98 protein-coding genes, 4 tRNA genes and 4 pseudogenes (1 of these 106 only partly in view) are annotated in these 115343 nt (G+C 59.6%); 56 read left to right on the forward strand and 50 right to left on the reverse strand.

Features of this window, described 5'->3' with window-relative positions:
- Positions 1–218 precede the first annotated feature (218 nt).
- Both HP062_RS00195 and HP062_RS00200 read left to right on the forward strand, forming a co-directional pair.
- Positions 219–932, forward strand: coding sequence for a FadR/GntR family transcriptional regulator (locus tag HP062_RS00195; RefSeq protein ID WP_102593400.1), 714 nt, complete (start codon positions 219–221; stop codon positions 930–932).
- 92 nt (positions 933–1024) lie between these two features.
- Positions 1025–1255 carry a hypothetical protein gene (locus HP062_RS00200; protein WP_172790577.1) on the forward strand — a complete coding sequence of 77 codons (231 nt, stop codon included), beginning with the start codon at positions 1025–1027 and terminating at the stop codon, positions 1253–1255.
- 31 nt (positions 1256–1286) lie between these two features.
- On the opposite strand, the gene HP062_RS00205 is transcribed toward HP062_RS00200, so the two are convergent.
- Both HP062_RS00205 and HP062_RS00210 read right to left on the reverse strand, forming a co-directional pair.
- Positions 1287–2720, reverse strand: coding sequence for a hypothetical protein (locus tag HP062_RS00205; protein WP_172790578.1), 1434 nt, complete (start codon positions 2718–2720; stop codon positions 1287–1289).
- Between the two features lie 86 nt (positions 2721–2806).
- Entirely contained in the window at positions 2807–3712 is a 906-nt protein-coding gene (locus HP062_RS00210; protein WP_154504070.1) for a DMT family transporter, read from the reverse strand.
- 96 nt (positions 3713–3808) lie between these two features.
- Between HP062_RS00210 and HP062_RS00215 the strand changes: the two genes are divergently transcribed.
- Positions 3809–4672 (forward strand): LysR family transcriptional regulator, encoded by an 864-nt coding sequence (locus tag HP062_RS00215; protein ID WP_172790579.1) that lies wholly within the window; start codon positions 3809–3811, stop codon positions 4670–4672.
- 33 nt (positions 4673–4705) lie between these two features.
- On the opposite strand, the gene yegQ is transcribed toward HP062_RS00215, so the two are convergent.
- On the reverse strand, positions 4706–6028 hold the full coding sequence (gene yegQ / locus HP062_RS00220) for a tRNA 5-hydroxyuridine modification protein YegQ (protein ID WP_010458660.1): 1323 nt from the start codon (positions 6026–6028) through the stop codon (positions 4706–4708).
- 164 nt (positions 6029–6192) lie between these two features.
- Here yegQ and HP062_RS00225 point away from each other — a divergent pair, with 164 nt between their 5' ends.
- Positions 6193–7254: an AI-2E family transporter gene (locus HP062_RS00225; RefSeq protein WP_077749986.1), complete on the forward strand. Its 1062-nt coding sequence runs from the start codon at positions 6193–6195 to the stop codon at positions 7252–7254.
- On the opposite strand, the gene HP062_RS00230 is transcribed toward HP062_RS00225, so the two are convergent.
- The 3 genes from HP062_RS00230 to HP062_RS00240 all read right to left on the reverse strand — a co-directional run bounded on the left by HP062_RS00230 (position 7251) and on the right by HP062_RS00240 (position 8329).
- Positions 7251–7433 (reverse strand): hypothetical protein, encoded by a 183-nt coding sequence (locus HP062_RS00230; protein ID WP_010458664.1) that lies wholly within the window; start codon positions 7431–7433, stop codon positions 7251–7253. The two genes, HP062_RS00225 and HP062_RS00230, sit on opposite strands and share 4 nt — an antisense overlap.
- Before the next feature lie 100 nt (positions 7434–7533).
- Positions 7534–7728 carry a hypothetical protein gene (locus HP062_RS00235; protein WP_003179723.1) on the reverse strand — a complete coding sequence of 65 codons (195 nt, stop codon included), beginning with the start codon at positions 7726–7728 and terminating at the stop codon, positions 7534–7536.
- Positions 7729–7963: 235 nt separating this feature from the next.
- The gene (locus tag HP062_RS00240; RefSeq protein WP_010458670.1) at positions 7964–8329 is read right to left on the reverse strand and encodes a hypothetical protein; all 366 of its coding nucleotides are present in this window, start codon (positions 8327–8329) and stop codon (positions 7964–7966) included.
- A 244-nt stretch (positions 8330–8573) separates the two neighbouring features.
- Between HP062_RS00240 and HP062_RS00245 the strand changes: the two genes are divergently transcribed.
- Both HP062_RS00245 and HP062_RS00250 read left to right on the forward strand, forming a co-directional pair.
- Complete coding sequence (locus tag HP062_RS00245; protein ID WP_010458672.1) at positions 8574–9392, forward strand: shikimate 5-dehydrogenase; 819 nt, start codon at positions 8574–8576, stop codon at positions 9390–9392.
- A 219-nt stretch (positions 9393–9611) separates the two neighbouring features.
- Positions 9612–10130, forward strand: a complete 519-nt coding sequence (locus tag HP062_RS00250; RefSeq protein ID WP_010458675.1) for a cupin domain-containing protein — start codon at positions 9612–9614, stop codon at positions 10128–10130.
- Between the two features lie 104 nt (positions 10131–10234).
- On the opposite strand, the gene HP062_RS00255 is transcribed toward HP062_RS00250, so the two are convergent.
- The gene (locus HP062_RS00255; RefSeq protein WP_172790580.1) at positions 10235–10882 is read right to left on the reverse strand and encodes a YceH family protein; all 648 of its coding nucleotides are present in this window, start codon (positions 10880–10882) and stop codon (positions 10235–10237) included.
- Positions 10883–11021: 139 nt separating this feature from the next.
- Here HP062_RS00255 and HP062_RS00260 point away from each other — a divergent pair, with 139 nt between their 5' ends.
- The gene (locus tag HP062_RS00260) at positions 11022–11531 is read left to right on the forward strand and encodes a DUF1993 family protein (protein ID WP_172790581.1); all 510 of its coding nucleotides are present in this window, start codon (positions 11022–11024) and stop codon (positions 11529–11531) included.
- A gap of 186 nt (positions 11532–11717) precedes the next feature.
- Here HP062_RS00260 and sstT read toward each other — a convergent pair whose 3' ends face one another.
- Positions 11718–12950 (reverse strand): serine/threonine transporter SstT, encoded by a 1233-nt coding sequence (gene sstT / locus HP062_RS00265; protein WP_010458680.1) that lies wholly within the window; start codon positions 12948–12950, stop codon positions 11718–11720.
- A 279-nt stretch (positions 12951–13229) separates the two neighbouring features.
- Here sstT and HP062_RS00270 point away from each other — a divergent pair, with 279 nt between their 5' ends.
- Entirely contained in the window at positions 13230–14384 is a 1155-nt protein-coding gene (locus HP062_RS00270; protein ID WP_172790582.1) for an MFS transporter, read from the forward strand.
- A gap of 3 nt (positions 14385–14387) precedes the next feature.
- Here the strand turns inward: HP062_RS00270 and nhaR are convergent, their stop codons facing one another.
- Positions 14388–15287: a transcriptional activator NhaR gene (nhaR, locus tag HP062_RS00275; RefSeq protein ID WP_010458685.1), complete on the reverse strand. Its 900-nt coding sequence runs from the start codon at positions 15285–15287 to the stop codon at positions 14388–14390.
- A gap of 135 nt (positions 15288–15422) precedes the next feature.
- On the opposite strand from nhaR, the gene HP062_RS00280 reads away from it, so the two are divergent.
- Together HP062_RS00280 and HP062_RS00285 are read left to right on the forward strand one after the other, a co-directional pair.
- The gene (locus HP062_RS00280) at positions 15423–15665 is read left to right on the forward strand and encodes a hypothetical protein (protein ID WP_010458687.1); all 243 of its coding nucleotides are present in this window, start codon (positions 15423–15425) and stop codon (positions 15663–15665) included.
- A gap of 28 nt (positions 15666–15693) precedes the next feature.
- The gene (locus tag HP062_RS00285) at positions 15694–16443 is read left to right on the forward strand and encodes a TerC family protein (protein WP_010458689.1); all 750 of its coding nucleotides are present in this window, start codon (positions 15694–15696) and stop codon (positions 16441–16443) included.
- A 74-nt stretch (positions 16444–16517) separates the two neighbouring features.
- Here HP062_RS00285 and HP062_RS00290 read toward each other — a convergent pair whose 3' ends face one another.
- Positions 16518–16688 carry a hypothetical protein gene (locus tag HP062_RS00290; RefSeq protein ID WP_178082292.1) on the reverse strand — a complete coding sequence of 57 codons (171 nt, stop codon included), beginning with the start codon at positions 16686–16688 and terminating at the stop codon, positions 16518–16520.
- Positions 16689–16855: 167 nt separating this feature from the next.
- Between HP062_RS00290 and HP062_RS00295 the strand changes: the two are divergent.
- The 3 genes and pseudogenes from HP062_RS00295 to HP062_RS00305 all read left to right on the forward strand — a co-directional run bounded on the left by HP062_RS00295 (position 16856) and on the right by HP062_RS00305 (position 18117).
- Positions 16856–17583: pseudogene (locus HP062_RS00295) on the forward strand (peptidase C39 family protein).
- 94 nt (positions 17584–17677) lie between these two features.
- Positions 17678–17884, forward strand: a complete 207-nt coding sequence (locus tag HP062_RS00300; RefSeq protein WP_010458694.1) for a DUF6021 family protein — start codon at positions 17678–17680, stop codon at positions 17882–17884.
- Positions 17885–17901: 17 nt separating this feature from the next.
- Positions 17902–18117, forward strand: coding sequence for a hypothetical protein (locus HP062_RS00305; protein WP_010458697.1), 216 nt, complete (start codon positions 17902–17904; stop codon positions 18115–18117).
- A gap of 55 nt (positions 18118–18172) precedes the next feature.
- Here HP062_RS00305 and pbpG read toward each other — a convergent pair whose 3' ends face one another.
- Both pbpG and folD read right to left on the reverse strand, forming a co-directional pair.
- Positions 18173–19111 (reverse strand): D-alanyl-D-alanine endopeptidase, encoded by a 939-nt coding sequence (gene pbpG, locus HP062_RS00310; protein ID WP_010458699.1) that lies wholly within the window; start codon positions 19109–19111, stop codon positions 18173–18175.
- 238 nt (positions 19112–19349) lie between these two features.
- The gene (gene folD, locus HP062_RS00315) at positions 19350–20204 is read right to left on the reverse strand and encodes a bifunctional methylenetetrahydrofolate dehydrogenase/methenyltetrahydrofolate cyclohydrolase FolD (RefSeq protein ID WP_010458702.1); all 855 of its coding nucleotides are present in this window, start codon (positions 20202–20204) and stop codon (positions 19350–19352) included.
- A 275-nt stretch (positions 20205–20479) separates the two neighbouring features.
- Here folD and HP062_RS00320 point away from each other — a divergent pair.
- The 11 genes from HP062_RS00320 (at position 20480) to HP062_RS00370 (ending at position 30946) form a co-directional block, all read left to right on the forward strand.
- Positions 20480–20556: transfer RNA gene (locus tag HP062_RS00320), tRNA-Arg, on the forward strand.
- A 32-nt stretch (positions 20557–20588) separates the two neighbouring features.
- Positions 20589–20664 (forward strand) — tRNA-His (locus tag HP062_RS00325).
- Positions 20665–20720: 56 nt separating this feature from the next.
- Positions 20721–20805, forward strand: a tRNA-Leu gene (locus HP062_RS00330).
- Between the two features lie 78 nt (positions 20806–20883).
- Positions 20884–20959, forward strand: a tRNA-His gene (locus HP062_RS00335).
- 401 nt (positions 20960–21360) lie between these two features.
- Positions 21361–22671, forward strand: a complete 1311-nt coding sequence (gene tig, locus HP062_RS00340) for a trigger factor (RefSeq protein ID WP_010458704.1) — start codon at positions 21361–21363, stop codon at positions 22669–22671.
- A gap of 93 nt (positions 22672–22764) precedes the next feature.
- Positions 22765–23400: an ATP-dependent Clp endopeptidase proteolytic subunit ClpP gene (gene clpP, locus HP062_RS00345; RefSeq protein ID WP_010458706.1), complete on the forward strand. Its 636-nt coding sequence runs from the start codon at positions 22765–22767 to the stop codon at positions 23398–23400.
- A 112-nt stretch (positions 23401–23512) separates the two neighbouring features.
- On the forward strand, positions 23513–24796 hold the full coding sequence (gene clpX, locus HP062_RS00350) for an ATP-dependent Clp protease ATP-binding subunit ClpX (protein WP_046032565.1): 1284 nt from the start codon (positions 23513–23515) through the stop codon (positions 24794–24796).
- Between the two features lie 162 nt (positions 24797–24958).
- Positions 24959–27355 (forward strand): endopeptidase La, encoded by a 2397-nt coding sequence (lon, locus tag HP062_RS00355; protein WP_010458711.1) that lies wholly within the window; start codon positions 24959–24961, stop codon positions 27353–27355.
- A gap of 147 nt (positions 27356–27502) precedes the next feature.
- Positions 27503–27775: an HU family DNA-binding protein gene (locus HP062_RS00360; protein WP_002552737.1), complete on the forward strand. Its 273-nt coding sequence runs from the start codon at positions 27503–27505 to the stop codon at positions 27773–27775.
- A gap of 233 nt (positions 27776–28008) precedes the next feature.
- Positions 28009–29880, forward strand: coding sequence for a SurA N-terminal domain-containing protein (locus HP062_RS00365; protein ID WP_083377196.1), 1872 nt, complete (start codon positions 28009–28011; stop codon positions 29878–29880).
- A 229-nt stretch (positions 29881–30109) separates the two neighbouring features.
- Positions 30110–30946 (forward strand): DUF2242 domain-containing protein, encoded by an 837-nt coding sequence (locus HP062_RS00370; protein WP_010458715.1) that lies wholly within the window; start codon positions 30110–30112, stop codon positions 30944–30946.
- Positions 30947–31291: 345 nt separating this feature from the next.
- Here HP062_RS00370 and HP062_RS00375 read toward each other — a convergent pair whose 3' ends face one another.
- Together HP062_RS00375 and HP062_RS00380 are read right to left on the reverse strand one after the other, a co-directional pair.
- A complete protein-coding gene (locus tag HP062_RS00375; RefSeq protein WP_010458719.1) occupies positions 31292–32332 on the reverse strand; it encodes an AraC family transcriptional regulator in 1041 nt (346 codons plus the stop codon).
- Between the two features lie 3 nt (positions 32333–32335).
- Positions 32336–33466: a carbon-nitrogen hydrolase family protein gene (locus HP062_RS00380; RefSeq protein ID WP_083377195.1), complete on the reverse strand. Its 1131-nt coding sequence runs from the start codon at positions 33464–33466 to the stop codon at positions 32336–32338.
- 208 nt (positions 33467–33674) lie between these two features.
- Between HP062_RS00380 and HP062_RS00385 the strand changes: the two are divergent.
- A pseudogene (locus HP062_RS00385) lies at positions 33675–35713 on the forward strand (FAD-dependent oxidoreductase).
- A gap of 190 nt (positions 35714–35903) precedes the next feature.
- A complete protein-coding gene (locus tag HP062_RS00390) occupies positions 35904–36830 on the forward strand; it encodes a 1-aminocyclopropane-1-carboxylate deaminase/D-cysteine desulfhydrase (protein WP_010458726.1) in 927 nt (308 codons plus the stop codon).
- Between the two features lie 29 nt (positions 36831–36859).
- Here HP062_RS00390 and HP062_RS00395 read toward each other — a convergent pair whose 3' ends face one another.
- The 3 genes from HP062_RS00395 to HP062_RS00405 all read right to left on the reverse strand — a co-directional run bounded on the left by HP062_RS00395 (position 36860) and on the right by HP062_RS00405 (position 39659).
- On the reverse strand, positions 36860–37408 hold the full coding sequence (locus HP062_RS00395) for a cytochrome b (RefSeq protein WP_083377193.1): 549 nt from the start codon (positions 37406–37408) through the stop codon (positions 36860–36862).
- Between the two features lie 188 nt (positions 37409–37596).
- On the reverse strand, positions 37597–38424 hold the full coding sequence (gene phnX, locus HP062_RS00400; protein WP_172790583.1) for a phosphonoacetaldehyde hydrolase: 828 nt from the start codon (positions 38422–38424) through the stop codon (positions 37597–37599).
- Between the two features lie 125 nt (positions 38425–38549).
- Positions 38550–39659: a 2-aminoethylphosphonate--pyruvate transaminase gene (locus HP062_RS00405; RefSeq protein WP_172790584.1), complete on the reverse strand. Its 1110-nt coding sequence runs from the start codon at positions 39657–39659 to the stop codon at positions 38550–38552.
- A 115-nt stretch (positions 39660–39774) separates the two neighbouring features.
- Between HP062_RS00405 and HP062_RS00410 the strand changes: the two genes are divergently transcribed.
- A complete protein-coding gene (locus tag HP062_RS00410; protein ID WP_010458735.1) occupies positions 39775–40638 on the forward strand; it encodes a LysR substrate-binding domain-containing protein in 864 nt (287 codons plus the stop codon).
- A gap of 120 nt (positions 40639–40758) precedes the next feature.
- On the opposite strand, the gene HP062_RS00415 is transcribed toward HP062_RS00410, so the two are convergent.
- Positions 40759–41631, reverse strand: a complete 873-nt coding sequence (locus HP062_RS00415) for a LysR family transcriptional regulator (RefSeq protein ID WP_077749747.1) — start codon at positions 41629–41631, stop codon at positions 40759–40761.
- Positions 41632–41899: 268 nt separating this feature from the next.
- Here HP062_RS00415 and HP062_RS00420 point away from each other — a divergent pair, with 268 nt between their 5' ends.
- Entirely contained in the window at positions 41900–43219 is a 1320-nt protein-coding gene (locus HP062_RS00420; protein ID WP_172790585.1) for an MFS transporter, read from the forward strand.
- Positions 43220–43383: 164 nt separating this feature from the next.
- On the opposite strand, the gene HP062_RS00425 is transcribed toward HP062_RS00420, so the two are convergent.
- Entirely contained in the window at positions 43384–44694 is a 1311-nt protein-coding gene (locus HP062_RS00425; protein ID WP_172790586.1) for a type VI secretion system Vgr family protein, read from the reverse strand.
- A gap of 232 nt (positions 44695–44926) precedes the next feature.
- Between HP062_RS00425 and HP062_RS00430 the strand changes: the two genes are divergently transcribed.
- Entirely contained in the window at positions 44927–45634 is a 708-nt protein-coding gene (locus HP062_RS00430) for a YebC/PmpR family DNA-binding transcriptional regulator (RefSeq protein WP_172790587.1), read from the forward strand.
- 137 nt (positions 45635–45771) lie between these two features.
- On the opposite strand, the gene HP062_RS00435 is transcribed toward HP062_RS00430, so the two are convergent.
- The 8 genes from HP062_RS00435 to HP062_RS00470 all read right to left on the reverse strand — a co-directional run bounded on the left by HP062_RS00435 (position 45772) and on the right by HP062_RS00470 (position 54031).
- On the reverse strand, positions 45772–47088 hold the full coding sequence (locus tag HP062_RS00435) for a leucine-rich repeat-containing protein kinase family protein (protein ID WP_172790588.1): 1317 nt from the start codon (positions 47086–47088) through the stop codon (positions 45772–45774).
- Positions 47089–47359: 271 nt separating this feature from the next.
- Positions 47360–48406: an ABC transporter substrate-binding protein gene (locus HP062_RS00440; protein ID WP_077749751.1), complete on the reverse strand. Its 1047-nt coding sequence runs from the start codon at positions 48404–48406 to the stop codon at positions 47360–47362.
- An 18-nt stretch (positions 48407–48424) separates the two neighbouring features.
- The gene (locus tag HP062_RS00445; RefSeq protein WP_172790589.1) at positions 48425–49540 is read right to left on the reverse strand and encodes an FAD-binding oxidoreductase; all 1116 of its coding nucleotides are present in this window, start codon (positions 49538–49540) and stop codon (positions 48425–48427) included.
- On the reverse strand, positions 49537–50892 hold the full coding sequence (locus tag HP062_RS00450; RefSeq protein WP_172790590.1) for an NAD(P)/FAD-dependent oxidoreductase: 1356 nt from the start codon (positions 50890–50892) through the stop codon (positions 49537–49539). The genes HP062_RS00445 and HP062_RS00450 overlap by 4 nt, the downstream gene beginning before the upstream one ends.
- 154 nt (positions 50893–51046) lie before the next feature.
- Positions 51047–51337: a (2Fe-2S)-binding protein gene (locus HP062_RS00455; RefSeq protein WP_010458754.1), complete on the reverse strand. Its 291-nt coding sequence runs from the start codon at positions 51335–51337 to the stop codon at positions 51047–51049.
- Positions 51338–51344: 7 nt separating this feature from the next.
- Positions 51345–52139: an ABC transporter permease gene (locus HP062_RS00460; protein WP_010458756.1), complete on the reverse strand. Its 795-nt coding sequence runs from the start codon at positions 52137–52139 to the stop codon at positions 51345–51347.
- Positions 52140–52145: 6 nt separating this feature from the next.
- A complete protein-coding gene (locus HP062_RS00465) occupies positions 52146–53015 on the reverse strand; it encodes an ABC transporter permease (protein ID WP_010458758.1) in 870 nt (289 codons plus the stop codon).
- Positions 53012–54031: an ABC transporter ATP-binding protein gene (locus HP062_RS00470; RefSeq protein WP_010458760.1), complete on the reverse strand. Its 1020-nt coding sequence runs from the start codon at positions 54029–54031 to the stop codon at positions 53012–53014. The genes HP062_RS00465 and HP062_RS00470 overlap by 4 nt, the downstream gene beginning before the upstream one ends.
- A gap of 244 nt (positions 54032–54275) precedes the next feature.
- Between HP062_RS00470 and HP062_RS00475 the strand changes: the two genes are divergently transcribed.
- Positions 54276–55112, forward strand: coding sequence for an IclR family transcriptional regulator (locus tag HP062_RS00475; protein ID WP_083377184.1), 837 nt, complete (start codon positions 54276–54278; stop codon positions 55110–55112).
- 65 nt (positions 55113–55177) lie between these two features.
- Here the strand turns inward: HP062_RS00475 and HP062_RS00480 are convergent, their stop codons facing one another.
- Positions 55178–55930, reverse strand: coding sequence for an anti-sigma factor (locus HP062_RS00480; protein WP_010458764.1), 753 nt, complete (start codon positions 55928–55930; stop codon positions 55178–55180).
- Entirely contained in the window at positions 55927–56433 is a 507-nt protein-coding gene (locus tag HP062_RS00485) for an RNA polymerase sigma factor (protein ID WP_010458766.1), read from the reverse strand. Before HP062_RS00485 ends, HP062_RS00480 begins: the two co-directional genes overlap by 4 nt.
- A 158-nt stretch (positions 56434–56591) precedes the next feature.
- Between HP062_RS00485 and HP062_RS00490 the strand changes: the two genes are divergently transcribed.
- Complete coding sequence (locus HP062_RS00490) at positions 56592–57683, forward strand: catalase family peroxidase (protein WP_172790591.1); 1092 nt, start codon at positions 56592–56594, stop codon at positions 57681–57683.
- Positions 57680–58225 carry a cytochrome b gene (locus HP062_RS00495; protein ID WP_010458769.1) on the forward strand — a complete coding sequence of 182 codons (546 nt, stop codon included), beginning with the start codon at positions 57680–57682 and terminating at the stop codon, positions 58223–58225. The genes HP062_RS00490 and HP062_RS00495 overlap by 4 nt, the downstream gene beginning before the upstream one ends.
- A 43-nt stretch (positions 58226–58268) precedes the next feature.
- Here HP062_RS00495 and HP062_RS00500 read toward each other — a convergent pair whose 3' ends face one another.
- Positions 58269–59420 (reverse strand): carboxypeptidase family protein, encoded by a 1152-nt coding sequence (locus HP062_RS00500; protein WP_172790592.1) that lies wholly within the window; start codon positions 59418–59420, stop codon positions 58269–58271.
- 483 nt (positions 59421–59903) lie between these two features.
- The gene (locus HP062_RS00505; protein ID WP_010458773.1) at positions 59904–60242 is read right to left on the reverse strand and encodes a DUF6124 family protein; all 339 of its coding nucleotides are present in this window, start codon (positions 60240–60242) and stop codon (positions 59904–59906) included.
- A gap of 129 nt (positions 60243–60371) precedes the next feature.
- On the opposite strand from HP062_RS00505, the gene HP062_RS00510 reads away from it, so the two are divergent.
- Positions 60372–61019, forward strand: a complete 648-nt coding sequence (locus tag HP062_RS00510) for a LexA family transcriptional regulator (protein ID WP_077749758.1) — start codon at positions 60372–60374, stop codon at positions 61017–61019.
- Between the two features lie 39 nt (positions 61020–61058).
- Here the strand turns inward: HP062_RS00510 and HP062_RS00515 are convergent, their stop codons facing one another.
- The 4 genes from HP062_RS00515 to HP062_RS00530 form a co-directional block, all read right to left on the reverse strand.
- Positions 61059–63014 carry an acetyl/propionyl/methylcrotonyl-CoA carboxylase subunit alpha gene (locus tag HP062_RS00515; protein WP_010458777.1) on the reverse strand — a complete coding sequence of 652 codons (1956 nt, stop codon included), beginning with the start codon at positions 63012–63014 and terminating at the stop codon, positions 61059–61061.
- Positions 63014–63829 carry a gamma-carboxygeranoyl-CoA hydratase gene (locus tag HP062_RS00520; RefSeq protein ID WP_172790593.1) on the reverse strand — a complete coding sequence of 272 codons (816 nt, stop codon included), beginning with the start codon at positions 63827–63829 and terminating at the stop codon, positions 63014–63016. Before HP062_RS00520 ends, HP062_RS00515 begins: the two co-directional genes overlap by 1 nt.
- A 125-nt stretch (positions 63830–63954) precedes the next feature.
- Positions 63955–65559 carry a carboxyl transferase domain-containing protein gene (locus tag HP062_RS00525; RefSeq protein WP_010458780.1) on the reverse strand — a complete coding sequence of 535 codons (1605 nt, stop codon included), beginning with the start codon at positions 65557–65559 and terminating at the stop codon, positions 63955–63957.
- Between the two features lie 105 nt (positions 65560–65664).
- Positions 65665–66828: an isovaleryl-CoA dehydrogenase gene (locus tag HP062_RS00530; RefSeq protein WP_172790594.1), complete on the reverse strand. Its 1164-nt coding sequence runs from the start codon at positions 66826–66828 to the stop codon at positions 65665–65667.
- 293 nt (positions 66829–67121) lie between these two features.
- Between HP062_RS00530 and HP062_RS00535 the strand changes: the two genes are divergently transcribed.
- The gene (locus tag HP062_RS00535) at positions 67122–68819 is read left to right on the forward strand and encodes an AMP-binding protein (RefSeq protein WP_010458784.1); all 1698 of its coding nucleotides are present in this window, start codon (positions 67122–67124) and stop codon (positions 68817–68819) included.
- A 610-nt stretch (positions 68820–69429) separates the two neighbouring features.
- Here the strand turns inward: HP062_RS00535 and HP062_RS00540 are convergent.
- The 3 genes from HP062_RS00540 to HP062_RS00550 all read right to left on the reverse strand — a co-directional run bounded on the left by HP062_RS00540 (position 69430) and on the right by HP062_RS00550 (position 72010).
- The gene (locus HP062_RS00540; protein WP_172790595.1) at positions 69430–70329 is read right to left on the reverse strand and encodes a hydroxymethylglutaryl-CoA lyase; all 900 of its coding nucleotides are present in this window, start codon (positions 70327–70329) and stop codon (positions 69430–69432) included.
- A gap of 148 nt (positions 70330–70477) precedes the next feature.
- The gene (locus HP062_RS00545; RefSeq protein WP_010458788.1) at positions 70478–70879 is read right to left on the reverse strand and encodes a MerR family DNA-binding transcriptional regulator; all 402 of its coding nucleotides are present in this window, start codon (positions 70877–70879) and stop codon (positions 70478–70480) included.
- A 201-nt stretch (positions 70880–71080) separates the two neighbouring features.
- The gene (locus HP062_RS00550) at positions 71081–72010 is read right to left on the reverse strand and encodes a LysR family transcriptional regulator (protein ID WP_008148497.1); all 930 of its coding nucleotides are present in this window, start codon (positions 72008–72010) and stop codon (positions 71081–71083) included.
- A 153-nt stretch (positions 72011–72163) separates the two neighbouring features.
- Between HP062_RS00550 and HP062_RS00555 the strand changes: the two genes are divergently transcribed.
- Positions 72164–73393 (forward strand): acyl-CoA dehydrogenase, encoded by a 1230-nt coding sequence (locus HP062_RS00555; RefSeq protein ID WP_077749762.1) that lies wholly within the window; start codon positions 72164–72166, stop codon positions 73391–73393.
- Positions 73394–73463: 70 nt separating this feature from the next.
- On the opposite strand, the gene HP062_RS00560 is transcribed toward HP062_RS00555, so the two are convergent.
- From HP062_RS00560 to xthA, 3 genes are all read right to left on the reverse strand, one after another.
- The gene (locus tag HP062_RS00560) at positions 73464–74687 is read right to left on the reverse strand and encodes a delta-60 repeat domain-containing protein (RefSeq protein WP_077749763.1); all 1224 of its coding nucleotides are present in this window, start codon (positions 74685–74687) and stop codon (positions 73464–73466) included.
- Positions 74688–74827: 140 nt separating this feature from the next.
- On the reverse strand, positions 74828–76168 hold the full coding sequence (locus tag HP062_RS00565; protein ID WP_172790596.1) for a substrate-binding domain-containing protein: 1341 nt from the start codon (positions 76166–76168) through the stop codon (positions 74828–74830).
- 193 nt (positions 76169–76361) lie between these two features.
- Positions 76362–77174: an exodeoxyribonuclease III gene (gene xthA / locus HP062_RS00570; RefSeq protein ID WP_010458795.1), complete on the reverse strand. Its 813-nt coding sequence runs from the start codon at positions 77172–77174 to the stop codon at positions 76362–76364.
- 331 nt (positions 77175–77505) lie between these two features.
- Between xthA and HP062_RS00575 the strand changes: the two genes are divergently transcribed.
- From HP062_RS00575 to HP062_RS30850, 8 genes are all read left to right on the forward strand, one after another.
- On the forward strand, positions 77506–78156 hold the full coding sequence (locus HP062_RS00575; protein ID WP_172790597.1) for an N-acetyltransferase: 651 nt from the start codon (positions 77506–77508) through the stop codon (positions 78154–78156).
- A 76-nt stretch (positions 78157–78232) separates the two neighbouring features.
- Entirely contained in the window at positions 78233–79960 is a 1728-nt protein-coding gene (locus HP062_RS00580; RefSeq protein ID WP_077749765.1) for an autotransporter assembly complex family protein, read from the forward strand.
- Positions 79957–83625, forward strand: a complete 3669-nt coding sequence (locus tag HP062_RS00585) for a translocation/assembly module TamB domain-containing protein (RefSeq protein ID WP_172790598.1) — start codon at positions 79957–79959, stop codon at positions 83623–83625. The genes HP062_RS00580 and HP062_RS00585 overlap by 4 nt, the downstream gene beginning before the upstream one ends.
- A gap of 250 nt (positions 83626–83875) precedes the next feature.
- Positions 83876–84349: a MarR family winged helix-turn-helix transcriptional regulator gene (locus HP062_RS00590; RefSeq protein ID WP_033057114.1), complete on the forward strand. Its 474-nt coding sequence runs from the start codon at positions 83876–83878 to the stop codon at positions 84347–84349.
- Positions 84346–85815, forward strand: a complete 1470-nt coding sequence (locus HP062_RS00595) for an efflux transporter outer membrane subunit (RefSeq protein ID WP_172790599.1) — start codon at positions 84346–84348, stop codon at positions 85813–85815. Before HP062_RS00590 ends, HP062_RS00595 begins: the two co-directional genes overlap by 4 nt.
- A 15-nt stretch (positions 85816–85830) precedes the next feature.
- On the forward strand, positions 85831–87033 hold the full coding sequence (locus HP062_RS00600) for an efflux RND transporter periplasmic adaptor subunit (protein WP_172790600.1): 1203 nt from the start codon (positions 85831–85833) through the stop codon (positions 87031–87033).
- A gap of 192 nt (positions 87034–87225) precedes the next feature.
- On the forward strand, positions 87226–88755 hold the full coding sequence (locus HP062_RS00605) for a DHA2 family efflux MFS transporter permease subunit (RefSeq protein ID WP_145309579.1): 1530 nt from the start codon (positions 87226–87228) through the stop codon (positions 88753–88755).
- Positions 88756–88893: 138 nt separating this feature from the next.
- A complete protein-coding gene (locus HP062_RS30850) occupies positions 88894–89100 on the forward strand; it encodes a hypothetical protein (RefSeq protein ID WP_172790559.1) in 207 nt (68 codons plus the stop codon).
- A gap of 869 nt (positions 89101–89969) precedes the next feature.
- On the opposite strand, the gene lpxH is transcribed toward HP062_RS30850, so the two are convergent.
- Positions 89970–90722: a UDP-2,3-diacylglucosamine diphosphatase gene (lpxH, locus tag HP062_RS00615; protein ID WP_172790601.1), complete on the reverse strand. Its 753-nt coding sequence runs from the start codon at positions 90720–90722 to the stop codon at positions 89970–89972.
- Positions 90719–91225 carry a peptidylprolyl isomerase gene (locus tag HP062_RS00620; RefSeq protein ID WP_077748732.1) on the reverse strand — a complete coding sequence of 169 codons (507 nt, stop codon included), beginning with the start codon at positions 91223–91225 and terminating at the stop codon, positions 90719–90721. Before HP062_RS00620 ends, lpxH begins: the two co-directional genes overlap by 4 nt.
- A 260-nt stretch (positions 91226–91485) precedes the next feature.
- On the opposite strand from HP062_RS00620, the gene HP062_RS00625 reads away from it, so the two are divergent.
- A complete protein-coding gene (locus tag HP062_RS00625) occupies positions 91486–93183 on the forward strand; it encodes a glutamine--tRNA ligase/YqeY domain fusion protein (RefSeq protein WP_010458817.1) in 1698 nt (565 codons plus the stop codon).
- Positions 93184–93198: 15 nt separating this feature from the next.
- Positions 93199–94581 carry a cysteine--tRNA ligase gene (gene cysS, locus HP062_RS00630; protein ID WP_010458820.1) on the forward strand — a complete coding sequence of 461 codons (1383 nt, stop codon included), beginning with the start codon at positions 93199–93201 and terminating at the stop codon, positions 94579–94581.
- Between the two features lie 216 nt (positions 94582–94797).
- Here the strand turns inward: cysS and HP062_RS00635 are convergent.
- Positions 94798–96644: pseudogene (locus HP062_RS00635) on the reverse strand (sigma-54-dependent Fis family transcriptional regulator).
- A 375-nt stretch (positions 96645–97019) separates the two neighbouring features.
- Here HP062_RS00635 and HP062_RS00640 point away from each other — a divergent pair.
- Genes HP062_RS00640 through HP062_RS00665 form a run of 6 tightly spaced genes read left to right on the forward strand, consistent with a single transcriptional unit; the run spans position 97020 to position 102957 of the window.
- Entirely contained in the window at positions 97020–98114 is a 1095-nt protein-coding gene (locus HP062_RS00640) for an ABC transporter ATP-binding protein (RefSeq protein ID WP_010458822.1), read from the forward strand.
- Entirely contained in the window at positions 98114–99211 is a 1098-nt protein-coding gene (locus HP062_RS00645; RefSeq protein WP_010458823.1) for an ABC transporter ATP-binding protein, read from the forward strand. Before HP062_RS00640 ends, HP062_RS00645 begins: the two co-directional genes overlap by 1 nt.
- Positions 99208–100074, forward strand: a complete 867-nt coding sequence (locus tag HP062_RS00650; RefSeq protein ID WP_010458824.1) for a carbohydrate ABC transporter permease — start codon at positions 99208–99210, stop codon at positions 100072–100074. The genes HP062_RS00645 and HP062_RS00650 overlap by 4 nt, the downstream gene beginning before the upstream one ends.
- A gap of 8 nt (positions 100075–100082) precedes the next feature.
- Complete coding sequence (locus HP062_RS00655) at positions 100083–100883, forward strand: carbohydrate ABC transporter permease (protein WP_010458825.1); 801 nt, start codon at positions 100083–100085, stop codon at positions 100881–100883.
- A 10-nt stretch (positions 100884–100893) separates the two neighbouring features.
- A complete protein-coding gene (locus HP062_RS00660) occupies positions 100894–101166 on the forward strand; it encodes a DUF2160 domain-containing protein (protein WP_010458826.1) in 273 nt (90 codons plus the stop codon).
- 48 nt (positions 101167–101214) lie between these two features.
- Entirely contained in the window at positions 101215–102957 is a 1743-nt protein-coding gene (locus HP062_RS00665; protein WP_010458827.1) for an ABC transporter substrate-binding protein, read from the forward strand.
- Positions 102958–103083: 126 nt separating this feature from the next.
- Here HP062_RS00665 and HP062_RS00670 read toward each other — a convergent pair whose 3' ends face one another.
- On the reverse strand, positions 103084–104493 hold the full coding sequence (locus tag HP062_RS00670) for a heavy metal sensor histidine kinase (protein WP_172790602.1): 1410 nt from the start codon (positions 104491–104493) through the stop codon (positions 103084–103086).
- Entirely contained in the window at positions 104490–105164 is a 675-nt protein-coding gene (locus HP062_RS00675; protein ID WP_010458829.1) for a heavy metal response regulator transcription factor, read from the reverse strand. The genes HP062_RS00670 and HP062_RS00675 overlap by 4 nt, the downstream gene beginning before the upstream one ends.
- 410 nt (positions 105165–105574) lie before the next feature.
- Here HP062_RS00675 and HP062_RS00680 point away from each other — a divergent pair, with 410 nt between their 5' ends.
- From HP062_RS00680 to HP062_RS00700, 5 genes and pseudogenes are all read left to right on the forward strand, one after another.
- A complete protein-coding gene (locus HP062_RS00680; protein WP_172790603.1) occupies positions 105575–106822 on the forward strand; it encodes a TolC family protein in 1248 nt (415 codons plus the stop codon).
- Between the two features lie 49 nt (positions 106823–106871).
- Positions 106872–108065, forward strand: a complete 1194-nt coding sequence (locus tag HP062_RS00685) for an efflux RND transporter periplasmic adaptor subunit (RefSeq protein ID WP_083377171.1) — start codon at positions 106872–106874, stop codon at positions 108063–108065.
- Between the two features lie 41 nt (positions 108066–108106).
- Positions 108107–111262, forward strand: a complete 3156-nt coding sequence (locus HP062_RS00690; RefSeq protein WP_172790604.1) for a CusA/CzcA family heavy metal efflux RND transporter — start codon at positions 108107–108109, stop codon at positions 111260–111262.
- A gap of 236 nt (positions 111263–111498) precedes the next feature.
- Complete coding sequence (locus HP062_RS00695) at positions 111499–111699, forward strand: co-regulatory protein PtrA N-terminal domain-containing protein (RefSeq protein WP_010458836.1); 201 nt, start codon at positions 111499–111501, stop codon at positions 111697–111699.
- A 79-nt stretch (positions 111700–111778) separates the two neighbouring features.
- Positions 111779–112110: pseudogene (locus HP062_RS00700) on the forward strand (DUF2790 domain-containing protein).
- 168 nt (positions 112111–112278) lie between these two features.
- Here the strand turns inward: HP062_RS00700 and HP062_RS00705 are convergent.
- From HP062_RS00705 to nuoN, 4 genes are all read right to left on the reverse strand, one after another.
- Complete coding sequence (locus HP062_RS00705; RefSeq protein ID WP_077748738.1) at positions 112279–113604, reverse strand: OprD family porin; 1326 nt, start codon at positions 113602–113604, stop codon at positions 112279–112281.
- A 174-nt stretch (positions 113605–113778) separates the two neighbouring features.
- Positions 113779–114093, reverse strand: coding sequence for a DNA-binding transcriptional regulator (locus tag HP062_RS00710; protein ID WP_010458842.1), 315 nt, complete (start codon positions 114091–114093; stop codon positions 113779–113781).
- Positions 114083–114433 carry a toxin gene (locus HP062_RS00715; RefSeq protein ID WP_083377329.1) on the reverse strand — a complete coding sequence of 117 codons (351 nt, stop codon included), beginning with the start codon at positions 114431–114433 and terminating at the stop codon, positions 114083–114085. Before HP062_RS00715 ends, HP062_RS00710 begins: the two co-directional genes overlap by 11 nt.
- A gap of 288 nt (positions 114434–114721) precedes the next feature.
- Positions 114722–115343: the end of an NADH-quinone oxidoreductase subunit NuoN gene (gene nuoN / locus HP062_RS00720; protein ID WP_010458846.1), read on the reverse strand. Its footprint extends 842 nt past the window's final position; the window shows 622 of its 1464 coding nt (coding positions 843–1464); the start codon falls outside the window, past its right edge; its stop codon occupies positions 114722–114724.

Consider the following 115343-nt stretch of genomic DNA (forward strand, 5'->3'; position numbering starts at 1 on the left):
ATCATACAACTACATTTTTTTGTCCTGCAAGCGGTCTGACCTAATAAAATGGCGTTTATTTTCGCTGAATTAACTTTTTTGCTGGTGGATGGCACCTTAAATAACGGTCGTTTTTGACCGATTGTTGAGTGTTGTCATACAAGTTGGTCGTGGTTTTCTTGGGATTCCAGCTGAACGCAGTGCTACGATTCCGGTAGCCCTGCTTCCGGATGATCGCCATGCAAGAAGACCTCGACGCGCCTGCCCGCAAGCGCACCCACAACCTGGCCCATGACCTGGTGGCCAAACTGAGCCAGAGCATCTTGCTCGGGCAGATGTTGCCGGGAGACAAGCTGCCGTCGGAGAACACGATTGTTCAGGAGCACGGGGTCAGCCGCACGGTGGTGCGTGAGGCGATCTCGAAGTTGCAGGCCTCAGGCCTGGTGGAAACCCGTCACGGCATCGGCACCTTCGTGCTGGAGCGCGCACCGGAGCAGGGGCTGCGATTGAATGTCGATACCGCGCTGGGAGTGCGCAGCATTCTGGAGTTGCGCATGGGCCTGGAAACCCAGGCCGCCGCGCTGGCGGCGAGCCGTCGTACCGATCAGCAGTTGATGCAGATGCGCGAAGCGCTCGACGACTATCAGAGCCTGCTCGCCAACAACGACAGCTGCGTCGAGGCCGACAAGCGCTTCCACCTGCTGATCGCCGAAGCCACCGGCAATGTGTGCTTCACCGAAATCATGCAGCACCTGGGCAACGCCATGATTCCCCGGACCCGGGTCAATGCCGCCGAACGTGGCGCGGCGGATTTGAGTAAGTTGGGGCAATTGGCGAACCTCGAGCACGAGGCAATTCTCAACGCGATCAAACGCCAGGATCCGGACGCTGCGCGGGCCGCCATGTGGCTGCACCTGACCAACAGCCGCGACCGATTTTCGGCCGGTGCCTGACAACCGTTTGTCCAGTTGATAGCACGCTATTCCCGCACCCGCTTCCAACGAGTATGGCCCGGATTTTCTGGACCTCATCAGTGAGGTGCGTCATGGCAAACGACTCAATGCTCCAGGGAGGAACACCCAATACCGACCCCACCAGACCCATGTCCGGCACTGACGAGCCGACGCTGGATGACGATGCTCCGCCTGGCAGGGACCCTTCACTGGACCCGGCGGCCGCAGACGCCGATCGACCTGAAGACTGGAAGGATCCGGCTGCTGACGAGGACGTACCGCCGGCGGATGAGCCAACCCCTTTATCCGATGACAGGCGATAAAAAGAACCCGGCCACTGTGCCGGGTTTTTCTTTACTGTTCGACCTTGACCAGTCTGACTCGACTCTCGGTGCCCCCTAACGTGGACGAGGACACAAAGAAGTAAGCGTAGTCTTCAAGGTAGAAAATCTTGCTGTCACGTTTGAGCTTCTGGCCAAGGTCAAACTGACAGCGCAGTTCTTTGGCGGGGCCTTTCAGTTCGCTGTTGACCTGGGCTGCGTCGAGCACACGCTGCACGGTGCACTGCACACTTTCCCGTTTCATTGTTTCGCCGTCGAGGGTGCTTCGTTCCCGTTTGCTGGCACGCATTTCCAGTGACGCACCCACCGGCATGCGTTGCCAATCGCCGGTGAAACTCAGTTGCTGAGTGTCGGTGACGGTGGATAACGGTGGTCTGTTTCGCTTGCTCTCTGTCAGCGAGTATTGTTCTGCCAGTGGCAACAAGCCCCTGAAACTGACGATGTACCGGCCGACGGGAGCCTGTTCCCGGCGCTCGCGCAATTGTCCGCTCTGAGCGTCGGTGTCGAACACCAGCGCATTTTCCGTGCTTGAGTTTGAAAAATAAAAGTGCGTGTTATTGATCTTCGACACCGTGCGCTTGAGTGTCCGGGTGGGCGGCGCAAGCTTTAAATCGGTGATGGCTTTCAATACCGAAGCGGACACAGGTTCTATCTGGTAGCTCAGCGGAAGTTTGGCGCGGGCGACATACGCAGGCAGTGTCGAGCGCGGCGAGGGTGCGGTGCACGCAGCGCTCAGCAAGGTCTGGGTGTCCGCGCTGCCTTGGGCGAAGGCCTGCGACGGGTTGTTCAGTACCCCGCCCATGGACACCCGATCATTCGGGCCAAGCTGGAATGAGCTCAACACTCGATAGGTCTTGCGTGCGCAATCGACTTCGTAGCGCTCGCGAGTCTGTCCGAACAGTTGCAGGTTGGGCTTGTCGGTGAGCAGCACGGGTTCGTCGAATCCGCCCCAGAACCGCCTGACGTTGCCCTCGATTTTCAGGCTGTTGACGTCGATCATCACCCAGCGAGCGGCTTCAGTGCGATGGACAATGCGCCAGTCCGACGCTGCGGTGCGCGAACAGGCTTCGCTGAAGTGCGGCTTGCTGGCCAGTTCGGTTGCCAGTTCCTTGGGAATCAGTACGGTCAGCGGTGTGTGTTGGTGGCTGCCATCCGTCGTCGCGATGGGGAAGTTGTCGAGGAACAGTAGTTTGACATCGGGCACCTTGCAGTCCGCTTGCAGCTGTACAACGCTCGGTAAACCATCGCGAGTGTAAGCCGGTGTGTGGACCTGAAAGCTGAGGGTATCGCCGTTACGCATCACCGAGTTTTCCAGTGGCGTTTTCTTGAACACTTCTTGCACCGTCAGTACCGGCTGCCGGTAGGGAGGTGTGGCGGGAGTCGCGGGTGGCGGGCTGGCGCAACCGGACAATATCCCTAGCACACAGGCAGCAGCGAAACGGTTCATAAGCATTTCCAGGCGATGGCGTCACGTTCATGTGAACAGAGGACGTCGGCATCGCCAGGCGATTCTTTAATTCGCATGGCGTGGAGTCATGGCCGGGCGGGCGGCGCCGCGATGACGGCGGAACGCCGCTCCAGATTCAACGCCAGCACGCTGATCAGCACCACCATCGCACCTATCCCGACCATCAACGTTGGCTGCTCGCCCAAGGCAAACGCTGCAATCGCCATGGCGGTGGGCGGAATCAGATACAGCGTCATGGTCGCGCGACTCAAATCGATGTGGGCCAGTACAAATGCCCAGGCCAGGTAGGCGAGGGCGCTGGGAAACACGCCCAAGGCAACCACGGTCATTTGCACCTGCATCGGCGCGCTGGCGACTTTGCCGGCCAGCCCCGGCAGGTAAATCAGCAACAGCGCCGTGCCCGACCAGACCGTGTAGCAGACCAGCGTCAACCCGTCGTAGCGAGTGCAATGATGCTTTTGCAAGGCGAAGTAGAAACTCCACGACACCGCCGCCAGCAAGATCAGCAACCCGTGCGCATCCATGCTGCCCAGCCCTCGATCACCGGCCACCACAATCACCACGCCGATCAATCCCAACAAGACACACCCCCAGCGCCAGGCGCTGACCCGGTCCTTGAACACGAAACGCGCCAGCAAGGTACTGAACAACGGGGTCGATTGCGCCAGCACACTGGAGGCGCCGGCGCTGACATTTTGCTGGCCGATATTCAAGGCGACGTGGTGAAGGCTCACGGCAAAAAAACCAAGGACGAACAGTAACGGCAGATCGCCAAGCTTCGGCAGACTGATGCCTTTGAAGGCGGCGACGACCGCCATGAACACCGAAGCGATCAGAAAGCGCAGCAGCGCCAAGTGGCCGGGGTCGTAGGCCTGCAAGCCGATGTGGATGCCGGTCGGTGAGAAGCCCCAGCAGGCGACGACAAACGCCATGGCCAAGAGAATTTTCAGGGTGTGCGTGGAGGGCTTCATGGTCGATTACCGGTGGGTTGATGCACCGAGTATCAGAAGTCTGACCATTCGCAACAACTGACTTATACTGCGACAACTGTTCACTTTGGGTGATGTATGGAGTTGGCGCAGATTCGCATGTTCAAGACCGTTGCCGAGGTCGGCAGCATCGCCCGGGCGGCGGAGCTGTTGCATTGCGTGCCGTCGAACATCACGGCACGCATCAAGTCGCTGGAAGCCGAGTTGGGGGTGGCGCTGTTTCTACGCGAGGGCCGAGGCTTGCGTATCAGCCCGGCGGGCCAGACGTTTCTGTCATACGCCTCGAAAATTCTGGCGCTGACTGTTGAAGCCAAACGGGCGGTGGACCCTTCGGCCGAACCGTCCGGCCCGCTACGCATCGGCGCCATCGAATCCTCGGCCACCGGTCGCCTGCCGCGTCTGCTGGCCAAGTTTCACAAGCGATATCCTGGCGTCGCGTTGGAACTGACCACCGGCACCTGGAGCCAACTGCTCGATGACACCCTCAATCATCGGCTCGACGGCGCGATCGTCGCGGTGGATGTCGAGCGCTCGCTGCTCAAGCGCACGCCGATGTACCGCGAAGAGCTGCTGGTTATAGCCTCGACATCCCTGGGGCCGGTGCGCGATATCGCCGACTTGCAGGGCAAGACCGTATTCATGTGGCCGCAAGGCTGTCCTTACCGGGCGGCGCTGGAGCACTGGTTGTTGCGGCAGGGGCAGGCGCTGCCGATTGTCAGTCTGGCCAGTTATGGCGCGATAGTCGGGTGTGTCAGCGCCGGGGCCGGCGTCGCGCTGGTGCCCAAAGGGGTGTTTGACCAGTACGCCAAAGGGGCGGGGTGCGCGGGGTTTGAGTTCCCTGAGCTGACGGCGATCGACAACCTGTTTTACTGGCATGAAAACGCCGGGGTTCACCCGGCGCGGGAAGCGTTTGTGGCGATGTTGCGTGAGGAGTTTGCGTAGGCGCGGGCGCAGACGGCGATCTTTGGTACGGATCTACACGCCCACATCCCGCATCAACAACCCGAACTTCAAATCCACCGCATCCGGAATCGGCACATACACCGTGTGCCCATCCCCCGGCGCCACTTCGATCGCTTCACCTTTGATGTTCTGCAACTGATGCAGATCGAAGTGGAAATTACCCTGGGGCGTCATCAGTTCCATGTGATCGCCCAGGCTGAACCGGTTCTTGACCTTTACCTGCGCCAGGCGATCACGACGCTCGCCGGTCAACTCGCCGACAAACTGCTGGCGTTCTGAAACCGAGCTGCCGTGCTGATAGTTCTGGTATTCGTCATGCACATGCCGGCGCAGGAAGCCTTCGGTGTAGCCACGCTGGGCCAGGGACTCCAGATCCGTCATCAGGCTGCGATCAAATTCGCGGCCGGCCACGGCATCATCAATCGCCCGGCGATAGACCTGCGTGGTGCGTGCGCAATAGAAGTGCGATTTGGTCCGGCCTTCGATCTTCAGCGAGTGCACGCCCATCTGCGTCAGCCGCCCGACATGTTGCACGGCGCGCAGGTCCTTGGCGTTCATGATGTAGGTGCCGTGCTCGTCCTCGAAGGCCGGCATCAGTTCGTCCGGGCGATTGGCTTCCTGCAACAGGAACACCTGATCGGTCGGCGCGCCGATTCCCAGGGTCGGCTCGGGCTGGAATTGCTGAACGATTTCACCGAGCTGATTTTCTGTTGCTTGGGTAGCCGAGTATTTCCAGCGACAGGCGTTAGTGCAACTGCCCTGATTGGCGTCGCGCTTGTTCATGTAGCCCGATAACAGGCAGCGGCCGGAATAGGCCATGCACAACGCGCCATGGACAAAGACCTCCAGCTCCATCGCCGGGACGTGCTGGCGGATCTCGGCGATTTCTTCCAGCGACAGTTCCCGGGACAGGATGATCCGGCTCAAGCCCTGTTGCTGCCAGAACTCGACACTGGCCCAGTTCACCGTATTGGCCTGCACCGACAGGTGAATCGGCATCTGCGGGAAGTGTCGGCGCACCAGCATGATCAGGCCCGGGTCGGACATGATCAAAGCGTCCGGGGCCATGGCAATCACGGGGGCCAGGTCGTTGAGGAAGGTCTTGAGCTTGGCGTTGTGCGGCGCAATGTTCACCACCACATAGAAGCGCTTGCCTTGGGCCTGTGCCTCTTTGATGCCGAGCGCGAGATTGGCGTGGTCAAATTCGTTGTTGCGCACCCGCAGGCTGTAACGCGGCTGGCCGGCGTAGACCGCATCGGCACCGTAGGCGAAGGCGTATCGCATGTTTTTCAAGGTGCCGGCGGGAGCGAGCAGTTCTGGGGCAAGGAGCGTCATGGCAGTGTCGATCGCAAAAGTCCGCGAGGGTAATCGCCTTGCCCGCGAGGTTCATTGATCTGGATCTATGCTTGATGAACAAACGGATGGCACTCGCGCGAACCGTGGCGGACTAAGCATCAGCACGGCTCTTCAAAACGAGAGCGCACTGACATGGATCGGACATGAACGAACAGACGGTACACAACAAATCGCTGGTGATCTTGCTCGGGGTGGTCACCGCCGCCTTTATCTGGATTTTGCTGCCGTTCTACGGCGCGGTGTTCTGGGCGGTCATCCTCGGGATTCTGTTCGCGCCGCTGCAACGCCGGATACAACTGAAGTTCAGCTGGCCGCGCAACCTGACGTCGTTGCTCACCCTGAGCATCTGCCTGGTGATCGCGATCCTGCCGGTGATTATCCTCAGCATCTTGCTGGTTCAGGAAGGGGCTGCGTTGTACAAGAGCATCGAAAGCGGCGAGCTGGACATCGCGGGGTATGTGACGCATTTCAAACACAGCCTGCCGCCGTACTTCCAGCATTTGCTGGATCGGGCCGGGCTCGGCGAGCTGGACGGGCTGCGGGAGAAAATCATCAAGAGTGCGGTGACGGGCAATGAGTTTGTCGCCACGCAAGTCTTCAGTTTCGGTCAGGGCACGTTCGATTTTGTGGTGGGTTTTTTCATCATGCTCTACCTGCTGTTCTTCTTCCTGCGAGACGGTGCGGAACTGGCGCGTAAAGTTCGCTCCGCCGTCCCGTTGCAGGAGCACCAGAAACGCCGTTTGCAGCTGAAGTTCAACCGTGTGGTGCGGGCGACCGTAAAGGGCAACCTGCTGGTGGCGATTACGCAGGGCGCATTGGGCGGTTTGATTTTCTGGTTTCTGGACATCCCGAGCGCGTTGCTCTGGGCGGTATTGATGGCGTTTCTATCGCTGTTGCCAGCCGTTGGGGCCGGGATTGTCTGGGCACCGGTGGCGGCGTTCTTCCTGTTCACCGGGGCGATCTGGCAAGGGGTGGTGCTGGGGTTGTTCGGGGTTTTTGTGATCGGCCTGGTGGATAACGTGTTGCGCCCGATCCTGGTGGGCAAGGACACGAAGATGCCGGACTATCTGATCCTCATCTCGACCCTTGGCGGTCTGGCCATTTTCGGCCTGAACGGCTTTGTCATCGGGCCGCTGATCGCGGCGTTGTTCATGTCGAGCTGGGCGATCTTCATCGAAACCAAACCAAGGGTGCAGCTGCCTTAAGCGCTGAGCTGCCCCTGGCCGATTTGTTGCGACAGTGCCTTGGCGGCCGGCAGCGAAGTGAGCGGTCCGCTGATCGGTTCGCCGTCCTGCACCAGATACCAACAGGCGAGCAATCCTAGCTCTCTGAGCGGTGCGGGAACGGCGCTGCCAATTACGGACATGATCTGAACCTGGGACATAAATACCTCCATCAATCGATGGAGCTACCTTACGGACCTGCCTCGTGAACGGACAATCAACACTTTCGATAGTCGTCATTGACGCCAATGAGTTTTCAGCTCAGTCGACCACCAGGTCAAGCATATGGACCACTTCCTGCTCGTTGAGCAGGCCTTTGCGCACCAGGTTTTCGGCCAGCAGCGAAAGAAACTTGGCGCTGCGATGGCCTTCCAGGTGCTTGAGTTCGGTCAAAGCGTTGTACACCTTGCTGGAAGTGCACAAGCCGACAATGCGGTGCGGGTTTTGCGTGGGCATGAGGTCGTCCTTGTTTTTATCAACCTGTTGTTTACGTACAGATCCAAGCTTGCGGAGCTGACATGACATAAATATGACCGTTTTTCCCAAGTCGGGGGAAGGGCGGTCGAGTCAATCTTGCCAACTTGAACCGTCCACACTGTCTCCACAGCGACATTGGCGCGATTTTTCCAGACCTTCGCCGACGAACGGTCACAAAAAAGCCCCGCTGATTAGGCGGGGCCTGATGAGTCTGTTACCAGCGGCCATAACCGTGGGGATGGCCGTAGTAACCGCGCGGCGGACCGTAATAACCACGGGGCGGGCCGTAGTAAACCGGCGGTGGTGCGTAGTAGACCGGTTGCTGCACGTAGACCGGCGCAGGCTGGTAATAAACCGGTGGTGGCTGTTGTATATAAACCGGCTGAGGCTGGGCGTAGACCGGTTGCTGTACATACACCGGTCGGTTGCTGTTGATGATGGCCGAGCCGACGATTGCCGAACCAACGATCGCGCCAAATACCGCTGGACCCTGCCAACCGTGACCGCCGCCAGCCTCTGCCTGCCCTGTGATAGCAAGAGCACCGAGCAGCAAGGCAACTGTGGGGATTTTACGGATCATGATAATTCCTCGGTTCTTCGACCCGGCGCTTGCGTCTGCAATAGACCCAAGGATCGTCGCGGGGATACCTCTAAGACAGCGTTTTTTTGAAAATCAGCACAGCCGTTGGGTAAATTTTGTGTAAGGTCTGTACCGGCTTCTTTACGGCCGCTGCCACCTTGCGCAGGCACGCCGTTATGATCGATCAGAATTCGATGGAATGGCTCATCCCGTCCATCTGAAAGTGCTATGAAGGAGATATTTCATGCAGATGAACCCCAACCGAGACACCCAGCTGTGCATGTCGCTTTCCGGGCGTCCCGGCAATTTCGGCCTGCGGTTTCACAATCATCTGTATGAACAGTTGGGCCTGAATTTCTACTACAAGGCGTTCAGCAGTCAGGATCTGCCGGGTGCTGTTGGCGGCATTCGTGCGCTGGGTATTCGTGGCTGCGGCGTGTCGATGCCGTTCAAGGAGGCCTGCATTGCGCTGGTCGATGAGCTGGACGCGTCCGCAGCGGCCATTCAATCGATCAATACCATCGTCAACACCCATGGCCATCTCAAAGCCTACAACACCGATTACATCGCCATCGCCCAGCTGCTTGAAACCCATCAGGTGCCGAAGGAATCGACCTTCGCCCTGCGCGGCAGCGGCGGCATGGCCAAAGCCGTGGCCAGTGCCTTGCGTGATGGCGGCTATCAAAACGGCGTGATCGTGGCCCGTAACGAACAGGCCGGGCGGGCGTTGGCTGAATCACTGGGCTATCAGTGGCAGGCGGAACTGGGCTCTCAGCGTCCGCAGATGTTGATCAACGTCACGCCGATCGGCATGAGCGGCGGTCCCGAGGCCGATCAACTGGCGTTCGACGCTGAAACCATCGCGGCTGCCGAAACTGTCTTCGATGTGGTGGCGATTCCCTCGGAAACACCGCTGATCGTGCGCGGTCGCGCCGAGGGCAAACGCGTCATTACCGGGTTGGAAGTGATCGCGATCCAGGCGCTGGAGCAGTTTGTCCTGTACACCGGCGTGCGGCCGACGGATGAGCAGTTCAAGAAAGCGGTGGAGTTTGCTCGCGGTTGATCCTTCAGATTATTGGTTGGCTGTACCGGCCTCATCGCGAGCAGGCTGGCTCCCACAGTGGATTGGCGTCGTACACATTTTTTGTGTCCGACAGAAAACCCTGTGGGAGCGAGCCTGCTCGCGATGGGCGCAACTCGGTCTCTCAAGTGCATCTGCCGCCTATACTCCCCGCCAGCAATGACTTGCCGCCCCAACCAACAAACCGTGCCTGAGGTTCCCATGCATCCCCCCATTCTCAACCTGAATCAGGTCGAACTCGAACCGTTGCCCGAAGCCCTGGCGCCCACCGGTGATACCGCCGGCCGCTACCAACAGAGAATGGCCCGCGTCGGCCAGCAGTTGGGGTCGCAAAAGCTCGGTTATCGGTTATACGTGCTGGAACCAGGCATGCGTGGCAGCCCGTTTCACAGTCATCGGGTCAACGAGGAGATGTTTTACGTCGTGGCCGGGGAAGGGGAGGTGCGCCTCGGTGCCGAACGGTTTCCGATCCGCGCCGGCGACGTGATCGCCTGCCCGCCGGGCGGTCCTGAAGCGGCGCACCAGATCATCAACACCAGCAAGGGAGAACTGCGCTACCTGGCGGTCAGCACCCAGCAATCGCCGGAGATTTGCGAGTACCCGGATTCCGGCAAATACGTGGTGATGGACCACTTCAAGGTCGACGCCGAAGGTAATCCCTCAGGCTTCGTCGCCATCGCCCGACCGGGCGATGGCGTGGATTACTGGGACGGCGAGTAGCACTCCCTTTAGTAGGCGCGAGGCTTGCCCGCGAAGGCGATTTTCAGTTCGACGATAATGTTGAATCGCTTTCGCGGGCAAGCTCCTACAAATCACAACGTTGGTTATTCGAGGCGCGCCAGGCGCTCTTCGAGTGCGGCAATCCGCGCTTCGAGCTCTTCGATTCGTTCAACCGACACACCGCTACCGGCACTGCGTTCGGCCGGGTTTTCCCGGGCGGCGAGGATGACTTCGATATCCGCCGGATCCCCCAGCGCATGCATATAGCGGTCTTCCCGCTGGCCGGCCTGACGCGGAATCAGCAGTGCCAATCCGCGAGCAATCAGACGTTCCAGTTGATGCACAACCTGCTCGGCATCTTCAAACTCATGCATGCGTGCGCTGCGGGTCAGCAGTTCATTGACCGTCTGCGGACCGCGCAAAAACAACAGCCCCGTCAGAATCACCTGGGCCGGCACCAGTTCCAGCGCCTTGTCGACCTTATGTTCCCAGCGATCGGCACGGCTGCCCATCACCAGTTTGGTAAACCCGCGGCCTTCAAGGGCGCGCAGGCTCTGGCCGACCTGACCCTGAGTGAGGTTCATCACCGGTTCGCGACTGGTTTTCTGGTTGCAGGCAATCACCAGCGCATTGAGGGTCAGCGGATAGGTTTCCGGGCTGGTGGCCTGCTTCTCGATCAACGAGCCCAGAATGCGGATTTCCGTGCTGTTGAGGCGCGGTTCGTCGAAGGTTGTTTCTTGCTCAGTGCTCATCGCGCTTTTCCCTATGCAATCGAAGCATGCAGTCGAAGCCGCCTAGCCTAATCCTTGCTGGATAAAAGACAAGCCGCAGGAGCGGCGGGCATGGCTATAATCGGCCCACGTTTTCCTCCTGTCACCACACGAGACTGTCATGACTATTTCCCTGTATGCCGCTTCCGTTCCTGTTTTCAAACAAATGCTCAACGCCCTGAGCGACGTTCTGAACAAGGCCGAAGCCCACGCCACCGCCAAGAACATCGACCCGAACGCATTCCTGCAAGCCCGCCTGTACCCGGACATGTTCCCGCTGGTGCGTCAGGTGCAGATCGCCGTTGATTTCGCCAAAGGCGTGTCCTCGCGCCTGGCCGAGATCGAAGTGCCGAAGTACGACGACACCGAAACCACCTTCGCTGAACTGCAAGCCCTGATCACCAAGGTTCTGGCCTACATCGGCGAGATCGAGCCAGAGCAGATCGACGGCAAGGAAGGCATCGAGATCGTGACGCGTCCAGGCACGCCGAAAGAGAAGCGCTTCAGTGGCCAGGCTTACCTGCTGACCTACGGCCTGCCGCAGTTCTTCTTCCACGTCACCACCGCTTACGCATTGCTGCGTCACAACGGTGTGGAAGTGGGCAAGCGCGACTACATGGGCGCGTTCTAAACCGCCCAGGTACAAAAAAGCCCCCGCAGCCTGACGTTGCGGGGGCTTTTTCATGGGTAAGTATTATTCAACGATGCCGCAGATCCTGTGGGAGCGAGCCTGCTCGCGAAGGCGGTACATCAGCCAACATCATCGTTAAGTGTTGGTCAGCATTCGCGAGCAGGCTCGCTCCCACAGAGATGTGGGTCAGGCCAGGCGTTCGGCTTTTGCTTCTTCACCCAGGCAAGCCGCGGCGGTGAACAGCACGTCAGTGGAGGAGTTCAGCGCCGTCTCCGCAGAATCCTGCAACACACCAATAATGAAACCCACCGCTACCACCTGCATGGCGATTTCACTCGGAATGCCAAACAGGCTGCACGCCAGCGGGATCAGCAACAACGAACCACCGGCCACGCCCGAAGCACCACACGCACAGATCGCCGCCACCACACTGAGCAGAATGGCTGTCGGGATATCCACGGCGATGCCCAGGGTATGCACGGCCGCCAGGGTCAGCACGGTGATGGTAATCGCCGCGCCGGCCATGTTGATGGTCGCACCCAGCGGAATCGATACCGAGTAAGTGTCTTCATGCAGGCCCAGGCGCTTGCTCAATTCCAGGTTGACCGGAATGTTCGCCGCCGAGCTGCGGGTAAAGAACGCGGTGATGCCGCTTTCTCGCAAGCACATCAGCACCAGAGGATACGGGTTGCGGCGCAGTTTCCAGAACACGATCAGTGGATTCATCACCAGCGCGACAAACAACATGCAGCCCAGCAGCACGGCCAGCAGATGCACGTAGCCGATCAACGCCCCGAAGCCAGACGTGGCCAAGGTCGACGCGACCAGGCCGAAGATCCCCAGCGGTGCGAAACGAATCACCAGGCGCACGATCAGGGTCACGCCATTGGACAGGTCGCCGAGCACCTCGCGAGTGGTGTCACCGGCATGGCGAATCGCAACGCCCATGCCGATCGCCCAGGCCAGAATGCCGATGAAGTTGGCGTTCATCAGCGCACTGACCGGGTTGTCGACCACGCTGAGCAGCAGACTTTGCAGCACTTCGCTGATGCCGCCCGGCGCAGTCACGGCGACGTCATGAGTGGACAGCACCAGGCTGGACGGGAACATCATGCTGGCAACCACCGCGACCACCGCGGCGGCAAACGTCCCCAGCAAGTACAAAAACAGAATCGGCCGGATGTGGGTTTCCTGGCCGTGCTTATGGTTGGCGATCGACGCCATCACCAGCACGAACACCAGAATCGGCGCGACGGCTTTGAGTGCCGAAACGAAGACCTTGCCGATGAATGCCGTGGATTTCGCCACCTCAGGCGCGATCAGCGCCAGGGCAATCCCGGCGATCAGGCCGATGACGATTTGCGAGACCAGGCTCAAGCGTTTCAAGCGTTGCAATAGCGAAGGGGATGAAGCAGTCATAAAACGGCATCTCTGATTATTAGGTGCGGGGGTGTCGCGACATCAATGCCAGTGAATGGCCGATGAACAAGGTGTACGTATCGCAGGGTGCGGACTTTATCACAGCGTGGTCTTGATCCTTCAGACCTGTGACGATCTGCCGCCCGCACGTTCAACGAGATCGGCAGGTTCGTGCAACCCTGATCGGAAACACTCTGTTAAGATTGCGCATCCTCATTTTCAAGTCATGCCAGTGGGCCTTCGGGTTATCGCTGGTGTCGTCGTTTTCTGGAGTTCTGCATGCTGTTGCCCATCCTTCTGTTGTCGGCCGCCGGTTTTACCGTGCTGACCACGGAATTCGTCATCGTCGGCCTGTTGCCGGCGATTGCCCGAGACCTTGAAGTCAGCATCCCCCAAGCAGGTTTGCTGGTGACACTGTTCGCCTTTACCGTCGCCGCGTTCGGGCCGTTCCTGACCGCGTACTTCGCAAGGTTCGAGCGGCGCAAGCTGTTCATCTCGGTGCTGATCATGTTCGGCCTGGCCAACACCCTCGCGGCGTTTGCGCCGAACATCTGGGTGATGGCCATCGCCCGCTTGATCCCCGCGTTGGGGTTGCCGGTGTTCTGGGCGCTGGCCAGTGAAACCGCCGTGGACATCGTCGGGCCGGATTACGCCGGGCGGGCAATTGCCAAAATCGGTTTCGGCATTGTCTGTGCCACGGTGTTCGGCATTCCCGTGGGCACGTTGATTTCCGATGCGTTCGGCTGGCGCAGTGCCTTCGGCATTCTGGCGGTGATCGCGTTTGCCAAGGCGTTGCTGCTGTTTATCTACCTGCCGAAAACCAACCTGCATCAGCATCAGGTGAGCTTCCGTTCGCAGTTCAAGATCTTGCGCAGCCCGTTGATGCTGGGCCATGTGCTCCTGTCGATCCTGGTGTTCAGCGGCATGTTTACCGCTTACACCTACCTGGCAGACATCCTTGAACGCCTCGCCGGTTTCAACGGTACGGTGGTCGGCTGGTGCCTGATGGGCTTCGGCGCGGTCGGTCTGATCGGCAACTCGTTGGGTGGTCGCGCGGTGGATCGTCATCCGTTGATGGCTTCGATGATATTCTGCACGTTCATGATCGCCGGCATGGTGGCGTTGGTACCGAACATTCATTCGCCGCTCGGGCTGGCGGCGGCGATGGGCATCTGGGGCGTGACTCAGGCGGCGTTGTTCCTGGTCAGTCATGTGCGATTGATGAAGGCCGCGCCCGAGGCGCCGGCCTTTGCCGCGTCGCTGAACATCGCCGGGGCCAACCTCGGGATCGGCCTGGGTGCGATGGTCGGTGGACGGGTGATCGACAGCGTTGGCCTGGGCGGGCTGGGTTTTGCGGCTGCCGCGTTTATCCTGGTTTCGATTCTCCTGGCCATGGCGCTGATGACCATGAAACCTCGCGAAATCTGCGTCTGACCTTCACAGCTCGGTAAACAGCTCGCGTCGGGCACCTTCGGTAATCGCCACGATGCCGGGGTGCTTGACCTTGCGTTCCACGGAAATGGCGTAGAACGACTCCGTCACGGCGTCGGTCTGGCCAATCAACTCCACGCCGTATTGGCGTTTCACTTCGTCGGCAATCACGCTCGGGCCGATGAAAATCCCGCTGCCCGATTGACCGAAAGCCTGCATCAGCGCGCTGTCGTCGAACTCGCCGACAATGCGCGGCTGGATTTGCTGCTCGGCAAACCAGCGCTGCAAGCGACTGCGCACCACGGTTTCCGGCCCGGGAATCAGCAGTGGTGCGCCGTGCAGGCTGCGTGGGAAATCCTGACCGTACTGTGCCGCCAGCTCGGCGGTAGCGAAGAAGCTGATCCCGCATTCACCGAGTTTCTGGCTGTAACCCTTGATGTCCAGGTGCGAGGGCATCGGGCTGTCGGAAATCACCAGGTCGAGCCGCTGGATCGCCAGGTCGGCGAGCAGCCGTTCCAGTTTGTCTTCGCGGCAGGTGATGCGCAGCGGTTCACTCAACTCCATGGTCGGTGCGATCAGGCGATAGACGATGGATTTGGGCACCACATCGGCGACGCCCACCCGAAACAGGATCTGCTGTTCATTGGGTTGCGCCCGCAGCATCAACTCCAGTTCGCCGCCCAGCTGAAACATTTGCTCGGCGTAGGGCAGGGTCTGACGCCCGGCCTCCGTCAGCTCAAGCTGGCGACCGACCCGCCGGAACAGCTCGATGCCATAGGTTTGTTCGAGCAGGGAAATCTGCCCGCTGATGGTCTGGGGCGTGAGGTTCAGCTGCTCGCAGGCGCGCACGATGCTGCCTGTCTTGGCCACCACCCAGAAGTAATGCAATTGGCGATAGTTGAGCATGATGGCCTACAGTTCGTGAAAACCGAAGTATAACCGCTAAAAATACGAATTTTCCTGAAGTGTTTGCCTCCCTAGAATGCCTCGCTATCAACGGGCCATCGTTTCGGCCCGTTTTGTTCTATCGAGGAAAGCATCATGAAGCTTAAAACCACGGCACTGTTGATTGCGTCTTTACTGGTATTGGCCGGTTGCGACCAGGCCGAGAAAAGCGCGCAGCAATTGATGGGCAAGGCTGCCGAATCCGCCAAACAGGCGATCGACGACACCCACAAAGCCGCCGAACAAGCGATCAGTGATGCCACCGGCGGCCTGATCAGCAAGAAAGAACCATCGGCCGAAGACCAGCGCAAAACCGAATCTTCGTCCCAGGAAATCTAAACCGTCTACAACGAGTCAGGACTGACCCATGGAATACCTTTTAGAACTTGCTGCAAGCCCCACCGCCTGGGTCGCCCTGGCCACGTTGATCGTCATGGAAATCGTGCTCGGCATCGATAACCTGATCTTCATCTCGATCCTGACCAACAAGCTGCCCGAGCAGCATCGGCAGAAAGCACGCCGCATCGGTATCGGCATGGCGCTGATTCTGCGACTGGGCCTGCTGAGCACTATCGCGTTCATCGTCCAGTTGACCGAGCCTGTGATCGATATTCTCGGCCATGCGTTCTCCTGGAAGGACATGATCCTGATCGCCGGTGGCCTGTTCCTGTTGTGGAAGGCGACTACCGAGATCCATCACAGCATGGACCCGGCCCCGGATGATCCGATGTCGGCGACCTCGACCGTGACCCTGGGCTTTGCTGCCGCGATCGGTCAGATCCTGATGCTGGACATGGTGTTTTCCATCGACAGCATCATTACCGCTGTGGGCATGACCGAGCATTTGCCGATCATGATCATCGCCGTAGTGGTGTCGGTGCTGGTGATGTTGCTGGCGGCTGATCCTCTGGCCAAGTTCATCAACGACAACCCGACCGTGGTGATGCTGGCGCTGGGCTTCCTGATCATGATCGGTATGACACTGATCGCTGAAGGTTTCGGGGCTCACGTGCCTAAAGGCTACGTCTATGCGGCCATGGCTTTCTCGGCGACCATCGAGGGCTTGAACATGATGTCGCGTCGGGCCAAGCAGAAGAAAATAGCGGCTGAAGCTTAACCCGCGGAAAAACGAAACGGCCGCCTGCGCTCGAAAGAGCCCAGGCGGCCGTTTTTGTTGGCGAATCCGAAGGATCAGTGCGCGGTCGCGTGGTGGACCGGTGGTTTATCGGTCTTCGCCAAAGGCGCCGATTGAACGGGGTGGTGATGGTGCCGACGGGTAATCCGCAAAACGCCCCACAGCATGGCGGCGGCCACGGCCAGCCAGCCGGAAATCAACATCACGATTGTCATTGTCAGGCTCATCAGTGCCTCCTCTTTGCCCTGCATCGGGCACACACTCTTTGCAAATGACAGTCTAGTCGCTGCTGTGTTTCAGGCTATTGACCAAAGGTCGGCTGTCATCAACCAGTTCGCTCTATCGAATGCACTCAACTGTAGGTTAAGGCTATACCGCCGCCGCGTGGCGTCCTATGATCGACGGCCAAGCCGGGAGCGTATTGACTGGCGTCTGAACAAGAGAGTGATGATCGTGCGGGTATTTTCTCGAATTCGAGCGGCGGCGCTGATTGTCGGCTGCGTTGCAGGTTTGGCCGGATGCGCAGGGAGTGTGGCGCCGGAGATCAAGCGGTTGCCCGAGCGGGTAGAACTCAGCGGCACGTTCTACCGTGGCCAGGACTATCAGAGCGGACCACAGGTATTGGCCAGCATGCTGGCACAGCAGGGCATCGTGATTACGCCCGGGTTGCTGCAAAAACCCCTGCACTTGCCCGGCGCCGAAGCACAACTGCAACAGAATATGCAAAACCTGGCGCGTGAGTACGGGATGGTGGTGTATCCCCTCGACAGCCAATTGCCGGCACTGTTGACCCAGGTCGCGGCCGGTTATCCGGTGATGGTGCGCTTCACTGAAGGCTCGGCGCTCTGGGCTGAGCCGCGTTATGCCATTCTCGCCGGATACAATCGCCAGAAGCAGACGGTGTTGTTGCGTGCCGGGATGAATCGCCGGAACTTGATGAGCTTCAGTTCGTTTGAGTCCTCTTTCAAGGATGCCGGCGGCTGGGCCGTATTGATTCAGAAACCCAATCAGATCCCTGCCAACGTTGATCAGCAGCGCTGGCTGAAGGCGGCGAGCGATCTTGGCCAGGCCGGTCAGGAACAGGCTGCTGCCCGCGCGAAGAAGGCGTTGACCGCACAATAAGCTTCCGTTCGTCATGTGCCCGGCACCGTCGGGCATGCCTGGCCTCTAAAGGACAAGACCCGGTTTCTCCGGGCCAGATCCCAGGAGGCGCCCCATGGCACATTCCAATACCCCCGACGGCCCGCATTCATCCGAACATTCTTCGGGCGACGAATTGGGATTCGACCCCGATTCGCCGGACCTCGCCGATCCTCAGGTCGATCCCATCGGCCCCGCCAAGGCGCCGAGGGATGTAAAGCCGGGCGACAATCCCAAGGCTCCGGCGAAGCCTTACGACCCACTCGCTGATCTGAAACCCTAACCCTTGGTGAGGTGCGTATGTCTACTGATTCGAGTTTCAACGACAAACGTCCGGACAGTGTTCCAACGACCCCTGAAGAGGGTGTTGATCCGGTGATGGATCCGAACGATCCGTTAAGGGATCCGTTGGCCCGTCCGATGGTGGTCCCGACGGAGCATCCCCATGGCATGAAAGATCCAAGCGCCGGGGATGGCATTCCGGATGACGATCAGATGCCGCTGCCCAACGATTAACGCCAGACGAAAAAAAGCCCCGAATGATCGGGGCTTTGTTTTTTCTGTCGCTGACTTATTTCGAGGCTTCAACCACACCGCTCTGGCGGTGCTTGAGGTTCTTGTCCGACTTGTACTGCAAGGCTACCGACGGCACGTCTGCGCCTTTGCCGGTTTCCACCCAGCTGCGGATGCGGGCGGCATCGGCAAAATGCGTGTACTTGCCGAAGGCGTCGAGAATCACCAGCGCCACCTGGCGATTGCCCATGCTGGTCACCAACACCAGGCAGTGACCGGCTTCGTTGGTGAACCCGGTTTTGGTCAGTTTGATGTCCCAGTTTGGCTTGCGGACCAAATGGTCGGTGTTACGGAAACCCAGGCTGTAGTTGGGTTTGCGGAAGGTGACGGTTTTTTCTTTGGTGGTGCTCAACTCGGTCAATAACGGGTATTTGTGTGCGGCGATCAGCAATTTGCTCAGGTCGCGGGCAGTAGAGACGTTGCGCGGGGAGAGGCCCGTCGGCTCGACGAAGTGGGTGCTGGTCATGCCCAGCGCCTTTGCCTTGGCGTTCATCGCGGCAATGAATGCGACGTAGCCACCCGGATAGTGATGAGCCAGGCTCGCCGCTGCACGGTTTTCCGAGGACATCAGGGCGATCAGCAGCATTTCCCTGCGCGGCAATTCGCTTTTGAGTTTGACCCGGGAAAACACGCCTTTCATTTCTGGCGTGTCGCTGATGTTGATATTGATGTACTCGTCCATGTTCTGCCTGGCTTCGACCACAACCAGACCGGTCATCAATTTGCTGACCGAGGCGATAGGGACAACCACATCGGGGTTGCTGGCATAGATGACTTTGTTGGTCTGCATATCCAGCAGCAAAGAGCTGCCGGAAGCGAGCTTGAGTTGTTTCGTGTCTCGGGGGGCTGCGGTGGTCTCCGCGGCGCTGGCGATTGGCGTGATGAACGTCCCTGTAAATACAAAAAATAGGCTCAGGATGGAAAGACGGATTTTCACGCTGGCGGACTCATAAGGTGTTGATAAGCCGTTATGTAACGGGTTATTTCGTAAAAAGCGCGACATTCTGGAGTATGGCTGAATAACTGTCGATGGTTGTTCAAGGAGGAGGTGAAAGTCCTTGGAAACATGAAAAAAAAAGTCATTTTCCGGCGGATGGTCGATCTTTCACCCCAGGCAAAAAGAACCCCGCCATTGGCGGGGTTCTTTTGTTCATCGCTTATGTCGAAGCAGGCACTCAGCTGTGCAGTGTTTCTGCCGCGTACAGCGTGTTTTCCAGCAGGCAGGCACGCGTCATCGGGCCAACACCGCCCGGTACCGGCGTGATCCAGCCAGCGCGGGGCAGGGCGGTTTCGTAGATCACGTCACCGACCAGTTTGCCGTCTTCCTGGCGGTTGATGCCGACGTCGATCACGATCGCGCCTTCCTTGATCCACTCACCTTTGACCAGGCCCGGTTTGCCGGCGGCGACGACAACCAGGTCGGCACGGCCGACGTGGCCGGCCAGATCCTTGGTGAAGCGGTGGGTGACGGTCACGGTGCAACCGGCGAGCAGCAATTCCATCGCCATCGGACGGCCAACGATGTTGGAGGCTCCGACGACCACCGCGTCCATCCCGTAAAGGTCTACACCGGTGCTTTCCAGCAAGGTCATGATGCCTTTGGGGGTGCACGGACGCAGCAACGGGATGCGCTGGGCCAGGCGGCCGACGTTATAAGGATGGAAGCCGTCGACGTCTTTATCTGGACGAATGCGCTCCAGCAATTTGGAGGCATCCAGGTGCTCAGGTAAAGGAAGCTGAAGCAGAACGCCGTCAATTGCCGGATCGTCGTTCAGGCGATCGATCAGGTCGGTCAGTGCTTCTTGAGTGGTTTCGGAAGGCAGGTCGTAGGCTTGGGAAATGAAGCCGACCTCTTCACAGTCTTTACGCTTGTGCGAGACATAAACCTGAGAGGCGGGATCGCTGCCGACCAGGATCACCGCGAGGCCCGGGGTACGCAGGCCTTGCTCGCGACGCTCGGTGACTCGTTTGGCGATCTGCTGGCGCAGGCTGGCGGCGATCGATTTGCCGTCGATTAGTTGTGCAGTCATTGCGCGTGATTAACCATCGAGAGGGGAAAAAAAGAGAACACATTCTCGCATGTCATGAGGTGAGGGCAAAGGCGCTTGGTCTGCAAATTCCTCTAAGCCCTTTAATTAAATGAATTTTTTATAAAAAGCATTTGACGGCCTTCGGGGCGCTCTATACTATTCGTCGCACTTGTCGGGCACAGCCTAGCACTGGATGAGAAGGTCAAGCGGAATTACGGTTCTGCGAGACTGGAAAGCTCTTAGTTTGTAGTCCTCCAAGAGTACAGATTAATAAGGCGCCCGTAGCTCAGCTGGATAGAGCATCCGCCTTCTAAGCGGATGGTCGCAGGTTCGAGTCCTGCCGGGTGCGCCATTAGGCAGCTTTGGCACAAGTAGCGCGATATGGTGGGCGTAGCTCAGTTGGTAGAGCACGGGATTGTGACTCCCGTTGTCGAGGGTTCGATCCCCTTCGTCCACCCCATATTTCAAAAGGCGCCAGATTAACAGTCTGGCGCCTTTGCTTTAACAGCTTCAAACGCGGATGTGGTGGAATTGGTAGACACACTGGATTTAGGTTCCAGCGCCGCAAGGTGTAAGAGTTCGAGTCTCTTCATCCGCACCAAATAAAGCTTCACTCAAGCCGGTTGGCCTGGTTGGGGCGCAGCAAGGGAGTTGATTGGCTTCTTTGCAAGGCAATATGGTGGGCGTAGCTCAGTTGGTAGAGCACGGGATTGTGACTCCCGTTGTCGAGGGTTCGATCCCCTTCGTCCACCCCATATTTCGAGAGGCGCCAGATTTAACAGTCTGGCGCCTTTTTTGTTTTAGCGGTTCGAGTGTCAAGCGGCTGCATGTCCTGGGTCGCAGGGGTGGGGTGTTTCGTCGTATTTATGTTTCTCGATGATGCCGCGCCGCCCGCCGGCTTGCTCGCAAGACCGGCTGTCAGGGAGATGATTGGCAACTTCTTCTATATATAGAAGGATTGGTGCAGAGCCCTGGCGTGACTGGCTGTATTTGCTAACAGGGCGAGGCACAACCGTTTGTCCCCGCCTATAAATTGCCTGCTGCTTTTTTACCCGTTTTCAGTAGGGTGACTTCTTGAGTTTGACCCACTAGAATGCATGCCCTTGATTCTGGGGTCGGAAACGGCCGGCTAACGTCTGTGCAACGAGGAATATCCATGCAAGTTTCTGTTGAAAATACTTCTGCTCTTGAGCGCCGCATGAGCATCACCGTGCCGGCTGAGCGCATCGAGACTCAGGTCAACAAGCGTCTGCAGCAGACTGCCCAAAAGGCCAAGATTGCTGGCTTCCGTCCAGGCAAAGTGCCAATGAGCGAAATCAAGCGCCGTTTCGGTGCTGATGCGCGTCAGGAAGCTGTAGGCGATGTGATCCAGTCTTCGTTCTACGAAGCTGTTGTCGAGCAAAAGCTGAACCCGGCTGGTGCTCCTTCGATCGAGCCTAAATCGATGGAAGCTGGCAAAGATCTGGAATACGTTGCAGTTTTCGAAGTGTTCCCTGAGTTCACCGTTGCTGGCTTCGACGGCATCACCGTAGAGCGCCTGAGCGCTGACGTGGCTGACGCCGATCTGGACAAGATGCTGGACGTGCTGCGCAAGCAGAACACCCGTTTCGAAGTGGCTGAGCGCGCCGCTCAGAACGAAGACCAACTGAACATCGATTTCGTTGGCAAGGTTGACGGTGAAGTGTTCGCTGGCGGTTCTGCCAAGGGTACTCAGCTGGTGCTGGGTTCCGGCCGCATGATCCCTGGTTTCGAAGACGGCCTGGTTGGCGCTAAAGCCGGCGAAGAGCGCGTGCTGAACTTGACCTTCCCAGAGGACTATCAGAACCTCGACCTGGCTGGCAAAACCGCTGAGTTCACCGTGACCGTGAATACTGTTTCCGAGCCGAAACTGCCAGAACTGAACGAAGAATTCTTCGCTCAATTCGGCATCAAGGAAACGGGCCTGGAAGGCTTCCGCACCGAAGTTCGCAAGAACATGGAGCGTGAACTGCGTCAGGCGATCAAATCCAAGGTCAAGAATCAGGTAATGGACGGTCTGCTGGCCACCAACCCGATCGAAGTGCCTAAGGCGCTGCTGTCCAACGAAGTTGACCGTCTGCGCGTGCAGGCTGTTCAGCAGTTCGGCGGCAACATCAAGCCTGACCAACTGCCGGCCGAGCTGTTCGAAGAACAAGCCAAGCGCCGTGTTGTTCTGGGTCTGATCGTGGCTGAAGTGGTCAAGCAATTCGACCTCAAGCCTGACGAAGCCCGCGTTCGTGAAATGATTCAGGAAATGGCTTCGGCCTACCAAGAGCCTGAGCAGGTTGTGTCCTGGTACTACAAGAACGACCAGCAACTGAACGAAGTTCGTTCGGTTGTGCTGGAAGAACAAGTTGTGGATACTGTTCTGCAGAAAGCTAGCGTGACCGACAAATCGGTCTCTTACGAAGAAGCAGTCAAGCCGGTAGAAGCTCCACAAGCCGACTGATCGTTTTTGCGGTAAGAAGCACACACCATAAGCCAGCCTTCGTGCTGGCTTATGCGTATTCAAGACATAACTATTTGGGAGTGACTGCAGAGCATGTTCCGTAATTCGTATATTCAGCAGAACTCTGATATCCAGGCCGCTGGCGGCCTGGTCCCGATGGTTGTCGAGCAGTCTGCTCGTGGCGAGCGCGCCTATGACATCTACTCGCGCCTTCTCAAGGAACGAGTGATTTTTCTGGTTGGCCCGGTAGAGGACTACATGGCCAACCTGATTTGTGCGCAATTGCTGTTCCTTGAAGCGGAAAACCCGGACAAGGACATCCATCTCTATATCAACTCCCCGGGCGGTTCGGTGACAGCGGGCATGTCGATCTATGACACCATGCAGTTCATCAAACCCAATGTATCGACCACCTGTATTGGTCAGGCCTGCAGCATGGGCGCCTTCCTTTTGACGGCCGGTGCCGCCGGCAAGCGTTATTGCCTGCCGAATTCGCGCGTGATGATTCACCAGCCACTGGGCGGTTTCCAAGGCCAGGCTTCGGATATCGAAATCCATGCCAAGGAAATTCTCTTCATTCGTGAGCGTCTCAACACGCTGATGGCCAAGCACAGCGGCCACACACTTGAAGAAATCGAGCGCGATACCAACCGCGATAACTTCATGAGTGCAGAAGCCGCGCGTGAGTACGGGTTGATCGATGAAGTGATCAACCAGCGCCCCGCTTAAATTAAGCAGCTCAAAATAGGGTGGGTCGGCTGGTCCGATCACCGGCGGGCTTGAAAAAGCCCGCAATAGCCTTCATCTTGTGTTGCAAGCCTATCGGATTTGGATCGAACGAATGACTGACACCCGCAACGGCGAGGACAACGGCAAGCTGCTCTATTGCTCCTTCTGTGGCAAAAGCCAGCATGAAGTACGCAAATTGATTGCCGGCCCCTCGGTCTTTATCTGCGACGAGTGCGTCGACCTGTGCAATGACATCATCCGAGAGGAGGTGCAGGAAGCCCAGGCCGAAAGCAGCGCGCATAAATTGCCTTCGCCTAAAGAAATCAGCGGCATCCTTGATCAGTACGTGATTGGTCAGGAGCGTGCGAAAAAGGTTCTGGCCGTAGCGGTGTACAACCACTACAAGCGTCTGAACCAGCGCGACAAAAAGAATGACGACGTCGAACTTGGCAAAAGCAACATCTTGCTGATCGGCCCGACAGGCTCGGGTAAAACCCTGCTTGCCGAAACACTGGCCCGCTTGCTGAACGTTCCGTTCACCATCGCCGATGCAACCACCCTCACCGAGGCGGGTTACGTGGGTGAAGATGTCGAGAACATCATTCAGAAGCTGCTGCAGAAGTGCGATTACGACGTGGAAAAAGCCCAGATGGGCATTGTCTACATCGACGAAATCGACAAGATCTCGCGCAAGTCTGACAACCCGTCGATCACCCGGGACGTTTCCGGTGAAGGCGTGCAGCAGGCCCTGCTCAAGTTGATCGAAGGCACGGTCGCTTCCGTTCCGCCGCAAGGTGGTCGCAAGCATCCGCAGCAGGAATTCCTTCAGGTCGACACCCGTAACATCCTGTTCATCTGCGGTGGTGCGTTCTCCGGTCTGGAAAAGGTTATTCAAAACCGTTCCACCAAGGGCGGCATCGGTTTCAACGCGGAAGTTCGCAGCAAGGAAGAAGGCAAGAAGGTGGGTGAATCCCTGCGTGAAGTCGAGCCTGACGATCTGGTCAAGTTCGGTCTGATCCCGGAGTTCGTCGGTCGTCTGCCGGTCCTTGCCACGCTGGACGAGCTTGATGAGGCTGCGTTAATGCAGATTCTCACCGAGCCGAAAAATGCTTTGACCAAGCAGTATGCCAAGCTGTTCGAGATGGAAGGTGTAGACCTGGAATTCCGGACCGACGCACTGAAATCGGTCGCCAAACGTGCTCTGGAACGCAAGACCGGTGCCCGTGGACTGCGTTCGATTCTCGAAGGTGTATTGCTCGACACTATGTATGAAATCCCCTCGCAGTCCGAGGTGAGTAAAGTAGTGATCGACGAAAGCGTTATAGAAGGCAAGTCCAAGCCACTGTATATCTACGAAAACAGTGAGCCGGCTGCCAAGGCTGCGCCAGACGCTTAAGCGTCCGGCAGCTGGAACAAAGAAGGGGCCTTCGGGCCCCTTTTCTTTTAAAGCGTTTTTAACACCCTCTTTGCGCTTGTTTTTTTTCAAAGCAGCCCCCATCTTGGTTTCAAGCTTACTTCCATCTGTTTACGGCCATATGGCCGCCGTAGAGGCGAAATCATGAAGACAACCATCGAATTGCCTCTCCTGCCATTGCGTGATGTTGTGGTTTATCCGCACATGGTTATCCCGCTGTTCGTGGGGCGCGAGAAATCCATCGAAGCCCTCGAGGCTGCGATGACGGGCGACAAGCAGATTCTTCTGCTGGCTCAGAGAAACCCTGCTGACGACGATCCCGGTGAAGATGCACTTTATCGCGTAGGCACCATTGCGACCGTTCTGCAGCTGCTCAAGCTGCCTGACGGCACGGTCAAGGTTCTGGTCGAAGGCGAGCAGCGGGGCGCCGTGGAGCGCTTCAGCGAAGTGGACGGCCACTGCCGTGCCGAAGTCTCGCTGATCGACGAAGTCGACGCGCCTGAGCGCGAGTCGGAAGTGTTCGTCCGCAGCCTTTTGGCTCAGTTCGAACAATATGTGCAGCTGGGCAAGAAAGTCCCGGCTGAAGTCCTCTCGTCGCTCAACAGCATCGACGAGCCGGGTCGCCTGGTCGACACCATGGCCGCTCACATGGCCCTGAAGATCGAGCAGAAGCAGGAAATCCTCGAAATCATCGATTTGTCGGCCCGGGTCGAGCACGTTCTGGCGTTGCTGGATGCCGAGATCGACCTGCTGCAAGTCGAAAAACGCATTCGCGGTCGCGTCAAGAAACAAATGGAGCGCAGCCAGCGCGAGTACTACCTGAATGAGCAGATGAAGGCCATTCAGAAAGAGCTCGGCGACAGCGACGAAGGCCACAACGAAATCGAAGAGCTGAAAAAGCGCATCGATGCCGCGGGCCTGCCGAAAGATGCCTTGGCCAAGGCCCAGGGTGAACTGAACAAGTTGAAACAAATGTCGCCAATGTCCGCGGAAGCGACCGTGGTGCGTTCGTACATCGACTGGCTGGTTCAGGTGCCGTGGAAGGCCCAGAGCAAAGTGCGCCTGGACCTTGCGCGCGCAGAAGACATTCTTGATGCAGACCACTACGGTCTGGAAGAAGTCAAAGAGCGGATCCTTGAATACCTCGCCGTGCAAAAGCGCGTGAAGAAAATTCGTGGTCCGGTGTTGTGCCTGGTCGGTCCTCCAGGGGTGGGTAAAACCTCTCTGGCAGAGTCGATCGCTCACGCCACCAACCGCAAATTTGTCCGTATGGCCCTCGGTGGCGTGCGTGACGAAGCGGAAATTCGTGGTCATCGCCGGACTTACATCGGTTCGATGCCAGGAAGATTGATTCAAAAGATGACGAAGGTGGGCGTCCGCAACCCGCTGTTCCTGCTCGATGAAATCGACAAAATGGGCAGCGACATGCGTGGCGATCCGGCGTCGGCGTTGCTGGAAGTGCTCGATCCGGAGCAGAACCACAACTTCAACGATCACTATCTGGAAGTCGACTACGACTTGTCCGATGTGATGTTCCTGTGCACCTCGAACTCCATGAATATTCCGCCGGCGCTGCTCGACCGGATGGAAGTGATTCGTCTGCCTGGCTACACCGAAGACGAAAAGATCAACATCGCCGTCAAATACCTCTCGCCCAAGCAGATTACTGCCAACGGCTTGAAGAAAGGCGAGCTGGAATTCGACGCCGAAGCGATCCGCGACATCATCCGCTACTACACCCGCGAAGCCGGTGTGCGTGGGCTGGAACGCCAGATTGCGAAGGTTTGCCGCAAGGCGGTCAAAGAGCACGCACTGGAAAAACGCTTCTCGGTGAAGGTCACTGCCGAGATGCTGGAACACTTCCTGGGTGTGCGCAAATTCCGCTACGGTCTGGCTGAGTCGCAGGATCAGATCGGTCAGGTCACCGGTCTGGCATGGACTCAGGTCGGTGGTGAATTGCTGACCATCGAAGCTGCTGTCGTGCCGGGTAAAGGCCAGCTGATCAAGACCGGTTCGCTGGGCGATGTGATGGTCGAATCGATCACGGCCGCGCTGACCGTTGTGCGCAGCCGTGCGAAGAGCCTGGGGATTCCCCTGGACTTCCACGAGAAGCGCGACACGCACATCCACATGCCGGAAGGGGCGACCCCGAAAGACGGCCCTAGCGCCGGCGTAGGCATGTGCACGGCCCTGGTGTCGGCATTGACCGGGATTCCAGTACGTGCGGATGTTGCCATGACAGGCGAAATCACCTTGCGTGGCCAGGTGTTGGCGATTGGCGGATTGAAGGAAAAACTGCTGGCTGCTCACCGTGGCGGGATCAAGACCGTGATCATTCCTGAAGAGAACGTGCGCGATCTGAAGGAAATTCCTGACAATATCAAGCAAGATCTGCAGATTAAACCGGTTAAATGGATTGACGAGGTCCTGCAAATTGCGCTGCAATACGCGCCGGAGCCGCTGCCAGATGTGGTTCCAGAGATAGTTGCAAAGGATGAAAAACGCGAGTCTGACTCTAAGGAAAGAATTAGCACGCATTAGTACGCATTTGCCTGAGTGGCTTGTTGACAGCTTTTTAGAGCCCTTGTTATAAAGCGGCTCTTAAGTGTCTGTAGGCCATTCAGCACTCGTTTTTGCTTTCACCAAAAAACTTAGAATCATACTCAAATAGATATAAGGGGACTTAGAGTGAACAAGTCGGAACTGATTGATGCTATCGCTGCATCCGCTGATATCCCGAAAGCTGCTGCTGGCCGTGCGCTGGACGCTGTAATCGAATCCGTCACTGGCGCTCTCAAGGCTGGCGACTCTGTTGTTCTGGTTGGTTTCGGTACCTTCTCCGTTACCGATCGTCCAGCTCGCATTGGTCGTAACCCACAGACCGGTAAGACGCTGGAAATCGCAGCAGCCAAAAAACCAGGTTTCAAAGCCGGTAAAGCACTGAAAGAAGCTGTCAACTAAGTTCGTTTCAGGTTTTTGCCTATCCGGGTCGGGGTCATGCCTGACCTGGCAGCGGAGCGGTAGTCCAGTCGGCAAGTTGCCGGTCCGAGACGCCGAGGGTCGCAAGTTCGAACCCTTGGTCCGCTCCGCCAGTTACGAGAAGGCGCATCCTCGGATGCGCCTTTCTTCTATCCGGATTCTACCCACGCTCCACGGTTGCCTAATTTTGAAGTTCAACCGTTTCTGGGGGACGCATGCTGCAGAATATCAGGGACAATTCACAAGGCTGGATTGCCAAGACCATTATCGGGGTCATCGTTGCACTGATGGCTTTGACCGGTTTCGACGCCATTTTTCAGGCCACCACCAGTCGTAATGATGCGGCCAAGGTTAACGGCGAAGAAATCAGCCAGAACGAGCTGAGCCAGGCGGTCGATATGCAACGCCGTCAGCTGATGCAACAGCTGGGCAAGGATTTCGACGCTTCCTTGCTCGACGAAAAAATGCTGCGCGAATCGGCTCTCAAAGGCTTGATCGACCGCAAACTGCTGCTGCAAGGCGCAGAAGAATCGAAATTCGCTTTCTCCGAAGCGGCCTTGGACCAAGTGATCCTGCAAACACCTGAGTTTCAGGTGGATGGCAAGTTCAGTGCTGAGCGCTTCGATCAGGTGATTCGTCAACTGGGCTACAGCCGCATGCAATTCCGCCAGATGCTGGCTCAGGAAATGCTGATCGGTCAGCTGCGCGCTGGCCTGGCGGGTAGCGGTTTCGTCACCGACGCACAGGTTCTGGCCTTCGCCCGTCTGGAAAAACAGACCCGCGATTTCGCTTCCCTGAACGTCAAGGTTGACCCGGCAGCGGTGAAGCTGACCGACGATGAGGTCAAGGCCTACTACGACGAACATGCCAAGGAATTCATGACGCCGGATCAGGTTGTCATCGATTACCTGGAATTGAAGAAGTCTTCCTTCTTCGATCAGGTCAGCGTCAAGGACGAAGACCTGCAAGCGGCGTATCAGAAAGAAATCGCGAACCTGTCCGAGCAACGCCGGGCTGCGCACATTCTGATCGAAGTGAACGATAAAGTGACCGAGGCGCAAGCCAAGGCCAAGATCGAAGACATTCAGGCGCGTCTGGCCAAAGGCGAGAAATTCGAGGCGCTGGCCAAGGAATTCTCCCAGGACCCGGGTTCGGCGAACAACGGCGGTGACCTGGGCTACGCAGGCCCTGGCGTATACGACCCTGCATTTGAAACCGCGCTGTATGCTCTGGCCAAGGATCAAGTGTCGGCACCGATTCGCACTGACTTCGGTTTCCACCTGATCAAACTGTTGGGCGTTGAAGCACCGGAAGTGCCGACGCTGGCCAGCCTTAAAGACAAGCTGACCCGTGAGCTGAAAACCCAGCAGGTCGAGCAGCGTTTTGTCGAGGCGACCAAGCAACTGGAAGACTCTTCGTTCGAGTCCTCCGATCTGGCCCAGCCGGCGCAAGACCTGAAGCTGACTGTCCACACCTCCAAGCCGTTTGGCCGCGAGGGTGGCGAAGGTGTGGCGGCTAACCGTGCCGTGATCACCGCGGCGTTCAGTCCTGAAGTGCTGGATGAAGGTGCCAACAGCACCGCCATCGAGCTGGACCCGGAAACCGTGATCGTGCTGCGCGCCAAGGAACACTTGAAGCCTGCGCAACTGCCGCTGGAAAGCGTCAATGCCAGCATTCGTGCGCAGTTGGCCAAGGAGCACGCCAGTGCTGCCGCCAAGACCAAGGCTGATGAGTTGATCGCCAGCCTGCGCGATGGCAAGACTCCGCTGGACAAGGCGATTGACGGTCAGAACTGGAAAGTGACTGAAGCGGCAACTCGCGCTCAGGAAGGGATTGACCCAACCGTGCTGCAAGCGCTGTTCCGCATGCCAAAACCTGTCGCCAAGGACAAGCCGACCTACAGCAGCGTGACCCTGACGGATGGTAGTCTCGTGATCGTGCGCCTGAACGGCGTGAACGAAGCCGCCGCGCCGACCGAAGAAGAGAAGGCCCAGTACCGTCGCTTCCTCGCCTCGCGCATTGGCCAGCAGGACTTTGCGGCCTACCGCAAACAGCTGGAAAGCCAGGCCGAGATCAAGCGTTTCTGATGCTTGACTGAGTTGCCCGTTCCACAAAGACCCCGGCCGAAAGGCCGGGGTTTTTTATGTGTGCGATCCAGGCCGCGACTTCCGAGGGGCCCTTCGGTCACTCAGACGGGACTTTTTCCCATAGCTGACAGTCAGTAGCCTTGTAAATGTTTTAAGACACTAATCGATGCTCCGCTAAGCATCGATCTGTTGCACAATACGCCCCGGACCGTTTCCCTCAGGATGTTCAATGTTTAAATCAATTCCCATGCGTGTTGCCGGGCTGGCGTTGTTGCTGGCCGCCGCTGCCGGCTGCTCGTCGAAGAAAGCCCCCATCTACGAGCATGAGAACTTCGATGACTCCGGGACGTTTTCGCGCAATTACCCGGTGACGGATGCGCAGACCTGCGAAGCCGCCCGTCGGGCGTTGCTGAGCCAGGGCTATATCATCACCAGCGCCGACCCGAAGCTGGTCAGCGGACACAAAAGCTTCCAGCAGACCGGCGAGACCCACATGGAGATCAGCTTCAGTGTGGTGTGTGCCGATGATGGCAGTGAGGGCCATCATGCGACCATGTTCGCCAACGCCCTGCAGGACCGTTATGCGCTGAAGAAAACCAATAACTCGGCCAGTGTGGGCGTGGGTGTGTTGGGTTCGGTGTCGATGCCGATCGGTTCCTCCGACGATTCGATGGTCAAGGTTGCCAGCGAAACCGTCTCGTCGGCCAAGTTCTACGAGCGTTTCTTTGCGCTGGTGGAGTTGTTCCTGCCGCCGGAAGCGAAAAAGGCTGCACACATCCCCGAGAAACCCAAGACCGACCTGGGCATGCCGGAAGCCAAGGCTGCTCCGGCGCCTTTGGCCCCAACGCCGGCCCCTGCTGCGGAGCCAGCGCCAGTGCCTGCGGTTGAACCTGCTCCAGCCCCCGCGGCCTCGGAACCCGTCGCACCACCGCCTGAAACAGCGCCGATCACCCCGGTTGAAAACCCGGAGCCGGTTCCGTCCCCGGAAACCGTTACGCCACCGCCGCAATCCAGCCTGCCGCCACCGAGCGAGCCTATTTCAGCCATGCCGGCTGCCAGCCAGTAATCGATGTACATTTCGGGATCGTGTCAGATGGCACCGTTCCCGAAATGGCTGTTAGTTTGATCCGCGTCAACCAGGCTGCAGTCCTACAGCCTTTATCGAAAAAATCCTGTGATAAATTCCTGACCGCCTGCTACGTTTTATAAGTAGCCGCTGAGCGGTGCGCCCGCGTCATTTTTCTTTCACGCGGGCACTTTATGCTCGGGGCGTTGGTCATTTATTCAGGCATTTTTAAACGAGCGGTAGGGGGATTTCACAATGGACGATTATCAAGAAGAGCTGCTCGAGTATCAGGCATTTGAACTGGACCCATTGGAGCCAGCAGAAGACGCTACAGAGCTTTGAGCATCACGCGGATTGGCGATGGCTGCGGCGAAACTCGCCGGGTGTCTGGCCGTTCCAGCGTTTGAAGGCGCGTTGGAAAGCTTCGGCTGAGGCAAAACCCAGCAGGTAGGCGATTTCACCGAACGCCAGTTCCGTGTCGCGAATGTAGGTCATGGCCAGGTCGCGGCGCGTGTCATTGAGAATGGCGCGAAATTGCGTGCCTTCCTCGGCGAGTTTGCGACGCAAGGTCCAGGTCGGCAGCTTCAGGCGTGCCGCCACTTCTTCCAGGTCGGGTTCCCGGCCACCATTGAGCAATGGCCCCAGCAACTGAGTGATGCGTTCACGCAGGCTGCGGGTGCGTGTCAGTTGCTCCAGTTCCCGCTCACAGAGTTGCAGCAAGTGTCGCCAGGTACTCGGGCAGTGCTCCGGGTTGCGCTGGGCGAGGCTGGCCAGGCTCAGGCGCAGTTGATTCTGTTCTGCACCAAACTGAATCGGACAATCGCCCAGCGCGGCATATGCTTCACGATAATCCGGTTCGGCAAACTCAATCTCGATCCGTTCGGCGCGAAGCGGGGCAGGGCTCACGCTGGACAATTGCTGCAACCACCCGGCGATGATCGAATCCACCACGAAGCGGTTGTAGGCGTTGTAGGGACTGATGGAATAGAACCGCAGCCACGCGCCCTGAGCGTCTTCATGAAAGCTCGATTGACCACGGTAGTTGGAGCCATACAGGGCTTCAAAACGAATCAGGCAGCGCGCCGCTTCGCGAACCGTCGGCGCCTGGGCGGCGGTGACTCCGGCCAGGCCGGCCTGACTCAGACGACTGAGCTGGCCCATGCGCAAACCCAGCGCCGGGTTATCGGTCAGTTGAATGGCTCCGTGGCCCAGGCGCATGTAGCGCGGGATCGACAGCCGGGCCCCCGCTTCGGCCAGGCGCGCGGCATCGAGGCCGTATTGCTCAAGTAACGGTTGCGGGTCCACACCGTGGCTGCGCACGGCGTCGGCCAGGCTGTGAACAAAGCCCACCGACAGATCCCCAAGGCGCATCGGCAGCGGTTTCATGGGTTACAACCAGAGGTTCAGCAAACGCGCGCCACGGGCGTTGCCGTCGGCGAACTGCTGCCCGTTGTTGCTGAGAAAACTTTGACCCGCGCTGCCCTTGTCCCAGAATTGACCGCGCAGGAACACGCTCATGCCGGCAATGGCCCGGCTGCTGGGCGGCTGGCCGGTCAATGTCAGACGATGCCAGGCCTGGCCTTCACTGAGTTCACCGGCCTTGAGGCTGACCGAGCTGGGCGTCGACAGCCCCTTGTAACCCCGCCACGGTTTGTCCCAGGTGTCGCGGCCAACGACATACGCCGGAACAGCCACCAAATGGGCGCCCTGAGCGTCGAGTTTGCGGTAGTTATCCGGGTACCAGCTGTCGCTGCCGATCAGTACGCCCAAGCGTCCAGCCGGTGTGTCGACAACGTTGAGCGTATGCTCGCCATTGGCCTGGATGACGTCATGGTCAGCAAAGACCGGATGCATCTGGCGTTGCGGCTGGCCGATCGGCACACCGTCGCGACCGAACACCACGCTGCTGTTGTACAACGCACCGCGGCCGACTTTCAGTGTTCCGTCGATGATGCTCGGTTCGGGCAGCACGATAGTGCCGGCCACCAGGGTCACGTTGAACGCCTTCGCCAGCCCCCCGAACAGTGCCTGATAATCCTTGGCCATGCTTTTGGCCTTCATTCGCAAGTGAGCGTCATCGAGACGACTGTCGCCCTTGGCGCTGATCAACGCACGGACGAACTGCACAGGATTGCTCACCGCCAGCCAGTTCATGGCTTCCTCAAGTGTGGTCGCCTGGTACAGCTCATCTTTCTCGCCGCTGACCATCAGCCAGGTGCCGATATGTTCGGGCAGCACGACGATGGTCTTTTCATTGAGCAAGCCCTGGTCCTGGGCCTGCTGCAAATAGGCGGCGAGCTTGCGGTGCAGGCGTTCGGGGCTTTGATAGTCGGTGGGAAACAGCTCGGGCTGGATACCCAGCAGATTGCCGCGATCGGCGGGTGTGCCTTGATCGACCGCGAGTTGGATGCGCAGGTCCGACAGGTAATGACCCACCGGACGGTCCGCGGCCCACATGGCGTAGGTCGTGAGGGCGGCAATCAATGCCATGGAGAAAGTCAGGTACAGAAGTTTGCGCATGGAAAACAGTCGACAGCCGTGTGCAGGGTTCGCGACTAGGGTAGGGCCCATGCCGACGCTTGCCAAGGGGCGCTGCACATTTGGATCAATAAGTTGTCAGTTTCGGTCATTGAGTGACGGGGGCGCGACTCTTAGTCTGTCCAACATGACTGACGGGGGCCGAAGAGCTCCTGCATTTTTTCCGTGATCGCTCGATGTGGAGTTACAAATGGCCGCCGCTCATTACCCGCACCTGTTGGCCCCGCTGGACCTGGGTTTCACCACGCTGCGCAACCGTACCCTGATGGGTTCGATGCACACCGGTCTTGAGGAAAAGCCTGGTGGTTTCGAACGCATGGCGGCGTACTTCGCCGAGCGTGCTCGCGGCGGTGTCGGGCTGATGGTCACCGGCGGCATTGGTCCGAACGATGAGGGCGGGGTGTATTCCGGCGCGGCCAAACTGACCACCGAGGAAGAAGCGCTCAAGCACCAGATCGTGACCCGTGCAGTGCACGAGGCGGGCGGCAAGATCTGCATGCAGATCCTCCACGCCGGTCGTTATGCCTACAGCCCGAAACAGGTCGCGCCGAGTGCCATTCAGGCGCCGATCAACCCGTTCAAGCCTAAAGAGCTGGACGAGGAAGGTATCGAGAAGCAGATCAGCGATTTCGTCACGTGCTCGACACTGGCGCAAAAAGCCGAGTACGACGGCGTCGAGATCATGGGTTCGGAAGGTTATTTCATTAACCAGTTCCTCGCCGCCCACACCAACCACCGCACCGACCGTTGGGGGGCAGCTACGAAAACCGTATGCGCCTGCCGGTGGAAATCGTCCGCCGTGTACGCGAAGCGGTCGGCCCGAACTTCATCATCATCTTCCGCCTGTCGATGCTTGACCTGGTGGAAGGCGGCAGCAGCTGGGAAGAGATCGTGACCCTGGCCAAAGCCATCGAGCAGGCTGGCGCGACCATCATCAACACCGGCATCGGCTGGCACGAAGCGCGGATTCCGACCATCGCCACCAAAGTGCCGCGTGCGGCGTTCAGCAAAGTCACGGCCAAGCTGCGTGGTTCGGTGAGCATTCCGTTGATCACCACCAACCGCATCAATACGCCAGAAGTGGCCGAGCAGATTCTGGCCGAAGGCGATGCCGACATGGTGTCCATGGCGCGGCCGTTCCTCGCCGACCCGGACTTCGTCAACAAGGCGGCCGCTGGCCGTGGCGACGAAATCAACACCTGCATCGGTTGCAACCAGGCATGCCTGGATCATACCTTCGGCGGCAAGTTGACCAGCTGCCTGGTGAACCCCCGTGCTTGCCATGAAACCGAGCTTAACTACCTGCCGGTGCAGCAGATCAAGAAAATCGCCGTGGTGGGTGCCGGTCCTGCGGGCCTGTCTGCGGCCACTGTGGCGGCCGAGCGTGGGCACTCGGTGACGCTGTTTGATTCGGCCAGCGAGATTGGTGGTCAGTTCAACATTGCCAAGCGTGTGCCGGGCAAGGAAGAGTTCTTCGAAACCCTGCGCTATTTCAATCGCAAACTGCAAACTACCAACGTCGAGGTGTGCCTGAACACCCGTGTCGACGTGGCGAAACTGGTTGAGGGCGGTTACGACGAAATCATCCTGGCCACCGGCATCGCCCCAAGAACCCCGGCGATTCCCGGCGTTGAAAACGCCAAGGTGCTGAGCTACCTGGACGTGATTCTCGAGCGTAAACCGGTGGGCAAGCGTGTCGCGGTAATTGGCGCAGGCGGTATCGGTTTCGACGTGTCGGAATTCCTGGTTCACCAAGGCGTTTCCACCAGTCTGGACCGCGATGCGTTCTGGAAGGAGTGGGGCATCGACACGCATCTTGAAGCGCGCGGCGGTGTTGCCGGCATCAAGGCTGAACCCCATGCGCCGGCTCGCGAGGTGTTCCTGCTGCAACGCAAGAAATCCAAAGTCGGCGACGGCCTGGGCAAAACCACTGGCTGGATTCATCGCACCGGTCTGAAGAACAAGCAGGTGCAGATGCTCAACAGCGTCGAATACTTGAAGATTGATGATGAAGGCCTGCACATCCGCATCGGCGAAACCGGTGAGCCGCAGGTGCTGCCGGTGGACAACATCGTGATCTGCGCCGGGCAGGATCCGCTGCGTGAATTGCAGGAGGGGCTGGTGGCTGCCGGGCAGAACGTGCATTTGATTGGTGGCGCGGACGTGGCGGCGGAGTTGGATGCCAAGCGCGCGATCAATCAGGGTTCGCGGTTGGCTGCTGAGTTGTAAGCAACTCAATCCCTGTGGCGAGGGAGGTTGCTCCCGTTGGAGTCCGAAGGACTCCCTCTATCAGCGATCGTGGTGTGTCAGGTTAATCACTGTCGCCAGTTTTGCGGCCGCTGCGCAGCAGAGCGGGAGCAAGCTCCCTCGCCACACATTGGCTGCTAAGATGCCGACTCTTCACCCAGAGCCGGCATTGATGCTTCTCCCTCCCAACGACTGGCTACCCCAAGCCCCGCTCCAGCCCCTTGACCTCGACTGGCTCACCACGGCCAGCATCGAAGTCGCCATCCTGCGTCTCGACCGGATCGACCCACTGATCAGCGGCAACAAGTGGTTCAAACTCATCGAACACCTCAACGCCGCTGACCGGATCGGCGCCCAAGGCATCATCAGCCTCGGCGGTGCCCACTCCAATCATCTGCATGCACTGGCAGCTGCCGGCAAACGTTTCGATTTCAAAACGGTCGGCCTGCTGCGCGGTCATCCGCTGGAAACACCGACGGTGAAAGACTTGCAAGCGTTCGGCATGCAGTTGCACTGGTTGGGTTATGGCGGTTATCGAGCGCGGCATGAAGCGGGTTTCTGGCTGCCCTGGCAGGTGCAATATCCCGACCTGTATCCGGTGCCTGAAGGGGGCGGCGGTCTTCGGGGGGCGCGGGGTTGCAGGCAGTTGAAGGCGATGGTCCTCGATCAACTCGGCGACCTGGGCTGGAGCGATTACGACGGTTGGTGGCTGGCTTGCGGAACCGGCACGACCCTGGCCGGCCTGACGCTGGCGGAGGCGGGCGAACACCCGGTGTATGGCGCGCTCGCGGTGCCCGACGATCATGGTGTGGCGCAGCAGGTTGAATCGATTGTCCGAGAGGCGGGTAGTCATGACGTGGCTTACGAACTGTTCGATGCCAGCCGTGGTGGCTTTGCCAAAGTCGATCCTCTGCTGCTCAGTTTCATCGACCAGGCGGAACAGGCTTCGGGAGTTCCCCTCGAACCGCTGTACACCGGCAAGGCGCTGCTGATGCTCAAGCAGCAAGTCGAGGCTGGAACATTTGAAAAGGGCACACGGCTGATCTTCGTCCACACGGGCGGATTGCAGGGCTGCCGGGGGGGCAGCTTGAAAACCTGAAACCCCCTCGCCACAGGGATCAGTGTTTTTCACCCGCGCTTGGGCATCATCCGCAGCAGCGTGTTATCGCGCACCACATAGTGGTGATAAATCCCCGCCGCCGCGTGCAGGCCGATCAGCCAATAGCCGATGGTGCCGCCGAGTTCATGCCATTCCTCGATTTGCTTGGCCAGCGTCTTGTCCTCCGGGATCAGCAGCGGTAGGTCAACGCCATAAAACATCACCTGATGCCCCTTGGCGCTGGTCACCAGCCAACCGAGTATCGGCATCGCGATCATGAAAATGTACAGCGCCCAGTGCATCAGTCTGGCTAGCACGGTCTGCCAGCGGGGCGAGGCCGGGAAGATCTGTGGTGCCGGGCCCAGGCTGCGCGCGAACAACCGCAGCCAAACCAATACGAACACCGTCAAGCCGAGCATGAAGTGCGATTCTGTGATCAGCGTCCGGCCACCGCTGCCTTTGGGAAAGATCCCGCGAAATTCGATACAGGCGTAAACCAGCGCCAGCAGGACCAGCATCAACCAATGCAGCGTGATCGATACAGTGCTGTAGCGTGATTCGGAGTTCTTCCAGGGCATACGGTGTTCCTCACAGTCTGGTCAAAAAGCCCACCGTTCTTGTTCGACGGTGTTTTTTAACTGTAAACCGCTTTGGTCGATTTGCCTGTGGCTGTTTGGGCATTCAATGCTCTGGCTCAAGTGATCGCCCAAAAAAAGCGCCAGTTCCGAAACGGAGCTGGCGCTTTTTTATGAATCAGTAAACGTTATCAACTGCTTTGTGGCATCTCACCCTTGGCCAGACGCTTGTTGATGTCGGCGATCACTTGCGGCAAGTCGGTGATGGTATCGATCATGTAGTGCGGCCGCGAACCTTCGAACATCGCGTGGATGCGTTTGCGTTCACTCTCGAGTTGCTCGATGCCCAAGGCGCGGAAACCTTTGTAATCCAGCCCCAGCGCGTTACCGGAGCAGATCAGCGCCACGGTCCACATGCCGGCGCGACGTCCTTCGAGAATACCCGGCACGGTGTCATCGATCTTCACGCAGGCCGCGACGTCGTCGATGCCCAGCGCAATCACGTTGGCCAAGGCCTGTGCCGGCCATGGACGGCCGTTAGGCACTTCGTCGGTGGCGACCACGTGATCGGCCACGTAACCGTTGGTGGCGGCCAGTTCGACCACCTTGTCCATGACCTGTTTCGGGTAGCCGGAGCAGGAGCCGATCTTGATCCCTTGCTGACGCAGGTTGGCGATGGTGTCGAGTGCACCCGGAATCAGCGCCGAGTGCTCGGCGATTTTCTCGATCTGCAGCGGCATGAAACGCTTGTAGATGGCGGTGACATCATCGTCGGTCGGGGTGCGGCCGAACACGGCGCGATAACGCTCGGCAACTTCCGGCTGATCACACAGGGTGCGAATGTGGTCCCACTTGCCCATGCCCATCGGCCCGCGGGCTTCTTCGATGGAGACCTGGACGTCGAACTCGGCGAAGGCTTCGACAAAAATCTGCGTCGGCGCGAACGAGCCGAAGTCGACCACGGTGCCGGCCCAGTCAAGGATGGCGGCCTGGAGTTTGGTTGGGTTGTTGTAGTTCATGTGTTGTGTCCCTTGTAGGAGCGAGGCTTGCCCGCGAAGAACGATAATTCGGTGTGTTCGAAGAACCGCGTCGTCTGCATTCGCGGGCAAGCCTCGCTCCTACAGGATCAGCGGTGTCTGCTCATTCAGATTTCGAGGACTTCCATCTCGCGCAGTACTTCGGCGACCGCCGCTACCGCTGCGTGCATCTCGGCCTGGTTGACGTGTCCGATGCAGCCGACGCGGAAGGTTTCGACCTGGGTCAATTTGCCGGGGTAGAGGATGAAACCCTTGGCCTTGACGCGTTCGTAGAACTCCTTGAACTGATAGCGCGGGTCTTTCGGCGCGTGGAACGTGACAATGATCGGGGCCTGGATCGCGGCGGGCAGGAAGCTGCGCAAGCCGAGTTTGGCCATGTCATCGAGCAGCACCTGGCAGTTGTTGGCATAGCGCTGATGCCGCGCCGGCAAACCACCTTCTTCGTTGTATTGCAGCAAGGCTTCGTGCAGCGCGGCGACCACATGGGTGGGCGGCGTAAAGCGCCATTGGCCGGTCTTGGCCATGTAGGTGTGCTGGTCGAACAAATCCATCGCCAGCGAGTGCGAATTGCCAGCGGCGTTGGCCAGTGCGTCTTTGCGGGCAAAGACGAAACCCATGCCCGGCACGCCTTCCAGGCATTTGCCCGAGGCGGCGATCAGCGCGTCGAACGGCACTTGTTGCGCATCGATTGGCAGCGCGCCAAAGGAGCTCATGGCGTCGATGATCAGGCGTTTGCCGTGTTGCGCAATGACGTGGGCAATCTCCGGCAGCGGATTGAGGATGCCGGTGCTGGTTTCGCAGTGAATCAGCGCAACGTGGGTAATGCTGGCATCGGCGTGCAGCAGACGGTCGACGTCGGCGGCGGTGGTCGGTTCGTCTTCGGCGGTTTCGAAGGTGCTGAAGGAGCGCCCGAGCACTTCGCAGATTTTCGCCAGGCGTTTGCCGTAGGCGCCGTTGATCAGCACCAGCACTTTGCCGTCACGAGGCACCAGCGTGCCGATGGCCGCTTCGACCGCGAACGTACCGCTGCCTTGCAAGGGCACGCAGTGGTGGCTGTCGCCGCCGTTGATGATTGCCAGCAATTGCTCGCACAGGCTGGCGGTCAGTTGATTGAAGCGGTCATCCCATGAACCCCAGTCGACCATCATCGCCTTACGGGTGCGGGCCGAGGTGGTCAGTGGGCCGGGGGTGAGCAGGATTGGCTCGGCAGTGCTCATTCTTGTGTCCTCGCAAAAGCTCTCTGTGGGATGAAGCTACGGGGCATAAATTGCAATTTCGGGTGCTATCAATCAAATTGTTTGTTGTTATGCCAGCCATCAGTGAGAGTTATTCATGAACCTGTTCCAGCTTCGAGCCTTCGACGCCGTGGCCCGCGAAGGCAGCTTCACCCGTGCGGCCGAGCGGCTGTTCATCAGCCAACCGGCGGTCACCGGGCACATCAAGGCGTTGGAGGAGCACTATCAAATCACCTTGCTGCGCCGCACCGCGCGACGCGTGGAGCTGACGGAGGAGGGCACCAAGCTGGCGGCGATCACCCGGGCGATGTTTGGCCTGGCCGAAGAAGCGCAAGTGCTGCTGGAAGCGAATCGACAGTTGCTGACCGGGCGCCTGGAAGTCGCAGCGGACGGGCCGCACATGGTGATGCCGATGCTCGCCAGTCTGCGCGCGCGATACCCCGGAATTACCGTGAATCTGCGCTTGGGCAATGCTCAGGAAACCCTGGCAGCGTTGTTGTCCGAGCATGCCGACGTGGCGGTGTTGACTGAAGTCGAGCCGCGCAAAGGCCTGCATCTGCAAGCGTTGAGCGAATCACGGATTTGCGCGCTGGTGCCTGACAGTCATCCCTGGGCCAAGGCGTCCAAGGGCGTGAAGCTCAAGGAGCTGGATCAGGTGATCATGGTGTTGCGTGAGCCGAGTTCGATTACCCGGCGGACATTCGATGAAGCTTGCGCGTCGGCATCGGTCAACCCGAGGGTGTTGCTGGAGCTGGACAGTCGCGAGGCGGTGACCGAGGCCGTGGCCGCCGAGTTGGGGGTTGGCGTGGTGTCTTCGGTTGAGGTCAGTCATGACCCGCGGGTGGCGGCAGTGCCGATTTTGGGTGAAGGGCTGGTTAACCGGCACATGATCGGGTGCATGGAACGGCGGCGGGATTTGCGTTTGATTCGGGCGTTTTTTGAATTGGCGCCTATCCGATAAACCGAGGCGCGGCCTTCGCGGGCAAGCCTCGCTCCCACAGGTTATGCGTCGTATACAAGATCTGCGGCCAGCATAAACCCCTGTGGGAGCGAGGCTTGCCCGCGAAGAGGCCAGACCTGCCTACACCAGACTCTCGCGCACCATCTCCAGAAACGTCGCCACCACCCGCCGTGAACTTTGCTCGCGCAAGCACACCAGCGTCTCTGTCAATCGCCGTGTGCAATCGGTAATCGGCAACGCACACACCCGCGAATCCGCGCCAAACTCGGCGGCGGACACCACGCCCACCCCGATCCCCACGACCACCGCCTCACGCGCCGCTTCCCGGCCTTCAACCTGGATCGCCGGACGGATGGAAAACCCGGCCTGGGCCATTTCCTCTTCCAGTGTCTGACGCGTCACCGAACCGATTTCCCGCAGCACCAGGGGCGTGTCGTGCAAATCCGCCAGGCAAATCGATTCGCGATCCGCCCACGGATGATTGTGTGAAACGAAGGCCACCATCGGGTCATTGCGCAGCGGCAGCGAGATCAGCCGCTCGTCACTCACATCCCGGCCGAGCAACGCCAGGTCGGCCTGATAGTTGAACAGGCGAAACAGCGATTCGTCGGTGTTGCCGGTTTCGATTTTTACGCTGATGCCGGGGTAGCGCTCACAGAAACGCGCAATCTGCGGCAGTACGTGCACCGGCGCATCCACCGCGAGAATCAGGCTGCCGGTCTGCAAGGCCCGGGAGTCATGCAAGAGCTCCTGCGCCTCGTCCTCGATGACGAACAGGCGCTGGGTAATGCTCAACAAGCGCTCGCCCAGATCCGTCAGGCGCACCGAGCGTTTGTTGCGGTGAAACAGCAACACCCCGAAGCGCTCTTCGAGCTTGCGCACTTGGTCGGAAATCGCCGGTTGCGTAAGAAAAAGCCGCTCGGCGGCTTTGGTAAAGCTTCCGTGGACGGCCACGGCGTGGAAGGCTTTGAGTTGGGCGTGGGAAACCGACATCGAAACCTCCAGTAACAAGCCGAGCCTATATTGGAAATACGATAAATCGATTTCACTTATTAATCAGTAATTGTTTTTATCGAACTGAGCCCCGGTGACTGGTCAGTCGAACAGCGTCGGTGGCCATGAGCCTGCGCGTGCAGCTACAGGCCTCATCTGACCGGTATCGCCTCAGGGAAGCAGCGGTATCGAAGTGCTCAACAATAAAAAACAGGCGTTATTTCTCAATTTCTGCCGGCACACTCACACCCTGAGGTCAGAAATCACAATGAACAACTCCATCGGCACCATCAAGCAGTGGCGCGTGCAGATCTTCGCGATCACCTGGCTCGCCTACGCCGCTTTCTACTTCACCCGCAAAGCCTTTTCCGTGGCCAAACTGGGGATCGCCGAAGACCCCACCTTCATGCTCGACAAAATGGCCATGGCCAACCTCGACGCCCTCTACCTGACCGCCTACGCCTTCGGTCAATTCACCTGGGGCATCCTCGCGGACCGCTTTGGCCCTCGGGTCGTGGTGCTTGGCGGATTGCTCATTTCCGCAGCGGCCGCCCTGGTGATGGGCAGTTTCGCGACGTTACCGATCTTTGCCACCTGCATGCTGATTCAAGGCCTGGCGCAGTCCACCGGATGGTCGGGGCTGTGCAAGAACATGGGCAGTTTTTTCCCTGCCCGGCAGCGCGGAAGGGTGCTGGGACTGTGGAGTTCCTGCTACGCCTTTGGCGGTCTGGTGGCCTCGCCGTTTGCCGGCTGGTGGGCGTATACGCTCATCGGCAGCTGGCACGCGGCGTTCATTTCCAGTGCGGCGGTGGTTGGGCTGGTCGCCGTGCTGTTTTTTATTTTCCAACGCAATAAACCGCAAGACGTCGGCTTGCCCGCAGTGGAGCCGGAACTGACAACGAAAGAGGACTGCGCGCAAAGCAAGACCAGCGCGCTTGAACCGTTAAAGGAAATCCTGCGCAACCGCACGGTGCTGGTATTGGGCCTGGCGTATTTCCTGTTGAAACCGGCGCGCTACGCGATTCTGCTCTGGGGGCCGGTGATCGTCTTCGAGCAGATGCCCTCGGTGGGCAAAGTGGGCGCGGCAATCATTCCTACCGCGTTTGAACTGGCCGGGCTGCTGGGGCCGATCCTGCTCGGGCTGGCCTCGGACAAACTGTTCGGCGCCCGGCGCATGCCGGCCTGCGTGATCAGTCTGTTGGCATTGACCGTTTCCCTGGCGCTCTTCATGGGCGCTCTGCACACCGGCAGCGTGCTGTGGGTGGTGGCGCTGCTGTTTGTCATGGGCCTGACCTTGTACGGGCCGGATTCGATGATCAGCGGGGCGGCAGCGATTGATTTCGGCACCGCCAAGGCGGGTGCCACGGCCGCCGGGTTCGTCAACGGTTGCGGCTCGGTCGGGGCGATTCTCGGCGGATTGCTGCCGGGTTACTTCGACTCGGTCACCGTGTTCATCGTCTTCGCCGGCTGCGCATTGTTTTCCGCCCTGGTGCTGATCCCCCACTGGAACAGCCGTCCGACTGGCCTGCGTGTCGAAAGCGCTTCCGTGCCTAACCAGGCGATGCCCGTAAAACCCCTGCGTACCTGAGGAAAAACCGATGAGTCCTTTCTGGCTGAAACAGGCGCTGGAGGCCTGGTCCTGCGTGCCGTAAAAACATACAGGAACCTGCAGGAGCGAAGCTTGCTCGCGAAAGCGCTGTGGATGTGCGCCTGACCAGGTTCGCGGCGGCTGGCAAGGCTGACAAGGGCTGATCAGTCCCGACGGTTGACCAGCCAATCGAGCAACAGAAGGCCATCGCTGCGTGGCTGGCGAGTGGGTCGAGGCGCTGGCGGGTTGCTCGCCGCCGCACACAACACAGGACGATCCGGGTCGCTGTCGAGAAAACTGATGAGCACGTCAGTGCCGGCGAGCGGCAGCCTGGACGGATCGATCCGACCGTCCGGCGCGGCGAGGGCCACGGGTAGCCAGAGGCCGGTGGATTCCTTGTCGTCGGCTTGCGCGGTGGGCCACAACCGGACCTCAATCCGCCCTTGAGCATCCAGCACCGCGGGTTGCCCGACAGCGCCCAGCACTCGCGCCTTCTGATAGCCCGGAATGCTCGGTCTGGCCTGTGTGAGCGCTGGCCGGAACACCGTGGACCACGGAATCGCGCTGAACTGATTGCTGTAACGCCGGAGCTTGTCGGCGGTGTCCTCGGCGAGAATCGACGGCTGTCGGCCCTGATGCCGGATCTCGGTCAGCAGCCATTGATCGTTGAAGTTCGCGATGGGATGTTCCGACACTTGCACGATGCATCCGCCGCGCAAATCACTGTGATTGCTCTGCCCCTGAATCTGCCGATGCCGGCAGCGCAGCCGTTCCAGTGATCGACGGCTCGATTGCTCGCGCTGGAGCTGTTGCGGTGCAGGCGAGGCATGGCGCTGGAACAACTCAGTGATCACCGGCACGCTGGCGGGGTCGGCCGTCTCGCCGTGAAAGGGCATCAGCAGCGGTTCCTGGGGAAAGCTCAGGCTGTCATCCGCCAACACCAGCACATGGCCGTCGTGCTGATGTTCGAAGTGATAGTGGATGCCTTCTTCTTCGCAGAGCCGTTGCAGGAACGCCAGGTCGGTCTCATCAAACTGAATGCAGAACGGTCGCACCGCATAGCGTCCGTTGGGCAGTTCAAAACGGAAGCTGTCTTCGGCGATCGCGTTTTCGCTGAGCAACTGACGCAGGATGGCGGGCGCGTCGAGTTGATGAAAAACCCGACGGCAAGGGTGTCGGTCCAGTTGCTGCAGCCAGGGCACCAGCACCAGATGGTAGCCGATTCGGTGCGGGCCACGGTGCTCGCGACTGGCGCTGTGCAAGATGCCATGAATGCCGCTGTCACCCCTCAGGCTCAGGAACGCCGGTTGCTGCAGCAACTGCTCGAGGTTCATGGCGGGTGCCAGGCCGATTACTTCGATCTCGAAACGATAGGGCTGGTTGAGACTTTCTCGGCCACTGAACTGCAACACCTGCAGAGTCAATCCACTGTCCAGAAGGGTCAGGGTGTAGGGACTTTCCTTGTCGTTGTGCATCGAACGCGCTTCTGCCATGGAATATGGGCGCAGAGGGTACGAAACCACGGACCTTTATGGTCACCGCAAGTGAACATTTCAGAATCGCCCTACAACTGCCGGTGAAGAAGTCGATTGGTCATGCCGGTGAACCGGGGTGGATTTTTTGGTCGATTGCCAACTTTAGGCCGTATAAACTTGCGCAAAGCGTCGGCCAATAGATGTCTCGGCGCCACAGATAAGAGAGTGAGTAATGGGCGCACAGTGGAAGGTTAAACACAAAGAAGCGGCATCTAACGCCAAGGGCAAGATCTTCGGCAAACTGGTGAAAGAAATCACTATTGCTGCCCGCAACGGTGCCGATATCGCCACCAACGCACACCTGCGTCTGGTGGTCGAGCAGGCGAAAAAAGCCTCTATGCCCAAGGAAACCCTGGATCGTGCGATCAAGAAAGGCGCGGGTCTGTTGGGCGAAACCGTGCAATACCATCGTGTGACGTATGAAGGTTTCGCTCCGCATCAGGTGCCGCTGATCGTTGAATGCGTCACCGACAACATCAACCGCACCGTCGCGGAAATCCGCGTGGCTTTCCGCAAGGGCCAGTTGGGCGCTTCCGGTTCGGTATCGTGGGACTTCAACCATGTGGGCATGATCGAAGCGTCTCCGGACAGCCCTGACGCCGATCCGGAAATGGCTGCGATTGAAGCGGGAGCCCAGGATTTCGAGCCAGGAGACGAAGAGGGCACGACCCTGTTCCTGACCGACCCTGCGGACCTGGACGCCGTTCAGAAAGCGCTGCCTGAGCAAGGTTTTACCGTGTTGTCGGCCAAGTTGGGGTATCAGCCAAAAAACCCGGTAAGCGGTTTGAGCGATGAGCAGATGGCTGAAGTCGAGGCGTTCCTGGAAGGCCTCGATAACCATGATGATGTGCAGGATATGTTTGTGGGTTTGGCGGGTTAAGCCGAACCGGTTGTAATTCTATTTGTGGCGAGGGAGCTTGCTCCCGCTCGGGTGCGCAGCAGCCGTCGTTTTTGGGACGGCTGCGCCGTCCAACGGGAGCAAGCTTCCTCGCCACAGGTTTTGTACTTGCCTTTAGCTCAGTTGAACGCGGCTAACGCCTGTCCTATCTCACTGAACCCCGGCCGCGCCAGCACCTGCGGCTGGCAGCAGCGCTGCTGTAACGCCTCCAGCTGCAAACGCCTTTCATCACTCAACCCCGAGTCGATCCGCTCCAGCAATTCCCCCAGCAACACCCCGAATGCCCGCACTTCGATCCGTTGCAGCGCACGGCTTTCAAGGCTGTCGCACGTCGCATGGAAAGACGCCGCGCCAAAGTCCCCCAACAGGCAATTACCGTGCTCGTTGCACAAAATATTGTGGCCATAGAGATCGCCATGAGTGATGCCCTGGTGATGCAGATGCTCGGCCACCGAGGCGATTGCGCGGGCCATGCGCAGTGCTACGTGCGCACTGAAACGGGTGCCATCGGCATAGACGTCACGGGTACAGGACGCCAGGCTCGGCAGCCCGGCCAGGTTGCGATAACTCGGATCAATCAGTTGCATCACCAGCCCGGCCTGCTCTTCGGGATGCCCGACGATTCGGCCTTCGACCCGGATCAGATTGGGGTGAAGACCGGCGGTAATGCAGGCGTTCATTTCGTGCAGCGGTGAACCGTCGCTGGTCATTTCGCCTTTGTAGAGTTTGACCGCAACCTGGGTGGCCGGTTGACCCGGTTGCTCCCACGCCGCCCGATGAATCACTCCCGAAGCACCTTCGCCCAGTTGTTGCTCCAGGCGCAGCTCGGACCACGCAATACTCGCCGTGGCATCGAGGGCTGCGGCATCGGCTTCGGTTTCCAGCGGGTTACCGGCATAGGCCAGCCAGGTCAGGCTTGGCAGGGTCAGCAGCCACTCGGGCAGCTCAGTCAGTTGGTTGGCGGCGATGCGGATCAGTTCGAGTCGATGGCATTGGCTCAGGCTTTCGGGCAGGCGCTGCAAGCGATTGCCGGCGAGCATGAGTTTTTGCAGGTGTGGGCGCTGACCCAACTCGGTGGGCAATTCACTGAGGCGGTTATCGGTCAGGATCAGCCAACGCAGCAATGGCGGCAGCGCAGCGGCGGGCACCGTCTCGATGGCATTGGCCTTGAAGCCGATCATCGTCAATGCGGTGCATTGGCCGAGGCACGCGGGCAGTTCGGTGAACAGGTTGTCCGAGCAAAACAGCACGCGCAAGCGGGTCAGGCGGTGCAGATCATCTGGCAGCCGGCTCAAGGCGTTGCCGCTGAGGTTGAGCACTTCGAGCGAGTCCGCCAGGTCGAAGATTTCTCGCGGAAATTCAGTCAGGCCGCAGGCCAGGTCCAGGCGGGTGATACCTGTCAGTTGACCGGCGCGCAGTTGGGCAAGGGTATCCATGGGCGGGTTCGCTATTGATCGAGGGGAGGGCGCGGGGGCTTGGAAATGGGCGACATGATAGCCTGCAAAGGTGTGCAGCCGGTGCTGCAACACACAATTTATGGCGGCCTGACCCAACCGTGTGCAATAAACCTTCCGACGGATAATGGGCGCTCGCCCCCAGCAGAATGCCCCGTTGGGCTGCTTCGCAGTCCAACGGGGTGATGCGGCGTTCCGACAAGCTAACTCGCCGCAGGGGTGTGGTGTTCGGCAGATTCTGTTGGGTCAGTCACTACCGCTCGATACTGCGATTCCACCGTGCATTCCACGCCGGGCGCTGCTCATTGACCTGGTCCCAGTCAACGGCAATCGCGGTGGTCAGATACTGTTTCATCGCCTCGACCTGACCCCGGGTTTTGTCGGTGGTCGGCGTATTCGGGTTGGACGGGATCTGGTCGCCATCCTCCAGCGCCGTGGCCTGGGCTTGCGGCGTCAGCAAAAACGCCGCGAGTTTCTGTGCCAGTTCCGGCTGCGTGTTGTTGGCGATGGCGCACTCGGCCACGTTGAGCACCACGGCGCCTTCCTTGGGCTGCGCGTATTCCACCGGCATGCCTTTGAGTTTCAGCGCAGTGACTTGGGTCGGGGTCAGCGGGAACAGCGCGGCTTCGTCGGTCTGGAGCATTTCGGAAATCTTCGCCGAGCTCGGAATGTATTCCAGCACGTTGCGGCCGACGGTGTTCGGCCAGGCCTTGAAGCCTGGCTCGACGTCGGTTTCGCTGCCGCCCTGAATCCGGTTGAACATCAGGAAGCCATGCAGGCCGAAGGTCGAGGAGGCCATCGACTGGAACACCAGCTTGTCCTTGAAGCGCGGGTCGGCCATGTCCATCCACGAGGTCGGCGCCGCCCAGCCTTTTTCCTTGAACAGACGCGTGTTGTACGCCAGCCCGGTCACGCCGAGGCTGACCGCTACCGCTTGATCCTTGATGCGACCCTTGGCCGGAATCTGCGCCAGCGGTGCGCTGTCTTCGAGTTTGTCGCACAAGCCCATGGCGATGGCGCGGTACATGATGCCGTCGTCGAGGAACATCACGTGCATCTGCGGGTTGCCTTTGCTGGCCTGGACCTTGGCCAGGATATCGGCGGAAGTCCCCGGTACGATCACCACTTTGACGTTGTTGGCTTTCTCGAACACCGGCAGCACCTTGTCGGCGTAGAGCCGTTCCATGGTCCCGCCGTTCATGCCGAGATAAAGCGTGGGTTCGGCCTGTGCCTGGGTGACCGTGAGCAGGGCAGTCAGACAGGAGAAACCGAGCAGTGCAGTGCGTTTGACGTTATTCATTGGCGCGACCTTCCTCTATCAAGCAACGGAGATGGAGTGAAACCGGGTGATGGAAAACGCATCCAGTGGCGTCTTGGAGGCGCCACTGCAGATGATCTCGGTGAGCGCCTGGCCCACCGCAGGACCGATCTGGAAACCCGCACCGGCAAAGCCGAAGGCGTGCAACAGACCGGGTTGAGTGCTGCTATGACCGATCACCGGTTGGCGATCAGGCAAGTAGCCTTCGGTACCGCTCCAGGTGCGAATCGCCTGGGCGCCTTGAAGAAACGGGTAGAGTTCGACGGCCTGGCGCAGGATCTCGATCACGGCGTGTTGGCCGGGGCGTGCGCGCGCGTCATCGAGGGCAAAACCCTGGCCGCCACCGAGCACGCAATTGCCACGTGCCACCTGACGCGCATAGATGCCGCCACCCTCGACGCCGGTGCTGGCATTCATCACCCATGGCAACGGCTCGGTGACCAGCATCGCCGGGTGGCCGGCGTGCATCGGCACCGCTTCGCCGAATTGTTCAGCCAGGCGTCCGGCCCAGGCCCCGGCGCAGTTCAGCAGCCAGGGCGCGTGCAATTCGAGGCCGGTTTGCGTGCGGACGCGAAAGCGCTGACCGTCGTGTTCTACCGCTGTGACGGCGCATTGTTCATGGACTTGCGCGCCGTGCCGACGGGCCGTTTGAGCAAAGGCGGGGGACACCAGGCGCGGGTTGGCGTGGCCGTCGTCCGGGCAAAACGATGCGCCGGCCGCGACGTCGCCGACCCACGGAAACCGCGCGCGCAATTGATGGCGGTCGAGCAGCTGCAAATCAAGGCCGAAGCCCTGGCTGCTGACGGCATAGTGCTGCAAGGCGTGCAGATCGTTGAGGCTGCGGGCCAGTTTCAAATGACCGCTGCGTTGATATTCGCCGTCGATGCCGATCAGTTGCGGCAACTGTCCCCAGAGCTCGTGAGCCCGTTGCGACAGCGGCAATTGCGACAGTGGGCGCCCCTGACGCCGAACACCGCCGTAATTCACGCCGCTGGAATGCGAGCCGCAAAAGTCGCGCTCCAGCAGTGCAACGCGCTGGCCGGCCTTGCTCAGGAACAGCGCGGCCGAGGCCCCGACAATGCCGCCGCCAATGATCACTGCATCGACTTCGATCATGCCTCGACCTCCAGGCCAAACGGCAGTGGTTTGATCGGCGCCTGCGCCCGCAAGCGACCGATGTCCGAGACCGGGCGCCGGCTTTCGCAGGCGATGATTTCCGCCGCTGCGGCGCCGCACATGCGCCCCTGACAACGGCCCATGCCAATGCGGCAATGCGCCTTGACCCGATTGATTTCCCAGTGACCTTCGCGCACCACCTGGCGGATGTCGCCGGCCAGCACTTCTTCGCAACGGCAGACGATCACCTCATCGGCGGTTTCGCTGGCCCAGTGCTCGGGGAAGGCGAAGGCGCGCTCCAGTCCGTTGCGGAATTCGCCGATGCGCTGCAGGGCGCGTTCAAGGTGGTCGGGATGTTTTGGCGGAATCAGGAAACCGATGTCTTCGAGCAACGCCAGCGCCGCCCGTTCGCCCGCCATTTCAGCGGCGTCGGCGCCCATGATGCCGGCACCATCACCGGCCAGATAAACCTCGGCGACACTGCTGCGACCGGCGGGGTCACGTTGCGGTAGCCAGGCGCGGTTGAGTGGGTTCCAGGCGAATTCACAGCCGAGCAAATCGGCGAGTTGGGTTTCACTGCGCAGGCCGTGGGCGAAAGCAACCGCGTCGCAATCGAGCAGATGTTCGCCTTTGGCGTTGGACCAATCCACTGATCGCACGCGCTGTTCGCCATTGATGCGTTTGAGGGTTGCGCCCTGATGCACCGGGATGCCGTGGGCGGTCAGCCAGCTGCGGTAATAAATGCCTTTGGCGAGTGTGGCCGGTTGCGACAGCAGGCCGGGCAGGGCGCGGGCCTGAGCGCTGAAGGGTGAGCTGTCGAGCACCGCGAGCACTTTCGCACCGGCCTTGGCGTATTGATACGCCACCAGGTACAGCAACGGGCCGCTGCCAGCGAACACCACCCGCTCACCGATGGCGCAGCCCTGAAACTTGAGCGCGATCTGCGCTGCGCCAAGGCTGTAGACACCCGGCAGCGTCCAGCCTGACACCGGCAGAATCCGGTCGGTGGCCCCCGTGGCGACGATCACTCGGGAGAATTCCAGTCGTGAGGCTCGGCCCTCATGCACCGTGTCCAGCGCACCGTCTTCGGCGTTCCACACCAGCGTCTCGGGGCGGTAGTCGAGTTGCCCGCGTAGCGTGTCGATCGTTTGATGCAAGGCACTGGCCTTGCGCGCTTCAAAGCCGTACAGCTTGACCGCCGAGCGTTTGAAATTCTCCGGCTGACGTCGATAAATCTGCCCGCCACCGCGCGCCGCTTCGTCCAGCAGCACCGGACGAACACCATGCGCCACCAACGTCTGCGCTGCACGAATCCCGGCCGGGCCTGCACCAATGATGACCACAGCCTTCATACCCACCTCATCCATGAGCACTGCAAATCCCCTGTGGGAGCGAGCCTGCTCGCGATGGTGGCGGCACATTCAACAGATGTGTTGGCGGACAAACCGCTTTCGCGAGCAGGCTCGCTCCCACAGGTGATTCCGGTTCTGCGGGTAGTCAATGTATTCATAGGGTGCGTCCCGGTTCGCGGCTTATTTGTTGGCCTGCTTCGAGCAGCGTCGAGCAGGCCCGCACGCGGCGGCCGTCGCCCAGGCGGACCCAACAGTCCTGACAGGCGCCCATCAGGCAGAAACCGGCGCGGGGTTCGGCGCTGAAGTCGCTGCCGCGCAGGTGTTCGCTGCAAGTCAGCACTGCGGTCAGCAAGGTATCGCCGAGCAGGCCGCTGGCCGGTTCGCCGTCCAGGGTAAATTCCACAGCCGGGCGATCGCCTTCGGCCAGTCGTTTCAGCAGAGCCATGGCGCCCTCATTGTTTACCCACCAGAACCCGATCCAGGCCGTACACCCGATCGAGCAGAATCATGGTCAGCGCGGTCAGGCCGATCACCAATGCCGACACCGCCGCCATCATCGGGTCGATGGACTCGGTGGCGTAGACGTACATGCGCACCGGCAGGGTTTGCGTGGCCGGCGAGGTGACGAAGATCGACAGCGTGACCTCGTCAAAACTGTTGATGAACGCTAGCAGCCAGCCCCCGGCAACCCCCGGCAGAATCATCGGCAAGGTGATTTCCCGGAACAGCGTGAAGCGTCCGGCACCCAGCGACTGCGCGGCGTGTTCGGCGCTGCGGTCCAGGCCAATGGCCGACGCCAATACAAGGCGCAGCACATACGGCGTGATCACCAGCACATGGGCGAAGATCAACCAGGCAAAACTGCCGTTGACGCCCATCAGCGCGAACAACCGCAGTAACGCCACGCCCAATACCAGGTGCGGAATGATGATCGGTGACAGAAACAGGCCGTTGAGAAAGTCCCGTCCTGGGAACTCGAAGCGCGTGATCGCCAGCGCCGCCGGCACCGCAATCAGCGTGGCAATACTGGCCGCGCAGAACGCCAGGATCAGGCTGTTGTAGAACGCATCGATAAAGTCGGCACGCTCGAACACCGCACGAAACCATCGCAACGAAAACTCGGTGGTCGGCAGGCTCAGGGTGTTTTCCGGGGTGAAGGCCACGAGGCACACCACCACCAGCGGCGCGAGCATGAACAGCACCACCAGGGCATGGAACAGCAGGGCGAAAGGACCGTTCTTGGACATGACGAGTTATCCCAATGACTTCTTGTAGCGGCCTTCGATCATCCGGTTCCACGACAGCATGATCAGCAGGTTGAGCAACAGCAGCGCGACCGCGATGGCCGCACCCATCGGCCAGTTGAGCTCCGACAGGTATTGGTCGTAGATCAACGTGGCGACCATCTTCAAGCGACGTCCGCCGAGCAGACCGGGAATGGCGAACGAACTGGCGGCCAGACCAAACACAATCAAGGTGCCCGAGAGCACGCCGGGCATGATCTGCGGCAACACCACCTGGCGCATCACCGTGAAGTGGCTGGCTCCCAGCGACAGCGCGGCCTGCTCGGCGGCGGGGTCGAGTTTTTGCAGCGAGGTCCACACCGGAATGATCATGAACGGCAGCATCACGTGCACCAGCGCAATCACCACCGCGAACGGCGTGTACAGCAACTTCATCGGCGAACCGCCGAAGGCTTGCAGGGTCTGATTGACCAGCCCGTCGGCACCCAGCAGCAGGCTCCAGCCGAAGGCACGTACCACCACCGAAATCAGCAGCGGCGTGAGGATCAGAATCAGGAAAATCGAGCGCCAGGGTGCGCCCATGCGGCTGAGGATGTAGGCCTCGGGTACACCGATCACTACGCAGAGCAGGGTGGTCAGGGCGCTGATCCACATCGTGCGCAGGAAGATCTCGTAGAAGTACGGATCGCCCAGCAAGCTGCTGTAGTGGTCGAGGGTGAAGGCGTCGCCGTTGATCCCCGAGCTGTAATCGAAGACGTTGAACGACAGCACCAGAGTCAGCAGCAGCGGGATGATCAGCAGGCCGAGGTACAACGCCAGGGCCGGTGCCGACAGCCAATACCCTTGGCGTCCCTGGCGAATGGCAGCAAGCGTACTCATGCCGGCACCTCATCCACGCTCAGTACCCGCAGCAAGGTCGCGTCCCAATCGAGTCCGACTGCTGTGCCTTCGGTCAAGGGTGCCGAGCCGTCGTTGCGGCGCACCACGCTGAGTTCGCCCAAGTTCGTCGAGACGCCGTACAACCATTGGCTGCCAAGGAAGAAACGGCTGACGATCTGGCCTTGCAGCCGACCTTGGCCGTGCTCCCGCAGATCGATTTTTTCCGGGCGCAGACTCAGGGTCAGTTCACCGCCCCTTTGCACCTGGACCACGCCCGCGCCATCACGCTCGCCGGGCAGCAAATTGGCTTTGCCGACGAACCCGGAAATGAACTCGGTGCGTGGGTGTTCATAAAGGGTGTAGGGCGCGTCGATCTGGGTGATGCGCCCGGCCTGCATCACCACCACGCGGTCGCTGATGGACAGTGCTTCGGACTGATCGTGGGTGACCATCAACGTGGTGATCCCGACTTCACGCTGGATGCGGCGGATCTCGAACTGCATCTCTTCGCGCAGGTTGGCGTCGAGGTTGGACAGCGGTTCATCGAGCAGCAGCACGGGAGGCTCGATCACCAGCGCCCGGGCCAGCGCGACACGCTGACGCTGGCCACCGGAGAGTTCCCGTGGGTAACGCTCGGCGTGTTGATTCAGGCGCACCAGTTTCAACACCCGATCCACTCGTTGCTGCAACTCGGCGCCTGGCACTTTGCGCATCCGCAGGCCGAAGGCGACGTTGTCTTTGACAGTCATGTGCGGGAACAGCGCGTAACTCTGGAACACCACGCCCAAGCCACGGCTGGCGGGTTTGGCGTGGGTGATGTCGCGACCGTCGAGCAGGATGCGTCCGCTGCTGACTTCGACGAAGCCGGCGATCATTTGCAGGGTGGTGGTTTTGCCGCAGCCGGAGGGGCCGAGCAGGGACACGAACTCGCCTTTCTCGACCGAGAGGTTGGTGGCGACGACGGCGTCGATCTCGCCGTAACGTTTGCCGAGTCCTTCAAGTTGCACAAAAGCCATGACTGCGCTCCACCTGAGATTGTTATGCGTCGCCCGAAGGCGCGCTTTTTTGTATGGGCAGATACGAAAAGATGTTGCGGGGTGCGTTGGCGCTCGACTTCAGTCGGCTGCCGCTGTTGTTCGAATCGCCCCTGTCTGGACGCAGAGTAGGACGAAGAATAGGATGGGCTCAATGGCCTATTTCACTGAAGCGATGACTATTTTCAGTTTCATTCGGTGAGTAAATTTTTTGTCGAGTAATCACATGCCTGATTCCACTGAGCGGAATGAAAACAAAAATGAAGTCGGTGTCGGGGCTGTGTCCAGACTGTTTGCCGTGTTGCGCAGTCTGGGTGACGCCGTCGAGGGCGGGGAGCGTGTGACCCAACTGGCCCAGCGTATCGGCCTGTCGCAACCGACCACGCACCGTTTGTTGCGCAGCCTGATGGACGAAGGCATGGTCGAACAGGACGCTCGCAGCAAACGCTATCGCCTGAGCCTGGATTTTTTTGCGTTGGCGGCGCGGGCTGGCAACACCGGGAATCTGCGCGAACTGGTGCGACCGTCGTTGCTGCGACTGTCGGCTTCGTTGGGGGATTCGTTGTTTTTACTGGCGCGCAGCGGGTTTGATGCAATCTGCCTGGACCGCAGTGAAGGACCGTTCCCGATCCGCACCTTTACCGGTGATATCGGCGGGCGGGTGGCGCTGGGCGTCGGCCAGGGCAGTCTGGCGATTCTGGCGTTTCTGCCGGAAGAAGAGCGCGATACGGTGATCCATTACAACTTGCCGCGGCTCAAGGATTTTCACCTGTACGACGAGGTGTTCCTGCGTTCGGAAGTCGAGAACGTGCGCGCGCTGGGTTACGCCGGGCGCAACACTGGCGTACTGCAAGGCATGGCCGGCGTGGCGGTGCCGATTCTGGATCGGGAAGGACGGGCCGTGGCGGCGTTGAGCGTGGCCACGGTGAGTGATCGCCTGGGGCCGGATCGTTTGCCGACGGTGGTGGAGATGCTCAAGCGCGAAGCGGCGCTGATCGGGCCGCGGATCAATCCGTTTGATCCGCTGCTGCGTAGGCCTTCGCAGGTGTTCGGGCAGGGCTGAGCGCATTCTCCAAATAACCGCCGCTCCCCCTTTAGGAGTGAGCCTGCAGGGGAATGCGGTGGTGGTCAGAATTGGGTGGTTTGCTTGAGCCTCTGCGCCGCTGGCGTATCGCTCGGGCTGACCATCGCATAGTTGTAGCCGGCGCCGGACCAATACTCGGCCTGCAACTCGCCATCGCTGCGACTGCCCCGAGGCAGCAGGTTGTTTTTCGGTCCTGGTGGTCGCACGTAGAAGCTGATCTTGTGACCGCCCTGGTCTTCGTAAACCACCATCGCTGCCGGCCCTTGCTCGGTGCTGAGCAAGCGACCACTGACCGGCTTGTACCCCGAATCCGTCAGGTCCGGCAGTCGGTTGGCGCGGGTGAAATAACGGTCGAGCCAGGCCTGCATGTCACCGTCGTCGCTGACCTTGAAGTCGGCCGGCAGAATGCCTTGCTGGGCGATCAAGCGGTACGCCTGCAGGGCATCGGTCATCGGCGGTTGCGCGCTGACCAGTGTCATTTCCCGCGCCTGCCAGCCGCTCAGTCCACCGACGCTGACGGCGATCAAGAGCACCGCGGCGCTGGCCAGATGACGGCGCGACTGGCGTTTGATCCGCTGGCGAATCAGCGCCGGGTCGAGGTCCGGGTTGGCCGTATGGTGCAACGCGCCGCTCATGGCCGCGCGCAGGTGCTGGGCGTCCTGCTGCCAGGCGCGCACTTGCGCGGCGGTTTGAGGGTTACTGGCCAAGTAAGTCTCGACCAGGCGTCGGTCGGCGTCATTGAGTTGATGATCGACGTAGGCGTGCAGGTCGCGTTCGCTCGGGGGCATGCTGATCATTTGAGTATCCGCAGAGAAGGGCTGGTGATTTCGCCGTCGCTGAGTTGGCGCAGGGCCTGACGGGCGCGGGACAGGCGGGACATCACGGTGCCGGTTGGGACGTCGAGAATCTCGGCGACCTCTTTATAACTCAAACCTTCCACCGACACCCAGAGCAGCAGCGCACGCTGTTCGGTGGTGAGTTGGTCGAAGGCTTGCAGAGTCGATTGGGCGAGCACGGTACGTTCTACCGACGGTTGCGCATCGTCACGACCGGTAAAGAATTCGAGCATCCGCGCATAACGCCGGGAGCGCCGGTGGGCGTCGAGAAACTGCCGATAAAGGATCGAAAACAACCACGCGCGCAAGTCGCCCTCTGGGCGTTTGTCGCCCCAGCTCGACAGGGCGCGCTCCAGGCTCGACTGCACCAGATCGTCGGCGCTGCTGGGATTGCGGGTCAGCGACACGGCAAACCGTCGCAACCTGGGAATGATTTCTCTGAGTTGTTCGTCGATATCGTTCATGAAGTTCTGACTAGTCACTACGCTGTGGACTAGGAAGACGCCCGGCATTGGAGGTTATTCCACGTCCGGAAAAATAAATACCGGGCGATGGAATAAAGCGCTGTGGCGTACGTCTGCTTGGTTCTTCTCACTTGTGGCCGATGGCCCTGGAGTCATTCATGGTAGATCGTTCATCACCGCCCACCCGGCCACCGCTGAGTGCTGCAAGCCTGACGTTACGCCTGGGCGGCATTGCCGTGGTAGTCGCGGCGCTGGCCGGTGCTTTTGCCTACGTCAACGGCACGCTCGACCCACACCGCCTGACGCCGAAAAAGCTGATCAATGTGCTGGAAACCAACAACGGTGTGCACCCCGGATTTCGCCGTAACCACTCAAAAGGGGTGTGCGTGATCGGGCATTTCGAAAGCAGTGGCGAGGCGCGCAGCTATTCCAGCGCCCAGGTCTTCAACGAGGCGCAGACCCCAGTGGTCGGGCGTTTTGCCTTGCCTGCGGGTAATCCCTACGCGCCGGACAGCAGCGTGCCGATCCGCAGCATGGCGCTACGTTTTACCCAGGCCAACGGCCAGCAATGGCGCACCGGGATGAACAGCATGCCGGTGTTCCCGGTGGGTACGCCTGAAGCGTTCTATCAATTGCAGCAAGCGCAATCGCCGGATCCGGCCACCGGCAAGCCCAATCCTGCGGCGGTTCCGGCGTTCTTTGGCGCTCACCCGGAAGCCGCGCCATTCCTGGCCTGGATCAAGACGGCCAAGCCTTCGGCCAGTTATGCGACGGAGACGTACAACAGCGTTAACGCGTTTTACCTGGTGAACGCGGCCGGCCAGCGCCAAGCGGTGCGCTGGAGCATGACGCCGGTTGCCCAGGATGCTGCGGGTGCCACGGCGCCTGAAGGGGCTGACTTTCTTGAAAAAGACCTGGTTCAGCGTTTATCCGCCGGGCCGCTGCGTTGGCAGTTGAACATCACCCTGGCTAACCCCGGTGATCCGGTCAACGACGCCAGCAAGGCCTGGCCTGACGGTCGCAAAGTGGTGAATGCCGGCACCTTGGTGCTGGAACGCACCCAGCCGCAACTCAATGGCGAATGCCGCGACATCAACTATGACCCGCTCGTATTGCCGGCCGGTATCGAAGGCTCCGACGACCCATTGCTCGCCGCTCGCTCGGCGGGGTACGCCAGTTCCTATCTGCGCCGCACCAGTGAAGTCAAACAGTTGCCTGCCGCCAACGCTAAACAGGAGGCTCATCAATGAGTGCTCAACCGAATCATTTCGCGCCGTTGGCGCGGCTGCTGCATTGGCTGATGGCGCTGATGGTCATTGCAATGCTGTTTATCGGCGCAGGCATGGTGGCCTCGGTGTCCGAGCGGCATGAGTGGCTGATCCATCTGCACAAACCGTTGGGGATTGCGATTCTGCTGCTGGTGATCGTGCGCCTGGTCGTTCGTTTTTCCACTCGGCAACCACCGTTGCCGGCGGATTTGCCCGGATGGCAGGCACTGGCGGCGAAGGCTTCGCATGTCTTGTTGTACGCACTGATGTTCATTTTGCCGCTGCTGGGCTGGGCGATGATTTCAGCGGCCGGGGATCCGGTGATGCTCAGCAATTCGTTCCAGTTGCCGTCGATCCTGCCCGCCAATGCGCAGATGTTTGCGTTTTTGCGCAAGGCTCACGGGTATCTGGCGTACTTGCTGTTTCTGACCGTGTTGCTGCATCTGGCGGCAGCGTTGTTTCACGGTTGGGTGCGGCGTGATGATGTGCTGGACAGCATGTTGCGCGGGAAGGATCGCGGCTGAAGGCATCATGGCTGCATGCCGGGCATGCAGCCATCGTGGGCGATCAGCGCAGGGTATCGATCATATCGGCGACGGTCGTCAGCACGTCCTTGCCCAACTGCTTGGAGCGCTTGCCCGACCAGCCGGTCAAGGCGTTCGGCGCATCGTTGTTGTCCTTGAAGGGCATCTCCAGGGTCAGCGACAGGCAGTCGAATTTCTGACCGACACTGTTACAGGCCAGCGTCATGTTGGCTTTGCCCGGTTCGTCGCGGGTATAGCCGTGCTTGGTCTGGAAGTCCTTGGTCAAGTGTTTCAGATGGCTGCGGAAATGCTCTTCGAGTTTTTCGATCCGCGGCGTGTAGCCCGGGTTGCCTTCGCAACCGGCGGTGAATACGTAGGGGATTTCTTCATCGCCATGAATGTCGAGGAACAAGTCGACGCCGTACTTTTCCATCTGCTGCTGAACGAACAGCACTTCCGGGCTGATGTCCTGGCTGGCGCTCTGCCAGGCGCGATTGAGGTCCTGGCCCATGGCGTTGGTGCGCAAGTGACCGTGGAAGGCGCCGTCCGGGTTCATGTTCGGCACCAGGTACAGGTCGGCGCTGGCCAGCAGTTTGTTCAGTACCGGGTCGTCGTGCTTTTCCAGGCGTTCGATCACGCCTTCCATAAACCATTCGGCCATGTGTTCGCCGGGGTGTTGCTGGGCAATCATCCAGACTTTGCGCTGACATTCGGCGCCGCTGCCTTTACGCAGTAACTGGATGTCACGACCTTCCACGCTTTTGCCGGTGGCGAGCAGTTCGGTGCCAGCCTTGGTCAGCGCCTGTTCGATCAACCAGTCGTGACGGCCACGGCTGTAGGGTTCGAAGTAGGCAAACCAGGCGTGGGTGGCCGTCGCTTCGAGGCTGAAGCGCAGGCAATCGCCTTCGAAGATGGTCGGTACGCGGAACCAGTTGACGTGGTCGTAGGACGCCACCGCCTGATAACCGTCCCAAGCCTTGTTGTACGAGGATTTGCTGGCATTGTTCAGACGAAACCAGTGCTCCTGACCGACATGCAGACCGCTGGCCTTGAAATGAAACCACTGGAAATGCTGGCTGCGGGTGTCCGGTTTGATGGCCAGCAGGGCTTGAAGTGGATTACTGATGTCCAGCACTTCAATGTTGCCGCTGTCGAAATTTGCGCTGATGTCGAATGAGGATTTAGCCACGGTCATAGTCGATTCCTGAATATGATTTTTATGGCTGCTACTTTACACGCTGGGAAGGGAAGAACCGGGGGAAATTGCGGGGTAAAAGGGGGGCGTCTTCCTTGACGCAGACGCAGCTTAGAGACTGTGTGATTGATTCTCAAGCGCTATTTTTCATTAGTTTGGGCCAATGATGCCGGGCTTCTCTTGCCAATGGATATTCTTTTGATATCATCCGCGCCAATCGAATTCGCAACACCTGAAGACTTCATTAGCCTGAAGCCAAAGCCAGAATAACTGGCAAAAAAAGACCCGGCAAAAAGCCGGGTCAAAAACCGTGATTAGCCTGATGAGGAGATAGTCCAGGAGACCGACCTAAGGTCTCTTGGTCCATCGACTGATCTCGCGACCAGCTGAATGCAATAATAATCATTCTCGTTTGCAAGTCAAATGATTTTATCTGCGCGATTGGAAAATTCTTTCCCGTCTTTCCTCAAAAGTGCGTCCGGCTCAAACGCGCTGACCCTGTAAAGAACGATCAATCATCGCCTTGGCCATATCGATCATATGCACCGTCGAAAAGGCCAGGTCCCGACTTGCGCCGTGCAAGTTGCTGGCCGACTCGTAGGCGGTCGCTGCGGCACAGCGCAACAGATCCGACGCATGCACCAGCGCTTCTTCACCGCTGACCGCAGGGTTCACATCAAAAAATCGCTCCTCGACCACCGCTTCTGACACAGTTGGTTTCAAGTAATAGTCCAAGGCTTTTTGCGCGGCGGCGTTGCCTTTGGGCGAGGTGAGGGTGGTGTCCATTTGCATATCCGACAGGTCATTGCGGGGTAACGTCATGGCGATGGCAAGCTCCGTGATAGATTCAGATCCGTGAACCAATCCTAGTACTAACTGTATTTGTGACGAGAATTTAAATACTACAATTTGTGTTTTGTTGCCCGGAGTCCGCCACGTATCGTGCCGCCCATGGATAAATGGATTGAGTTGGTCAAAGCCAAGATGAGTGAGTTGAAAGTCACTCAGGAAGTACTCGCCGATCGCCTCGGGATGTCCCAGGGCGGTGTGGGTCACTGGCTGAATAAGCGCCGTCAGCCGAGCATCGAAGACATGAATCGTGTCTTGCGGGCGCTCGGGATGGATTTTCTGGAAGTGGCGATGGTCATTCGCGAGCCTTTGGTCGTACCGGACGACGAGATGCCCCTGACGCAAAAGTACAACCCGTACTTCCGTTACCCGGTCAGTGACTGGCGCGAGCCTGCGCAGCTGCGTGACGGTGAGCTATCGGTCTACGGCAAGCCGCGTTTCGAACTGACCGATTACCACGCTCAGGGCGCAGCCTTCTGGCTCGAGGTGGTCGGCGACGCGATGACTGCGCCCAGCGGAATCAGCATTGCCGAAGGCATGATGATCCTGGTGGACCCGGCCATTGTGCCGGAACCCGGAAAGCTGGTGATCGCGCAATGGGCGGGCAGTGTTGAAGCGATCTTTCGCAAGCTGATCGAAGAGGGCGGGCAGCGTTACCTGGTCCCGCTCAATCCGACATATCCGAAAGCCCTTTTCACCGAAGAGTGTCGAATCCTCGGCGTGGTGGTTCAGGCAACGGCCAAATTCTAATCAGATCGGTCCTCGCAATGCGTAGGACCGATCTTCATTTCACGCTTCTTCCAGTTCGACCAACGCACTGCCTTCGCTGACCATCTCGCCTTCCTGGCAGTACAGCGCCTTGATCACCCCGGCATGGGGCGCGCGAATGCTGTGCTCCATCTTCATCGCTTCCAGCACCACCAGTTGCGCACCGGCCTCAACCGTTTGCCCAGCCTCGACCAGCACGCGCACGATGCTGCCGTTCATGGGCGCGGTGAGCCCACCCTGATGACTGTGACTGGCTTCAACGGCGCTGATCGGGTCGTAAGCCTCGATGCGGCGCAATTCCCCTTCCCACTGCAGATACACAACCTCGCCACGGCGAATGACCCGGTGCTGGCGGCGCACGCCGTTGTGCTCGGTCAGCAGCTGTTCGCCCTTGAGCTGTGCGGTGTGGGCATCAACGTTACCCAGCGTCAGCGCCCGGTCCTGTCCTTCACAACTGAGGTGGAGGGTGATTTCCCTCGGCAGTCCAGCACGAAAACCATTGCCCACAGCCCAAGGCGAGCTCAGGTCATCAGCGCGCGGAGAACCTGGCTGGCTCTGGGCAAACGCCTGAGCGGCGGCTTGCCAGAACTCATCACTGAGGTCCGCAGGCTCTGGCAACAATTGCTCCTGATAACGCGGAATAAACCCCGTATCCAGTTCTGCCGCAGCGAATGCCGGGTGAGCGATGATCCGGCGCAGGAAGTTGATGTTGGTCTTCAGCCCGCCGATCGCAAACTCATCGAGCATGCTCAACAATCGCAGCCGCGCCTGCTCACGGTCCTCGCCCCAGGCAATCAGCTTGCCGAGCATCGGGTCGTAGAACGGCGAGATCTCGTCGCCTTCTTCCACACCGCTGTCGACCCGACGTCCCGGACCTTCGGCCGATTCGCGATACAACGCCAGGCGCCCGGTGGCCGGCAGGAAATCATGGCTCGGGTCTTCGGCGTACAGCCGCACTTCAATTGCATGGCCGATCAACGGAACCTGCTCTTGAGTCATCGGCAACGCTTCACCGCGCGCCACACGAATCTGCCACGCCACCAGATCGAGGCCGGTGATCGCTTCGGTGACCGGGTGCTCGACCTGCAGACGCGTGTTCATCTCCATGAAGAAAAACTCGCCGCGCGAATCCAGCAAAAACTCCACGGTGCCGGCGCCGACATAGCCGATGGCCTGTGCCGAACGCACGGCAGCTTCGCCCATGGCGCGACGCAGTTCCGGACTCAAGCCGGGAGCGGGCGCTTCTTCGACGACTTTCTGATGGCGACGCTGAATCGAGCAGTCACGTTCATTGAGGTACAGGCAGTTACCATGCTGATCGGCGAACACCTGGATTTCCACATGACGCGGCTTGAGCAGGTATTTCTCAACCAGCATCCGCGAATCGCCAAACGAGGATTTTGCTTCACGCTGCGCCGAGGCCAGGGCTTCGGCCAGCTGGCTGACGTCCTCAACCACTTTCATGCCTTTGCCGCCGCCACCCGCTGTCGCCTTGAGCAACACCGGATAACCGATGCGTTCGCAGGCATCGCGGAAGGTATCGAAGTCCTGGGCTTCGCCGTGGTAGCCGGGCACCAGGGGCACGCCGGCGGTTTCCATCAAGGCTTTGGCGGCCGACTTGCTGCCCATCGCGTCAATGGCCGAGGCGGGCGGGCCGAGGAAGATCAGGCCAGCGTCTTCAATGGCGCGGGCGAACCCGGCGTTCTCGGATAAAAAGCCATAACCGGGGTGAATCGCCTGAGCGCCGCTGGCCTTGGCCGCAGCGATCAATTTATCGATTTGCAGATAGCTGTCAGCGGCTTTGCTGCCGCCGAGGTCGACGCGGATATCCGCTTCGCGGCTGTGCCGGGCGTCGCGGTCAGTGGCGCTGTGCACGGCCACGGTGGTCAGGCCCAACGCCTTGGCGGTGCGCATCACCCGGCAGGCGATTTCGCCACGGTTGGCCACCAGCAGAGAGGTAATCACAGGTGCGCTCATCAACGCGGCTCCTTGGGGGTGGTCGGTGCTTGCCAGCTCGGCGGACGTTTTTGCAGAAAAGCCCGCAGACCTTCCTGGCCTTCGGGGCTGACGCGGATGCGGGCGATGGCATTCTCGGTGTAACGGCGCAGCGCCGGGGTCAGCGCGCCGTTGCCGACTTCACGCAGCAAGTCCTTGCTGACGCGCATGGCGGCCGGGCTGTTGAGCAGCAGGTTGTCGATCCACTTCTCCACGTTCTGCTCCAGCTCAGCGACCGGATAGCTCTCCGACAACAGGCCGATTTCCCGCGCCCGTTGCCCGCCGAAACGTTCAGCCGTCAGGGCATAACGGCGTGCTGCGCGCTCGCCGATGGCTTGCACCACGAACGGGCTGATCACCGCCGGCGCCAGGCCGATGCGCACTTCTGACAGACAGAACTGCGCGTCATCGGTGCCAATCGCCATGTCGCAGCAACTGATCAGGCCCAGCGCGCCGCCGTAGGCCGCGCCTTGCACCACGGCCAGGGTCGGGATTTTCAGCTTGGCGAGGTTGTACATCAATTCCGCCAGTTCCCGGGCGTCGTCGAGGTTGGTGTGGTAATCGAGCTCGGCCGATTGCTGCATCCAGGCCAGGTCGGCACCGGCGCTGAAATGCTTGCTGCGGCCGCGCACCAGCAGAAACCGCAGGCTGGCATCGGTTGATACTTTGTCCAGTGCGAGGATCAGTTCGCGGATCATCTCGGCGTTGAACGCGTTGTTCTTTTCTTCACGGCTGAGCCACAGGGTCGCGAAACCTCGTGGGTCGGTCAGCAGTTCGAGGGTGTTGAAGTCGCTCATGTTTGTCCGTCTCCACAACTCTATTCTGTGGGAGCGAGGCTTGCCCGCGAAGGCGGTTTGTCAGTCACATCGATGCTGGATGTGCCAATGCCTTCGCGGGAAAACCTCGCCCCTACAGGGTCGGATCACATCCGGAACACGCCGAAGCGGCTCGGTTCGATTGGCGCGTTCAGCGACGCGGACAAGGCCAGGGCCAGCACGTCGCGGGTCTGCGCCGGGTCGATGACGCCGTCGTCCCACAGCCGTGCGCTGGAGTAATAAGGGTGGCCCTGTTCTTCGTATTGATCGAGGATCGGTTGCTTGATCTCGGCTTCCTGCTCGGCGCTGAAACCCTGGCCACTGCGCTCGGCTTGCTCGCGCTTGACCTGCACCAATACGCCAGCCGCTTGCTCGGCGCCCATCACGCCGATGCGCGCGTTCGGCCACATCCACAGGAAGCGCGGATCGTACGCGCGCCCGCACATGCCATAGTTACCGGCGCCAAAACTGCCGCCGATGATCACGGTGAATTTCGGCACCTTGGCACACGCCACGGCGGTCACCAGTTTTGCGCCGTGCTTGGCGATGCCGCCGGCCTCGTATTTCTGGCCGACCATGAAGCCGGTGATGTTTTGCAGGAACAGCAAAGGAATGCCGCGCTGGCAAGCCAGTTCGATAAAGTGCGCGCCTTTCTGCGCGGCTTCGGCGAACAGGATGCCGTTGTTAGCGAGGATCGCGATAGGGTAACCGTGCAGATGCGCGAAGCCGCACACCAGCGTGGTCCCGAACAGCGCCTTGAATTCGTCGAACACCGAACCGTCGACCAGCCGCGAGATCACCTCGCGCACATCGAACGGTTGCTTGGCGTCGGCCGACACCACGCCGTACAGCTCATCGCTGGCGTAGAGCGGGGCGATGGGTGTGCGCTGCTGCAGTTCGCCGAGCTTGCGCCAGTTGAGGTTGGCGACGCTGCGCCGCGCAATGGCCAGCGCGTGTTCATCGCTCTCGGCGTAGTGGTCGGCGACACCGGAAATCTTGCAATGCACATCAGCCCCGCCGAGGTCTTCGGCGCTGACCACTTCGCCGGTCGCGGCTTTCACCAACGGCGGACCGGCGAGGAAAATGGTGGCCTGCTGGCGCACCATGATCGCTTCGTCAGCCATCGCTGGCACATAAGCACCACCCGCCGTGCAGGAGCCCATGACCACGGCAATTTGCGGGATGCCCATGGCGCTCATGTTGGCCTGGTTGAAGAAGATCCGTCCGAAGTGCTCGCGGTCTGGAAACACTTCATCCTGACGCGGCAGGTTGGCGCCGCCCGAATCCACCAGATAGATGCACGGCAGGCGATTCTGCTGGGCGATGGTCTGGGCACGCAGGTGTTTTTTCACCGTCAGCGGGTAATACGAGCCACCTTTCACTGTGGCGTCGTTGGCGACGATCATGCACTCGACGCCTTCGACACGGCCGATCCCGGCAATCACGCCCGCCGCCGGAACGTCTTCGCCGTAGACCGCGTAGGCCGCCAGTTGGCTGATCTCTAAAAACGGTGAGCCCGGATCGAGCAGGCGATTGATCCGTTCACGCGGCAGCAATTTGCCCCGCGAGGTGTGACGTTCTTGCGCCTTCGGACCGCCACCTTGCTGCACTTGGGCGAGCAGGGTGTGCAGGGCGTCGACCTGTTTGAGCATCGCCGCGCTGTTGGCCGCGAACTCCGCCGAACGGGGGTTGAGCTGGGTATGCAGAATCATGGGGCTACTCCGTAGCAGCTTCGAGTTGCAAGCGACAAGCTACAAGTTGAAGCAAGAGCACGGTCCTCTTGCAGCTTGAAACTTGCCGCCTGCCGCTGACGAAATTTATTTCGTTTCGTTGAACAGTTCGCGACCGATCAGCATGCGACGGATCTCACTGGTGCCAGCGCCGATTTCGTACAGCTTGGCGTCACGCAGCAGACGACCGGCCGGGAATTCGTTGATGTAGCCGTTGCCGCCAAGAATCTGGATCGCGTCGAGGGCCATTTGCGTGGCGCGTTCGGCGCTGTAGAGGATCACGCCGGCGGCGTCCTTGCGGGTGGTTTCGCCACGCTCGCAGGCTTGGGCCACGGCATACAGATAAGCGCGGCTGGCATTGAGTTGGGTGTACATGTCGGCGACTTTGCCCTGGATCAGCTGGAACTCACCGATGCTTTGGCCGAACTGCTTGCGGTCGTGGATGTAGGGAACGATCAGGTCCATGCAGGCCTGCATGATCCCGGTCGGGCCGCCGGACAGCACGACGCGTTCGTAGTCGAGGCCGCTCATCAGCACTTTCACGCCGCCGTTGAGCACGCCGAGGATGTTTTCTTCCGGCACTTCGACGTCATCGAAGAACAGCTCGCAGGTGTTGGAACCGCGCATGCCGAGCTTGTCGAATTTATTGCTGCGGCTGAAGCCTTTCGAATCACGTTCGACGATGAACGCGGTAATGCCGTGGGGGCCTTTTTCCAGGTCGGTCTTGGCGTAGATCACGTAGGTGTTGGCGTCGGGGCCGTTGGTGATCCAGGTCTTGCTGCCGTTGAGCACGTAGAGATCGCCACGTTTGTCGGCACGCAGCTTCATCGACACCACGTCGGAACCGGCATTCGGTTCGCTCATGGCCAGGGCGCCAATGTGTTCGCCGCTGATCAGCTTCGGCAGGTACTTGGTTTTCTGTTCGTGATTGCCGTTGCGGTTGATCTGGTTGACGCAGAGGTTGGAGTGCGCGCCGTAGGACAAGGCGACTGACGCCGAGCCGCGACTGATTTCTTCCATCGCGACCACGTGGGCCAGGTAGCCCAGGCCAGCACCGCCATATTCTTCCGCGACGGTAATGCCCAGCAGGCCCATGTCGCCGAATTTGCGCCACAGGTCAGCCGGGAACAGGTTGTCGATGTCGATCTGAGCGGCGCGCGGGGCGATCTCTTTGGCGACGAAGGACTGAACCTGATCGCGCAGCATGTCGATGGTTTCACCGAGGGCAAAGTTCAGGGATGGGTAGCTCATGGGTCACCTTTTGGCTTTTTTGTCGGTTGGTGAGGCCGTCAATTGGCTCTCACCTTTACGTTAACGTAAGCCTGTGACGAATGGCTGTCAATCACCCTTTACGTTAACGTCAACTTGAGCGACAGTAGGGCCAGTTCAAGATCGAACAGCGGCAAATCCTGTAGGAGCGAAGCGTGCTCGCGAAAGCGTCAGATCAGTCGACATCAGTGTTGAATGTACTGGCCTCTTCGCGAGCACGCTTCGCTCCTGCAGGTTGGGTCGCCCACCCGCAAATAAAGACAATAGGGGTCGTCATGGATCAACCCAGTGCAAGCCCGCAGCGCAGCTATACCCGTGGTTCCCAGGAAAAAGCCTTACTGGCGATGACCATCGGTCAAGCATTCGACAACACCGTCGCGCAATACCCGGCCGGGGAGGCGCTGGTCGTGCGCCATCAACAGTTGCGCTACACCTGGCAGCAATTAGCCGAGGCTGTCGACCTGCACGCCAGAGCTCTGTTGGCGCTCGGCTTGCAGACCGGTGACCGCCTCGGTATCTGGGCACCGAATTGCGCGCAGTGGTGCATCAGCCAATTTGCCAGCGCGAAAATCGGTGTGATCCTGGTCAACATCAACCCGGCCTACCGCAGCTCCGAACTTGAATACGTGTTGAAGCAATCCGGCTGCCAATGGCTGGTCTGCGCCGGTGCGTTCAAGACCTCCGACTACCACGGGATGCTGCAGGGCCTGGTGCCTGAGCTGGCGGAGCAATCCATCGGAAAGCTGCACAGCGAACGCCTGCCAGACTTGCGCGGCGTCATCAGTCTGGATGCACAACCCCCGTCGGGCTTCCTGCCGTGGTCGCAACTGGGCGATCTCGCCGCCAGCGTGTCCGCCGAACACTTGCGTGAGCGCCAGGACAGCCTGCATTTCGATCAGGCGGTGAACATCCAGTACACCTCCGGCACCACCGGTTTCCCGAAAGGCGCGACCCTCAGTCACTACAACATTCTCAACAACGGGTACATGGTCGGCGAAAGCCTCGGGCTGACGGCCCATGACCGCCTGGTGATCCCGGTGCCGTTGTATCACTGCTTCGGCATGGTCATGGGCAATCTCGGCTGCATCACCCACGGCAGCACCATGATCTACCCCAACGATGCGTTCGACCCGCTGCTGACCCTGACCACGGTGGCCGAAGAAAAAGCCACCGCACTCTACGGCGTGCCGACCATGTTCATCGCCATGCTCGATCACCCTCAACGCGCCGACTTCGATCTGTCGAGCCTGCGCACCGGGATCATGGCCGGGGCGACCTGTCCGATCGAGGTCATGCGCCGGGTCATCAATGAAATGCACATGAGCGAAGTGCAGATTGCCTACGGCATGACGGAAACCAGCCCCGTGTCGTTGCAGACCGGTCCATCAGACGAGTTGGAACTGCGCGTCACCACCGTCGGCCGGACTCAGCCGCAGCTGGAAAGCAAGATCATCGACGAGGCCGGCAACCTGGTGCCGCGTGGCACCATCGGCGAACTCTGCACCCGCGGTTACAGCGTGATGCTCGGTTACTGGAACAACCCGCAAGGCACCGCTGAAGCCATCGATCAGGCGGGCTGGATGCACACCGGCGACCTGGCGAGCATGAACGACGAGGGTTACGTGTGCATCGCCGGGCGCAACAAGGACATGATCATCCGCGGCGGTGAGAATGTTTACCCCCGTGAGCTGGAAGAGTTCTTTTTCACCCATCCGGCGGTGGCGGACGTGCAAGTGATCGGGATTCCGTGTTCGCGCTATGGCGAAGAGATTGTCGCCTGGATCAAATTCCACCCGGGCCACAGTGCGACAGAACAAGAGCTGCAAGCGTGGTGCAAGGAACGCATCGCGCACTTCAAGACGCCGCGTTACTTCAAGTTCGTGGAAGAGTTTCCGATGACCGTGACCGGCAAGATCCAGAAATTCCGGATGCGCGAGATCAGTATCGAGGAATTGCGCGAAAAGCAGGTCTGACAAATTCGCCCTTGTGGGAGCCAGCAGGCTGGCCCCCACAAGGGCGGTGGTGAAAACCTGGATTGCAGAAAGCACAAAGGGGAGCCGAGGCTCCCCTTTAATTTTCGTCGCACGTGCTCTTTTTTTATTATTGAGGGGCGGTCTGTTGTTGTTTTTAGTGACCGTGACCCTTTACCGCTGTTTTTGTCGATCCCCATCCGGGATCAAGAGCAAACGTATTTTTTTGAGCGCTGATCTACTTTTTCGCTGAGCGATCCAACCAGTTCGGGAGCTACCTGAGGGTAGTTTTATTGTTCTCTGCCCGGTTGCGGGTTACTCCGAAAAGCACCCTGAAAAGCACATCCTCTCCAAAAAAATCTGTTAGCTGCGTCTCTGCCGTGTTGTTTTTGTTATGTCAGAGTCGTTACGTCTTATTTTTATTGGGTTTGCCGCTTTTTTTGTTCTTGTTATGCAGTAGAGATAGCAGAAGCCGTGCCAACTTTAAAAAATCCTTATAAATCAGCTATTTAACTTTTTGTGAGATTTTTCCTTCGGATGAAACCAGACAATTTGTTTCCGTGTTACTCGCTTGTGCCCCACGTTTCAGACACAGCGGTAACACCCGCACGCCTCACTGTGCGCTGCGAGCCTTGGCCACGCGCGAACCGGTCGGTCGCCCCAGCACGGAGCAAATCTGCTGGCCGGCCAAAATCAGAGCGTCCAGATCAATGCCGGTCTCAATACCGAGGCCGTTGAGCAGGTAAACCACGTCTTCGGTGGCGACGTTACCGCTGGCGCCCTTGGCGTAAGGGCAGCCGCCGAGGCCGGCGATGGAGCTGTCGAACACCGCGATACCTTCCAGCAGGCTGGCATAGATGTTGGCCATGGCCTGGCCATAAGTGTCGTGGAAGTGCCCGGCCAGTTTTTCACGCGGCACTTGGGCCGACACCACCTCGAACATCTTGCGGGTCGCGCCGGCGGTGCCGGTGCCGATGGTGTCACCCAGGGAGACTTCATAGCAGCCCATCGCGTAAAGCTCGCGGGCGACGTGGGCAACTTGTTCGGGAGCGACGTTACCTTCGTAAGGACAGCCCAGCACGCAGGACACGTAGCCACGCACGCTGACGCCGTGTTGCCTGGCCGCATCCATGATCGGCACGAAGCGCGCCAGGCTTTCGCTGATCGAGCAATTGATGTTGCGTTGCGAAAACGCTTCGGAGGCCGCGGCGAACACCGCGACTTCCTTCACCCCGGCCGCGATTGCATCCTCAAACCCGCGCAGGTTGGGGGCGAGTGCGCCATAGGTCACACCCGGTTTGCGCTGGATTTGCGCAAAGACGTCGGCGGAGCCGGCCATTTGCGGCACCCACTTGGGTGAAACGAAACTGCCGACTTCAATATAGCCAAGGCCCGCAGCGGTCAGCGCGTCGACCAGTTGCACCTTGTCCGCAACGCTGATGGGTTGGGCTTCGTTCTGCAGGCCATCACGGGGACCGACTTCGACCAAACGTACATGAGAGGGTAGGGACATGGGAATCGACCTGCTGTAATTGTCTGAATGTTCAGCGAATCCCGTAGGAGCGAAGCTTGCTCGCGAACGCGGTATGTCATTCAACGTTGGTGTCGACTGATGTGGCGCTTTCGCGAGCAAGCTTCGCTCTTACAAGTATCCGGAATGTTTATTGAGCGGGTTGCTGGCTCTTGATCGTCTGCTCCAGCGCCTGGGTGCAGCGCTCCTGCGCGGTGTCCAGTTCCAGTTTCATCTGCTCGATGTCGAGCATCTGCTGCTCCAGCTGTTCGCGGCGCTCGGCGATCTTGCTCAGCATGGTTTGCAGCTGTTTCTGGTTGCCGCCGGTGGGGTCGTAAAGTTCGATCAGCTCGCGGCATTCAGCCAAGGAAAATCCAATGCGCTTGCCCCGCAGGATCAGCTTCAGACTGACCTTGTCACGGGGCGTATACACACGTTCCTGGCCACGGCGCTCAGGGCTGAGCAGGCCTTGCTCTTCATAGAAGCGAATGGCCCGCGTGGTGATGTCGAGCTCGCGGGCGAGGTCTGAAATGCTATAGGTCTGGCTGCTCATGGAAGCGCTCGAAGAAGGTCATGGCGCTAAGCTAATGGCAGGTTGACGTTTACGTCAAGGGGCGTGAATTGCTGGCGTCCTTGCTGGCCTCTTCGCGAGCAGGCTCGCTCCCACATTGGATCTGCAAGGAACACAACATCGGTGAGAGATCCCTGTGGGAGCGAGGCTTGCCCGCGAAGAACGATGACGCGGTCCAAAGCCCTACACCTTATCGAGCTTCTTCTCATGCGCCGTCACTTGCTGGCACAACTCGATCATCTGTTCGCGCATCCAGCGGTTGGCCGGGTCCTGGTCAGTGCTTTCGTGCCAGTAGAGGTGCGTTTCCACCGGCGGCACGTCGTTGACCGGCAGGTTCACCGAATACAGGTCATGACGACGGGCGAAGCGCTCCGGCACGGTCATGACCATGTCGGTCTGCTGCAACACCTGGGACGCCATCAGATAATGCTGGGAGCGCAGGGCAATCTTGCGCTGGATGCCCATTTTCCCCAGGGCCAGGTCGACGTGACCCAGACCGCTGCGGCGGCTGGAGATATGAATGTGCGTCAGCGACAGATAATCATCGAGGGTGAATTTCTCCTTGCCCGCCAGCGGATGGCCCTTGCGCATGGCGCAGACGTAGCGGTCTTCCATCAACTTGACGTGACGCACCTGCGGGTCAGTGTTGAGTGGCGCATCCACGGCGAAATCGAGACGCCCGGCCGCCAGTTCCTTGGTGGTCTCGCGGCGCTTGGACAGAAAACTTTCGATGATCACCGTCGGCGCCAGGCGGCGCAGGCGCTGGAACAGCGGTGGCAGAATCACCGCTTCGGTCAGGTCGGTCATGCTGATGCGATACGTCTTGACCGCTTGCAGCGGGTTGAAAATCCGGCTTTCCTGCACCGACACCCGCAGCAGGGAGAGCGCGTTACGCACCGGTCCGATGATGTTTTGCGCCATCGGTGTCGGCACCATGCCTTGCGCCGTGCGCACGAACAACGGGTCGTTGAAGGTCTCGCGCAGGCGGGCCAGAGCGTTCGAGACGGCTGGCTGAGTAATGCCGACAATCTGCCCGGCTCGGGTCAAATTGGCTTCGGTGTAGATCGCGTCGAAGACGATGAAAAGGTTGAGGTCGACCTTGCTCAGATTCATTGCGCTGCACTCTTATTGTTGGTTCTCAATCAGCCGATCATATATCGGTGATGAATGTTAATACACGCCGAGAATAGGCTAGGTAAATTATCAACGCTGTTCTAGCATCGATGCATGACCTAAAACAACCTCTGCCCAAGAAGGTAATTGCTCATGGATTTCGCTTATTCGCCCAAGGTTCAGGAACTGCGTGAGCGCGTGACCGCGTTCATGGACACTTACGTTTATCCCGCCGAAGCCGTGTTCGAGCGCCAGGTCGCCGAAGGCGATCGCTGGCAGCCGACCGCGATCATGGAAGAGCTCAAACTCAAGGCCAAGGCCGAAGGGTTGTGGAATCTGTTTCTGCCTGAGTCCGAACTCGGTGCCGGCCTGACCAACCTCGAATACGCGCCATTGGCGGAAATCATGGGCCGCTCGCTGCTCGGTCCTGAGCCCTTCAACTGCTCCGCACCGGACACCGGCAACATGGAAGTGCTGGTGCGTTACGCCAACGAAGAACAGAAACAACGCTGGCTCGAACCGCTGCTGCGCGGCGAGATCCGCTCCGCGTTCGCCATGACCGAACCGGACGTCGCTTCGTCCGACGCCACCAACATGGCTGCCCGCGCTGTGCGTGACGGCGACGAGTGGGTGATCAACGGTAAAAAGTGGTGGACCTCAGGCGCCTGCGACCCGCGCTGCAAGATTCTGATCTTCATGGGCCTGAGCAATCCTGACGCGCCACGCCACGCCCAGCACTCGATGATCCTGGTGCCGGTGGATGCCCCGGGTGTGAAGATCGTTCGTCCGTTGCCGGTGTTCGGCTACGACGACGCGCCTCACGGCCACGCCGAAGTGCTGTTTGAAAACGTTCGCGTGCCGTATGAAAACGTCCTGCTGGGCGAGGGACGCGGCTTCGAAATCGCCCAGGGTCGCCTTGGCCCTGGCCGGATTCACCACTGCATGCGCTCGATCGGCATGGCCGAGCGTGCGCTGGAGTTGATGTGCAAACGTGCAGTGAGCCGCACCGCGTTCGGTAAACCGTTGGCACGCCTGGGCGGCAACATCGACAAGATCGCCGACTCGCGGATGGAAATCGACATGGCACGCCTGCTGACATTGAAAGCGGCGTACATGATGGACACCGTCGGTAACAAGGTGGCGAAGAGCGAGATCGCGCAGATCAAAGTCGTCGCGCCGAACGTGGCCCTGCGGGTGATCGATCGGGCCATCCAGATGCATGGCGGGGCAGGGGTTTCCAACGATTTCCCGCTGGCCTATATGTATGCGATGCAACGCACCCTGCGCCTGGCCGATGGCCCGGACGAAGTGCACCGCGCGGCAATCGGCAAGTTCGAGATCGGCAAGTACGTGCCGAAAGAGATGATGCGTAGCGGGCACTGACGAAGCCTTGGAACGCCAGCAGATTTGGTTTGACTGCTGGCGTCCAAGCTGCGGTCATCGAGAAGTTGTGTCAGCCCTGAACTCCGCAGACTACAGACATTCGCGCATTTTCCCTTATGCCTGCAACGATGATTCTCCCACCGTTCTGGATGGCTACAGAATATGGGATTCCTGGCACGGATGATTTGATCCAGCCAGCGTTACCAAAGCCAGTGTCAAAAGTACCGTCAGACAACAATCGTCCCCAAAACATTGATGAAGGGAACCCGGGCGTCCAGCCTGCCACGACGATTTTTTTGTCGCTGGGCTGAATCGACAGTGCTCTCCAGCTCGCGTTTTGATGACCTAGCGCCGTAAGTACTTCATGACCTCCGTTAAATGTTGGGTCGGGCTTGCCGTTTGCGTCAAATCGCATCACCAGGGCATCGGAATGCCCCGTCATACCCACGCAAAGCAATTTACCGTCATCCTGAACGATCAACTCACCCAACTCGTGTCGGCCATCTACTGGGCCCAACCACACGTAACCATCGTCGCCAAAACTCTTGTCGAGCGCTCCATCAATGTCAAACCGCGCCAACACAATTCGGGAGACGGAAGCGCTCACCGTGACGTAATTACCCCCAACAACGATCTTGCTGTCTGGTTGCACAACCACGTTAATCATTCGACTAAGGTGCTCGCCGAAGCTGACCTCGACTTTCCCTTGCTCGCCAAATTCGAGATCAGTCCCATCACTTCCATCGCCCAGGCCATCCTTTTTCAGTCGTGTCAGTTGACCCAAATTGCCGATACCCATTGCATCCGTCTTTTGGGTCAGGATGAGGATTTTGCCGTCGTGCTGCAGGCATCCCTCAGTCGAATCGTAATTTGAGGAAAACGCAGGAGAGGGCAACTGTATGGTGCCGAAAACAAGATCAGGGCTCCCACTATCATTCAGTCGTAAGACTGCCGGTGCTCCTGGTTTTCCTTGCTCAGTAAGAATATCGCCGATGACCAGAATCTTGCGCTCTTGAAGTATCAGTCGGCAGGGTTTGGATCTTCTGCCACTCTCAAATTGTCCTGTCACAATACCGTCAGTACCAAATGTAGTATCTCGATCGCCGTCGACGTGGTTCCTATGGATTTGAAATTCTCCGCCGTTCTCGATGGCGTAAGTCAGCATTCCGTTGTCCGATGAGACAATCGAATGAGCAATGGCGTTTGCAGGGCCAGTCACCGTGCCTAGAAAGCCGAAGGTTTCATCCCGGTCGCCAGATTTGAGTGGTGTTGGAGTTTGCGGGTCGGTTGGCATGTCATTATTCCTTTCAGGTGATAGACCCTCAACAAGGGGGTCACCATTCAGCAATAACTTTCGATAAAAAAAACCTGTAAGAAATGTCAGTATTAGTGTCTTTTCAGGCCAATTTAGTGACGAGGAAAAGCCTGCCCGCTTCAGTAAACCCAAACCTCTACCCGCCGATTCTTGATCCGCCCCTCATCCGCGCTATTCGCCGCCACCGGCATTTCGGCGCCAAAGCCGCGAATCTCGCGAAACACCACGCCGCTTTTCACCAGTTCCCGCCGCACCGCCATGGCCCGCAGTTTCGATAACAGATCGGCACGCGCCGGATCGCTCTTGGCATCACCAAACCCCACCAGCGTCACCTGCCGATTGGTTTTATCGTGCTGCTTTATATAGTCGAGCACCCGCGACAAGTCTTGTCGGGCCTTGTTGTCCAGCGTCGCGCTGCCTTCCTCGAAACGGAAATTCACCGACAGCCGCTGGGCGTGGCGACTTAGCGCCTGATATCCCTCGGGCATCAGTGCATTCGGCGTAACCGTCATGGCCTGGACGGTCTGCGCGATAAAACCATTGGCTGCGACGATTTCCTGCCCTTTGCTGCTTTGCGCGAACGCCACCAGCGCTTGTGCCCAAGGATTTTTCCCGGTGGGCGGCAGGTAAAAGAACAGTCGCCGGGACAGCGGATAGTCTTCCGTGGCAATAAGGTTGTTGAGCGGCAGCATGGCCTGGGATTGGCCATCGGCAATCGCCACGGCTTTGGCCTGGCGCACGTAGGGCAAACCGATAAAACCGATGCCTTGCCGATCCAGACTGACGGCGTCGGACAATTGCTCGCTGGATTCGAAGCGTTTCGCGGCGCTGTTGAGCGTTTTCCCGCGGCGGCTGAGGACCAATTCCTTGAAGGTGTCGTAGGTGCCCGATTGGTCATCCCGCGCATACAGGTGAATTGTCCCGCCGCTGCCACCGAGCTCTTCCCATGTTTTTGCCTCACCGCTGAAAATTCGCGCCAATTGGTCGGTGCTGAGCTGGTTCAGCGGATTTTGCGGATGGAGGATGATCGCCAGCCCATCGATGGCGATGACTTGTTCGGCACCGGGGCTTTTGAAGTCGCCCAGGGTTTTGAGCTCGACTCGTTCGCTGTCCTTGATCGGGCGTGACGAGGCGGCGAGGTCGGCGGATGCGGTTTTGAGGGCGCTGAACCCGGTGCTGGAACCATGAGCCGCGACGTCCACTATCACCCGTCGTCCCTGAACCGTTTCGCCGACGATACGTTGTTCGTTGGCTTTGTCCGGGACTTCACTGCGGACCTTGAGCAAGCCTTGTTCGCGCATCAGTCCTTCGACCAGCGCCGGCCCCAACGCGGCGCCGATGGTGTTGGAACCCTGGATGCGCAGGACGGGGCTGTTTTCGGGCGTCGGCAGATCGCCCGCTGAGGTGGTGAAGGGCAAACAGGCACACAGCATCAACAGGAACGATCTGCACAGCGTCATGCCGGCACCTTGTTTGGCCAAAGGAAGTGCCGGGAGAATAAGTCAGTTAGATTTCTAAAAGATGACAGTCACTGGATGTGGGAGCGAGCCGGCTCGCGATGAGGGCTTAACAGTCAACACTTGTATTGAATGTAAGTCCGCTATCGCGAGCAGGCTCGCTCCCACAATTTGATCTGTGTAAAGCCTGGGGGAATCAGCTCAACTCAAGCCAGATCGGCGCATGATCCGATGGTTTTTCCATCCCACGCAGTTCGTAGTCCACTCCCGCATCCTTGACGCGCGGCAACAACCCATGGGACGCCATGATCAGGTCAATCCGCAGCCCGCGCTTGGGTTCGTCTTCAAAACCGCGGCTGCGGTAGTCGAACCAGCTGAAACGGTCGGCCACGTCCGGGTTCAAGTGACGGAAACTGTCGACCAAGCCCCAGTTCTTCAAGCGGGCCATCCACTCGCGTTCTTCCGGCAGAAAGCTGCATTTTCCGGTTTTCAGCCAGCGTTTCATGTTGTCCGGGCCGATGCCGATGTCGCAGTCTTCCGGAGAAATGTTCACGTCGCCCATCACCACCACCGGCTGTTCATTGCTGAACTGGCTTTCCAGCAACTGCTGCAGGTCGCCGTAGAAACGCTCCTTGGCCGGGAACTTGGTGGGGTGATCGCGGCTTTCGCCCTGTGGGAAATAGCCGTTCATGATGGTCACCGGCACGCCATTGGCGTCGGCGAACGTACCCCAGATGAAGCGTCGTTGGGCCTCTTCGTCGTCGGTGGCGAAGCCTTTATGCAGGGCAATCGGTTCTTTACGCGAGAGCAGGGCGACGCCGTAATGGCCTTTCTGCCCGTGGAAATACACGTGATAACCCAGCGCCTGTACCTCGGCCAGCGGGAACTGGTCGTCGTGAACCTTGGTTTCCTGCAGCCCGATCACGTCCGGCTGGTGCTTGTCGATCAGCGCCGCCAGCTGATGCGGGCGAGCGCGCAGCCCGTTGATGTTGAAGGAGACGATCTTCATGGTCGGCAGTCCTGGCAAAAGGGCGATGCTAGCTGACCTGTGGGAATCGGGCCAGTGTTGGGGTGAGGGGATTCACTGTGTTCTGTCAGATCTGTATTGGCAGTCAGGGCCTCATCGCGGGCAAGCCACGCTCCTGCAAGGTTTCGAGCGGACACAGATTTTGTGTACGCCACAGAACCTGTGGGAGCGTGGCTTGCCCGCGATGAGGCCCGTCCAGTCGATGAAGAGCCCGCCTTGGTCTATACCTGTGGGGGAACTGTATTGCCACCCAAAGGCTCGTACCAATAAGAGCGCCGCCATTTTGAGCAGCGCCCCGGGGAGATCTACCGTTATGCCCGAAACCTTGACCGCCATTGCCGATATCCACATGCTCGACAGCGGCTACGCCCACGAAGCGCGCTCCCTGCTTTACCACGCTTACCGGCACGAACCGACCTTCGGCTATTTGTTCGAGGCCGAACGTCCCGGCTATGAGCATCGTGTGCGAGCGACCGTGCGGGAACTGGTCAAACAACACTTTCTTCAGGATCTGCCGGCCATCGGCCTGCTGGTCAACGACCGCCTGATCGGCATCGCCCTGATCGCTCCACCGCAACGTCGATTGGGCATCACCGAAAGCTGGGCCTGGCGCCTGCGCATGGTGCTCAGCGCCGGTTTTCGTTGTACCCGTCGTTACCTCGATTACCACGCTGCCGTTGCCGCTTGTGTGCCGTCCGACTCGGTGCATGTCCTGCCGTTGCTGGGGATTCACCCGCAGTTCCAGGGCAAACACTTCGGCGAGCAACTGCTGCAAGCGGTGCATAACTGGTGTGCCGTGGATGAAACCTCCCAGGGTGTGATTCTGGACACCGGGAATCCTCGTTATCTGGAGTTCTATAAGCGTCAGGGCTACGAGGAAATCGGCGAGGTAGCGGTAGGACCGATCCGCGAACACGTATTTTTCCACGCCAATCCCCAGGTGTTACAAACAGCAACGGCATAAACGTAAACTTTCGGTAGAACTTTCACTGCATGCCAGGCTCTATCACGCTCCCAAGCTCGTGATAGCATCCGCGCCTATGAAGTTTCCAGGAAGAATTACCAGTGGCGTGCTGATGCTGTTCACCAGCTGCGCGGCACTGGCGCAAAGTGAATTGGATGTGCGGATCAAACCGTCCAACGATGAACTGAAAGCCAATATAGAGGGCTATATCGGCAGCCTCGGCGATCGTGACGAAGAAGCCTTGCTGCGCTTCAGTCGTGGCGCCGAGGAACAGGCGCGCAAGGCCGCCCAGGCGTTGGGGTATTACCAGCCGCAGATCGACAGCGACGTGAAGGGCGGCGAGACGCCGCGCCTGATCCTCAACATCGATCCTGGCGAGCCGGTGCATTTGCGCAATGTCACGATTCGCGTCGACGGCCCGGCGGCCTCGCTCAAATCCTTTCGTGTCCCCAAAAGCGCTGCGCTGAAAACCGGCGCGGTGCTGAACCATGGCCGTTATGAAGACGCCAAGAAACTGATCCAGAATCAGGCCTCGCGTTATGGTTTCTTCAGCGGCCACTTCACGCATCAGACGTTGTCGGTGGACCCACGCGCCGGTGTCGCCGACATCGACCTCGTCTATGACAGCGGCCCGCGTTATGCCCTGGGCAAGGTCAGTTTCGAGGGAGACACGCCGTTCGACGAAGACTTGTTGCGGCGCATGGTGCCGTTCAAGGAAGGCGCACCCTATGACTCTGAACTGATCGCCGAACTCAATCAGGCGATGCAATCGAGCGGCTATTTCGAAAGCGTGCGGGTGGACGCGGCGCCGACGGCGTCCAAGAACGATGTGATCCCGGTCGACGTCAAGCTCGAAACCCGCAAACCACGGACCATGGGCCTGGGGCTGGGTTATTCCACCGACGTCGGTCCCCGGGTCAAGGCCAACTGGACCCGGCACTGGGTCAACCCGCAAGGGCACAGCTATGGCTGGGAGACCGAAATATCGGCGCCACGGCAGAACGTCGGGGTGTTCTACGACATTCCCCTGGACCCGCCGCTGACCGACAAATTGCGTTTTGCCGGCGGTTATCAAAACGAAGAAATCGCCGACAAGGACTCCCTGAGCAAACTCCTGACGGTTGGCCCCGAATGGCACAGCAAGTTGCCCAGTGGCTGGCAGCGCGTGGTCTCGCTCAAGTGGCAACGCGAGGAATACCGGCTCGGGGATGACTCCGGACTCAGTACCCTGCTGATGCCCGGCGTCAGTTATTCCTACCTGAAAAGCGACAACCGCATCGACCCGCACAATGGCTATCGCCTGGAATTCGAGAGCAAAGTGGCGAAGGAAGGCTTGGGGTCCGACAACAACCTGATCTACGGCACGGCGCTGGTCAAAGGCTTGACCACGGTCTTCGACAAGCACCGTTTCCTCGGTCGGGTACAGGTCGGCGGCAGCGCCACCAACGGCTACAAATCGATACCGCCGTCGCTGCGCTTTTTCGCCGGTGGCGATCAGAGCGTGCGCGGCTACGACTATCAAAGCCTGTCTCCGGAGAACTCCGACGGCGACCGCATCGGTGGCCGCTACATGATCACCGGCAGCGTCGAATATCAATACTCCGTCGCCGAAAAATGGCGGGTCGCGACCTTCGTTGACCAGGGCAACTCCTTCAATACACTCGAACTGCCGAACCTCAAGACCGGCGTGGGCATCGGCGTGCGCTGGGTGTCCCCGGTGGGGCCGATTCGTCTCGACCTGGCGCACGCGATGGACGACGACGGCGGCATTCGACTGCACTTTTCCATGGGGCCCGAGCTGTGAAGCGTGGTTTGAAAATAACGCTGCTGGCGATTCCGGCGCTGCTGATGCTGGTCGTTCTGGCCGTGACCACGGTGCTGGGCACTGCGGCGGGCAGTCGCTGGGCGCTCGGCTGGGTGCCGGGCCTGACCGTGGAGAATTTCCAGGGCCGATTGGGCGGGCAGTGGAGTGCCGATCATCTGGTGTGGCAGCAGGACACCAGTCGGGTTGAGCTGAGCAAACCGATATTCGCCTGGTCGCCGTTGTGCCTGATGCGCATGACCTTGTGCATCGAGCAATTGAAGGCCGATCAGGTCAGCCTGCAATTCCCGCCGGGCAACGAAGAAGACATCGGCGGGCCAATCACGCTCCCGGATCTGGATTTGCCCCTGGCGATCGAATTGGGTGATGTGCAAGTCGGCAGTCTGCTGTTCAACGGCAGCGAAGAACTCAAAGGCCTGCAGCTGGCCGCGCACTGGACGGTGCAAGGCTTGCAGATCGATTCGGTGAAGTTGCAGCGTGACGAACTCAGCCTGAATCTGTCCGGCCTGCTGCAACCCAGCGGCAACTGGTCGCTCAAGGCTGAAGGTACGTTGACCCTGCCGGCCCCCGAGCCTTGGAGCCTGGCGTTGAAGGTGGACGGCGACCTGCTGAAAACCCTGAACCTGAAAGCCGACAGCAGCGGTTACTTGAATGGCCAACTGACCGGCGAGCTGCAACCGTTGGTCGACAACCTTCCGGCCAAAGTACGGATCACCGCCGACGGCTTCAAACCTAGCGCCGACCTGCCGGACACCTTGCAACTCAATCAACTCGAGCTCACCGGTGACGGCGACCTGAAAAACGGTTACCAGTTGCTCGGCAAAGCCACGCTGCCCGCTGAAAAAGGCCCGGTGGCGCTGGTGCTGCAAGGCAAGGTCGATGCCAGCAGCGCGCAGATTGCTGCCCTCGACCTGACGGCCAACGACAAGCAATCACTCAAGCTCACCGGCAACCTCGACTGGAGCAAAGGCCTGAGCGCCGACGCGAAGATCGACTGGCTGGATTTCCCGTGGCACCGTCTCTATCCGTTGATCGACGAGCCAGAAGTGGCGTTGCGCCGCTTCAACGGTGAAGTCTCCTACACCGACGGAAAATACATCGGTCACTTCAAATCGGCCCTCGATGGCCCGGCAGGTGCGTTCAGCCTCGAAAGCCCGTTCAGCGGCGACCTGACGAAAATCTATCTGCAACAGATTCAACTCGAAGCCGGGCAGGGCAAAGCCATCGGGCATCTGAACCTGCAGTTTGCCGATGGCATCGGCTGGGACACTGCGCTCGATCTGTCGGCGATCAACCCGGCGTATTGGGTCGCGGAGTTACCGGGTACGTTGGCCGGACCGTTGCGCAGCAAAGGCGAGATGAAGAATGAAAAACTCAGCCTGGACGCCGACCTCGACCTCAAAGGCAAACTGCGCGGCCAACCGGCGGTGATCCAGGCCAAGGCCGACGGCGGCGGTGAACAATGGAACCTCAATGCGCTGCAAATCCGCCTCGGTGACAACAGCATCAACGGCAAGGGCAGTCTGCAACAGAAGCTCGCCGGGCAGATCGACATCAAGCTGCCACGTCTGGCCCAACTCTGGCCGCAACTGCGCGGACAGCTCAACGGCCGCATTGATGTCGCCGGCACGCTCAAGGCACCGCAAGGCAAGCTCGGGCTGCAAGGCACGCAGCTGGCTTTCGAAGACAATCGCCTGCAAAGCCTGAACCTGGACGCGACCCTCGATGGCGCGCAGCGGGCGAAAATCGACCTCAAAGGCAGCGGCATCCAGGCCGGCGACACCTCGCTGGGCACGCTGACCGCCAGCGGCCAGGGCGATATCAAAAACCAGAAACTCACCCTCGACCTGCAAGGGCCGAAGCTGAAACTGGCGCTCGGACTGGACGGTAATCTGGACCAGGGCAATTGGCGCGGACGCCTGGCCAGCGGTGATATCCAGGCCGGCGGTCAGGACTGGAAGCTGCAAGGCCCGGCGAAACTTGAACGGCTGGCGGACGGCAAGATCAACTTCGGCGCCCATTGCTGGATGTCCGGCCCGGCCAGTCTGTGTGGCGAAGACCAGCGCCTGATGCCGGAACCGAAGCTGCGTTATCACCTCAAGCAATTCCCGATCGAAAGCCTCGCGCAATGGTTGCCGAAAGATTTCGCCTGGAAGGGCCGGCTCAATGCCGACCTGCAACTGGACCTGCCGGCCAGCGGCCCAAACGGCCAGATCAGCGTCGATGCCAGCGGCGGTACGTTGCGCATCAAGGAAAAGGATCAGTGGCTGGACTTCCCGTACCAGACCCTGAAGCTCACCAGCAAACTCACGCCCAAACGCATCGACACCGACCTCAACTTTGTCGGCGGCAAGCTCGGCGAACTGAGGGTGCAGGCGCAGATCAATCCGCTGCTGAAAAACAAACCGCTCACCGGCTCGTTCCGTCTCAGTGGCCTGGATCTGTCGGTGGCGCGGCCATTTGTGCCAATGGTCGAGAAACTCACCGGGCGCTTGAACGGCAGTGGCACGCTGTCCGGCGATCTGCTGGCGCCGCAGGTGAACGGCAATCTGTTGCTCAGCGATGGCGAAGTGTCCGGGCCTGAGTTGCCGATGGAGTTGCAGGGCTTGCAGCTTCAAGCGCAGATCGCCGGCGAAACGGTGCAGTTGAACGGCGGCTGGAAAAGCGGCAAGAGCGGGCAGGGCAGTCTCAACGGCCACATCGCCTGGGGCCAGGCGCTGGTGGTGGACCTGACGCTCAAGGGCTCACAGTTGCCCGTCACCGTCGAACCCTATGCCAAGCTCGAAGTGGCGCCGGACCTGAAGATCTCGATAAAAGACGAGCAACTGGCGATCGCCGGCAAAGTGCGGGTGCCCAAGGGCGAAATCACCGTGCGCGAGTTGCCGCCGTCGACGGTCAAGGTTTCCGATGACACGGTGATCGTCGGCCAGCAGACCGAAGAGGGCAAACCGCCGCTGGCCATGAAAATGGACATCGACGTGGTGGTGGGTGAGGACAAACTCAGCTTCGCCGGGTTTGGCCTGACCGCCAACCTGCAAGGGCATGTGCACATTGGCGACAACATGGACACCCGAGGCGAACTCTGGCTCAACGACGGGCGTTACCGGGCGTACGGTCAGCGGCTGACGGTGCGCCGTGCTCGGCTGCTGTTCGCCGGCCCGATTGACCAGCCGTACCTGGACATCGAAGCCATTCGCCGGACCGACGACGTGATCGCCGGTATTCGCCTCAGCGGCAGCGCCGAACAACCGACCACGCAGATCTTCTCAGAGCCGGCCATGAGTCAGGAGCAGGCGTTGTCCTATCTGGTGCTGGGGCGTCCGCTAAGCACCAACGGTGAAGACAACAACATGCTGGCCCAGGCTGCGCTCGGGTTGGGGTTGATGGGCAGTTCGGGAGTGACCGGCAAACTGGCCAACGACCTGGGGATTCAGGATTTCCAGCTCGACACCCAGGGCAGCGGCAATACCACCAGCGTCGTGGCCAGCGGCAATATCTCCGAGAAGCTCAGCCTGCGCTATGGCGTGGGCGTGTTCGAGCCGGCCAACACCATTGCCTTGCGCTACAAACTGAGCAAAAAGGTCTACCTCGAAGCCGCCGGCGGCGTGGCCAGTTCGCTGGACATCTTCTACAAGCGGGACTTCTAAAACCCCCGTCTTCTCCCAAACCGAGTCGTTGCCATCGCGAGCAGGCGCGCTCCCACAGAGATCACACCGAACTCTGTGGGAGCGAGCCTGCTCGCGATGGGCGTGCTGCGGTCATCGATCCGAAGCAATTTTTTTCGTAAGCCATTTATCGACTAAATAGAAAGCTTCCTAACTATTGCGTTGACATTCGCTGCCTAGGCAGTAACATCTCGTCATACATTCTCTGCCTAGGCAGCTAATTGGTGGCCAGATGAAACACTTCACCCCAGACGAATTCCACACGTGCCATCTCGGCCTCCTGCTCGGGCGCGCTGCGCTGCTCAAGGACCGGATCATCGACACGCACATGGAGCCCCACGGCATCACCGCCGCGCAGTTCAAAGTGCTGATCATCATGGCCCAGTTCGGCGTCGATACCCCGGCCGAGCTGTGCCGTCACCTGTCGCTGGACAGCGGTTCGATGACTCGCATGCTCGATCGTCTGGAACAGAAAGGTTTCCTCGCCCGCCAACGTTCCGAAGCGGATCGCCGTCAGGTGCAACTGGTGCTCACCGAGCAAGGCCAGCAATTGACCGACCGTCTGCCGGAAATCGGCGCCGACGCCATGAATGAACTGGCTGGCGCGATCACCCCGGAAGAACTGAAAACCCTGGAGCAGATCCTCAAGAAAATCCTTGTGGCAGCCGGTGACTCGATCACCTTGCTGCGGGTAGGTGACAAATGAGCAGTAAAACGCTGCGTGCCGGCCTGAGCCTGGTGCTGGCGGCCATGACCCTGGCCGGTTGCGCCAGTTACAGCGGCCTGAACACCGAAGGCGTCAGCCTTGATGCGAAAAACCTCAAGGCCGGGCAATCCCTCAGCGGCGTGACTCTGTCGCCCGCGGCCTGGCCGAAAAGCGACTGGTGGAAAAGCCTCGGTGATCCGCAGCTCGATGGCCTGATCCGCGAAGCCCTGCACGACAGCCCCGACATGCAGATCGCCGACGCCCGCGCCCACCAGGCCAGCGCCGCCGCGTATGCCGCCGATGCCGCGCGGATGCCGACCCTCGATGCCAGCGCCGGAGTCAGCCGTTCGCGCCTGGCACGAGATCAAGACCCGAGCGGGCAGGGCGGTACGTATTCCACCTTGCGCAACATCGGCGCCAGTTTCAATTACAACTTCGACCTCTGGGGCGGTCAGCGGGATGCCTGGGAAGCTGCATTGGGCGAGGCCCGTGCGGCCGAAGTCGATCAGCAGGCCGCGCAATTGACCTTGTCCGCCGATGTCGCCCGCGCCTATAGCGACTTGGGGCAGGCGCACATCGTCTATGACCTGGCCAATGAAGACCTCAAGCGCACCAAACAAATGCTTGAACTGAGCCAGCGCCGCCTGAGCTCGGGGATCGACAGCCAATACCAGTTCCAGCAAACCGAAAGCCTGGAAGCCAGCTCCGAAGCGAGCCTGATCGACGCCGAAAAACGCCTGCAAAGCGCAAAAATCGCCTTGGCCGTGCTGCTCGGCAAAGGCCCGGATCGCGGCAATGAAATCGCCCGGCCGAAGATCCTGCAAGCCAGCACCGTGGCGTTGCCGTCGGTGTTGCCCGCCGAGTTGCTCGGTCGTCGTCCAGACCTGGTCGCCGCGCGCTGGCGGGTCGAGGCCGCGAGCAAGAACATCGCCGCCGGCAAGACCCAGTTCTACCCCAACCTCAACCTGAGCGCCGCGGCCGGTGCCGAGTCGTTGTTGGGGGATGCGATGTTTGGTTCGGCCAGCCGTTTCTTTAACGTTGCGCCGACTATCTCTGTGCCGATTTTCGACGGCGGCCGCTTGCGTGCCGACCTCGATTCCCGCGACGCCGATTACGACCTCGCGGTGGCGCAGTACAACAAAAGCCTGGTGAAAGCCTTGGGTGATGTCAGTGACACCATCAACCAGTTGCGCGACATCGGCCGGCAGATCGGGGCGCAGCAACACGCCACCGACATTGCCCAGGATTCATACAACACCGTGGTCCAGCGGTACGGTTCAGGCATCGGAAACTATCTGGACGTGCTCAGCATCGAGCAGCAATTGCTCCAGGCCCAGCGCCAGCTGGCCAACCTGAATGCCGAGCAGATCGACCTGTCGATCCAACTGATGCAGGCGCTGGGCGGCGGCTTCCAGGGCGAAACCCTGACCGCAGCCAACGCACTCCCAGCCACGCAGCACAATTAATTCAAGGTATTGGTCATGGCCACTGCAGAACACACACAAACCCCTGACAACGCTCCTGACACCAGCAACCCGCGCAAACGCAAAGTCATGCTGGTGGCGCTCGCGATCGTGGTGATCCTCGCCGGTGTCGCCGTCTGGGGTTATCACGAATTCTACGGGCGCTGGAATGAAAGCACCGACGACGCCTATGTGAACGGCAACGTGGTGGAAATCACCCCGCTGGTCACCGGCACTGTGGTCAGTATTGGCGCGGATGATGGCGACCTGGTCCATGAAGGCCAGGTGCTGATCAATTTCGACCCGAACGACGCCCAGGTCGGTCTGCAAAGTGCCCAGGCCAACCTGGCGCGCACCGTGCGTCAGGTGCGCGGCTTGTACAGCAACGTCGACGGCATGAAAGCCCAGGTCAACGCCCAGCAGGCGGAAGTGCAGAAGGCCCAGGACAACTTCAATCGCCGGAAAAACCTCGCCGCTGGCGGGGCGATTTCCCAGGAAGAGCTGTCCCACGCTCGCGACGACCTGACCTCAGCGCAAAACGCCCTGGCCAACGCCAGACAGCAACTGAAAACCACCAGCGCCTTGGTGGATGACACTGTGGTCTCGTCGCACCCGGACGTGATGGCGGCGGCCGCGCAATTGCGTCAGGCCTACTTGAACAATTCCCGCAGCACCTTGATCGCGCCGGTCAACGGGTACGTGGCCAAACGCTCGGTACAACTGGGCCAGCGCGTCCAGCCGGGCACGGCGCTGATGGCGGTCATTCCGCTGGATCAGCTGTGGATCGACGCCAACTTCAAGGAAACCCAGCTGCGTGACATGCGCATCGGCCAACCGGTGGATATCGAAGCCGACCTCTACGGCAGCGACGTGAAGTTCAGCGGCACCATCGACAGCCTCGGCGCCGGTACCGGCAGCGCGTTTGCCTTGCTGCCGGCGCAGAACGCCACCGGTAACTGGATCAAGATCGTGCAGCGGGTGCCGGTGCGGATTCACATCAACGCTGAAGAACTGGCCAAGCATCCATTGCGGGTCGGCCTGTCGACTCAGGTCGATGTGAACCTGCGCGATCAGAGCGGCCCGGTGCTGGCGCAACAGCCGCCGCAAAAGGCGTCCTTCAGCACCAACGTCTACGACCGTCAGTTGGCCGAGGCCGACGCGATGATCACTCAGTTGATCCACGACAACAGCGCTGCGGCCAGTAAAACCGTCCAGCGCTGATACCTCCCCTGTGGGAGCGAGCTTTTGTGGCGAGGGAGCTTGCTCCCGCTGGGTCGCGAAGCGGCCCCAAAAGCTCTGCGACTGCTTCGCAGCCGAGCGGGAGCAAGCTCCCTCGCCACAAAAGCTCGCTCCTACAGGTTCAGCGGCACCCTCTGAAAGGTGCCGCGCCTGCCCAGCTTCAAGGGATTCACGATGAGCAATAACGCGTCTTTCACGCCGCCCAGCCTGCTGCTCAGCACCATCGGCCTGTCGCTGGCGACTTTCATGCAGGTGCTCGACACCACCATCGCCAACGTTGCGCTGCCGACGATTTCCGGCAACCTGGGCGTGAGTTCGGAGCAGGGCACCTGGGTGATCACTTCGTTTGCGGTGAGCAATGCGATTGCGCTGCCGCTGACCGGTTGGCTCAGCCGCCGGTTTGGTGAGGTGAAGCTGTTTCTCTGGGCGACGATTCTGTTTGTGCTGGCCTCGTTTCTCTGCGGTATCTCGACCTCGATGCCCGAGCTGATTGGCTTCCGGGTGCTGCAAGGCCTGGTCGCCGGTCCGTTGTACCCGATGACCCAGACGCTGCTGATCGCGGTCTATCCGCCGGCCAGGCGCGGCATGGCCCTGGCATTGCTGGCGATGGTCACGGTGGTCGCGCCGATTGCCGGCCCGATCCTCGGCGGGTGGATTACCGACAGTTACAGCTGGCCGTGGATCTTCTTTATCAACGTGCCAATCGGCATCTTTGCGGTGATGGTGGTGCGCCAGCAACTCAAGGCGCGTCCGGTGGAAACCAGCCGCCAGCCGATGGACTACGTCGGGCTGATCACCTTGATCATCGGCGTCGGGGCGTTGCAGGTGATCCTCGACAAGGGCAATGACCTCGATTGGTTCGAGTCGAACTTCATCCTCATCGGCGCGGCGATTTCCGTGGTCGCACTGGCGGTGTTCGTGATCTGGGAAATGACCGACAAGCACCCGGTGGTCAATCTGCGGCTGTTTGCGTATCGCAACTTCCGCATCGGCACCATCGTGTTGGTGTTGGGTTACGCCGGGTTCTTTGGCATCAACCTGATCCTGCCGCAATGGCTGCAAACCCAGATGGGTTACACGGCAACGTGGGCGGGGCTGGCGGTGGCGCCAATCGGGATTCTGCCGGTGCTGATGTCACCGTTTGTCGGCAAGTACGCGCACAAGTTCGACCTGCGGCTGCTGGCCGGACTGGCGTTCCTGGCGATTGGCCTGAGCTGCTTCATGCGCGCCGGGTTTACCAACGAAGTGGACTTCCAGCACATCGCGCTGGTGCAATTGTTCATGGGCATTGGCGTGGCGCTGTTCTTCATGCCGACCTTGAGCATTCTGATGTCCGACTTGCCACCGAGCCAGATCGCCGATGGCGCGGGCCTGGCAACGTTCCTGCGGACCTTGGGCGGCAGTTTTGCGGCGTCGCTGACCACGTGGATCTGGATTCGTCGGGCGGATCAGCATCATGCCTATATGAGCGAAAGCATCAGCACTTATGAGCCGGCGACCCGCGAGGCACTGAATGCCCTGGGCGGGCCGAGCAACCCGGCGTATGCGCAGCTGGATCATGTGCTGACCAGTCAGGCGTACATGCTCTCCACCGTGGATTACTTCACGTTGCTGGGTTGGGCATTCATGGCCTTGATCGTGATCGTATGGCTGGCGAAACCGCCGTTTGCGGCGAAGGCGGGGCCGGCGGCCTCCGGCCACTAAGCCAAACATATTCCCCTGTGGGAGCGAGCCTGCTCGCGATAGCGTCCTGTCAGTCAACATCTATCTCAACTGACACACCGCCATCGCGAGCAGGCTCACTCCCACAGGGTATTTTCGGCGACACAGGATTTGCGTCTCATGAAGATCAAAAATGTGGGAGTGAGCCTGCTCGCGAAAGCGGTGGGTCATTCAATAAAAGTGTTGAATGTGAATCCGCCATCGCGAGCAGGCTCACTCCCACAGGGTATTGTCGGCGACACAGGATTTGCGTCTCATGAAGATCAAAAATGTGGGAGCGAGCCTGCTCGCGATAGCGTCCTGTCAGTCAACATCTATCTCAACTGACACACCGCCATCGCGAGCAGGCTCGCTCCCACAGGGTATTGTCGGCGACACATAATTTGCGTCTCATGAAGATCAAAAATGTGGGAGTGAGCCTGCTCGCGATAGCGTCCTGTCAGTCAACATCTATCTCAACTGACACACCGCCTTCGCGAGCAGGCTCACTCCCACAGGGTATTGTCGGCGACACAGAATTTGCGTCTCATGAAGATCAAAAATGTGGGAGCGAGCCTGCTCGCGAAAGCGTCCTGTCAGTCAACATCTATCTCAACTGACCCACCGCCATCGCGAGCAGGCTCGCTCCCACCGGGTATTGTCGGCGACACATAATTTGCGTCTCATGAAGATCAAAAATGTGGGAGCGAGCCTGCTCGCGAAAGCGTCCTGTCAGTCAACATCTATCTCAACTGACACACCGCCATCGCGAGCAGGCTCGCTCCCACAGGGTATGGTCGGCGACACAGAATTTGCGTCTCATGAAGATCAAAAATGTGGGAGCGAGCCTGCTCGCGATAGCGTCCTGTCAGTCAACATCTATCTCAACTGACACACCGCCATCGCGAGCAGGCTCACTCCCACAGGGTATTGTCGGCGACACAGAATTTGCGTCTCATGAAGATCAAAAATGTAGGAGCGAGCCTGCTCGCGAAAGCGTCCTGTCAGTCAACATCTATCTCAACTGACACACCGCCATCGCGAGCAGGCTCGCTCCCACAGGGTATTGTCGGCGACACAGGATTTGCGTCTCATGAAGATCAAAAATGTAGGAGTGAGCCTGCTCGCGATAGCGTCCTCTCAGTCAACATCTATCTCAGCTGACACACCGCCTTCGCGAGCAGGCTCGCTCCCACAATGGGGTCTGTGGTGGCCTTTTAGTTCGTGGGGGCTGCGAGTTGTGGCGGCGGGGCGAAGTCGAAGGGGGCGAGGGCAAACCCTTGCTCATCCACTTGCAACGCCCAGCCCTGACGGTCCCAATCCCCCAGCACAATGCGCTTGGCCGCTTGCTCGCCAATCTGCAACTTGTGGATGGCCGGGCGATGGGTGTGCCCATGGATCAAGGTTTTTACGCCAAATTCCTGCATGATCCGCGGCACTTCGTCCGGCGTGACATCGACGATGTCATTGGCCTTCATCCGCGTCTGCGCCCGGCTTTCACTGCGCAGTTTGCGCGCCAGTTTATGCCGCGTGCGCAACGGCAGGTGCCGCAGGATGAACAGGGTGATCGGGTTGCGCAGGTAGCGACGCAGCTTCATATAAGCTTCGTCGCGGGTGCAGAGGCTGTCGCCGTGCATCAAAAGCACCGGCTCGCCGTTGAACTGCACGACACTCGGGTCCTTCAGCAACGTGCAGCCGGCCTGTTGGCAGAAGGCCTGGCCGAGCATGAAGTCGCGATTGCCGTGCATCAGAAATATGGCCGTGCCGCTGTCGCTAAGGGTGCGCAGGGCCTGGCAGATGGAACGCTGGAACGGCGTCATGGCATCGTCGCCAATCCACGCCTCGAAAAAGTCGCCCAGAATGTACAACGCACTCGCCGAGCGGGCGCGTCCGGCGAGCAAATCCAGAAACGCCCGGGTGATGTCCGGGCGCTCCTCTTCCAGATGCAAGTCTGAAATCAGCAGTATCACGCTTCGATGATCTCGGCTTTCTCGATGATCACGTCTTCTGCTGGCACGTCCTGGTGGCCGGATTTCATGGTGGTGGAAACACCTTTGATCTTGTCGACAACGTCGGTGCCTTCAACGACTTTGGCGAATACTGCGTAGCCCCAGCCCTGAGTGGTTTTGGCGCTGTGGTTCAGGAAGCTGTTGTCAGCCACGTTGATGAAGAACTGGGCGGATGCCGAATGCGGCTCCATGGTGCGGGCCATGGCGACGGTGTACTTGTCGTTCGGCAGGCCGTTGTCGGCTTCGTTCTGGATGCTTGGGCGCTTGTCTTTCTTTTCTTTCATGCCTGGCTCGAAACCGCCGCCCTGGATCATGAAGTTACCGATGACGCGGTGGAAAACGGTGTTTTCGTAGTGACCGGCTTTGACGTACTCGATGAAGTTGGCAACGGTCAGCGGTGCCTTTTCAGCGTTCAGTTCCAGGACGATGTCGCCATGGTTGGTGGTCAGTTTGACTTTGGTCATGATTACTACTCATTCAATGAATTCGTGGGTTTCGGGGCATTTAAGCCCTCAACCGGTCCGGCCAATGTCGGCCAAGGTGCGCAGTTTAGCGTGCCGGGCGCGAATTTCGAGGCTGTTTTTCATTTGCATCCGATTAAATGCAGCCGTTTTCGGGCCTGCTCTGTCAGCGACTTGACGGCATCGGCTATGATAAGCCCCTTTGTTTTAACAGCCGCTTTGATTTGGCCAACTGGCCGCGCACTTGTACGTTCAAGGATCCTATGAGCAAGCCCACTGTCGACCCTACCTCGAATTCCAAGACCGGCCCTGCCGTGCCGGTCAATTTCCTGCGCCCGATCATCCAGGCGGACCTGGACTCGGGTAAGCACACGCAGATCGTCACCCGTTTCCCGCCTGAGCCCAACGGCTACCTGCACATCGGTCACGCCAAGTCGATTTGCGTGAACTTCGGCCTGGCCCAGGAATTTGGCGGCGTCACGCACCTGCGTTTCGACGACACCAACCCGGCCAAGGAAGACCAGGAATACATCGACGCGATTGAAAGCGACGTCAAATGGCTGGGCTTTGAATGGTCCGGCGAAGTGCGCTATGCCTCGCAGTATTTCGACCAGTTGCACGACTGGGCCGTCGAGCTGATCAAGGCCGGCAAGGCCTACGTCGATGACCTGAGCCCTGAACAGGCCAAGGAATACCGCGGCACCCTGACCGAACCGGGCAAGAACAGCCCGTTCCGTGATCGCTCCGTGGAAGAAAACCTCGACTGGTTCGCCCGCATGCGTGCCGGCGAATTCCCGGACGGCGCACGCGTGCTGCGGGCCAAGATCGACATGGCCTCGCCGAACATGAACCTGCGCGACCCGATCATGTACCGCATCCGTCACGCCCATCATCACCAGACCGGCGACAAGTGGTGCATCTACCCGAACTATGACTTCACCCATGGTCAGTCGGACGCCATCGAAGGCATCACTCACTCGATCTGCACCCTGGAGTTCGAAAGCCACCGTCCGCTGTACGAGTGGTTCCTCGAGAACCTGCCGGTCCCGGCAAAACCGCGCCAGTACGAGTTCAGCCGTCTGAACCTGAACTACACCATCACCAGCAAGCGCAAGCTCAAGCAACTGGTCGATGAAAAGCACGTCTTCGGTTGGGACGATCCGCGCATGTCCACGCTGTCGGGCTTCCGTCGCCGTGGCTACACGCCGAAATCGATCCGCAACTTCTGCGAAATGGTCGGCACCAACCGTTCCGACGGCGTGGTCGACTTCGGCATGCTCGAATTCAGCATCCGTGACGACCTCGACCACAGCGCCCCGCGCGCCATGTGCGTGTTGCGTCCGCTGAAAGTCGTGATCACCAACTACCCGGAAGGCCAGGTCGAGAACCTCGAACTGCCGTGCCACCCGAAAGAAGACATGGGCATGCGCGTTCTGCCGTTCGCCCGTGAGATCTACATCGACCGTGAAGATTTCATGGAAGAGCCGCCGAAAGGCTACAAGCGCCTGGAGCCGAACGGCGAAGTGCGTCTGCGCGGCAGCTACGTGATCCGCGCCGACGAAGCGATCAAGGACGCCGAGGGCAACATCGTCGAACTGCGTTGCTCCTACGACCCGGAAACACTGGGCAAGAACCCTGAAGGCCGCAAGGTCAAAGGCGTGGTGCACTGGGTGCCGGCCGCGGCCAGCGTCGAGTGCGAAGTGCGCCTGTACGATCGCCTGTTCCGCTCTGCGAACCCTGAGAAGGCCGAAGACAGCGCCAGTTTCCTGGACAACATCAACCCTGACTCGCTGCAAGTCCTCACCGGTTGTCGTGCTGAACCCTCGCTGGGCAATGCACAGCCGGAAGACCGTTTCCAGTTCGAGCGCGAAGGTTACTTCTGCGCGGATATCAAGGACTCGAAACCAGGTGCTCCGGTATTCAACCGTACCGTGACCTTGCGTGATTCGTGGGGCCAGTGATTCAAGGAAACTAAAGTGCTTACGATCTACAACACGCTCACCAAGAGCAAAGAAGTCTTCAAGCCGCTGGATGGCAACAATGTGCGCATGTACGTCTGCGGGATGACCGTGTACGACTACTGCCACATTGGCCATGGCCGCAGCATGGTCGCGTTCGACCTGGTGACCCGCTGGTTGCGGTTCAGCGGTTATAACCTGACGTATGTGCGCAACATCACCGACATTGAAGACAAGATCATCAATCGGGCCAAGGAGAACGGCGAACCGTTCGACGTGCTGACCGAACGCATGATCACCGCGATGCATGAGGACGAGGCGCGCCTCAATATCCTCAAGCCGGACATGGAGCCGCGGGCCACCGATCACATCGCTGGCATGCAGACCATGATCCAGACCCTGATCGACAAGGGTTACGCCTACGCACCGGGCAACGGCGACGTGTACTACCGCGTCGCCAAGTTCATGGGCTACGGCAAGCTGTCGCGCAAGAAAATCGAAGACCTGCGCATCGGCGCGCGGATCGAAGTCGACGAGTCCAAGCAGGACCCGCTGGACTTCGTGCTGTGGAAAGGCGCCAAGCCGGGCGAGCCTAGCTGGCCTTCGCCGTGGGGCGACGGGCGTCCGGGCTGGCACATTGAGTGCTCGGTGATGTCGACCTGCTGCCTCGGCGAGACCTTCGACATTCATGGCGGCGGTAGCGACCTCGAGTTCCCGCACCACGAAAACGAAATCGCCCAGAGCGAAGCGGCCACCGGCAAGACCTACGCCAACGCGTGGATGCATTGCGGCATGATTCGCATCAATGGCGAGAAGATGTCCAAGTCCTTGAACAACTTCTTCACCATTCGCGACGTGCTGGAAAAGTACCACCCGGAAGTCGTGCGTTACCTGCTGGTGTCGAGCCACTACCGCAGCGCGATCAACTATTCGGAAGACAACCTCAAGGACGCCAAAGGTGCCCTCGAGCGTTTCTACCATGCGTTGAAAGGCCTGCCGAGCGTGGCGCCGGCTGGCGGCGAAGCCTTCGTCGAGCGTTTCACCCAGGTGATGAACGACGACTTCGGCACGCCGGAAGCCTGCGCGGTGCTGTTCGAGATGGTTCGCGAGATCAACCGTCTGCGCGAGAGCGATCTCAATGCGGCGGCAGGTTTGGCGGCGCGCTTGAAGGAACTGGCCAGCGTGCTGGGCGTGCTGCAGCTTGAGGCCGATGACTTCTTGCAGGCCGGCGCTGAAGGGCGCGTGGATGCGGCTGAGGTTGATGCGCTGATTCAGGCGCGTTTGACTGCCCGTGCCAACAAGGACTGGGCTGAGTCCGACCGTATCCGCGACCAGTTGACCGCGATGGGCGTGGTACTGGAAGACGGGAAGGGCGGCACGACCTGGCGGTTGGCTGACTGACTGCTTCGAATGCCGCAAAACAAAACCCGCCTTGTGCGGGTTTTTGTTTTTGGGCAGTCCGCGAGGTTATGTAGTGTTTGATCTGGCGCCTTCGCGGGCAAGCCTCGCTCCTACAAGGTCGCGTCGTACACAAATTTGGCGAGCGACGCGCCCCTGTAGGAGCGAGGCTTGCCCGCGAAGGGTCTCCAGCCGGCCCCAGCCACGAGTGCTCACTCGTCAATCAGCCTGGCGCAACCGCTTGTAAAGAGTATTGCGGCTCACTCCAAGACGCCGGGCAAGGTGCGAAATATTCCCCCAGCCGCCTGCAACAACCGGTTCAAATCCTCGGCATCATTCAAATCCACCGCCAGCGGTTCCGGCGAATCCACCGGCTCCATCTCCAGATCGACAAAAAAATCATCCGGCAAATGCTCCGGCCGCACCGGTTGTTCTTCGGCCATGGCCAGCGCCACCTGCATCACGCTGCTGACCTGCCTTAAATTCCCCGGCCACGGATGACGGCCGAACAACTCCATCACCTCACGGCTCAACCCGGCCCACTGCGATGGCTCGCGATGCTGTTCCCACAAGCGCTTGAACAGCGCCTGTTTGTCTGTGCGTTCCCGTAACGGCGGCAATTCCAGGGTCAAACCGCCGATTCGGTAATAAAGGTCCTCGCGAAACCGCCCGAGCTGCACTTGCTCGCGCAACGAACGGTTGGTCGCGGAAATGATGCGGATGTCCACCGGGAACAACTCGCTGCTGCCCACCGGTTGCACGCACCGTTCCTGCAAGACCCTTAGAAGGCGAGCTTGTGTCGGCAATGGCATGTCACCGATTTCATCAAGGAACAGGGTGCCTTTGTCAGCCTTGCGGATCAGTCCGATGCTGCCTTTCTGATTGGCGCCGGTGAACGCGCCTTTCTCGTAGCCAAACAGCTCGGACTCCACCAGTTCGGCGGGGATCGCTGCACAGTTGACGGCAATGAACGGTTGTTTGCTTCGCGAACTGGCCTGATGCAGCGCTTTGACGAAGACCTCCTTGCCGACCCCGGTTTCACCGTGGATCAATAGCGGAATATCTTTTTCCAGCAAGCGCTCGGCCTGGCGCACGGCTTTTTCCACGCGACTGTCGCCGAAATGCAAGGTGCTGAGGCTGATTGCGGCGGGCATGGTCGCCGCCGGTTCCGCGCTCTTGGCCTCAGAAAACAGTCGAGCCTGAATCGACACCTGTTTCGGCCGCTTCAACAAGCATTGAAAACGGTTGCGCCCGGAGGCTTGCAACGCAAAAGGCAGGCCTTCCGGCTGGTTCAGCAGTTCCAGCAGCGACACCTTGAACAGGCTCTCGACACTGACCCGTGACAGGCTGATGCCCAGCAGATTGTCAGCCCGGCGGTTAGCCGACAGCACCTGGCCGGTTTCATCGAAGATCAGCAAACCGGCCCATTGGCTGTCGAGGTTGTTCAGCCCGGTGTTGAAGGTCAGTTGAAAATGCTGGCCGTGAAAGAGGTTGAGGATCAGCCGGTTTTCCACGGTCTGGCTCATCATCTTGACCATGCCAAGGGTGTGGGACGGCGGCAGGTAGCTGTCGCTGGACACGTCCAGCACCGCGATCACCTTGCGCTCGGCATCGAAAATCGGCGCGGCGGAACCGGTCATGAAGCGGTTGGCTTTCAGGAAGTGTTCATCGTGTTCGATATGCACGGCCTGCTCGCAGGCGAGGGCGGTGCCGATGGCGTTGGTGCCGCTGCAACGCTCCATCCAACTGGCCCCGGCGCTAAAGCCGCGGGTCAGGCTCGGCTCGATGAAGCGCTGGGTGCCCCAGGACGTCAGCACCTGGCCCTGATTGTCGGCGAGCATGATCAGGCAGTTGGAATTGCTCAGGATGTTTTCGTAATACGGCAGGACTTCCTGGTGCGTGGTCTGCACCAGCGAATGCTGGCTTTCCAGCAACTGGGCGATGCCATCGGCAGGCAACTGATCGAACGCCGGTGCGCTTTGATGATTGAGGCCGAACGCGCGGCAACGGGACCAGGAGTCCTGGATGATGGTGTCGTGGGACAAAACGGGGGCAGGTGCGGCCATGACAGTCAGCCTCTGAATAACGTTTTTATTGTTGTTATAGGTATTCCCTTGTGGGAGCGAGCCTGCTCGCGATAGCGGTGGGTCAGTCAATACTGATGTCGACTGATCCACCGCTATCGTGAGCAGGCTCGCTCCCACAGGTTTTTGCTCGCGGGAAGGCAAAAAGCATCCGTAGAGTGTTGTTCACTATTGTTCATTGTCAACGGCTGGATTGTTCAATTGTTCAGTCGCCGTTGTTCATTTCTGTTCAGCAACGAACGTTGATTTGCCCTCACTTCAAACATTTTCAAAGCAGATCAATAGCTTGCATTTTCTGGCATGAAACTCGCTCTACAGCCTGGGTCGCTTGACTCCAAATAATAAAAAGGCCGAGCCATGTCATTAACCCTGGAGCACGTCAGCCGTACCGTCGAGGGCCAGACCTGGATCGACGATGCGTGCCTGAGTTTCGAACCCGGATCCTTCAACGTTTTGCTCGGGCGCACGCTGTCCGGCAAGACCAGTCTGATGCGCCTGATGGCGGGCCTGGACAAGCCCGACAGCGGCCGGATCCTGATGAACGGTGTCGATGTCACACAACGCCCGGTGCGTTTGCGCAACGTGTCGATGGTCTATCAGCAGTTCATCAACTACCCGACCATGACCGTCTTCGACAACATCGCTTCGCCATTGCGCCAGGGCGGTGTCTCCAACGAGTTGATCCAGAGCAAAGTGCTGGAAACCGCGAAGATGCTGCGCATCGAGAAATTCCTCAAGCGCTATCCGCTGGAGCTTTCTGGCGGCCAACAGCAGCGCACCGCGATGGCCCGGGCGTTGGTCAAGGATGCCGAGCTGATTCTGTTCGACGAGCCGCTGGTGAACCTCGACTACAAGTTGCGCGAAGAACTGCGCCAGGAAATGCGCGAGCTGTTCAAGGCCCGGCACACCATCGCCATCTACGCCACCACCGAACCCAACGAAGCACTGGCCCTTGGCGGCACCACCACCATTCTTCACGAAGGCCGGGTGGTCCAGAGCGGTAAATCCTCCGAGGTCTATCACCAGCCAAAAACCGTGCTGGCTGCCGAATTGTTCTCCGAGCCGCCGATCAACCTGATGCCGGGACGGATTGCCGGTAACGAAGTGAGCTTCGCCAATTTTGTGCACTTCCCGTTGAACGTCGATTTGCGCCCGGTGGGCGAGGGCGAGTTCCGTTTTGGCGTGCGCCCAAGCCATATCTCACTGGTGCCGAGCAACGACGATGACCTCGAACTCGCGGTGACCGTCGAGGTCGCCGAGATCAGCGGTTCGGAAACCTTCCTGCACGTGCGCAACGAGCATTTCCTGCTGGTGCTGCACTTGCCCGGCGTCCACGAATACGACGTCGATGCGCCGATCCGCATCTATATCCCGACCCATAAACTGTTTGTATTCGATGCGCAGGGGCGGCTGGTCCAGGCGCCCGGTCGCCGTATCGCGAGGGTTGCCTGATGGCCGAAATCCGTTTGCAGAACCTCGCCCACAGCTACACCAGCACGCCGACCGGCCCCGAGGATTACGCGATCCGCGAGATGGACCACGTCTGGGAACAGGGCGGTGCTTATGCCTTGCTCGGGCCTTCGGGCTGCGGCAAGTCGACGCTGCTCAACATCATTTCCGGGTTGCTCAGCCCGTCTCAGGGCCAAGTGCTGTTCGACAGCAAAGTGGTCAACGACTTGACCCCCGAGAAGCGCAACATCGCCCAGGTTTTCCAGTTTCCGGTGGTCTACGACACCATGACGGTGTTCGACAACCTGGCCTTCCCCCTGCGCAATCAGGGCATGGCCGAGGCGAAAATTCACAGCAAGGTGCAGGAAATTGCCGAGGTCCTTGACCTCCAGGCGCTGTTGAGCAAAAAGGCGCGCAACCTCACCGCCGACGAAAAACAGAAAGTCTCGATGGGCCGTGGACTGGTCCGCGACGACGTTTCGGCCATCCTCTTTGATGAACCGCTGACGGTAATCGACCCGCACCTGAAGTGGAAACTGCGGCGCAAGCTCAAGCAGATCCACGAGCAGTTCAACATCACCATGGTCTACGTCACCCACGATCAACTCGAAGCGTCGACCTTCGCCGACAAGATCGCGGTGATGTACGGCGGCCAGATCGTGCAATTCGGCACCCCGCGGGAATTGTTCGAGCGGCCGACCCACACCTTTGTCGGCTATTTCATTGGCAGCCCGGGGATGAACCTGATCGAGGTGCAGCCACAACCGGGCGGCGTCGGTTTTGCTTCGACGCATCTGCCTTTATCCGACGCACAACAGAAACGTATCGCCGAGTCCGAGTGGAAAACCCTGAAGGTCGGCATCCGTCCGGAGTTCGTGCACGTGTGGGATGAGCCGTTCGATGACGCGATGCAGGCACAAGTCGTACATGTCGAAGACCTCGGCACCTACAAGATCATGACCCTGAACCTCGACGGCGCGCCGTTGAAAGTGCGCCTGGCCGAAGACAAACCGGTACCGGAGGGCACGGCCTGGATCAGCTTCCCGGCGCAGTGGTTGATGGTCTATGCGGACGATTTCCTTCTGGAGGTGCAGCCATGAACAAGGTGCAGAACAACAAGGCCTGGTGGCTGGTCCTGCCGGTGTTTCTGCTGGTGGCGTTCAGTGCGGTGATCCCGATGATGACCGTGGTCAACTACTCGGTGCAGGACATCTTCGACCAGTCCAGTCGCTACTTCGTCGGTGCCGACTGGTACAAACAGGTGCTGCTTGATCCGCGCCTGCACGACTCGCTGCTGCGGCAATTCATCTATTCCGGCTGCGTGCTGCTGATCGAAATCCCGTTGGGCATCGCCATCGCCCTGACCATGCCGACCAAGGGCCGCTGGTCATCGCTGGTGCTGATCATTCTGGCGATTCCGCTGCTGATCCCGTGGAACGTGGTCGGCACCATCTGGCAGATTTTCGGTCGGGCCGACATCGGTCTGCTCGGTGCCAGCCTCAAGGCCATGGGCATCAACTACAACTATGCGGCGAACACCATGGACGCCTGGGTCACGGTGCTGGTGATGGACGTCTGGCACTGGACGTCGCTGGTGGCGCTGTTGTGTTTCTCCGGGTTGCGGGCAATTCCGGACGTGTACTACCAGGCGGCGCGGATTGATCGGGCCTCGGCCTGGGCAGTTTTCCGACATATCCAGTTGCCCAAGCTCAAGAGCGTGCTGTTGATCGCCGTGATGCTGCGGTTCATGGACAGTTTCATGATTTACACCGAGCCCTTCGTCCTCACGGGCGGTGGTCCGGGGAATGCCACGACCTTCCTGAGTCAGACGTTGACCCAGATGGCCGTAGGGCAATTCGACCTCGGCCCGGCGGCGGCTTTCTCGCTGGTGTACTTCCTGATCATTCTGTTGGTGTCCTGGCTGTTTTACACCGCCATGACTCACTCTGACGCCAACCGCTGAGGTCTGCCATGAGTAAAAGAAAGCTCATTCCACTGCTGATCTACATCCTGTTCCTGCTGGTGCCGATTTACTGGCTGCTGAACATGTCCTTCAAGAGCAACACCGAAATCCTCGGCGGTCTGACGCTGTTTCCCCAGGATTTCACCTTCGCCAACTACAAGGTGATCTTCACCGATCCGAGCTGGTACAACGGCTACCTCAACTCGCTGTACTACGTGAGCCTGAACACGATCATTTCCCTGAGCGTGGCGTTGCCAGCGGCTTACGCGTTCTCGCGCTACCGCTTTCTCGGTGACAAGCACCTGTTTTTCTGGCTGCTGACCAACCGCATGGCGCCGCCGGCGGTGTTCCTGTTGCCGTTCTTCCAGCTGTATTCCTCGATTGGTCTGTTCGACACGCACATAGCCGTGGCGCTGGCTCATTGCCTGTTCAACGTGCCGTTGGCGGTCTGGATTCTGGAAGGCTTCATGTCCGGCGTTCCGAAAGAAATCGACGAGACCGCCTACATTGACGGCTACAGTTTCCCCAAGTTCTTCGTGAAGATTTTCGTCCCGCTGATTGGTTCCGGGATCGGCGTCACGGCGTTCTTCTGCTTTATGTTTTCCTGGGTCGAACTGCTGCTGGCGCGAACGCTGACATCGGTGAATGCCAAACCGATCGCGGCGGTGATGACCCGCACGGTCTCGGCGTCGGGTATCGACTGGGGCGTGCTGGCAGCGGCGGGGGTGTTGACCATTCTGCCGGGCATGCTGGTGATCTGGTTTGTTCGCAACCACGTGGCCAAGGGCTTTGCCCTGGGCCGGGTCTGAGGAGCTGATGATGGAATGGATGAGCTGGACGGTCCCCACTGCGGCGTTCTTCATTGTCATTGGCCTGATTCTGACGGGCATGACGACCTGGGAATTACGTTCGCCGAGTGTCCCTCGGCGTGGTTTCTTGCCGATTGCCACTACCCGTGGCGATCGGCTGTTTATCGGTCTTCTCGGCAGCGCCTACCTGCATTTGCTGGTAATCGGCGTCACCGACTGGAGCATCTGGGTTGCGTTCGCGTTGTCCCTGGTGTGGCTGTTGGCTGTGATGCGTTGGGGCTAGTCGAAATCGATCGGCAATGTTGCTCCGAAAACCAAACAGGAGGTCTCTATGTTCGACAAAAACAATAAGCTGCGACATAGCATTTCATTGGCAGCCATGCTGGCACTCAGCGGTCTGAGCGCTTCGGCCTGGGCCGATGCCTACGAAGACGCCGCGAAGAAATGGATTGGCAGCGAGTTCAAGCCGTCCACCCTTACTCCAGAGCAGCAGCTCGAAGAGCTGAAGTGGTTCATCAAGGCCGCCGAGCCGTTTCGCGGGATGAGCATCAAGGTGGTTTCGGAAACCATCGCGACCCACGAATATGAATCCAAAACCCTGGCCAAGGCCTTCACCGAAATCACCGGGATCAAGCTGACCCACGACTTGCTGCAAGAAGGCGACGTGGTGGAAAAGCTGCAAACCCAGATGCAGTCGGACAAAAACATCTATGACGGTTGGGTCAACGACTCGGACCTGATCGGTACGCACTTTCGCTACGGCAAGACCGAATCGATCACCGACCTGATGGCCAACGAAGGCAAGAACTTCACCTCGCCGACCCTGGACCTCAAGGACTTTATCGGCATTTCGTTCACCACTGCACCGGACGGCAAGATCTATCAATTGCCTGACCAACAGTTCGCCAACCTGTACTGGTTTCGCGCCGACTGGTTCGAGCGGGCGGATTTGAAAGCGAAATTCAAAGAAAAATACGGTTATGAACTGGGCGTTCCGGTGAACTGGTCAGCCTATGAAGACATCGCCAAGTTCTTCAGCGAAGACGTCAAGGAAATCGACGGCAAGCGCGTCTACGGGCACATGGACTACGGCAAGAAAGACCCGTCCCTCGGCTGGCGCTTCACCGATGCCTGGTTCTCCATGGCCGGTGCCGGCGACAAAGGCATTCCCAATGGCTTGCCGGTGGACGAGTGGGGCATCCGCGTCGAGGATTGCCACCCGGTCGGATCCAGCGTGACCCGTGGTGGCGATACCAACGGCCCGGCGGCGGTCTACGCGACGCAGAAATACGTCGACTGGCTCAAGGCCTACGCGCCACCGGAAGCAGCGGGCATGACCTTCTCCGAATCCGGCCCGGTGCCGTCCCAAGGCAACATCGCCCAACAGATCTTCTGGTACACCGCGTTCACCGCCGACATGACCAAACCGGGCCTGCCGGTGATGAACGCCGATGGCACGCCGAAATGGCGCATGGCGCCATCACCGCGCGGACCGTACTGGGAAGAGGGCATGAAGCTCGGTTATCAGGACGTGGGTTCGTGGACGTTCATGAAGTCCACGCCTGAGAAGCAGAAACTGGCGGCCTGGCTTTATGCGCAATTCGTCACGTCGAAAACCGTGTCGCTGAAGAAAACCATCATCGGCCTGACGCCGATTCGCGAGTCGGACATCAACTCGCAAGCCATGACCGACCTGGCACCGAAACTCGGTGGTCTGGTCGAGTTCTATCGCAGCCCGGCCCGCGTGCAATGGACCCCGACCGGGACCAACGTGCCGGACTATCCACGTCTGGCTCAACTGTGGTGGAGCCACATCGCGGAAGCGGCCAGCGGCGAGAAGACTCCGCAACAGGCGCTGGATGGCCTGGCCAAGGATCAGGACGCGATCATGGCGCGTCTGGAACGCTCGAAGGCTCAAGCCACCTGCGCACCGAAAATGAATCCGGAGCGCGATGCTCAGTACTGGTTCGATCAGCCGGGTGCACCGAAGCCGAAACTGGCGAACGAGAAGCCCAAGGGTGAAACCGTGAGTTATGCCGAACTGCTGAAATCGTGGGAGGCGGCGCGTAAATAAATAGCTCGATCGTGTGAAGCAGAACGGCACCGAGAGGTGCCGTTTTCTTTAGCGTCTGATCCATTGCCATCGCGAGCAGGCTCACGCCCACAATGAGATGCGGTGTTCACAGCCTGTGTGACCGGCTCAGCGCTCCACCCCGTCAACCGCAGGAAATCCCAACCGAAACACCGTCATCGCACCCGGCAAGCTCTTCACCTCGGCCACACCCTGATGAAGGCTCATGATCGACCGCACTATCGCCAACCCCAGCCCGGTGCTGCCCTGTGAACGCGAGCGGCTGCTATCGACTCGGTAGAACCGATCAAACAGGTGCGGCAGATGCTGTGCCTCAATCCCCGCGCCCGGGTTGCTGACCAGCAACGAAACCTGGGTCGCGCCGCGCTCAATCAGCAGCGTCACGGTTTTCCCGACCGGGCAGTGGCGTAGCGCGTTGGACAGCAAATTCGAGATCGCCCGTTGAATCATCAACCGGTCACCCATCACCCGCGCACGGCCGACCACGTTCAAATGGATCTGCTTGTCCTGCGCCGACAGGAAGAACATCTCGGCGACTTTCCAGGCTTCTTCTTCCAGGGCAACCGACTCGAACGGCACGAGTGCCGACGGGTGACTGACCTGTGCCAGAAACAGCATGTCCGAGACGATCCGCGCCACGCGCTCCAGTTCTTCAGTGCAGCACACCAGCACATCCTTGTACTCATCCACGCTGCGTTCGCGAGACAACGTCACCTGCGCCTTGCCCATCAAATTGTTGATCGGCGTGCGCAGCTCATGCGCCAGATCATCGGAGAACTGTGACAGCTGCTGCACACCGGTATCGAGGCGATGCAGCATGAAGTTGATGCCCTGCGCCAACTCACTCAGCTCCTGGGGCATATTCACCACCGACAGCCGATGATCCAGATCCTGAGTCGAGACCATCGCCGCCACTTTGCGAAACTCGCGCATCGGCGCCAGACCACGCTGCACCGCACCCCAGGCACTCAGTCCGATAAAGATCAGCAGCAACGGCAAGGCAATCAGGGTCGAGCGCAGGTAGGCGCTGAGCAAGGCCTCATTGTGGGCGTTGTCCATCGATAACAGCACCGGGACACGGGTGCCGTCCTTGAGGCTGATCAGCCTGGACGCCGTGAGGAATTTCGCCCCCTCGGCGTCAGTGCTGGTGGCGTAGGCCAACTCGTCGCTGACGGCCCGCACCACCTTCAATTCAAGTCGTGGATCGGCCATGCCGGTGCCGGACTTGAGCAGTTGCGTGCGCAGGTTGCTGCGGTCGTAAATCGTTAGTGTGAGGTTGTCATGGCCCATGACCTGATCGAGCAGAATGTGCGGTTTCGCACTGATTTCGCCGGTGTCGGTGTACAGCGACAGGCTGTGTTCGACCTGCTCCATCTTCTTCTCCAGACCGTCCCTGGATAACGCGTTCAGCTCATGGGTCAGTGCGAAATACGCCAGGATCGCCAGGGACACCACCAGCAGCGCGCCGAGAATACTGACCGTCAGCCCCAGCCGCATCGACAGGCTGGCCGGCTTCATTCCCGCGACTCCAGCACGTAACCGACACCGCGCAGGGTGTGGATCAACTTGTTGTCGAACGGGTCATCGATCTTTGCCCGCAAACGCCTGATCGACACTTCGACCACGTTGGTGTCGCAGTCGAAGTTCATGTCCCACACCAGCGAAATGATCTGCGTGCGTGTCAGCACCTCGCCGGACTGGCGCATCAACAGATGCAGCAGGGCGAACTCCTTGGTGGTCAGGTCGATGCGTTGCTTGCCACGAAACGCACGATGACGGCAGGGGTCGAGTTCCAGATCGGCGACTTTCAGTACCTGTGGCAGCGGGATGTTCTCGCTGCGGCGCATCAGGGTGCGCACCCGTGCGAGAAGTTCGGGAAACTCGAACGGCTTGACCAGATAATCATCCGCGCCCAGATCGAGGCCACGAATCTTGTCCGCCAGACGCCCGCGCGCCGTGAGCATCATCACCCGGGTGGAGTGAGTGCGGCGCAGTTGTTCCAGTACGTCCCAGCCGTCCAGTTCCGGCAGATTCACGTCGAGAATAATCAGGTCATAGGCCTGCTGTTGCGCCAGATGCAGTCCATCCGCGCCGGTGGCCGCGTGGTCAACGATATAACCACTTTCGGTCAAACCCTGATGCAAGTATTCGGCAGTTTTAAGCTCGTCCTCGACGACAAGGATTCGCATGATCTTTCACCACTTTTATTTAAGGGATATTTAATTAAGTTGAGCGGGAAGTTGTTGTTTTTGTAGAGGGTCCGAATGAGTTTCGATCACTGAATGGCGGATACGGTAAAGGCTGTAGTGGCTACAGGGTCAACGTCTGAAGCCTTTAAATCGGCGGTCTGCGACAGCCTGTCGCAGCAAGAATGCGTCAATAGCCATGTATTGCATCCAGCAAGTGCTGTTCGGCAGATAAGTGCCGAGTATTTGTTTCCATACATTGCGACAAAGCCCTGGTGCACTTCGCATCCTAGAACAAAACAACTTCCGCCAACCGTGGATAACGGATTTGTAATGGTCCTGTCACCTTGTCGATAAGTTCAAAACCCTACCGTGGCGGCATCAAAGATTCTTGAATAAAGGAAGACTTCCAATTGCCCGGTTTAACACACCTGACGGTGCGGTCACGCCTGAAAAAAACAGCCAGCGGCATTCTGTTGTTGGCCAGTACAAGCCTTGCGGGGGCATCGACCCTGACCCTGGATCAGGCCCTGCAAACAGCCTTTGCCGGCAACCCGGATCTGGCCGCGGCCCAATGGGAAATTGGCATCGCCGAGGGTGAGCGCAAACAGGCCGGACTGATCCCCAATCCCGAATTGTCGTGGGAAGCCGAGGACACCCGCCGCAATTCGCGCACCACCACTGTGATGCTCAGCCAGCCGATTGAACTGGGCGGCAAGCGCGGCGCGCGGATCGATGTCGCCAGCCGCGCCCAGGATGCCGCCGGGATCGAACTGGAGCGCAAGCGCAATGCCTTGCGCGCCGATGTGATTCAGGCGTTCAACCGCGCGCAAACCGCGCAGCAAAGACTGCAACTGTCCCGCCAGTCGCTGCAACTGGCCGAGGATGGCTTGCGCGTGGCCAATGGGCGAATCGAGGCGGGCAAGTCGTCGCCGGTCGAAGGCACGCGGGCGCATGTGCAACGCTCGGAAGTACGCCTGGAACTGAGCCGCGCCGAGCGCGATCAGGCCAACGCTTATCAACAACTGGCGCAGGTCATGGGCGCACCATTGCCGACCTCGGCCACCGTACAGACCGCCACGCAAAACCTGCCGACAGTGCCGCCGCCGACCCGTTTGCTTGAGCGTCTCGACGAGACCGCCGAGCTGCGCCTGGCCAAGCTCCAGATCAGCCAGCGCGAAGCGTCGCTGGGGCTGGAAAAGTCCCTGCGCATCCCCGACCTGACCGTGAGCATCGGCAGCCAATACAGCGAAACCGAGCGTGAGCGGGTCAACGTCGTCGGCCTGTCGATGCCGATTCCTCTGTTCAACCGCAATCAGGGCAACGTGCTGGCGGCGGCACGCCGCACCGATCAGGCGCGGGATCTGCGCAACGCCACCGAACTGCGCTTGCGCACCGAAATCCAGACCACCCTTGAGCAGTGGCAGACCGCCAACGGCGAAGTCCAGGCGTTCAACCAGACCATTCTGCCCGCCGCACAAAATGCGGTTGAGAGCGCCACGCGCGGCTTCGAAATGGGCAAGTTCGGTTTTCTCGACGTGCTCGATGCCCAGCGCACTCTGATCAGCGCCCGCAGCCAATACATCCAGGCCGTCAGCGAGGCGACAGACGCTCGCGTGCGCATCGAACGGATCTTCGGCGACCTCGTCGTCAACCCTTGAATTTCACCCTTTTGATCACTGCGCGACGGTACGGCGCAGAGGAGTTTCCATGGATAAAAAACTGATGGGTGTCGTGGTGGCGACGTTGGTGCTGGGCATGGGTATCGGTTCGATGTGGGCGGGCAAGGCACCGCTTGAGGCCCACGCCGATGAAGCGGCCGAACACGCGGATCACGCTGAAGAAAACGCGGCAGCCGAGGGCGAGCATGGCGAAGAAGGGCGCATCAAGTTGAGTGCCGAACAGATTGCGGCGGCGGGTATTGAACTGGCCGAAGCGCGGGCGCAGAGCATCAGTTCCGGCCTGTCGTTCCCGGGCGAAGTGCGCTTTGACGAGGATCGCACCGCCCACGTTGTGCCGCGGGTTCCCGGGGTGGTCGAGTCGGTGGCGGTCAACCTCGGGCAGCCGGTGAAAAAGGGCCAGTTGCTGGCGGTGATCGCCAGTCAGCAGATTTCCGATCAGCGTAGCGAACAGGCGGCCGCGCAACGTCGTTTAGCCTTGGCCCGCACCACCTATGAGCGCGAGAAAAAGCTATGGGAAGACAAGATCTCCGCCGAGCAGGACGTGTTGCAGGCAAAACAGGCGTTGGAAGAAGCCGAAATCGCCGTGAACAACGCCCGACAGAAAATCAGCGTGCTCAGCGGGAGCGTGGTCGCCACCGGCGGCAATCGCTATGAACTGCGCGCGCCGTTCGACGGAATGGTGGTGGAAAAACACCTGGCACCGGGTGAGGTAGTCGATGAAACCACGGCGGCCTTCACGCTCTCGGATCTGTCGCGAGTCTGGGTGACGTTCGGCGTTTCGCCCAAGGATCTGAACAAGGTGCAAGTGGGTAAAGCCGTCACCGTCAGCGCGCCGGAACTCAACGCCGAGGTCACTGGCACGGTGGCCTATGTCGGCAGCCTGCTCGGCGAACAGACCCGCACGGCCACCGTTCGCGTGACCCTGGAGAATCCGCAGGGCTCGTGGCGTCCGGGGTTGTTCGTCACGGCGCGTGTAGCGACCGACAGCCGTCAGGCCAGGGTCACCGTGCCGGAAGCCGCTATCCAGACCGTCGAGGACAAACCCACGGTGTTCTTGCGCACCGACGATGGCTTCAAGGCGCAAGCGGTGGAGTTGGGCAGCCGCGCGGCCGGTTTGGTGGAAGTCACTCAAGGGCTGGACGCCGGTGTGCAAGTCGCCAGCGCCGGCAGCTTCGTTCTCAAATCGGAACTGGGCAAAGCCTCGGCCGAGCACAGTCATTAAAAAGCGCGCTGAAGACGCCCATTAATCCGTGGAAGGTTCTCATGTTCGAACGCCTGATCCAGTTTGCCATCGAGCAGCGCATTATCGTGCTGCTCGCCGTTCTGCTCATGGCCGGCCTCGGGATCGCCAGTTATCAAAAACTGCCGATCGACGCCGTGCCCGACATCACCAATGTCCAGGTGCAAATCAACACCGGCGCCGCCGGGTTCTCGCCGCTGGAAACCGAGCAGCGCATCACCTTCCCGATTGAAACCGCCATGGCCGGTCTGCCGGCGCTGGAACAGACCCGTTCGCTGTCGCGTTCGGGGCTGTCGCAAGTCACGGTGATTTTCAAGGACGGCACCGACCTGTTCTTCGCCCGGCAATTGGTCAACGAGCGGTTGCAGATCGCCAAGGAGCAATTGCCCGAGGGCACCGAAGCGGTGATGGGGCCGATTTCCACCGGCCTCGGCGAAATTTTCCTGTGGACCGTGGAAGCCAGAGACGGCGCGCTCAAGGACGACGGTAGCGCCTACACACCGACGGATCTGCGGGTGATTCAGGACTGGATCATCAAGCCGCAACTGCGCAACGTCCCTGGCGTGGCCGAGATCAACACCATCGGCGGCTTTGCCAAGGAATACCAGATCGCTCCCGATCTGAAACGGCTGGCGGCGTACAAGCTGACCCTCACCGACCTGATCACGGCGCTTGAGCGCAATAACGCCAACGTCGGCGCCGGGTACATCGAGCGCAGCGGTGAGCAGTTGCTGATTCGTGCGCCGGGACAAGTGGCGAGCACCGAGGACATCGCCAATATCGTCATGGCCAACGTCGATGGCACGCCAATCCGGGTGAAGAACGTCGCCACCGTGGACATCGGCCGCGAGCTGCGCAGCGGCGCGGCCACGGAGAACGGCCGTGAAGTGGTGCTTGGCACCGTGTTCATGCTGATCGGCGAAAACAGCCGCACCGTGTCCCAGGCCGTCGCCAGCAAGCTGGAACAGATCAACCGATCGCTGCCCAAAGGCGTGATCGCGGTGCCGGTGTACGACCGCACGCACCTCGTGGACAAAGCCATCGCTACCGTGAAAAAGAACCTGATTGAAGGTGCGATTCTGGTGATCGCAATTCTGTTCCTGTTCCTGGGCAACATCCGTGCGGCATTGATTACCGCGATGGTGATTCCGCTGTCGATGCTGTTCACTTTCACCGGCATGTTCAGCAACAAGGTCAGCGCCAACCTGATGAGCCTGGGGGCACTCGACTTCGGCATCATCGTCGACGGCGCGGTGGTGATTGTCGAAAACACCCTGCGACGGCTGGCCCATGCACAGCAGCATCACGGGCGTTTGCTGACCCGTTCCGAGCGCTTCCATGAAGTGTTTGCGGCGGCCAAAGAGGCGCGGAGACCGCTGATATTCGGCCAGTTGATCATCATGGTCGTGTACCTGCCGATCTTCGCCTTGAGCGGCGTCGAAGGGAAAATGTTCCACCCGATGGCGTTCACGGTGGTGATCGCGTTGCTCGGCGCCATGCTGCTGTCGGTGACCTTTGTGCCGGCGGCGATTGCGTTGTTTGTCACGGGCAAGGTCAAGGAAGAAGAGGGCATCGTGATGCGCGGTGCGCGCCGGGTGTATGCGCCGGCGCTGGCGTGGGTGATGAACCATCGCGCCGTGGCGGTGGGCGCAGCGCTGGGTGTGATCGTGCTCAGCGGCGTGCTGACCAGCCGCATGGGCAGCGAGTTTGTGCCGAGCCTCAGCGAAGGTGATTTCGCCCTGCAAGCCTTGCGCGTGCCGGGCACCAGCCTCACGCAATCGGTGGACATGCAGCAGCGTCTGGAGACGTTGATCCTCAACAAAGTGCCGGAAGTCGAGCGGGTGTTCGCCCGCACCGGCACCGCGGAAATCGCCTCCGACCCGATGCCGCCGAACATCTCCGACAGCTACGTGATGCTCAAGCCAAAAGAGCAATGGCCGGACCCGGGCAAGTCTCGCGAAACCCTGATGGCGCAACTGCAACAGGCCGCCGCGACGTTGCCGGGCAGCAACTATGAACTGTCGCAGCCGATCCAGTTGCGCTTCAACGAACTGATCTCCGGTGTGCGCAGCGACGTCGCGGTCAAAGTGTTCGGCGATGACATGGACGTGCTCAACGCCACGGCAGCGAAGATTGCCGCCGCGATGCAGAAGGTCAACGGTGCGTCCGAGGTCAAGGTCGAACAAACCACCGGGCTGCCGGTGCTGACCATCAACATCGACCGCGACAAGGCGGCGCGTTACGGGCTCAACATCGGCGATGTGCAGGACACCATTGCCGTCGCGGTGGGTGGGCGTCAGGCCGGCACATTGTATGAGGGCGACCGACGGTTCGACATGGTGGTGCGATTGTCCGATGCCATGCGCAAGGACATCGACGGTTTGTCGGCGCTGTTGATTCCGGTGCCGGCACCGCTCAATGCCGCGGCCGATCAGATCGGTTTTATTGCCTTGAAGGAAGTCGCCAGCCTTGATCTGGTGCTGGGACCCAATCAGGTCAGCCGTGAGAACGGCAAGCGCCTGGTGATCGTCAGCGCCAACGTGCGCGGGCGCGATATCGGTTCGTTCGTCGCAGAGGCGGGCGAGGTGATCGAGCGAGAGGTGCAGGTGCCCGCGGGTTACTGGACAAGTTGGGGCGGGCAGTTCGAGCAACTGCAATCGGCGGCCAAGCGCCTGCGGATCGTGGTGCCGGTGTCGTTGCTTCTGGTGTTCGGGTTGCTGTTCATGATGTTCAACAACCTCAAGGATGGCTTGCTGGTGTTCACCGGGATTCCGTTTGCGTTGACCGGCGGGGTCATGGCGCTGTGGTTGCGGGATATTCCGTTGTCGATCTCGGCGGGGGTGGGCTTCATCGCGCTGTCGGGGGTCGCGGTGCTCAACGGGCTGGTGATGATCGCGTTCATCCGCAACCTGCGGGAGGAGGGGCGTTCACTGTCTGATGCGATCAACGTGGGAGCGCTGACACGTTTGCGCCCGGTGTTGATGACGGCGCTGGTGGCGTCCCTGGGCTTTATTCCGATGGCGCTGGCGACCGGTACTGGCGCGGAAGTGCAGCGACCGCTCGCAACCGTAGTGATCGGTGGAATCCTGTCCTCCACCATCCTGACGTTGCTGATATTGCCGGCGTTGTATCAGCTCGCCCATCGCCGCGATGAGGACACGATCCCCACCCAGCCGTGAACACAAACCCTGTGGCGAGGGAGCTTGCTCCCGCTGGACTGCGCATCAGGCCCCGCTTTTTCAGATGAAGAGCGGAGGCCGCTTCGCGCCCCAGCGGGAGCAAGCTCCCTCGCCACAGTTCTTTCTCAGGCCTGACCTGCCTACCCCACATAACGGATATGTAATTTGTGCGCCACCGTCACGAAAGGTTCGGATTGTTACCTTGATCCCGTCAGCTACCAAACGAGGAATCAAACATGAAATTTGCACACATCAGTACCTTTGCAGCAGCGTTGGCGATGTCTTCTCTGGCCTTGGCCGAAGGCGGCGGTGACCGAACGTTCCAACGAATGATGACTGCCAATGACCGCTCCGTAGAGCTGTTCGTCGCCAAGGAAAAAGCGCGCGACCCGGTCGTCGTCAATGAAAAGAAAGACGACAACACCAACGACTTGTAAGCGCATCGCATTTGAACAGGCCTGTCATCGAGTCCCGATGCCGGGCTTTTTTATGAGCCAGGATTGGAAGGGAATGGATATGAAAGTACTTCAGTTGATGACGTTCGCCGGCATGCTGGCGGTGTCCCTGAATGTGTTTGCCGAGGGGGTGGTGACCGGACGTTCGAGCGGACGCTGAGTGCTAACACCAAAGCCATGGAGCAGTACGCGGCCAACCAGGGCAAACCGGCGCCGCAGGTCAAGGACTACGAATACGGAATGAAGCTGGACGTGGCTAAAGTGGTCAGCGTTGTGCGTCCGCAAGTGGCTTGCGCTGTGGTGCCTGCCGCCATGACCTATGAAGACTCGAAAGGCCAACTCAACACCATCAGATACACCGTGGCGGGGGATTGCCGCAATCGCGGCAGCTGACACCGCCCTGATGGCCAGGGCCGGATTCCCTGCAGGCGCTGCCGAACCTTCGGCAACGTCTGCAGGTTTTACTCAGGCGAAAAAAAGGCGCCCCGAAGGACGCCAAAGATTCACCTCTTACCAAAGGAGCAAGGAGCTTCTAAAGGTGAATGTGTATCAGCCGCTTGATCAGAGAATCGCCAACGGGTACTCGACAATCACCCGCACTTCATTCAGATCCGATTCAAATGCCGTGGCGCGCGTCGTGGCCTGGCGCAAACGCAGCGACAGGTCTTTCATCGAACCACTCTGCACCACGTATTTGACTTCGACATCACGTTCCCAGCGCTTCTGGTCGGTCAGTGGATTGCCGTCAGCATCGCGGCGCATGTACACGGCGTTGGCGTTGGTGTAATCGGCGTCGGTGCCTCGGGCGTAACGAGTCATGAACGAGAGCCCCGGTACGCCGTAAGTGGTCATGTCGAGGTCGTAGCGCGCCATCCACGAACGTTCCTTGGGCGAGTTGAAGTCGTTGTACTGGATGGAGTTGTCGAGGAAGATCGAGTCGGATTGACGCAGGTAATCGAAGTCGTCGTTGCCGTTGTTGCGCTGGTGTGAAAGCGCAACGGAGTGCGCGCCGAGTTTCACGCCCACCCGGCCGCTCCAGATGTTGTTGTCGAACTTGCCGAGCAGTTGTTTGCCTTCGTCGACCGCCTTGTAATAGTTCAGGCCGCCAAACAGCGACAGGTCATCCGATAGCGGATAGGTCCAGGCAGTGCCGGCGTAGTACTGATTCCAGGCATCCTTGAGGCGGCTGGAGTACAGGCTGAAGCTGAGGTTCTTGTTCAGTGCATAGTCGCCGCCACCGTAAGCGATCCATGGCGAATTGACCGGGCCGGCATAAAACGTGGCGAAGTTCTCGCGCATATCGCTGGACACGGGTTGGCTCATCGCATGCAGCCGACCGCCCTGAACCGACAGACCCTCGAGGCTGGTGTTGACCGCCGTCACACCGCGAAAGCTCTCCGGCAGCAATCGCGAGTCACCTGCCGCCACCACCGGGTTGGCCGGGAACACGTCACCGACCTTGACCACCGTATCGAAGGCTCGCACTTTGGCGGCTCCACCGACCTTGGTGTACTCGTCCCGCGCCTCGCCATCACTGTTGACGGGCAGCACATCAAACGAACTACGGCCACCGTTGCGCCCGTCACCGGTGTCGAGCTTCAAGCCGATCATCGCAAACGCATCGACACCGACGCCGACAGTGCCTTGGGTAAACCCGGATTCGAACTTGCTGATCACTGCATGGGCCCAGGTTTCTGAATAACCATTGCCGGTGGGGCTGGACTGGCCATTGCGGTGATCACGGTTGAAGTAGAAATTACGGTTGAGCACCGTCAGGCTGCTGCCCTCGATAAACCCTTCGGCTTTATCATCCGCCATTACCATGGACGGTCCGGAGCCGACCACCACCGCTAAAGCGGCCATCGACATTTTTGTATTGTTAACCATCAATCACTCCTTGGGTTCGGCAGACGGGAACGTGCTTCGGCGTGGGTTTTATTGTTCGGCGGAGAAGGCCCGCCGGCATGGTCGCCGGGTGACATCGTTGCAAGCTGCGGATAACGCCAAGGTGATGGGGGAATTACAATTTCGTTATGTGGCTGGAGTAACAGCCCCGAGCATTCAGGTCAGGGCTGCGAGCTGTTCGATCGTCTGCGGAAAGCGTTCAACCAGACGTATCAGGGTCGTGGCTTGGGCATTGGGTATTGCCCGTCCCTGTTCCCAGTTCTCGAGGGTTCGGGTGTTGGTGCGCAGATACATGGCGAACACTGGCCGGGAGAGGTTGAGCTGTTGGCGGATGGCAACCACTTCCTCGGCCGTGATGGGCATCAGTTTTGGCAGCTGGACCTTGTGGGTGCGCAGAGTGATCTTGCCTTGGCGCTCTTCGGCCAGCGCTTCGAGGCCATCCATCAGTTCGGAAAAAATGTCACGTTTCATAGTGGGATCTCGTGTTGATTTCTCTATCTAGCGCTTGTCTGAAAATGTTTTTCTGGGAGGGCGACAGGTCGTCTTGCTCGTTTTTGCTGTACACGGTGAACAGCCAGAATTGATCGAAGCCTGACCACCCGTAATAAATCACCCGCAATCCGCCGCGCTTGCCCTTGCCTCGTCGTTGATCGCAGAAGCGGATTTTGCGCAGCCCACCGGTGCCCTCAATGAGATCGCCCGCTTCTGGATTCTTCAGCAACTCCAGTTGAAAGCTGCGAAACAGATCGTCATCCAGGTACTCGTCTCGATGTTTCTGGAACATACGTAATTCGATGAAAAGAGCATCCATGTTCTGTACGCTACCTACGTATAGTTTTGTCTCGATAATCGAATCGGTCAAGGCATCGAAGCCATCCTTTTCGTTCCCGTTTTCAACGGTAGACCCCGGTTGTAAAAACACCTGTAGGACGAATCGACCCGTGCGGTGAGAGCGTTCGATAAAAGAGAGGGAATACTTCGCAGTGGGACTGACCTCTGAGGCGGTGCATAAAACGATGCCTGAACATCACGATCCCACAAACGCAAAAACGGCACCCGAAGGTGCCGTTTCTGTTTTCTACCGAGTGTCGCTATGCGATCAGCCCGCCAGACCCGCCTGCTGAACCAGGGTCAGCAATGGCTGCGGGTAGACGCCGAGGAAGAATGCCACCAGAGCGATGGCCAGCAGCATCACGCCGCCTGCACGTTGTTCCCAGTGCAGTTGCGCATCGTGGCGACGCAGGTTCGGTTCGATCAGGTACAAGGTGACCATCACGCGCAGGTAGTAGAAGACGCCGATGGCGCTGCCCAGTACCAGGGAACCGACCAGCCACCATTGGTGCGACTCGACACCGGTGGCGATGATGTAGAACTTGCCGATGAAGCCCGCGGTCAGCGGAATGCCGGCCAGGGACAGCATCATCACGGTCATGACGGCGGTCAGGTACGGACGGCGCCAGAACAGGCCGCGGTATTCGTACAGGGCATCGGCGTCACGGCCGTTGTACGGCGAGGACATCAGCGTGATCACGCCGAACGCGCCGAGGCTGGTGATGACGTAGGTGACCAGGTACACGCCGATGGCTTCCACGGCCAGACCCTTGCTTGCCACCAGGGCAATCAGCAGGTAACCGAAGTGAGCGATGGACGAGTAACCCAGCAGACGCTTGAGGTTGCTCTGGGTCAGTGCCAGCAGGTTACCGAACAGGATCGACGCAATG

This window comes from Pseudomonas sp. B14-6, assembly GCF_013260315.1.
GTDB lineage: Bacteria > Pseudomonadota > Gammaproteobacteria > Pseudomonadales > Pseudomonadaceae > Aquipseudomonas > Aquipseudomonas mandelii.

Bases quoted from the DNA above. Each gene is read 5' to 3' on its own strand.
- HP062_RS00485 (WP_010458766.1), bottom strand. From the start codon at position 56,433: ATGAACGATATCGACGAACAACTCAGAGAAATCATTCCCAGGTTGCGA.
- HP062_RS00620 (WP_077748732.1), bottom strand. From the start codon at position 91,225: ATGACCAAAGTCAAACTGACCACCAACCATGGCGACATCGTCCTGGAA.
- HP062_RS00390 (WP_010458726.1), top strand. From the start codon at position 35,904: ATGCTTCTCCCTCCCAACGACTGGCTACCCCAAGCCCCGCTCCAGCCC.
- phnX (WP_172790583.1), bottom strand. From the start codon at position 38,424: ATGAACTACAACAACCCAACCAAACTCCAGGCCGCCATCCTTGACTGG.
- HP062_RS00230 (WP_010458664.1), bottom strand. From the start codon at position 7,433: ATGTCCCAGGTTCAGATCATGTCCGTAATTGGCAGCGCCGTTCCCGCA.
- HP062_RS00640 (WP_010458822.1), top strand. From the start codon at position 97,020: ATGTCATTAACCCTGGAGCACGTCAGCCGTACCGTCGAGGGCCAGACC.
- HP062_RS00300 (WP_010458694.1), top strand. From the start codon at position 17,678: ATGGCACATTCCAATACCCCCGACGGCCCGCATTCATCCGAACATTCT.
- HP062_RS00575 (WP_172790597.1), top strand. From the start codon at position 77,506: ATGCCCGAAACCTTGACCGCCATTGCCGATATCCACATGCTCGACAGC.
- HP062_RS00540 (WP_172790595.1), bottom strand. From the start codon at position 70,329: ATGTCCCTACCCTCTCATGTACGTTTGGTCGAAGTCGGTCCCCGTGAT.
- HP062_RS00660 (WP_010458826.1), top strand. From the start codon at position 100,894: ATGGAATGGATGAGCTGGACGGTCCCCACTGCGGCGTTCTTCATTGTC.
- HP062_RS00455 (WP_010458754.1), bottom strand. From the start codon at position 51,337: ATGGCTCTGCTGAAACGACTGGCCGAAGGCGATCGCCCGGCTGTGGAA.
- sstT (WP_010458680.1), bottom strand. From the start codon at position 12,950: ATGACTGCTTCATCCCCTTCGCTATTGCAACGCTTGAAACGCTTGAGC.
- HP062_RS00255 (WP_172790580.1), bottom strand. From the start codon at position 10,882: ATGAGCACTGAGCAAGAAACAACCTTCGACGAACCGCGCCTCAACAGC.
- HP062_RS00560 (WP_077749763.1), bottom strand. From the start codon at position 74,687: ATGCCAACCGACCCGCAAACTCCAACACCACTCAAATCTGGCGACCGG.
- HP062_RS00505 (WP_010458773.1), bottom strand. From the start codon at position 60,242: ATGACGTTACCCCGCAATGACCTGTCGGATATGCAAATGGACACCACC.
- HP062_RS00590 (WP_033057114.1), top strand. From the start codon at position 83,876: ATGAAACACTTCACCCCAGACGAATTCCACACGTGCCATCTCGGCCTC.
- HP062_RS00285 (WP_010458689.1), top strand. From the start codon at position 15,694: ATGGAATACCTTTTAGAACTTGCTGCAAGCCCCACCGCCTGGGTCGCC.
- HP062_RS00510 (WP_077749758.1), top strand. From the start codon at position 60,372: ATGGATAAATGGATTGAGTTGGTCAAAGCCAAGATGAGTGAGTTGAAA.
- HP062_RS00500 (WP_172790592.1), bottom strand. From the start codon at position 59,420: ATGACCGTGGCTAAATCCTCATTCGACATCAGCGCAAATTTCGACAGC.
- HP062_RS00670 (WP_172790602.1), bottom strand. From the start codon at position 104,493: ATGAAGCCGGCCAGCCTGTCGATGCGGCTGGGGCTGACGGTCAGTATT.
- HP062_RS00215 (WP_172790579.1), top strand. From the start codon at position 3,809: ATGGAGTTGGCGCAGATTCGCATGTTCAAGACCGTTGCCGAGGTCGGC.
- HP062_RS00290 (WP_178082292.1), bottom strand. From the start codon at position 16,688: ATGAGCCTGACAATGACAATCGTGATGTTGATTTCCGGCTGGCTGGCC.
- HP062_RS00490 (WP_172790591.1), top strand. From the start codon at position 56,592: ATGGTAGATCGTTCATCACCGCCCACCCGGCCACCGCTGAGTGCTGCA.
- HP062_RS00530 (WP_172790594.1), bottom strand. From the start codon at position 66,828: ATGAGCTACCCATCCCTGAACTTTGCCCTCGGTGAAACCATCGACATG.
- HP062_RS00435 (WP_172790588.1), bottom strand. From the start codon at position 47,088: ATGGATACCCTTGCCCAACTGCGCGCCGGTCAACTGACAGGTATCACC.
- HP062_RS00430 (WP_172790587.1), top strand. From the start codon at position 44,927: ATGGGCGCACAGTGGAAGGTTAAACACAAAGAAGCGGCATCTAACGCC.
- HP062_RS00595 (WP_172790599.1), top strand. From the start codon at position 84,346: ATGAGCAGTAAAACGCTGCGTGCCGGCCTGAGCCTGGTGCTGGCGGCC.
- HP062_RS00550 (WP_008148497.1), bottom strand. From the start codon at position 72,010: ATGAATCTGAGCAAGGTCGACCTCAACCTTTTCATCGTCTTCGACGCG.
- HP062_RS00480 (WP_010458764.1), bottom strand. From the start codon at position 55,930: ATGATCAGCATGCCCCCGAGCGAACGCGACCTGCACGCCTACGTCGAT.
- HP062_RS00515 (WP_010458777.1), bottom strand. From the start codon at position 63,014: ATGAGCGCACCTGTGATTACCTCTCTGCTGGTGGCCAACCGTGGCGAA.
- yegQ (WP_010458660.1), bottom strand. From the start codon at position 6,028: ATGACGCTCCTTGCCCCAGAACTGCTCGCTCCCGCCGGCACCTTGAAA.
- lon (WP_010458711.1), top strand. From the start codon at position 24,959: ATGAAGACAACCATCGAATTGCCTCTCCTGCCATTGCGTGATGTTGTG.
- HP062_RS00655 (WP_010458825.1), top strand. From the start codon at position 100,083: ATGAGTAAAAGAAAGCTCATTCCACTGCTGATCTACATCCTGTTCCTG.
- HP062_RS00395 (WP_083377193.1), bottom strand. From the start codon at position 37,408: ATGCCCTGGAAGAACTCCGAATCACGCTACAGCACTGTATCGATCACG.
- HP062_RS00690 (WP_172790604.1), top strand. From the start codon at position 108,107: ATGTTCGAACGCCTGATCCAGTTTGCCATCGAGCAGCGCATTATCGTG.
- HP062_RS00535 (WP_010458784.1), top strand. From the start codon at position 67,122: ATGGATCAACCCAGTGCAAGCCCGCAGCGCAGCTATACCCGTGGTTCC.
- HP062_RS00470 (WP_010458760.1), bottom strand. From the start codon at position 54,031: ATGGCTTTTGTGCAACTTGAAGGACTCGGCAAACGTTACGGCGAGATC.
- HP062_RS00245 (WP_010458672.1), top strand. From the start codon at position 8,574: ATGCAGATGAACCCCAACCGAGACACCCAGCTGTGCATGTCGCTTTCC.
- HP062_RS00370 (WP_010458715.1), top strand. From the start codon at position 30,110: ATGTTTAAATCAATTCCCATGCGTGTTGCCGGGCTGGCGTTGTTGCTG.
- HP062_RS00665 (WP_010458827.1), top strand. From the start codon at position 101,215: ATGTTCGACAAAAACAATAAGCTGCGACATAGCATTTCATTGGCAGCC.
- HP062_RS00195 (WP_102593400.1), top strand. From the start codon at position 219: ATGCAAGAAGACCTCGACGCGCCTGCCCGCAAGCGCACCCACAACCTG.
- HP062_RS00420 (WP_172790585.1), top strand. From the start codon at position 41,900: ATGAACAACTCCATCGGCACCATCAAGCAGTGGCGCGTGCAGATCTTC.
- HP062_RS00200 (WP_172790577.1), top strand. From the start codon at position 1,025: ATGGCAAACGACTCAATGCTCCAGGGAGGAACACCCAATACCGACCCC.
- HP062_RS00565 (WP_172790596.1), bottom strand. From the start codon at position 76,168: ATGACGCTGTGCAGATCGTTCCTGTTGATGCTGTGTGCCTGTTTGCCC.
- HP062_RS00210 (WP_154504070.1), bottom strand. From the start codon at position 3,712: ATGAAGCCCTCCACGCACACCCTGAAAATTCTCTTGGCCATGGCGTTT.
- HP062_RS30850 (WP_172790559.1), top strand. From the start codon at position 88,894: ATGAAGATCAAAAATGTGGGAGTGAGCCTGCTCGCGAAAGCGGTGGGT.
- HP062_RS00525 (WP_010458780.1), bottom strand. From the start codon at position 65,559: ATGATTCTGCATACCCAGCTCAACCCCCGTTCGGCGGAGTTCGCGGCC.
- HP062_RS00240 (WP_010458670.1), bottom strand. From the start codon at position 8,329: ATGATCCGTAAAATCCCCACAGTTGCCTTGCTGCTCGGTGCTCTTGCT.
- HP062_RS00465 (WP_010458758.1), bottom strand. From the start codon at position 53,015: ATGAGTACGCTTGCTGCCATTCGCCAGGGACGCCAAGGGTATTGGCTG.
- HP062_RS00270 (WP_172790582.1), top strand. From the start codon at position 13,230: ATGCTGTTGCCCATCCTTCTGTTGTCGGCCGCCGGTTTTACCGTGCTG.
- HP062_RS00605 (WP_145309579.1), top strand. From the start codon at position 87,226: ATGAGCAATAACGCGTCTTTCACGCCGCCCAGCCTGCTGCTCAGCACC.
- HP062_RS00715 (WP_083377329.1), bottom strand. From the start codon at position 114,433: ATGGATGCTCTTTTCATCGAATTACGTATGTTCCAGAAACATCGAGAC.
- HP062_RS00695 (WP_010458836.1), top strand. From the start codon at position 111,499: ATGAAATTTGCACACATCAGTACCTTTGCAGCAGCGTTGGCGATGTCT.
- HP062_RS00250 (WP_010458675.1), top strand. From the start codon at position 9,612: ATGCATCCCCCCATTCTCAACCTGAATCAGGTCGAACTCGAACCGTTG.
- HP062_RS00225 (WP_077749986.1), top strand. From the start codon at position 6,193: ATGAACGAACAGACGGTACACAACAAATCGCTGGTGATCTTGCTCGGG.
- HP062_RS00580 (WP_077749765.1), top strand. From the start codon at position 78,233: ATGAAGTTTCCAGGAAGAATTACCAGTGGCGTGCTGATGCTGTTCACC.
- HP062_RS00450 (WP_172790590.1), bottom strand. From the start codon at position 50,892: ATGAAGGCTGTGGTCATCATTGGTGCAGGCCCGGCCGGGATTCGTGCA.
- HP062_RS00705 (WP_077748738.1), bottom strand. From the start codon at position 113,604: ATGGTTAACAATACAAAAATGTCGATGGCCGCTTTAGCGGTGGTGGTC.
- HP062_RS00460 (WP_010458756.1), bottom strand. From the start codon at position 52,139: ATGTCCAAGAACGGTCCTTTCGCCCTGCTGTTCCATGCCCTGGTGGTG.
- HP062_RS00440 (WP_077749751.1), bottom strand. From the start codon at position 48,406: ATGAATAACGTCAAACGCACTGCACTGCTCGGTTTCTCCTGTCTGACT.
- HP062_RS00305 (WP_010458697.1), top strand. From the start codon at position 17,902: ATGTCTACTGATTCGAGTTTCAACGACAAACGTCCGGACAGTGTTCCA.
- HP062_RS00545 (WP_010458788.1), bottom strand. From the start codon at position 70,879: ATGAGCAGCCAGACCTATAGCATTTCAGACCTCGCCCGCGAGCTCGAC.
- HP062_RS00685 (WP_083377171.1), top strand. From the start codon at position 106,872: ATGGATAAAAAACTGATGGGTGTCGTGGTGGCGACGTTGGTGCTGGGC.
- HP062_RS00415 (WP_077749747.1), bottom strand. From the start codon at position 41,631: ATGTCGGTTTCCCACGCCCAACTCAAAGCCTTCCACGCCGTGGCCGTC.
- HP062_RS00625 (WP_010458817.1), top strand. From the start codon at position 91,486: ATGAGCAAGCCCACTGTCGACCCTACCTCGAATTCCAAGACCGGCCCT.
- clpX (WP_046032565.1), top strand. From the start codon at position 23,513: ATGACTGACACCCGCAACGGCGAGGACAACGGCAAGCTGCTCTATTGC.
- HP062_RS00380 (WP_083377195.1), bottom strand. From the start codon at position 33,466: ATGCGCAAACTTCTGTACCTGACTTTCTCCATGGCATTGATTGCCGCC.
- tig (WP_010458704.1), top strand. From the start codon at position 21,361: ATGCAAGTTTCTGTTGAAAATACTTCTGCTCTTGAGCGCCGCATGAGC.
- HP062_RS00260 (WP_172790581.1), top strand. From the start codon at position 11,022: ATGACTATTTCCCTGTATGCCGCTTCCGTTCCTGTTTTCAAACAAATG.
- HP062_RS00280 (WP_010458687.1), top strand. From the start codon at position 15,423: ATGAAGCTTAAAACCACGGCACTGTTGATTGCGTCTTTACTGGTATTG.
- HP062_RS00555 (WP_077749762.1), top strand. From the start codon at position 72,164: ATGGATTTCGCTTATTCGCCCAAGGTTCAGGAACTGCGTGAGCGCGTG.
- HP062_RS00650 (WP_010458824.1), top strand. From the start codon at position 99,208: ATGAACAAGGTGCAGAACAACAAGGCCTGGTGGCTGGTCCTGCCGGTG.
- HP062_RS00205 (WP_172790578.1), bottom strand. From the start codon at position 2,720: ATGAACCGTTTCGCTGCTGCCTGTGTGCTAGGGATATTGTCCGGTTGC.
- HP062_RS00710 (WP_010458842.1), bottom strand. From the start codon at position 114,093: ATGAAACGTGACATTTTTTCCGAACTGATGGATGGCCTCGAAGCGCTG.
- HP062_RS00425 (WP_172790586.1), bottom strand. From the start codon at position 44,694: ATGCACAACGACAAGGAAAGTCCCTACACCCTGACCCTTCTGGACAGT.
- HP062_RS00675 (WP_010458829.1), bottom strand. From the start codon at position 105,164: ATGCGAATCCTTGTCGTCGAGGACGAGCTTAAAACTGCCGAATACTTG.
- HP062_RS00375 (WP_010458719.1), bottom strand. From the start codon at position 32,332: ATGAAACCGCTGCCGATGCGCCTTGGGGATCTGTCGGTGGGCTTTGTT.
- HP062_RS00520 (WP_172790593.1), bottom strand. From the start codon at position 63,829: ATGAGCGACTTCAACACCCTCGAACTGCTGACCGACCCACGAGGTTTC.
- folD (WP_010458702.1), bottom strand. From the start codon at position 20,204: ATGACTGCACAACTAATCGACGGCAAATCGATCGCCGCCAGCCTGCGC.
- HP062_RS00365 (WP_083377196.1), top strand. From the start codon at position 28,009: ATGCTGCAGAATATCAGGGACAATTCACAAGGCTGGATTGCCAAGACC.
- HP062_RS00475 (WP_083377184.1), top strand. From the start codon at position 54,276: ATGCCTGATTCCACTGAGCGGAATGAAAACAAAAATGAAGTCGGTGTC.
- HP062_RS00645 (WP_010458823.1), top strand. From the start codon at position 98,114: ATGGCCGAAATCCGTTTGCAGAACCTCGCCCACAGCTACACCAGCACG.
- nhaR (WP_010458685.1), bottom strand. From the start codon at position 15,287: ATGCTCAACTATCGCCAATTGCATTACTTCTGGGTGGTGGCCAAGACA.
- xthA (WP_010458795.1), bottom strand. From the start codon at position 77,174: ATGAAGATCGTCTCCTTCAACATCAACGGGCTGCGCGCTCGCCCGCAT.
- HP062_RS00405 (WP_172790584.1), bottom strand. From the start codon at position 39,659: ATGAGCACTGCCGAGCCAATCCTGCTCACCCCCGGCCCACTGACCACC.
- clpP (WP_010458706.1), top strand. From the start codon at position 22,765: ATGTTCCGTAATTCGTATATTCAGCAGAACTCTGATATCCAGGCCGCT.
- HP062_RS00235 (WP_003179723.1), bottom strand. From the start codon at position 7,728: ATGCCCACGCAAAACCCGCACCGCATTGTCGGCTTGTGCACTTCCAGC.
- HP062_RS00410 (WP_010458735.1), top strand. From the start codon at position 39,775: ATGAACCTGTTCCAGCTTCGAGCCTTCGACGCCGTGGCCCGCGAAGGC.
- HP062_RS00445 (WP_172790589.1), bottom strand. From the start codon at position 49,540: ATGATCGAAGTCGATGCAGTGATCATTGGCGGCGGCATTGTCGGGGCC.
- HP062_RS00495 (WP_010458769.1), top strand. From the start codon at position 57,680: ATGAGTGCTCAACCGAATCATTTCGCGCCGTTGGCGCGGCTGCTGCAT.
- HP062_RS00600 (WP_172790600.1), top strand. From the start codon at position 85,831: ATGGCCACTGCAGAACACACACAAACCCCTGACAACGCTCCTGACACC.